Source organism: Cognatilysobacter bugurensis, assembly GCF_014652095.1.
Lineage (GTDB): Bacteria > Pseudomonadota > Gammaproteobacteria > Xanthomonadales > Xanthomonadaceae > Cognatilysobacter > Cognatilysobacter bugurensis.
The window spans coordinates 56309-171651 of record NZ_BMYD01000002.1 but is presented as its reverse complement, the minus strand read 5'-3'; the positions used below and the strand labels follow the sequence as shown (position 1 = coordinate 171651).

Genomic DNA, 115343 nt, shown 5'->3' with positions numbered 1-115343 from the left:
GAAAGAGCCGCGGCCACCATCCAGCCGGCCGTGCCGCCGCCGGCGATGACGACGCGCTGGACGGGTTGGGAGGCCACATCGGTCGTCGGGTCGGTCTGCATCGCAAGGCTCCTATCGATTGATCCGCTTGAGCAGGCGCGCACGCAGTTCGCGTGCGCGCGCCTCGTCCAGCGGGGCGAGCACGCGGCGCGCCGGTTCGGGAATGTGCGCAGCCGTGCGGTCATCGGCTTCGAAGACGTAATGCTCGAACGCGTGCTGCCACGCGCGCCGCTGCTCGTCCGGCAGGTCGCGCACGCTCATGATCGCGAGCATCAGCGCGTTCATGGGCGAATCCATGTAAGCGGGCGACTGCCGCCACCAGTAATTGACGAGCACGTTGAACGCGTCCAGCGCTTCGACGTGGTGCCACCACATGCTCGGGATGAAGATTGCATCGCCGGGTTCGAGATCGGCGACCTGCGCGTGCTCGAGTGCCTGCGCGAACCGCGGGAAACGCTCGAGGTCCGGCTGCTTGAAGTCCACGACGCTGATTGCCTGCCCGGCGGGCGTCAGGTCCAGCGGGCCGATGTAGAGGTTTGCAAGCTGCTCCGGTGGGAACAGCGTGAATCGCCGCCGGCCGGCGACCGCGCAGGCGAGGTTGTCGGGCAGATCCTGGTGCGCGGCGATGCGGGTGCGATTGCCGAGCCAGATGCTGACGAGCGGGTCACGCCCGCCCATGCCGACGTCGTTCGCCCCGCGAAAGCCCGGCAGGCAGGTGTCGACGGTGGTCGAGCCGACGTACAACGCCGGTGGCGCGGCGTCGTCGAGGTGCCGCGCGAGCGCGTCGAGCATCGCGCGCAGCGGCGGGCGCTCCATGTGGAAATTGAAGCCGCTCAGATCGTCGTTGTAGAAAAACCGCCCGCCAATGTCCGGCGCGCCGACCATCGCCGCGACCGTCGATCCGACGTCGAATTGCCGCAGGTAATCAATGCCGGACGCGGGCGTCGCCTGCGCCGCCCGCACCGCAGGCCAGTGGGCGACGAGCCCGCGCAGCACGAGCGGCCGCGTCGAGGTCAGCACCTCGTCGGGCAGCGCGTGTGCGTCGACGCCGTGCAGCTCGTGCACGCGGCGCTCAGCGATCGGCGACATCGAGCCGGTTCACGCGCTCGATCAGCGCGCGCAGGTTGGACAGCGATGCCATTGCCATGTAGATCGCTTCAAGGCAGCCGGCCCGGTGCAGGCGCTCGAGCCCGGCCACGTCGAGCTGCGCGAGCCGATCCTCGTTGATCGTGTAGAAACCCGCGAGCCGGTTGCGCGAGCCGTCGTTCAACTCGATGTCGAGCACGAAGGATTCGAGCAGATCGAGCTCGACGAGCAGCGCGACGAACGCCGGCACCGCCTGGAAACCCTCATGCAGCGCGAGCAGCACCGAGCTGACGCGCTCGAGCGTGTCGGTCGTGCCGCCGTGCTCGAGAAACAGCAGCTCGCCCGAGGCCACGCCGGCGCGCGGGTGGTCGAGGTCGATGTGGATCATCGGCTCGCCGTTTGCCTGGCCGATCAGGAACGGTTGGCGCTCGATCGCAAGCGGCACGTATGTCGCGTCCCAACCGTCGGGACCGAGAAACAAGTTCTGGCCCTCGCGCAGGCCGAACAACGCGACGGGCTGGAACGACGTACCGCTGGGCGTCTTCGCAAAGACGACCGGATAGTGCGCCTGCAGGTTGCGGAACTCGCCCGGGAACGTCGGCGTGAACATCACGTCGTCGCCGAGGCTGCGTACGCGGCGCAGGTCGACGCGAAGGTCCTTGTGGTCGATGTTGTTGAGCAGAACGGCATTGGCCATGGGTCAGATCTTCGGCAGCCCGTGCTGCGTGATGTGGGTGATGAGGTCGCGATGGCCGGGCAGCCCGGCCAGCATGCGGCGGGTGAGGTCCGCGGCCTCGCGGAAGCGGGCATCGGCGACGTCGAGTTCAGCCGGCCGTGCCGGTCGTGCGGCAGCATCGGGGCGGAAGCCCATGCCGTAGAGGATGTACTGGTAGCTCGCCGACGGAAACACCTCGTCGACGCGCACGAAGTCATAGCGCGACGGCGACCGGTACCGCCACAGCGCGAGCAGCTCGTGCAGCCGATCCGGGATGGAGCCGTCGGCGCGGTGATCGCGCCAGAACGCGGTGTCGTTGCGCCGGCTCAGCACGTAATGCAGCTTCAGGAAATCGATGACGCGCTCCCAGCGGTAGCGGAAGCTGTCGTTGAAGCGGTGCGCGACGCGGTCCATGTCCTCGCGCGTGGCCGGCATCTGCTCGCTGAGCATCGCGGCGGACAATTCAACGAGCGCGATCGCGGAGGCCTCGAGCGGCTCGATGAAACCGGCCGACAGGCCAATCGCCACGCAGTTTCGGTGCCAGAACCGCTCGCGGTAGCCGGGCCGGAACGTGAGCTTGCGCGGCGCAGGCATGTCATCGGGCCCGCCGGAGGCGGCGACGTATGCGCGCAGCTCGGCTTCGGCCGCCGCGTCGTCGGTGTGGGCGCTCGAGTACACGTGGCCGATGCCGCGCCGCGTCGGCAGCCCGATGTCCCAGACCCAGCCGTTGCGCTGTGCGGTCGAGACCGTGTGCGACGCAATCTCGGCGCGTGCATCCGCGTGCGGCACCTGCACCGCGAGCGCGCAATCGTTGAACAGCACGTGCTGCTGGTCGATGAAGCCGACGCCGCAATGCCGGCCCAGCAGGAGCGACTGCATGCCCGTGCAGTCGACGAACAGGTCTCCGCTCAGCGAGCCACGCTGCGCAAGCTCGATTGCCGCGATGTCGCCGTTCTCGGCCGAGGTCACCGACACGACGTGGTCGGACACGTGTGTGACACCGAGGCGCTCGACGCAGTGGCGTCGCAGGAACTCCCCGAACCGGCCGGCATCGAGGTGATAGGCGTAATTCGCGACGGCCGCGTACTCGGGCGTGGCCGGCTGCTTCGGCGCGCGGCTGCGCATGCACAGGTGCGGCTGCACGCTGACGAGCGGCGCGAACGCGTGCTGCGGGTGGCGCTGCAGCCAGCCGGACACGAGGTCGGCCTGCGTGTAGCCGTGCGGGAGCATGAACGGGTGGAAGTAGCGGTCGTCGGCGGCGCCGGTGACCCAACCGCGGAACTCGGAGCCCTGCTTGAACGAGGCATCGCACTCGCGCAGGAAATCCGCCTCCGACACGCCGATTCCCCGCAGCGTGTCCCGCATGGTCGGCCACGTGCCCTCGCCGACCCCGATCGCGCCCACGGTCGGCGACTCGACCACGGTCACGCGGAGCCCGCCGGGCGTGTCCGCGCGGTGAGCCGCCGCCACGACGGCCGCGGTGAGCCAGCCGGCCGAACCGCCGCCGACGATCACGATGTCGCGAATCACCTCATCCCCTGGCATCGCCCCATGCTAGCCGAGCGTCGACGGGCGCTGTACGCCGGCGGCGGACGCCACCGGCGATTGGCAGCGTCCGACCCGGCCCCTGTGTCGCGGGCCCGCCGTGCCTCGGCAGCCCTCAGAATTGGTATCGCAGACCCAGCATGTAGCGCGGACCGGTCTGGGTCGCGAACAGCAGCTGGTTTTCGTGGCGGCCGTGCACGCGTCGGGTTTCATCGGTGAGGTTGATGACCTCCGCCGACAACGTCAGCTGATCGTTGACCTCGTAACTGACATTGACGTCGAGCTGGCCGTAAGCCTCGACGTAGTTCGGGTTGGGGCCCGAGCCGTCGAAGCGGCCGGCGAGGAACTTGTCGCGCCAGTTGTAGGCCGTGCGGACCTGCCACGGACCCTTGTCGTAGAACGCGACCAGGTTCGCCGAGTCGCTGAGCCCTTCGAGCGCGAACTGCTCGCCGATCAGGTAGTTGTCGTAGGTCAAACCCGAGTCGACGATCGTGTAGTTCGCCGCGAGGCCGAACCCGCTCTGCCCGAACAGGTGCTGGACGTTGAACTCCCAGCCGTCGAGCGAGGCCGAGCGCTGGTTTGCAGGTGCATTGATGCGGAACTCCGCAATCGGGTCGCCAGGCTGGCCGATGATCGTGCCGGTGGCGTTACCGTTCGCGTCAACGCCGGTCCGGGTCACGCCCGGAGATCCATTGAGGTTGTTGAGGATGTAGTTGCGGATGCAAACGACGTCCGCCGTGGTGCATCCGCCAGTGGCCAGTGCCTGGTTCCAGTACGCGCCGCCCACTGGCGTGTTCAGATTGAACGGCGTGCCGATGATTTGCGTGGTGCCGATGTAGTTGTCGATGTTCTTGCGGAAGTAGCCGGCCGACAGGTAGCTGCCTTCGGCGTAGTACCACTCGAACGACAGGTCGAAGTTCTGCGAGTGCAGCGGCTCGAGGTCGGGATTACCCTGCGAACCGGTGCCGCCGCTGATGCGCACCAGCTCATCAAGCGTTTGTCCGCCCTGGATGGCGCCCCAGCCGGGACGGCCGATTGTTTCGCCGTAGCTGCCGCGCAGCTTCATCGTTTCGCTGAGATCCACCGCCAGGTCCAGGCTGGGCAACCAGTAGTCGTACTCGCCTTCCAGGCGAGTGAACTCCGCGCCTTCCTGGATGATGCTCAGCTCATTCGCGGAGCCCCACGAGATCGCAGTCGCAGCAGGTACCAGCGCCGACGACGACACCTGAGTTTCTTCATAGCGCACGCCGACGGCCATGCTCACCGGCATCGCCAAGTCCCAGGTGTTGCTCCACTGGAGGTATGCGCTCCTGGACTTCTCGGTGACGCGTCGGTCGGTCGTGAAGTCGTCCGAGGCGCGATAGTCCGCGGCGTCACCCCCGTTGCGGACCCACGCCTCCTCTGCCAGGCGCCGCACGGTTTCGAAGTTCCAGACAAAGAACGCATCGGTGAAGTTTGGATTGTCGTGCCCGGCGAACTGATCGAAATAGTTGCCGATGTAATCCAGGCGCCAGACATCGTCCGGATAGTCAGCGGGGCTGGTGGCGCCACCCCAGGTATCGAGCTGCACGTTGGCGAACGCAGAGCGGTTGTTGACCTCCGTCGCGGCAACGCCAAAGTCCAGGCGCGAGTAATCCTCGAACAGGAAATCACCGTCGAGCTGCACCTGCTCGACCTCGGACCGCATATAACTGTTCCGGAACGTCGAGCCGGTGACCTGCATCGCCGAGGGGTCGATCTGATTCAGGCCGGGCGGCAACTGGACGTTGAGGATCGGGAAATCGCCCGAGAAGTCCACCGAGGTGGTGCCGCGGAAGAAGCCGGCGGCGCCGAGCACGCCGCTTGATCCCCACGGGCTATCGGCGCCGGAGACCGCTGACGAGTTGTGATAGTCCAGCGCGAGGTTCAACTGGTCGGTGACTTCCCACGCGACGTTGAAGCCCAACGACTTGTTCTCGTTCTTGGTCGCGGCCATCGCGCCGCCCATCGACAGGTCGCTTGTGGCGGGGACGATGATTTCGCGGTAGAAGTTCGGCGCCGCCACCGGGCCATCCGTCCAGCTGCTCTCCGACGGACCGAAGTTGAACCACACCGACAGCTCGTTGCGCTGGGTCTGGATCTTGTTCTCGGAGTACGTGTAATCGAGCGTGGCCGTGACGCGGTCGGTCGGCGCGTACTGCAGCACCAGCTGGGCGTTCGTGCGCTGACGCTGCACGCCGTTGACGCTGTAGCCCAGGTTCTGCGGCACCGAGTAGATGTCGTCGGGGCCCGGGCGGTTGATGATGTTCTCCGAGCCGGGGCTGCCCGGCTGGGGAATCGTGCCCCAGTTGTTCTCGTCGCCCTCGAACGTGCGCCAGCCGTTGCCAACCGCAACCTGGCTGAAACCGTAGTCGCGTTCCTGGTAGCTGCCGGTCAGCGCGACGCCGAAGCGGCCGTCGGCGAATGTGGTGCTGTACAGGCCTGCGACCTCGGGCGTGACGCTGTCGCCCTGTAGCGACTCCGGAAGGTTCTCGACCGACGTGTCCCAGACGCCTTTGACGCCGACGATCGCGCGCGTGCCGGGGGTGTCGAGCGGACGCGCCGTCTTGATATTGATCGCCGCGCCGATGCCGCCGGTCGGCGTGCTTGCGCGGCTGGTCTTGTAGACCTCGATTGCGGAGATCGCTTCGGACGCGATGTTCGCGAAATCGAACGCGCGCGAGTTCGACGCGCCGGTGTCGGCAATCGTCGACGCGGGCATCTGGCGCCCGTTGAGCAGCACCAGGTTGAAGTCCGGGCCCACGCCGCGGACAGTGACCGTCGAGCCTTCACCGTTGCTGCGATCAATCGACACGCCGCTGATGCGCTGCAGCGACTCCGCGAGGTTGGTGTCGGGGAACTTGCCCATGTCCTCGGCGACGATGCCGTCGACGATGCCCTGCGCGTCGCGCTTGATGTTCGCCGACGCGGCCATGCTGTTGCGGATGCCGGTGACGACGACCGCGTCGAGCACGGTCGGCGTGTCGTCGCCTGCGTTCTCCGTCGACTGCGATGTTTCGCTGGCGGGACGCGCCGCCTCTTCAGTCGCCACCTGGGCGAACGCGGGGTGGGCCAGGGCCAGCAGTACTGCAGCGGTCAGTAGCTTCTGGCTGGGCGTCTTGTGCTGTTGCTTCATGGGCGTTCCCCGCGGTGGCGAGATATCAAAGGAAAGAAGGCGTCGGCCGGACAGCGGACTTTCAAGAAGCGGCGATTCCACGACTTGATGACAGCGTTGTCAATAACAGGCTGCGCCGATGACGAAGTGGTAGGAAAAACAGGCTTTTCAGCGTCGAAAATGATGCAGTGCAGCGCGCCTAGGGCGCGGGGCAGGCGACCGTCTGATCGGCCTCCGTGCCCAATGCCACGCGTGACACCGACAGATCGAGCACGCTCTTGGAGCTGAGACGGAACACCTCACTCACGCGGCTCAGGTCTGCCCCGGCGCGCGCGAAGCAGGCAAGCGGAATCGCGACGCGCTGCCATTGCGAGTGCGGCACCTTGGCAAGCGCCGGGGCGAGGTCGACCTGCGCCGAGCAGCCCGTGCCGCAGCCGATTCCGACCGGAACGGCGCCCCGCACGGGCGCATCGACCTTGACGGTTGCAACCAGCGTGGCCCCTGCATTGCTTTCGCGCGTGAGATCGACGGGCTCATCGGCCGCGAACGCGACGATGCCTGCGCCGCTGCCGGACCACTGGATGCGGCGTGCGTCCTCTTGCGCCTCATGATCGGTCGCGCGGATGGCCACGTTCCGCGCGAGGTCGCGGGTCGGCAGCGTGCGCACGGTTTGCGCCTTGCCACTGCCGTCGGCCACGGTCAGCGTCCAGCCTGGCGCGACGGCTCCGCGGGCGAAGTACAGGCCCGGCTCGGCGCCGCCGTGCCGCAGCCCCGACTCTTCGGACAGCGGCGCAAGTTCGCGCGGCTTGCCGTAGCTGAGCCCGTAACCCACCGGGAACAGCGGGTCGTAGCCAGGCTGGCCGACGTTGAGCGGCGTCTGCACGGCGGTTTTCGGCCACGAGAACGGCAGGGTCCCGGTGAAATCGTGTGCCACCGTGCCGTCGGCGCGCCGGAACAGCACGTCGGCCACGCCGCCGCCCTCGGAGCCGGGCAGCCACGCCGCGACAAACGCGTCGGCGGCGTTGATCTCGCGGTTGACCCACATCGGGCGGCCGGACAGGAACACGGCGACCACCGGAATGCCCTCGGCCTTCAGCCGCTGCAGCAGCGCGAGGTCGCGCCCCTTGCCGGGCTGGTAGGCGAGGTTCGGGACGTCACCAATGAACTCGGCGTACGGCTCTTCACCGAACACGACGATCGCCGCGTCCGGCTTCTGCTTGTACGTCCCATCGACGGACAGTTCGGCACGGCCGCCGCCCTCCTTGACGGCCTGCTCGATGCCTTCCCAGATCGACGTCGCGTTCGGGAAGTCCGCGCGCGTCGTGCCCGTGCCCTGCCAGCTCAGCGTCCAGCCGCCGGCCTGCTTGCCGACGTTGCCCGCGCCGTCGCCTGCCACGAGGATGCGGGCGTCCGGCTTGAGCGGCAGGACCGATCCGTTGTTCTTGAGCAGCACCAGCGACTTGCGCACCGCCTCGCGGGCCAGTGCGCGGTGCTCGGCGCTGCCGAGCCGCTCGAACTCACCGCCGAGCGCCCGCTCGGACGGCGCGCCGGCGTCGAACAGGCCGAGCCGCAGTTTGACGCGCAGGATGCGCGCAACGGCATCGTCGAGCCGCTGCATCGGGATCTTCCCGGACTTCACCTGGGCGAGCGTGTTCGTGTAGACGCCCTTCCAGCTGTCGGGCGCCATGAACATGTCGATGCCGGCGATCAGCGCCTCGGGGCAGCTCTCGTTCGTGCAGCCGGTCACTTCGCCGTGGCCGTTCCAGTCGCCGACCACGAACCCGTCGAAGCCGAGCCGGTCCTTGAGCACGTCGGTCAGCAGGCTGCGGTTGCCGTGCATCTTCTCGCCGTTCCAGCTCGAGAACGACGCCATGACGGTCTGCGTGCCAGCCTTGAGCGCCGCAATGTGGCCGGCGCCGTGCACGTCGCGCAGCTCGGCCTCGCTGACGCGCGTGTCGCCCTTGTCCTTGCCCTCGAACGTGCCGCCGTCGCCGATGAAGTGCTTCGACGAGGCCACGACCTGCGACGGTCCTAGGAATGTCTTCGAGCCGACCTCGCCCTGCAGGCCTTCAACCACCGCCGTCGCGTAGCGCGACACGAGCGCGGGATCCTCGGAATAGCCCTCGTACGTGCGTCCCCAGCGGTCGTCGCGCGGCACGGTGACGGTCGGCGCGAACGTCCACTCGAAGCCGGTCGTGCGCAGTTCGGCGGCCGTGGCCTGCGCGATGCGGCGCACGAGGTCCGCATCGTGCGCGGCGCCGAGCCCGATGTTGTGCGGGAACAGCGTCGCGCCGACGACGTTGTTGTGCCCGTGCACGGCGTCGATGCCGAGCAGCACGGGGATCGGCTTGCGCCCGCCCGAGGTGTCCATCGATGCGCGGTACAGCGCGTCGGCCAGTGCGAGCCATTCCGGGCCCGTCGAGTTGTAGCGGCCGCCCGGATCGGAGTTGCCGCCCGCCAGCACCGAGCCGAGCCGGTACGTGCGCACGTCCTCGGGGGTCAGGCTGCCCAGGTCGCCCTGCACGACCTGCCCCACCTTGTCCTCGACGCTCATTTCGGCGAGCAGCGCTTTGATGCGCGCTTCGAGGCGCGGGTCTGGCGCCAGCGGTGAGCTCATCTGCGGCCAGGCCGCAGGCGTGGCCACCGGGCTCAGCGCGGCATCAGCGGCCGGTGCGGACGTGGACTGCGCCGCGGCCTGGGACAGGCACAGGGCGACGCACAGGCTGAGCAGGACGGTCGGCGTGCGCAAGCTGCGATGCGATGCGCGTTGCGAGGCCGGGGCGCTGGAAAGCATGACGATTCCTCCTTGCTAGCCCGGGCAGCAGCGCCGCCGGGGCCGGGTCCGTTCGATGGCTGATCGCTAATGGACCCGCCAACTGACAGCGTTGTCAATTCTGGCGCGACCACAATAGCCAGCGCCTGCATTGGTGCCGTGAATTGTTGCGCTGCGACACGCACAGTGCGACAAAACCGGCGCGGCACTTACTTCGGGTCGGCCTGCTCCGCCACCTGGAACGGCGCATTCGCGTAGGCCGCATGGCCTGCGCCGTCCCGCACCTCGACGAACAGTCGGTACGCGCCCGGGTGAAGTGGCGCGTCGAAGCGCACCCCGCCGCCCTGGTTGACCTCGAAGCGCGTCGCCACCTCGGTCGGCACCTCCTCGGGGTCGCCGCCGACCGTGCGCGCCGTGCTCTCGGCGCGGATCGTCCAGCGATGATCGAGCGCGTCGCCGTCCGCGTCGTCCGTGTCCACGCGCGCCGCATACGACCGCCCGGGCACGAGGGTGATGCTCTCGACCGCGCGCCGTCCTTCGATCTCGATCGGCGTGATCGATGGGCTGACGTTCCCGGGCACCCGTCCGGTCCACACCCGCTGCATCGCATCGATGCTCGCTGTGGATTCGCCCGAAGGCAGGAACAGCCCGTACCACGTCGGCGTGCGTTCCTGCTTCTGGCCCCACAGGAACACGAACGAGCCCAGGCCCTGGCGTCGGTCGCTTTCGATCGCGGTGCGGTAGCGGCGTTCGAGCAGGCGCGCCTTCGTGCTGCTGTCGTCCTCGATCGGCGCGCCCCAGGCGGTCAGCGGGCTCTCCCAGTGCCCCGTCGGGCCCCATTCGGTGACGATGTACGGCCCGGTCCACCCGCTCTCGCGCAACTTCTGCGGCAGGCCGTCGATGTCGCCATAGAGCTGGATGCCGAGCAGGTCGAGTGAATCGGCACGCGCCTTGACCTGTTCGACCACTGCCCGATCGATTCCAGCCAGAGTCGTCATGACCGGGTGGTTCGGGTCGATCTCGTGGATCATCTCGGCGATCGAATCGACGGCGTCCCACACCGCGGGGTTCGTCGCTTCGAGATTCAGCTCGTTGCCGACCACCCACATCAGCAGCGCCGGATGATCCTTGTATTGCAGCACTTCGGCACGAATGCGGGCCTGCTGCGCCGCCACGGCTGCGGGGTCGTCGTAGTCGAAGCCATGACGCTCCTTCCCGACCTCGATGCCGAGCGCCACGAACAGGCCGTTGCGCTTCGCGCGATCGAGCATCTCGCGCCCCGACTCGCTCGGGCTGTCGGGACGCCAGGTGCGGAACGCGTTGCCGCCGCGTGCGGCGAGCGCTTCCTGATCGCCGCCCTGCAGGCCCGCGCCCTTCACGTGGAACGGCGCTCCATTCACGAGCAGCCGGTAACGTCCGTCGTCTTCGACGATGCGCACGCTCGACGGGCCTTCAGGCGAGGGCGCAGGCGCCGTCGGGCCGCTCGCGATCGCGGTCGCGGTCGTAGAAGCGACGGCGATCAACGCGGCGGCGAGCGCCCGCGCGCGGGACTGCATGCGGCGCTCAGTCATACAGGCGCGCGTACTTCGCGCCGAAGTAGAGGATGAAGGCGTAGCAGGCCATCGGCACGTAGAACGAAGGCTGCAGCCCCGCCTGGTCCGCGACGAACCCCTGCACGAAGGGCACGATCGCGCCGCCGACGATCGCCATGCACAAGATGCCCGAGCCGCGGCCCGTTAGGTCCCCGAGGCGGTGGAGCGCCATGCTGAAGATCGTTGGGAACATGATCGAGTTGAACAGGCCGACCCCGAGGATCGCCCACATCGCAAACCGACCTTCGCCCTGGATCGCGGCGAGCACGAGCGCCATCGACATCGCGGCGCAGACAGCGAGCGTGACGCCGGGGCGCACGTAGCGCATTACGCCAAAGCCGATGAAGCGACCGACCATCGCCAGGCCCCAGTAGTAGCTCACGTACGGGGCGGCCTCGGCGTGCGACAGACCTGCAATGTGGCGCTCGCCCATGAAGTTGATGAGGAAGCTGCCGATGCTGACCTCGGCACCCACATAGAGAAAGATCGCGATCGCGCCGAACAGCAGGTTGCGGTGCCTGAAAATCGACTCGCCGGGCGTCCGGGCCGCCATGCCGACGGCATCCTCGGCATGGCTGATCTGCGGCAGGCGAACCACGGCGAAGACAATCGCAAGCAGCAGCAGCGCACCTGCGAGCAGCGCGTAAGGGCCCTGCACGGTCGCGGCCTCGGCGGCGCGGTACGCCGCCTGCTCCGCGTCGGTCATCGCCCCCAGCGCCGCTGCGCTGATGGGCTCGACGCTGGACAGGATCAACAGCCCGCCGAACAACGGCCCGACCGTCGTGCCCAGCGAATTGAACGCCTGGGTGAGGGTGAGCCGGCTCGATGCGGTCTTGGGGCTGCCCAGTGCAGTCACGAACGGGTTCGCCGCGACTTGCAAGATCGTGATGCCCGCTGCGAGCACGAAGAATGCGAGCAGGAACAGCGCATAGCCGCTTTCGGCCGCAGGATAAAACATCGCGCAGCCCGCGGCGGCGATCGCCAGCCCGGTGACGGCGCCGCGCTGGTAGCCGATGCGGCGGATCAGCACGCCGGCCGGGAGCGAGACGATGAAGTACGCGCCGAAGAAGCAGAACTGCACCAGCATCGCCTGCACGTAGGTGAGCGTGTAGATCGACTTGAGATGCGGAATCAGCACGTCGTTGAGCGAGGTGAGCAATCCCCACATGAAAAACAGCAGGGTGATGACAATCAGCGGGCGGGTGTAATCGCCGGCCTCGGTTGCGTGGACGGGAGCACTGCTCGAGAACGTCGCCATAGGACCTGCCCTGCTGGGTGTCGGCCGAGTCTGCCGCAAAATTCGGCCAGATGATAGCGCTGTCATTTTGGCCTACCATGCCTCCGTCATACGTATCCACGCCGCCTGGCCGGGGATGTGCAGCGTCGACGACGCGTTCCGCGTCGGGGCTGTACCGTGTCGGGCTGTCCGTTGAACCGACCGCTGCAATTGCAGGCGCGCGCCACGCTCGCCCGGAGTGAACATGGCATCGAGAGTGCGTATCGAAGACGTGGCCGAGGCGGCCGGCGTATCGATGAAGACCGTATCGCGCGTGCTCAATCGCGAGCCGAACGTGCGCGAGGAAACGCGTGAGCGCGTGCTCGAAGTCGTCGAGAAGATGCGTTACGTCCCGCATATTTCAGCGCGGAGCCTGGCGGGCAACCGCTCGTTCCTGATCGCCCTGCTCTACAACAACCCGTCGGACAACTACCTGATGGGCATCATGTCCGGCGTGCTCGCGGCCTGCGAGCAGCAGCAGTACAACATGATGCTCGGCCCGCTCGACTGGGACAGCGCGCGCATGGTGGCGAAGTTCGACGAGCTGATCAGCCGCTCACGCCCCGACGGCGTCGTGCTCACGCCGCCGGTCACCGATGCGCCCGCGTTGCTGGCGCGCCTTCGCGAGCTGGAAATCCCGTTCGCCAGCATCTCGCCGAAAGTGCGGCAGAACGTCGTCGGCGTGGGCATGGACGAGAAGCAAGCCGCGTTCGACATGGTGTCGCACCTCGTATCGCTGGGGCACCGCCGGATCGCCCACATCTCAGGCCACCCCGACCACGGCGCGACCAAGTGGCGCCTCGCGGGATACCAGCAGGGGCTCAAGCAGGCCCGCCTGGAGTTCGATCCGGACCTCGTCGTGCCCGGGCTGTTCTCGTTCGACTCGGGCGTCGAGGCGGCCCGCACCCTGCTCGGCGGCAAGCGTCGGCCCACGGCGGTGTTCGCCGCGAACGACGACATGGCCGCGGGTGTCGTCGCGGTCGCGCTCGAGCGCGGGCTGCGCGTGCCCGAGGACCTGGCGGTGAGCGGCTTCGACAACACGCCGGTGTCGAACCAGACGTTCCCCCCACTGACGACCGTGCATCAGCCCGTGCGCGACATGGGGCGGCTCGCGACCCTGGAACTGCTCGCGGACATCCAACGCCCCGGCAGCGGGCGCATGCTGCATGTCCCGCACACACTGCAGTTGCGCCGCTCGACCGGTGCGGTCCCGGCTTAAACCCAGCCGACCCGCAGCCGTCCCGCACCCCTCGCCTACCATGGGCGATCGTTTCTTCGGCACTCCCGCGTGGCGCTCGGCTTCGTACTCGCACTGGATCTCATCGGCAGCTTCGCGTTCGCGATCAGCGGCGCGACTGTCGGCGTCCGGCACCGGCTCGACCTGTTCGGCGTGCTCGTGCTCGCGTTCGCCGCGGCCACGGCGGGCGGCATCGTGCGCGACGCCGTCCTCGGGGCGACGCCGCCGGTCGCGCTCGCGGATCCGCGATACCTCGGCGTTGCGATGCTTGCAGCCTTTGTCACCTTCTACCGGTACGGGCAGGTGGAGCGCCTCCGCAACCCGGTGCAGCTCTTCGACGCGATCGGGCTGGGCCTGTTTGCGGTGACCGGCGCGGCGAAGGCGATCGCGCACGGCGTGGGCCCGACCGGCGCGGTGCTGCTGGGCGTGCTGTCGGGCGTCGGCGGCGGCATCGCCCGCGACGTGCTCGTCGCGCAAATCCCCGCGGTGCTCCGACGCGAGCTCTACGCCGTGGCCGCCGCACTGGGCGCGGGCGTCGTCGTCATCGGCGATGCCCTGCAGCTGCCGCCGGCCCCGCTCGCTCTCGCCGGCGCGTCGGCCTGCTTCGTGCTGCGTTTTCTTGCGATCCGGCGCGGCTGGCGGCTGCCGGTAGCCCGCGTCGACCCAGCTGACTGAAGCCCGGCCCCTTTCTCCGGCCGCGCCGGGGCTTCGGGGGACAGCACCGTCGCCATCGTCAGAGAGAGGCCCCGCGACCGCCGGCGAGCTTACGGCACCGCCGCATTGACCGCTTACGGATGAGCTACACCGCTACGGCGGTCACGGCTGCGCGCAAGGTATTCAGGTTAAAGAGCAGATGCCGATAACCAAGGCACGGCTCGCCGATGACGTCGCGCGCGTGGGGAGAACACACATGGGATCAGTGGTGCGACTGCCGGTCACCGGCAACGCGTTGGCGCCGGAGCGGCGCGCGGGCCGTCTGCTCAAGCGGCTGCTTGGCGCGGCCGACATGCGCACATTCGCGGTGCAGGTGGCCGATTTCCTCGACGCCGAGGGCCTGACCGGGATCTTGGTCGGCTGGCGTGGGAACGCTACGCCGCTGCGCGCGCACGACGCGACCGCCGTGCGTGCCGGCGACGTCGCCCTCGCGGACCTGGCCCTTGCGACCGACGGATGGGCCCTGGACGAGTCCCGGCAGCGCGTCGCATGTGCGATCCACCAGGGCGCAGGCGACGAGGGCTTCGGCCTGATCTGCGACGGGAGCGCCGCCTCGCGCGAGCACGTCGAGGATCTGTGCGAGCTGCTCGGCCCACTGGCCGAGACGATGTTCGAAAAGTGCCGCATGGCCGACTCGATGCACCAGCTCGAGAAATCCGAGCAGCTCCAGTCGGCGCTGTTCACGATCGCGGACATGGCGAGTTCGGACATGGAACTCGGCGCAATGCTGCGCGCGCTGCATGCGATCGTCGGCCGCTTCATGTACGCCGACAACTTCTACATCGCGCTCTTCGACGAACAGCAGGACGCGCTGCGTTTCATCTACCTCAAGGACACCACCGACCCGCTCGTGCGCGACGCGAACGAGTTCATCCCGATGGCGGAGATGGCCGGCGGGCTCACCTGGCACCTGATCCGCGACGGCAAGCCCCTGATGGGCTCGCCCGAAGACATTCGCGGCCAGGTCTCCGGGCCCACGCGAGAAATCGGGATGGAGTGCTTCGACTGGCTCGGCGTGCCGGCGATCGTGGGCGACAAGGTGCGCGGCGTGCTCGTCGTGCAGAGCTACATCAAACGCCCGCGTTACACCGCGGCCGACCAGGCACTGCTGACGTACGTCGGCAGCCACATCCTGACGGCTGTCGACCGCAAGCTCGCGCAGGAAGAGCTCGAAACGCGCGTGCAGCAGCGCACGGAGGAACTCCAGCGCAGCGTGCTGATCCAGAAGGCCCTGTTCCGCATCGCCGAGCTGTCGCACACCACGGCGCACCTCGATGAGTTCTACGGCGCGGTGCACCGGGTGGTGGGCGAGTTCCTCGACGCGCGCAACTTCTACATCGCGATGCTCTCCGACGACGGAAGCACGGTGCACTTCCCGTATTTCGTCGACCAGTTCGGCTCCACGGCCCAGGCGCGGCCTGCAGGCATCGGCGTGACCGAATTCGGCATGCGCCACGGCAAGCCACTGCTGCTCGACATGCGCGATGCGAGCACGATCGAGTGGATCGCAGCACTGGAGAGATCCGGCGAGCTGCTGATCACCGGCCGTGACTGCGTCGCGTGGTTTGGCGTGCCGCTCGTCGTCGGCGAGCGTGCCGTCGGGCTGCTCGCGGTGCAGAGCTACACCGATGGCGTGGGCTTCACAGAGCGCGACTGCGAGTTGCTCACGTTCATCTCGTACCAGATCGCCAACGGCCTGGAGCGCCAACGCGCCGCCGCGGAATTGCTCCATGCGTATGCCGACCTCGAACGCCGCGTCGCGGCGCGCACGGTCGAGCTCTCCGAGCAGATCAGCGTGCGCGAGCGGATCGAGCAACGCCTCAAGCACCAGGTGCTGCACGACTCGTTGACGGGGCTGCCCAACCGCGCGTACCTGCGCGAGCAGTTGGTGTGGGCGATGTCCCAGCGTTCGCGCGACTCGGCGTTCTCGTTCGCGGTGCTGTTCGTCGACCTCGACCGCTTCAAGGTCATCAACGACAGCGTGGGCCACCTCGTCGGCGACGCGCTGCTGCAGGAAGTCGGCAGCCGGCTCTCGCGCTGCGTGCGCGGCGGCCGCGACATGGTCTCCCGCCTGGGCGGCGACGAGTTCGCGATCTACATGGAGGTCGACGCGACCGACGGCTGCGTCCGCATGGCCCAGCGCGTGCTCGACTCGCTGCGCGAGCCGGTGCGGGTGGAAGGCAAGGAGCTGTTCACCGGTGCGAGCGTCGGCATCGCGATGTGCGCGCCACACTACTCGTCGCCTGAAGACATCCTGCGCGATGCCGACATCGCGATGTATCGCGCGAAGTCCGGCGGCCGCCACCGCTATGAGCTGTTCGACACCCGCCTGCACGACCAGGCGCTGACCCTGCTCGAGACCGAAAGCGACCTGCGCCGCGGCGCGACACGCCAGGAGTTTCTCCCCTATTTCCAGCCGATCGTCCGACTGAAGGACGGCAGCATCGTGGGCTATGAAGCACTGATGCGCTGGAACCACCCCGAAAAAGGCATCCTCGCACCGGGGGCGTTCCTGCACGTGGCGGAAGCCAGCGGGATGATGGAAACGCTCGATTGGCACATCTTCGAGCACGCGATGCGCGTCATCCCGAAGTTGCTCGCGCCCGGGCAATACGTGAACCTCAATTTCTCAGCGCGGCATTTCCGATCGCCCGACATCGACGAGCGCTTCATCGCACTCATCAACGAATGCGGTGTGAAACCGGGCCAGGTGCGCATCGAGGTGACCGAGGGCGCGCTGCTCGAGAACCCCGAGCAGATCGGCGCGGTGTTCCGCCGGCTGCATGAGCGCGGCGTCGAGATTGCGCTCGACGACTTCGGCACCGGCTACTCCTCGCTGAGCTACCTGCACCGGTTCAACATGCACACGTTGAAGATCGACCGGTCCTTCATCGGTGACCTGCAGGCGAACGAGCAACGCAGCAGCACCGCGATCGTGCGCGCGATCATGGCGCTGTCGAGCTCGCAGGGTATGGAGGTCGTGGCCGAAGGCATCGAAACCGAAGAACAGCGAGCCGCACTGCTGTCGCTGGGCTGCACGCTGGGCCAGGGCTACTTCTTCGCGCGCCCGCAATCGCTGGAAAGCCTGCTCGCCGCGAGGTAAGACACCGCCGCCGCGGCGTTACGCCTGGCCGGCCGGACACGAACGATTCGACCGGCGCTTTGCGCGCGCGTCCGCGTGAATCAGGCGTTTTCCTGCAGAGCGACAGCCGCAGCACCCGGCTGCCGCCGTGAGCGCCCGCGGTAATCCCATGTCCCGCTGACGCGACCTTCACGCCGCGCTCACAAAAATGGGCGGTTGTACCTGGGGGATGCCCATGCGCTCGACCAAGGCCCGGACGGCCACCGTGCTGGCTTCGGTGGCGACCCTGCTTCTTGCTACCGTCACCATCGATGCCCTGACGCCGCTCGGCTACGCCGAGTGGTGCCTGTATTTCATTGCCGTCGGCGCGACGCTGTTCCAGCGTCAGCGCGGCGTGCCGTACATCGTGGCGGCGGTGGCGACCGTGCTGCTCGGCGTGGGCATGTTGCTCTCACCGGACGGCGCGGGCACGCAGTTCGTGCTCGTAAACCGCGGCATCGGCCTGGTCTCGTTCTGGACGATGGCCGTCGTGGTGGCCAGCGCCGTGCAGACCCGCGAGACCGCCAGCGCGATGCTGTGGCTGCAGGAGAGCCAGAACGCGCTGCGCACCGCGCTGCAGGGGGATCCTTCGGCCGAGCACGTCGCAATGCAGGCCCTGCGCACGCTCGGCGAGCGGCTCGGCGCACCGGTGGGCGCCGTGTACCGCCTGCAGGGCGACACGCTCGGCCTCATCGCGGGCATCGCGATCCCCGACAGCCAGCCCGTGACCGTGCCGCTGGGACAGGGCCTGCTCGGCGAGGCCGCGCGCCTGAAGACGCCGCACCGGATCGCATCGCTCGACGGCTCGCACCTGCGCCTGCAGTCCACGCTCGGCGAAAGCGCGCCGGCTGAGCTGCTGCTGATGCCGCTGACTGCCGACGGCGAACTCGTCGGGGCCCTCGAACTCGGCCGGATCGGGGCGCCGCCGGTGGCGGACGCGCAGACCGACGCACTGCTGCAATCGAGCGCGGAGACTGTGGGCATCGCACTGCGCACCGCGATCCTGCGCCAGCAGCTCAACGAGTTGCTCGAAGAAACCCAGCAGCAGAGCGAAGAACTCCAGGCCCAGCAGGAAGAGCTGCGCGTCGCGAACGAGGAGCTCGAGGAGCAGAGTCGCGCGCTGCAGCAATCGCAGGCCACGCTCGAAGTGCAGCAGGCCGAGCTCGAACAGAGCAATGTGCAGCTCGAGGAGCGCACGCACGAGCTCGAAAGCCAGCGCCAGGCGCTGCTCGAGACGCAGGCCGAGCTCATCCGCAACACGAACGAGCTGGTGACGGCGAGCCAGTACAAGTCCGAGTTCCTGGCGAACATGTCGCACGAGCTGCGTACGCCACTCAACAGCGCGCTGATCCTCGCCAAGCTGCTCGCCGACAACAAGACCGGCACGCTGACCGACGAGCAGGTGCGGTTCGCGAATGCGATCTACGCGTCGAACAACGACCTGCTGACGCTGATCAACGACATCCTCGACCTTGCGCGGATCGAATCGGGGCAAGTGGAACTTGCGGCCGAGCCGCTCGAGGTCCCCGCGCTTGTCGAGCGGCTGGACCAGACGTTCGCGCCGCTCGCGCGGCAGAAGAACCTCGAGCTCGACATCCGCATCGAAGACGGGCCGGACCAGCTCGTCGGCGACGGGCAGCGGTTGCAGCAGATCCTCACGAACCTGCTCGCGAACGCGATCAAGTTCACCGACGCCGGCCGCGTCAGCCTCAGCGTGCAGTCGCGCCCCGACCGCCGCGTCGCGTTCGTCGTGAGCGACACCGGCATCGGTATTGCGCCGGGGCAGCTGGGGCTCATTTTCGAGGCGTTCCGACAGGCCGACGGCAGCACGAGCCGCCGTTACGGCGGCACCGGCCTCGGCCTGGCCATCGCGCGCGACCTTGCGCAGCGCATGGGCGGCCGTATCACGGTGCAGAGCACGCCCGGCGAAGGCAGCTGCTTCACGCTCGAACTGCCGCAGGACATGACCCCGTTCGTGCACGACGTGCACCACGCACCTGTCGCATTGCCGGCCGCCGTCGCGCCCGCCGAGCCGCCCCGCACGCCGATGACCCCGCCCCTGCCGCGTCCGGTGCGCGCCGTTGCGCCTCCCGCGCCGGCCATCGCCGACGACCGCCACAGCCTGCAGCGTCCAGGCCGGCTGATCCTCGCCGTCGAGGACGAGCCGGCGTTCGCCGAAGCGCTCGTGGTGATTGCGCGCGAGATGGAGTTCGACTGCATTGTCGCCACGAACGCCGACGAGGCGATGGCGCTGATCGCCGAGCATTCGCCGTGCGGCATCCTGCTCGACATCGGTCTGCCGGACGCATCGGGCCTCACGGTGCTCGAACGGCTCAAGCGCAGCCCCGCCACGCGCCACATTCCGGTGCACATGGTCTCGGCGCTGGACCGCAACCAGCTCGCGCTCGAACTCGGCGCGGTCGGTTACGTCACCAAGCCCGTCACGCGCGACCTGCTCGCCTCCGCGATCCGCGAGCTCGAAGCGCGCTCGCAGCAGACGCTGCAACGGCTGCTGATCGTCGAGGACGACGACGCGCTGCGCGCGAACCTCGAAGCGCTGCTGCGCCGGGACGGGCTGGAGATCGTCACCGCCGGCACGATCGAAGCCGCGCGCCAGGCGCTGCGCGACACGCCGTTCGACTGCGTGGTGACCGACCTCTCCCTCGACGACGGCACCGGCGACGACCTGCTCGCGATGATCTCGTCCGGCAAGGGCGCGTCGTCGCCACCGGTGATCGTCTACACCGGACGCTCGTTGACCCGCGAAGAAGAACAGCGGCTGCGGCGCCACTCGCAGAGCATCATCATCAAAGGTGCGCGATCGCCCGAGCGCCTGCTCGACGAAGTCACGCTGTTCCTGCACAGCGTGGAGGCGTCGCTGCCGTCGAACCAGCAGCGCATGCTCGAAGAAGCCCGCCGCCGCGACGAGGTGCTCGACGGCCGCACCGTGCTGTTGGCCGAGGACGACGTGCGCAACATCTTCGCGCTCTCGAGCATCCTCGAGCCGCTCGGCGTCCGGCTCGAAATCGCACGCAACGGCCGCGAGGCGCTCGATGCGGTGCAGGCCAAGGCGCCGGACCTGGTGCTGATGGACATCATGATGCCGGAGATGGACGGGCTGGAAGCGATGCGCCGCATCCGCGCGGACGGCCGCTTCAAGGACCTGCCGATCATCGCGCTGACCGCGAAGGCGATGAGCGATGACCGCGCGCGCTGCCTGGAAGCCGGTGCCAGCGATTACATCGCCAAGCCCGTCGACGTGGACAAGCTCGTCTCGCTCTGCCGCGTCTGGTCGTCGCGCCGGTGATGCGGGACGAGGCCCTCTTCGATCTCGAGCTCAAGCTGCTGCTCGAGGCGATCTACCGGCGCTACCAGCAGGATTTCCGGGGCTACGCGATGTCGTCGGTGCGCCGGCGCGTGCAGCAGGCGATGGCGCATTTCGATTGCGAGCGCGTGAGCGACCTGCAGCATCGGCTTCTGCACGAACCGGACACGTTCGCGCAGGCGATGCGCTACCTGACGGTGCAGGTGTCGGAAATGTTCCGCGACCCGGGCTATTTCACGAGCCTGCAGGAGACGGTCTTTCCGTTCCTCGCGACGTTTCCGTCGATCAAGCTCTGGGTGGCCGGCTGCAGCGCCGGCGAGGAAGTGTGGTCGCTCGCGATCTTGCTGCGCGAGGCGGGCCTGCTCGAGCGCTCGCTGATCTACGCCACCGACATCAACCCCGAGGCGCTGCGCAAGGCCGAGGCCGGCACGTACGACGTCACCCGCGTGGCGGGCTTCAGCGCGAACTACCTCGCGGCCGGCGGGCGCGCGTCGCTGTCGGACTACTACACGAGTGCGTACTCCGGCGCGACATTCGACCGCAGCCTGCGGCGGCACATGGTGTTCGCCGACCACAGTCTCGCGACCGATGCGGTGTTCTCCGAGGTGCAGTTCGTGTCCTGCCGCAACGTGCTGATCTACTTCAGCCGCGAGCTGCAGGACCGCGCCGTGGGGCTGTTCAAGGATTCGCTCGTGCACCGCGGCTTTCTGGGCCTGGGCGGCCGCGAGTCCCTGCAGTTCGGCGCGCACGCGTCCGCGTTCGAGACCTGCGACCCCGCGCAGCGCATCTACCGGAAGCGGCCATGACGGCGTCGCGCCCGGTCCAGCCGCAGCTCGTCGTCATCGGCGCGTCGGCAGGCGGCGTGACCGCGCTGCGGCAGTTGATCAGCGCGCTGCCCGCGACGTTTCCGGCGCCCGTGCTCATCGTGCTGCACCTGCCGCGCGACCGACCCAGCCAGTTGGCGCAGGTGCTGGGCCGCGGCGGCGCCGTGCCGGTGTGCGAAGCTGCGGACAAGCAGCGGCTGGCACCGGGCCATGTGTACGTGGCGCCACCGGACTACCATCTGCTGGTCGAGGACCGCGACAGCGTGGCGCTGTCGGTGGACGAACCGGTCCTGTTTTCGCGCCCGTCGATCGATGTGCTGTTCGAATCGGCGGCGCACGTGTTCGGCGGCGGCGTTCTGGCGCTGCTGCTGACGGGCGCGAGCAGCGACGGAAGCCACGGGGTTGCGGCGGTGCGCCGCGTCGGCGGCGTCGCATGGGTTCAGGACCCGGAAGACGCTGACGTTGCGCTGATGCCGGCCTCGGCACTGGCCCACGCAGGGGCCGATGCGGTTTTGACCCTCGGGCAAATGGCCCGGCAACTGGCAGCGCTGACATGATGGAGCATCGGAGAGATCGCGCGGGCGTGGCGCCCGAAATCGTCGCGCCTGCGAACGTGCTGATCGTCGACGACGTCCCGCAGAACCTGCTCGCCCTCGAGGCCGTGCTGCGCGACGAGCAGGTCAACATCCTCACTGCCGCATCCGGCGCCGAGGCACTCGAGTTGCTGCTGCGGCACGAGGTGGCGGTGGCGATCCTCGACGTGCACATGCCGGAGATGAGCGGCTTCGCACTGGCCGAACTCATGCGCGCCTCGCCGCGCACAGCGGGCATCCCGATCATCTTCCTCACCGCGTCGCCGAGGAATGCAGTGCATGCGTTCCGCGGGTACGACGCGGGCGCGGTCGACTTCCTGCACAAGCCGATCGAGGCGCAGATCATCCAGGGCAAGGTGCAGGTCTTCGTGCAGCTGCACCGCCAGCGCCAGTTGCTGGCCCTGCGCGCGGAGCGGTTGGAGCAGGTGCTGTCGCTCAACGAGACGATGCTCGCGGTGATCACGCACGACCTGCGCACCCCGTTGTCCGCGGTGTCGCTGTGCGGAGACGCGCTGGTGCGCCTGCCCGGCGAGTCGCGGTCACACGTGATCGGCCAGCGCATCCAGCGCAGCACGCGGCGCATGAGCCGCATGATCGATCAGCTGCTGGACTTCACGCGGATCCGGTCGGGCGTCATGCGCATCGAGCCGCGACCGGCCGACCTCGGCGCAGTCGCGCGGCAGGTCATCGACGAGGTGCGCCAGGCACATCCGGAGCAGGCGATCCACGTGGCCGAAAATGGCGATCTAGGCGGTACATTCGATCCCGATCGGCTCGGACAGGTGCTCAGCAACCTCGTTGGCAATGCGGCCCAGCATGCCGGTGGCGACGAGGTGCAGGTGCTGCTCGACGGCTGCGCGGCGGACCGTCTGTCGGTCGAGGTCATCAACCGCGGGCGCATCGACGATGACCTGCTCTCGCGCCTGTTCGAGCCATTCAAAGGCGTGCTGCATGCAAGTAGCGGCCTTGGGCTCGGGCTGTACATCGTCGATCAGTTCGTGCGCGCGCACCGCGGCACGACGTCGGCCCGCAGCGAAGACGGGCGCGTGCGCCTGTCGCTCGACATTCCGCGACACGTGCAGGGCGAGCTGCCGACCGGATAACGCCTGCCCGCGCGGGCGCGCAAGCGCCGCGGGCTTCAATTGCGGGGCACTACGGGCGGCACGCAGCACGCCGACGCTCTGCGATCGCGGCGGCACGTCAACCGCGAGATCAACCCCCGTTCACGACGCCGGCATCGGCTCCACTTCCACGCGGTCACGGCCGTTCGCCTTGGCGCGGTACAGCGCGATGTCGGCCGCGGCGAGCAGGCCGTCGGCAGCGTCCGCTGCGCTCTGCCCGATCGCGATGCCGATGCTGACCGTCACCGACACCGACTCACCGCCCGGCACGTCGACCGGCTCGGCCGCCACGGCCGTGCGGATGCGCTCGGCGATGAGGGCCGATTGATCGGCGTCACCGTCGGTGATGAGCACGATGAACTCCTCGCCGCCGAACCGCCCGACGCGGTCGTACGGCCGCAGCGTGAGCTGCAGGCGCTGCGCGATCTCGCGAAGCACGATGTCGCCGACCAGGTGGCCGTACGTGTCGTTGACGTGTTTGAAGTGATCGACGTCGAGCAGCATCGTCGCGGTTGGGCCGCCCTCGCGCGCCGCGCGCAGCAGCTCGCGCTGCAGCGCATCGAGAATCGCGCCGCGGTTCAGGAGCCCGGTCAGACGGTCTCGCGTGGCCTCGACGCGCAGCGCCTCGTGCAGGCCGATGATGCGCTCGGCGACCGACAACCGGGCCGCGAGCACGTCGCGATCGAGCGGCTTGGTGACGAAGTCGTCGGCCCCGGCCTCGATGCCCGACAGGTAATTGCCCTTGCCTTCCAGCGAGGTGAGCAGCACGACGTAGGTGTAGTGAGGGCGGTGCTCGGCGCGGATGTGGCGGCACAGGCCAGGGCCGTCGAGCAGCGGCATGAGCCAGTCGGAGATCACCAGACCGTACTCATCGCGGCGCCAGGCCTCGAGTGCAGCCGCGCCGTCCTCAACGGCGGTGACGTCATGGCCGAGCGAACGCAAGGTCGCGCCGAGGACCAGCCGCGAGGTCGCGTCGTCTTCGGCCACCAGGATTTTCATCGATTACCTACTTCTCTGGAAAACACAGTCGATTACTCGCGATCGATCACCGCACGCACCTGCTCATAAGCGGCATGCAGTTCGTCGATCAGCGGGTCGCAGCCGGTCACGGTGCCGAGGCGTCCCAAGGACTCCAGGGTCTGCGCGAGCTCGGCCATGCGCGCGGCGCCGATGTTCGCGCAGGCGCCCTTGAGCGCGTGCGCGGTGCGGCGCAGCAGGCCCGCATCGGCCGCTGCGCTTGCTTCGCGCAGCGTTTGGATCCGGTGCGCAGTGTCGATCTGGAAGGCCTCGAAGATCTGTGACAGCAGCATCGGATCGCTTGCCTCTGCGAGTTCGCGCAGCTGCGCGACCACGTTCGGATCGAGTGCCGGCGGCGCCTCTTCGGCCGCGGGAACGAGCGAGGAACCTTCCACCTCTTCAGCCGGCGGTCGGCGCCTCACGGGCTCGGCGGGCAGCCAACGCTCCAGCGCACGCCGGAAGTCACGCACCTGCACGGGCTTGGTGATGTAGTCGTCCATGCCGGCCGCAAGGCAGCGCTCGCGATCGCCCTGCATGGCCTGGGCAGTGACGGCAACCACCGGAATCCGGGCGACGGTGTCGACGCGCGCGCGAATGCACGCGGTGGCCTCGAAGCCGTCCATCACCGGCATCTCGCAGTCCATGAAGACCAAGTCGTAATCGGACTGGTCCAGTCGCACGAGTGCTTCGCGGCCGTCACTGGCGACATCAACGTGGCAGCCCAGGTCCTTGAGCATCAACGAGGCGATGTAGCGATTGGTGACGTTGTCTTCGACCAGCAGCACGTGGCGACCATCGAAATCGCGCGGGCCACGCTCGGTGGGCGCACGCCGCGTAGGTTCCACTCGACCGCCTCCGGACGACGCCCCACGCGCGCGGCTGAGTGCATTGAGCAGGTCGGATTGGCGCACCGGCTTGGAGAGGTAGGCGGCAAAACCGAGTTCCTGCAGCGTGCTTGCGTGATCGCTCGTGCCCAGCGAGGTCAGCATGATCAGCGCGACATCGCGCAGCACCGGGTCGGCCTTGATCGCCCGCGCAAGCATCTCGCCGTCGATGTCGGGCATCTGGTAGTCGAGGATCGCGATCGGATACGGATCGCCATCGTCGACCGCCTTTCGCAACGCGACCAGCGCCTCGTGGGCCGATGCGCAGCTGCCGTTGCGCATGCCCCACTGCAAGATCTGCTCGTGCAGCACGCGGCGGTTCACCGCGTTGTCGTCGACGATCAGCACGCGCGTGCCGCGCAGGTCCACCGGCACCTGCTCCGTGGCCGCGCCCTGCTGCACCGGCAGCGACACGCGGATCCAGAACGTCGAGCCCTGCCCGCGGGCGCTGCGCACGCCGATCTCGCCCTCCATGAGCCGGACCAGCTCATGGCTGATTGCCAACCCCAAGCCGGTGCCGCCGTAGCGACGGGTGGTGGAGACGTCGGCCTGGTTGAACTTCTGGAACAGGCGCTGCTGCTCCTCGGGCGAGATGCCGATGCCCGTGTCCTCGATCTGGATCAGCAGCTGCGCGACCGAATCGGTGCACGCCTCCACCGACACGTCGACGAGCACGTGGCCGCGCTCGGTGAACTTGATCGCGTTGTTGACGAGGTTCACGAGCACCTGGCGCAGGCGCCCCGGGTCCCCGACGAACTGACGAGGCACCTCGACCGGGTAGCGGACGATGAGGTCCAGCCCCTTGTCGGCGGCCTGCAGTCCGGTCATGCCGCTGACTTCTTCGACGGTCTGCAGCAGGTCGAACGGCAGTTGCTCGAGCGAGAGCTTGCCCGCTTCGATCTTCGCGAAGTCGAGGATGTCGTTGATGATCGTCAGCAGCGTCTCGCCGCTGGCGCTCGCAAGCCGCGCGAGCTCGCGCTGGTGGCGATCGAGCGTCGTGCTCATCAGCAGGCCGACCGTGCCGAGCACGCCGTTGAGCGGCGTGCGGATCTCGTGGCTCATGTTGGCCAGGAACTCGCTCTTCGCGCGGCTGCCGGCCTCGGCGGCCTCCTTCGCGCGCTGCAGCTCGGCCTCGGTGTCCTTGATGCGCGTGATGTCCGATGCCGCGGCGTAGATCAGGCCATCCTCGAGCGACGGTGTGGCATGCCAGAGCAACCAGCGATAACTGCCGTCCTTCGCGCGGTAGCGGTTCTCGAACGAGACCGTGGCCTCACCGGCCGCCAGGCGCGCGGCTTCGACGAGCGTCGCCTGCATGTCGTCGGGGTGCACGAAGTCGATGAACGGCGCGCTCTTGAGCTCGTCGAGCGTGTAACCCAGCACCTGCTCCCAGACCGGGTTCGGCCGCTTGAAATAGCCGTCCATCGAGATAATGACGAGCATGTCGAGCGACAGCGAGAAGAAGCGATCGAGCTCGCGCTGGGCGCGCTTGCGCTCGGAGATATCGAGGAAGGTGACCACCGTGCCGATCCGAGCATCGCCGTGTCCCATCGGGTGCGCGGATAGCTGCGCAACCAGCGCGCTGTCGTCGGCGCGACGCAGGCGGACCTCGCTGAGGTGCATGGGACGGTCGACCCGATGGACATGGAGCGCCGGCGGCCGCTCCCCGCCCCCGTCCAACCCGTCCACGGGCTGCAGCAGCGATGCCATGTCGCGGCCGAGCAGTGCGCTGGCATCCGGATAGCCCAGCAGGCTGATGCACGCCCGGTTGACGAACGTGCAATGCCCGTCGCCGTCCACCCCGTAGATCGCCTCGGCCGTCGAGTCGAGCAGCAGGCGGATGCGCGCCTCGCTTTCGGCGAGCGCGGCCGTGCGCATCGCGACGACCTCTTCCAAGCGTTCGGCGTTGAGCCGCAGCTCGCGCTCGCGCTCGCCGATCGTCGTGGCCATGCCGTTGAATTCCGACGCGAGCTGCGCCAGCGCATCGCGACCTTCGACGGGCAGGCGCAGGTCGCGCTCGCCGGCGGAGAAGCGCTTCACGCCCTCGAGCATCACCCTGACCGGCCGCACGATCGTGCGCGCCAGCATCAGCGCGAGGCCCGAAGCGAGCAGCAGGACCAGGGCGCCGAAGACTGCGAGTTCGCGGCCGAACTCGCGCGCCGGCTCGAGGATCTCGTCGAGATCCTGTTTTGTAATCAGGCACAGCTGCTGATCGGCCATCCAGCGGTACACGATGACCGCGGAGCGCCGACGGTAATCGGGCGCGACCGTAATGCCTCGCCGGCCCTGCAGGCATTGCCGGACCGACGTCGTCCGCGCGGTGCCGCGCAGGACGACGTCGCGCTCGAGCAGCCGCGGTTGGGAGACGAACTGCCCGGCGCTGTTGACCAGGTACGCATCGTCCGTGCGATGCAGACCGCTCTGGCTGCGCACGATCGAGTTGACCTCGTCGAGTGCGTTCCAGACGGCCAGGATGGCGACCGGTTGGCCGTCCGCTCTCTTCACCGGCGTGCTTATCACCATGGCGGGCCGACGCAGCAGAGGCGACAGGAAGGCAGACTGCACGTACGTTGCCTTGCGCCCTTCGGTGACAAACGGGTAGTGCGCGCGGCTGACCCCTTCGGCCGCTTTCATCGTGGACACCAGGATGCGGCCGGTGCGCGCGTCGATCAGGCCGAGCATCTGGTGCTGGCCGGGGTGCACCGCGCGCCGGGCTTCGAGTTCGCCCGCCACCGTCGCGTACGCCTCACGGTGTGCGGCCGAGCCGGCAGGCGCAGTCGCCAGCGCGCGCACGGCCTGCGCAAGCAGCGGCGACGCCGCCATGGTTTCCACGGCCTGGGTCTGATCACTGACCCATTCGCGGATGCGCCCCTCACGCACGATCGCGGTGGAAAGCAATTCCGACATCGCGGCCGCTTTCAGCGACTCGCGCCCGCTGCGGTTGGCAAGCACGCCCAGACCGACCAGCAGCGCCGCGGCAAACACGACAAACACGATGAACACACGCGGCGTCAAGCCGATATGTCGCAGCATCAGGCGTTCCTCCGCGCAGCGCGCATCCCGAAGATCAACAGCACCACCCCGGCCCCGGCAAGCAGCAGCGGCACGAGCGTCTGCAGCAGCCATAGACGGCGGCTCACCTGCTCGGCGCGCTTGAGCTGGCTCCGGCGCGTTTCTTCGGTGAAGTGGGCGTTCCACACGAAGAACGGTGCGATCACCGTCCCGTCGGGCTTGGTGAACGAGCTGCGACCGCGCTCGATGTAATCGACGAGCACGCCGCTCGCGGGCTCGATGAGCAGCACGCCGTCACTGTCGGTCAATGCGCGGTAGCGCTCGGGAACGTCCGGCAGGTGGCCGTACCCGAGGGTCTCGTCCAGCCCCTGGACCTGAAACGTGAACCGGTGGACCGGCACGTCGTCGACCTCGTCGACCCCGGCAAATTTCATCGCGCGAGGCCCAGCAAGCTGTGAGTCCCACAGCACGTGGGGCCCGCGGTCCATGCCCGGCGGGAATAAAAATTGGCCGGTGCGCTCGACATCACCGAGTCCGGGCATGTTCTGCCGGGTCACGCGGTCGACCGCGTAGACGCCCGCATTCTCGAAGTACAACTCGCCCCCGGGCAACGCCCAGTACGCGTCGGACTGGATCACGCTGCGCTTTGCCGTGCTGAGCAGCGTCGTGTCCAGGCGCCGGCCGATGAGCACGATGCGCTTCCAGTCGTCGGTCGGCGCTTCACGCGCACGGGCGACCGAATCGAAGTACAGCGCCGTCTGGTAGTCGTCCGGCAGGCGCGACGCCAGCGGCGCGCCCAGCAGGAGCCAGAGCGCGGCGCAGAGCAGCAGCAAAATGCCCAGTGGCCTGCAGTCGGTTCGAGACACGTCGATACCCCGTTTGCGCGGAATGCAGGTTACCCCGCGGGTGTGAGGGTTAAAAACGCACGCGGCCCACTCGCGCTTCACGGCCTGTGATGCAACAGAAAGCCGCCCGCTGGCCCCGATAACGACCGCGCGCCGCGCGTCTTGAGTGGATGGGCGGTGCGGCGTCACACATGCCGGCGCAGCGCGGTCGCCGTGGGTGGCCACTCGCGCCCAGTGGTCACACGTCGGCCTCGACCGGCTCACTGTGACAAACCCGCCCGCGCCGCTAATCATGGTTTCGACACCCGCCCGGCGACCGGCATGCACCCTGATTTGACCTTCGCGCCCGCAAACGCGGCAACCGAGTTTGCGGCGCTGCTGCACGAGCATCGCAAGATCGTCTTCAAGGTTGCCGCGAGCTACGCGTGGACCGAAGCGGACCGCGCGGATCTCGCGCAGGAAATCGCGACGCAGTTGTGGAGCGCGTTTGCGCGCTACGACCGCAGCCGGCCGTTCACCACCTGGATGTACCGGGTGGCGCTCAACACCGGCATGGCGTTCGCGCGGGCCGAAACCACGAAAGGGCGCCACTTCCCGGACACGGGCGACGCCGACCTCGAGCGGGCCGTCGACACGACGGCGGGGCCCGAAGACACGCAGGCGCTGGTGCTGCTGTCGCAGGCGATGGCGCGGCTCGACCGGGCCGACCGTGCGTTGCTGCTGCTGCACCTCGAGGCACGCAGCAGCGGAGAGATCGCCGACATCCTCGGGCTCACGCCGACCAACGTGACCACCCGCCTCAGCCGCATCCGACAGCGCCTCGCGGCGCAGCTGTCCTGACCTGGAGCCTCAGCATGAACCCTTCGATCGATCTCGACCGCCTCCACGCCGCGTGGCAGGTGCTGGACCGCCGGGTGGACCGGCACGACGCCCAGCTGCTGCAGCAGGCGCGCAGGAGCTCGGTGCAGGCGCTGCGGCACCGGCTGCGTCCGCTGGCATGGGGACAGGTCACGCAGATGCTGCTGGGCCTGGGCCTCGTGCTGATGGCCGTGCCGGTGTGGACGACGTACCGCGAGCTGGCGCACGTGTTCGCTTGCGGCCTGATCGTGCATGCCTACGGCGTGGCGACGATCCTGCTCGGCGGGCTCACGCTCGGCCGGCTGTCGAGGCTCGAGTACGACGCGCCGGTCGTCGCGCTGCAGACCCGGCTGCTTCGGCTGCAGACGCTGTACGTCGCCGGCAGCACCGCCGTCGGGCTCGCCTGGTGGCTGATGTGGATTCCGTTCGCGGCCGTCGTCTTCGCCTGGCTCGGCGTCGACTTCATCGCCCGCGTCGCGCCGGCGCTGCCGTGGATGATCGGCGGCGGCGTCGCGGGGCTCGCGGCCACCTGGGCCTTCGACCGCTGGGCGCGTACGCGACCCGCGCTGCACGCTCGCCTCAGGACGCGCATGGCGGGCCCAGGGCTCACGGCCGCGGCGGTCGAGCTCGAGAGCCTACGAACGCTCGAGAGCGGTGACGCGGCGGATGGGGACCACGAGGCTCGGTCGCCGAACTGATCACTACCGTCCGGACGTACGAGCGAGCACGCGGTCGAGTCTGGACGACGACGATGGCCCTGTGCGCAGCGGCGGGAACGGCGTCGCCGTGTACACGTCGCTGGCACAGCGCACACGCCGTCACTGCGCCGCATCGGCCGCAATCACGCGGCCGAGCGGTCACCAGATCAGGTCGTCGGGCACCTTGAACTGCGCGTAGTGCGCGTCATCGTCGGAGACCGGCGCCGCGGGGGCCTGCGCATGATCGAGCACGATTAACGACGCATCGCGGTCGCGCACCTTGTCGACCGCCGCGCGCGGCAGCAGCGCATAGCCGTCGCCGTGCCGCGCGATCACGAGCGCACCGCTCGCGAGTTGCGTGCGCTGCGCAGCGTCGACCTGCATCGCGCGGATCGCCGCGCCGTCGACGAAGCGGTATTCGATCTCGCCCGCGGCGCGCACGCGCTGGGTCTCGATGATGTGCCGGGCCTGCGCGCGCTGCTCATGCGCGCGCGCCTGTGCATTGCGCTCGGCCGCCAGCGCCCGGTCGCGCTCCACGCGCTCGGCACGGACGCGCTCGGCTTCGCGCTGTTCATCGGTCGGGCCGGCCGGCGCCTTGCCCTGCCGCTGCTTGGCCTGCTCGCGCGCGGCCTGCGCGACCTGGGATTTCTTGACCAGCCCGGCCTTGAGGAGCTGATCCTGGAGTGGATTACGCATGCCGGCAGTCTAGTGCCGATCGAGGACGGCGGTCGATGCGCGTGCACCGGGACGACACGGATTTACGGGCAGCGGTCCTCGCACGGCTGTCCGTCGCCATCGCCATCGCCGTCGCCGTCGCCGTCGCCGTCGCCGTCGCCGTCGAGCTTCGTGTCCGGACAGTGCGCGATATGAAACTCGGCCTCGGCACACGAGCCCATCTGCGAGCAGTGCTGCTTGCCCGCGCATTCGAATGCCACCGAGCCCGCGGACGCCGCGCCCATCGACCCATCGGTTCCGAACGCCACGAGCGCAAGCGCCGGCATCGACGCCGCATGGCGTGCGACGTAGTGCCGCCACCCGGCGGTCGCGACCACCGCGACCACGACGACAGCCAGCACCGTGCGGGCCACGCGCTGCAGCGGCAGGCGAGACGGCGGCGCTGCGGCGCGCCGGATTGCCGGCGACACGGTGGGATACCGGATGCCGGTCGCCTTCGGGCCGCCGTCATCGGCCACGACGTCGTAGGTGACCACATCGCCGATGCACGGGCGCGCACCGCGCTCGAACGCACCGATGTGCGCGGACGCGCGCTCATCGCCGCCATGCCACTGCACGACGCCACAGTCTTGCGCGTCGTTCCACTCCACGATCCGTCCCTGTCGCCGCATATCACCTCCATGTGAGCCGGACATCCTCGCAAACCTCGACCGTGCAGTCACGGCCCGGAGTGGATGCGTCGATGCAATCGAATGCCCGGCGCCGCTGCATACCTCTTGTCGTCGCGAATGGGCAGGCCCTGTTCCGCTGAGTTCACGCGGCCGCGTTCTTCGAAGACGTGCGTGCTACGCACACCGTCGAAGCAGGGCGATCAAGAGCTCGGCGTTCCTCCGACGCCGGCGCTTCGATGCCGCGTTCGTTGATGCCTCCATCGCGCCCGGGCGCGCACCCTGCAGGCCCCTGAAAACGTGAGGCAGCCCATGCAGAACTCTACTGGCGACCAGACCAAGCAGGCCACGCTCTACCGCATGGTGCTGCCCGACCACGTTTGCCCGTTCGGGCTGCGCGCGCGCGAACTGCTCGAGCAAGAAGGCTATGACGTCGACGACCGCCTGTTGACCTCGCGCGAGGAGACCGACGCGTTCAAGGCCGAGCATGGCGTGCCGACCACGCCGCAGGTGTTCATTGACGATGAGCGCATCGGCGGAGCCGACGATCTCCAGCAGTGGCTGTCGCGTCACTGAGTCGCGGCGTGTGATCTTGCGAACGCGGCGCGTCGGCCGCCGCGTTCCGCTTGCCACGCCGCATCACGTCGACTCGGGCGCACCCGCCTCCGGATGCCGCGCCATCCATGCGGCGAGCAACGCCTCGTAATGCTCGAGTTCTTCCTGGTAGGCATCGTTGACGCACACGGTGCAGCCGCTGCCGCAGCAATCGGTCGGCAGCGGCTTTTCCGGTGCAATCGGGCGAGGGTCGGGCGAGAGGGTCACGCCCCTTAAGATCCGGTCGATGCGGTTGCGTTTCAAGCTCGGTTTTCGCTGAGGCACGCGCACGGCGCAACGGTGCCCCAAGCCGCCGGCGCCTTGGTGCCCGCGTGCGCCGCGCCGACGGCCCGTCACGGACGCCGGTCCTACAATCGATGCATGGATTACCAACTCGTCATCAAGTTCTGGCGCGCATCGCTCACGGACGAGGCTTTCCTCGCCACGATCGAGGACGAGCTGAAAGCCGCACTCGGCAAGAGCGCCGAGCTCGAGGGTTACGACGTGAGCGCGAAGGAGATCAACCTCTTCATGCTCACGGCCGACCCGCGCCCCGTATTCCGCAAGGCCCGCGACGTGATCGAGCGGCACGGGATCACGAACGGTCTTTCGGCCGCCTACCGCCTCAACGGCGGCGCGCAGTTCACGTCCGTCTGGCCGTTGCGCGCGATGCGGAAATTCAAGTTGCCCTGACCGGCACTGAGCGGATGGAGAGACCGACCGCGAACGTCGGTCCGCGCAGTGCTCGAGCCGACTCAGTCGATCCGCAAGTCGCTGACTGCGCCGTGGTGATCGCGCTTCGGATCGATGTGCAGCGGCGCCCACGCGCGCGACGAAACCTGATCCGCTGAGCCGGATCCCGGCGTCGTCGGGATCAAGTCCGATGCATGCGCCCGGACACACGGGAGCCCTATTCAGCGTTCGCGACCCGGTCACCGCGCCGCGCGCGCATGACGCGCTGCAGCCGATCCACGGCGCAGCCCTGATTTGCTTCTCGGCCGGATCTGACCTAGGTTCACTTCTGTGCGCCATGCCTCGGTTTCCGCCGCGCACACTCCGCTCCAGAACTGCCGGCGCACGTCCCACCGCAAGGGCCCCGCGCCGTGGCCTTCGTCCCTATTGGAAGGAATCTCCGTGAAAGTTCTCCGCAAGAGCAGTCTCCTGCTTGCGGGCGCCGTTTTGTGCGCCGCAAGTGTCACCGTCATGGCCGCCCCCCCGGCCGGTAAAGGCAAGCGGGAGCTCGCCGACTTCGTGCGCGGCAACGCGAACACCAAGGCGCCCCGCGTCGAACTGCCCAAGACCGAGGCCGAGGCGATCGCCGAGCGCCGGATGACGAGCGCCGGCATCATCGAACTTCAGCTGCCCGAAGACCGCATGGTCAACCTGGTCCAGGTCAAGCGCGCGGACGGAACCGTCGTGTTTGCCCACCAGTCCGACGACGCCACGCACGACCATGTCGAATCGACGGGAGACGTTGAATGAAGAGCTCGCTGATGGCGCTGTGCGTCGCCACCGCCCTGTTCGCCGGCGCCGCATCGGCCGCCACCGTCCTGCCCGTGAACGCGGATCCGGCGGGGCAAGGCCTCAATGATCCGACGCCGGTCGCGCCGGTCGGCGGCAACCCGGGCACCACGATCGGCGAACAGCGCCGCATCGCGTACCAGTTCGCGGCCGACCTCTGGGGCGCCGTGCTCGAAAGCGATGCCGAGATCCGCGTGCAGGCGAGCTTTGCGCCGCTGCAGTGCGACACGCGCGTCGTGCTCGGCTCCGCCGGCGCCGGTGCGATCTACATCCTCAACGAGCCGGGCAAGCCGCCGACGCTGTTCCACGGCGCGCTCGCGGATTCGCTGGTCGGCTTCGATATCCAGAACGGCGCAGGCGTCGACGTCGTCAGCCGCTTCAACGCGTCCTACGGCCGCACGAACCCCGACGGCACGCCCTGCTCGCCCGGTTCGGGCTGGTACTACGGCCTCGACGGCCAGACCCCGGCCGGCCTGACGAACTTCCTCAACGTGGTCATGCACGAAATCGCCCACGGCCTGGGGTTCTCGGGCTTCGGCAACGTGCGCACGGGCGCGCCGCTTGCCGGCTACCCGGATGTCTACTCGCGCCTCGCGTTCGACAACAACTCGGGCAAGGGCTGGTATGAGATGACTGACGCGGGCCGCTTGCAGGCCCTGGCCGGCAACAACGTCGTGTTCCGCGGCACGCAGGTCAAGGCCGAGCTGCCGCTGATCCTCGACGAGAAGACCGTCGTGCGCGCAAGCGGCGCCACCGGCGGCGACTTCGAATACGGCACGGCCGCGTTCGGCGCCGCGCCGACGGCCGCGAACTTCGCCGGCTCCGTCGTGCTCGTCAACGACGGCAGCAGCCTGCCCACGCAGGGCTGCGCCCCGTCTCCGGCGGGCGCGTACGCGGGCAAGATCGCGCTCGTCGATCGCGGCTCGTGCGGCTTCGAGGTCAAGGCGGCGTACGCCGAACAGGCCGGCGCGATCGCGGTGGTGGTGGCGAACAACGTCGCCGGCATCATGGCGATGGCCGAGACGCCGGACGTCGAGGCCACCGTGCCGACCGTCAGCGTTTCGCTCGACGATGGCAATGCGATCAAGGCCGGGCTGCCGGGCGTCAGCCTCGCACTCGCGACCCTGGCCGGCCAGTACGCGGGCGCGGACAAGAACGGCTTCGCGCGGCTGTACACGCCGAGCACGATCCAGCCGGGCTCGACGTTCTCGCACTACGACGTGTCGACGACGCCGAACGCGCTGATGGAGCCGTCGATCACCGCATCGCTGAAGGCGAACGTGATGCTCGACCTGACCCCGGCGCTGTTCAAGGACGAGGGCTGGAAGCTCAACACGGGCACGGCGAAGATCGGCGACTGCGACACCGGCATCCCGGTCGTCGAGGAAGGCGGCCTGATCCCGGGTGCCACGGTGGCCGCACTCAGCAACATCTGCGAGATCGGCGCGCGCAACAAGGGCGCGTACCAGAGCTGCATGGACGCGAACAAGGAGCGTCTCGTGGCCCAGGGCGTGCTGCAGGGCAGCCAGGCCGGCAAGATGATGTCCTGCGCCGCCAAGCGCCGGTAAGTCATCGCGTCATGCCATGCAAAACCGGCGCTTCGGCGCCGGTTTTGTTTTGGGATATCCGCAGCGCTCGACTAGCGGCTTGCACTGCGCACGTCGCGCAATGCGACAGCACGCAGATTTCGGCCCGGCCGAGTCGTGTGCGACGTCAGCCGGCACACCCTCGGTGCCACGGTGCGTCGCGCGGTTGCGAACGCCCTAGCGCTTCCACATCCGCGCCGTGCGCGCGGGAATGTCGAACGTATAGCTGCCGCCAGTGATGCGCACCGTGCTGCCCGACCCGAGCGCATCGACATAATCGGTGTTCCAGCGCAGCACGCTGCCGCTCGTGTTGATCGAGGCGATCACCGCATTGCCGCACTTGTTGATGCCGACGATGCCTGCATCGCCGCGGCGGAAGATGAGGTGGCAGTTGCCGTGGCTGAGCACCTGCATGTCCCGACCCGTCATCGCGTTATGGAAGCCGACCATGCGCTTGAGGTCGTCGCGGTTCCACGCGTTGACCCAGCGGTTGTCGCCGCTTTCGTTGTTGTCCGAATACAGCAGCGGCGTGCCGCCGTCGCGGCCCATCACATACGCGTACGCGAGCTTCTCGTCGGTCGCATTGAGGATCTGATAGCGAAAGCCGGCGTTGTTCGGAATGTCGTGCGTCACCGTGAACGTGATCGCGCGGGCGTTCGGCAGCGCAAGGCCCACCGCGCCGGGATTGACGAGCGTGCTCATCGTGCCGTTGAACGAAAACGCGCTGCGGATCGCCGAGAACATCGGGAAGTCGTAGGCACCGTGGTCGGTGTCGCGCAGATACGGCGCAAGGAAGCGGTCGTACTCGGTGTTGCCGGCGCCGCCGGAGGTGATGATCTCGCCGAACACGTGCACGCCCGATTTGAGATCGGACGTCAGCACCCGGTTCATGTGCGTGGCCGGCATGTGCTTGGCCGCGTCGATGCGAAAGCCTTGTACACCCCAGTTCTTGAGCGTCTGCAGGTAGCTGCGCTGCTGCTGCACGACCCAGTCGTTTGCGACGAGGTCCGGCAGGCCGGCATCGCCGCTGCCGCCGCACAGGCGGTAGGTCTGCACCTCGTAGACGCTGTTGTAATCGGTGATGCAGCGCGCCGGGCCGAAGTCCGACGCGGACAGGAAGTTGTACTGGAGCGATCCGAACAGTCGCAGGCTGTTGAAGTAGCTGCTGTTGCCCGCGTAGATGCCGAGCACGCGCGCGCCGGGGTAGTTGAGGTCGGAGCGCTGCGCGGATTCGTTCGCCATGTGGTTGAGGATCACGTCGGCGTAGACGCGGATGCCGCGCGCCTTGAGCGCACTGACCATGTTGCGGAACGCCGTGCTGTCGCCGAGCGGATGGTGGATGACGCGGTAGTCCTGCGGCTGGTAGCGCGCCCACCACGCGCTGCCCTCGCTGCGGTACGCGGGCGCGACGAGCACCGCCTTGTAGCCCGCTGCCTGGATCTGCGCCGCGCGCGCCTGCACGGTGTCGTAGCGCCAGTTGAATGCGTGCACCACGACATCGGCCTGCACGGCGGGTGCGGCGCAGGCGAGCAGTGCGGTGGCGAGCGCACCGCGGATCAGCGAACGACGAACGGGCATGGGCAAGTCTCCGATGGGGGGGGCGGATGCAGCGGCCACGGCTGCGGCCGTCCCGGGCACCTGCCGTCCACTGCGAAGGCGCCTTTAGGCGCGTCATCGATGCTGGACGCGGATCGCGGTGCAGCATGTCGGCTGCAAACGTATTCAGCGGGCGGCGCCGCGCTGCGGTGGCGCGTCGTTCGCATCACAACCGCGACCGACGGCGCGGCCGCCCGGATACGCGCCCCCCCCGTGGCCCGGGCGCAGCCGGCCGTCGTCCCTCCCGCCGGCGGCTTGATTTCCCGCATCCGTCGCGTACGGTCATCCACACGCCACAACGCCTGACGCCATGACCCACGACGCACCGCTCACGCTCGCCCTCGCTCAGATCGCCCCGGTGTGGCTCGATCGCGAAGCCACCGTGGCGAAGGCCGCCGACTGGGTGCGCCGCGCCAGCGCCGAGGGCGCGCGCCTGGTCGCGTTCGGCGAGGCCCTCGCCCCCGGCTATCCGTTCTGGATCGAACACACCGAAGGCGCACGCTTCGAGTCGCCGCTGCAAAAGCAGCTGTTCGCCCACTACGCGGCGCAAGCGGTCGACCTGCCGCGCGACGACCTCGCGCCGGTGCGCGCGGCCGCGCGTGAAGGTCGCATCTGGGTGGCGCTCGGCATCATCGAGCGCGCCCGCGATCGCGGGCACAGCCTCTACTGCTCGCTGGTCCTGATCGACGATGCAGGCGAGGTGCGCAACGTGCACCGCAAGCTCATGCCGACCCACGAGGAGCGGCTCGCCTGGTCGCCGGGCGACGGGCATGGCCTGCGCTGCTTCCCGGTCGACGGCTTCACCCTGGGCGCGCTCAATTGCTGGGAAAACTGGATGCCGCTCGCGCGCGCGGCGCTCTACGCGCAGGGGGAAGACCTGCACATCGCCACGTGGCCCGGCAGCGTGCGCAACACGCGCGACATCACCCGGCACATGGCGCGCGAGGGGCGCAGCTACGTCGCCTCCGTGAGCAGCCTGATGCGCCGCGCGGACATCCCGGAGCACCTGCCGCATGCCGAACTCCTGCGCGCGGCGTTGCCGGAGATCTGCGCGAATGGCGGCTCCTGCGTCGCCGGGCCGGACGGCGAATGGATCATCGAGCCGTGCACCGACGAAGAGCGGCTGTTGATCTGCGAGCTCGACCCCGCGCATGTGCGCGCCGAGCGCCACAACTTTGACCCGTTCGGGCACTACTCGCGCCCCGACGTGCTCGAGCTGCATGTGAATCGTGCCCGTCAGTGCGGCGCGCGGTTTGTCGATGGCGACGACTGAAGACGGTCCGCGACTGCCGGACAATGGCAGACCGCCGCGCTCCCGCAACGACCGACGCCGTTTGATTCACGAGCATCTGATCCTGAATGCGCAACGTCATCAGCGCGGCTGATGACGCCCTCAACGATTGCTGCAGTGCCCGATCCCGCGATGTCGAACTGACCGCTGGCCGGCCCGATTCAACGAGCGCGCCGGCCGGATCGCGGCGGGCGCAATCGTCACGCCCGCGGTCAGCGCGGGCGCATCTTCGTCAGCAACCGCGCTTCAGCGCGCGCCGAGGCGCGCTGCGTCTTTCTTCGCGTCGTCGAGCCCGGGATTGAGCGCGACGGCGCGCCGGTAATCGGCCAGCGCCTCGGCCTTCTGACCGCGCTTTTCGCGCAGTTGCCCTCGGCGCCAATGCGCGCCCGCGAGCGGCACGTCGTCGGGCAAGGCCGACCCGCGCGTGATCACGCGGTCCAGGGCTGCGAGACCCTCGTCTGCGCGCTGCCCGTGCATCGCCGCGTGCCGGCCGAGCATGTACAGCAGGCGCGGCTCGTCCGGTGCGCGCGCGAGTCCGGCGTCGAGCACCGACAACGCATCGGACAAGCGCTTGTTGCGCTCGAGTGTGGCGACCAGCGTGCGCCGGTAGCGCGCTTCGTCAGGCGCCAGCTTCACGGCCGCGCGCAATTCGCGCTCGGCCGCGTCGCCCTCGAGCGTGGCGCCGCGCAGGTAATGACCGGCGGCCGGGTTGCGCTGCGCCAACGAGGCGATTTCGGCCGCCGCCTTGTCCTTGCCGCCGCCCATGAAGCCCGGCGCCATCGAATAGAACTGCACGAGGCCTTCGCGGGCACCGAGATGGTCGGGATTGAGCTGCGCGGCCTTCTGGAACGCATCGCGCGTCTTGCTCGCCCAGCCGGGCTTGCTGAGCATGCCGACCTGCATCGCCATCTTTCCGTACGCCTGTCCCGCGTAGTACCAGGCGTCCGCGCTCTTCGGATGCGCGGCCACCGCGCGCTCGGCCGCGGCCACCGCCGCTTCGGCCTTGGGCTGTTGCAGCGCCAGACGCACCGCATCGACAGCCGGCTCGCGTGCGGCGGCCGGCACCGCGGTCGCTATCGCAAGGGTCAGGGCCAGCGCCGTGCAGCGGGCGGCATGAGTGAAGCGCGTGCGGTCGTGCATTCGGGGTTGTCCTGTGGGCAGCGTGCGGAGCGGCGGCACGGCGACCACGCCGCCGTGCGCCCGCACTATCCCGTGCGCCGTGCGGGGCGAACAGGTGCCGGAAGTCCCGTATGGCCGCGCTTGGGTGTCGCCGCGTGGCCGCACGCGGCGTGCGCTGCGTGCGCTGCGTGCGCTGCGTGGCTGCGTGGCTGCGTGGCTGCGTCGTTGCGTCGTTGCGTCGTTGCGTCGTTGCGTCGTTGCGTCGTTGCGTCGGTGCGTCGGTGCGTCGGTGCGTCGTTGCGAGCGCAGCGTCGGCACCACGGACCGATCGCAGCTGCCCGGCGCAGGCCTAGGCGTTATTCCGCGGCCTCAGCCCCGCGCTTGTCGGCCGCCAGTTCACGCAGCACGCGCTCGAACACTTCAACCGGCTGCCCGCCCGACACGAGGTGCTGGCGCTCGAAGATGACGGCCGGCACGGCGCTGATGCCGGCGCGCAGGAACATCTGCTCTTCGGCTCGCACCGCGTCCTCGTATTCGTTCGACGCGAGGATCGCAGCGGCGCGCGCTGCGGACAGGCCCGCCTCCGCGGCAACGCGCGCAAGCGTCGCGTGGTCGCTCACGTCCTCGCCATCGGTGAAATACGCGCGCAGCAGCGCGTGCTTGAGCTCGAGCTGACGGCCTTCAATGCCCGCCCAGTGCAGCAGCAGGTGCGCATCGAAGGTGTTGTAGATCCGCGTTCGCGCGCCCTGTCCGAACGTGAAGCCCAACTCGGCGCCGCGTTCGCGGATGCGTTCGCGGTTCTGTGCGAGCTGCTCGTCGCTCAATCCGTATTTGCGTCGCAGGTGGTCGTTGATCTCCTCGCCTTCGGTCGCGATCTGCGGGTTGAGCTCGAACGGCTGCACGTGCATCTCGACCGTCACCTCGTCGCGCACGCGCTCGATGGCCTGCTCGAGCGCCGCAAGCCCGATCGCGCACCACGGACAGACCACGTCGGAAACGAAGTCGATGCGCAGCGGCACGGAGGTCGTCGGCGCGTTCATGCGCGTGCCTCCCCTACGTGAGCCTTCAACGGGTTTGCGCGCATTGGGTTCGGGTGTCCGCTCGGCATGGTGCACTCCTCGTTCGGCCTGTCGCCCGAGTATGCCGAGGCCCGCGTGGTCACGAGGCGTGCAGCCGTGGCCTCAAGGCGCAGCCCGGTGAGTGCGTCACCGGTTCGTGTACACCGCGTTGCCCAGACCGGTGCCGATCGTCAGCACAGCCCAGCGCGCGACGTCGTGCATGAGGTGCAGTTCGCCGAGGCCCTGGATCACCGCGTCGTTGTGCATCAGCACCTGCGGTGGCTGGCCGTCGATGGCGTCGAGCCGGGCTTCCAGTTCGCGCGGGAGCAGGAACGGCGGGGCCCAGTCACCGGGCAGGTTCTGCGTGCCCTGCGGCACGCTGCCGTCGGGCTCGACACGTCCGGGACAGGCGATGCCCACGCACGGGGCCAGCCGCACCCCGATCGTGCGCGCCTCGGCGGCCAGGCCGTTGAGCATGCCGGCGATGCGCAGCACCAGCTCGTCGCGCGACGGGTTGTCGCTGCCGTGGCGCCACTGCATGCGGTCGATCACGCGCGCTTTTGCCCCATCGGCCGCACGTCGCAGCCCATGCTCGACGATGCCGCAACGCACGTGCGTCCCGCCGATGTCCACTGCAAGAAACGCATCGAACCCGCGCGTCACGGGCGTGGGCACCGCGTGCACCCAGCCGACTAGCCCGCCTTCATCCGCGTCCTGCGTCAACAGGTGGAATTCCACCTGCACACGCCGCCGCTTGAGGATGCGCTCGGTCCGCCGGATCGCGAGCGCACCGAATTCCTCGTCCGGGAACCCCCCGCCGATCACGATGCGCTCCACGCCCTGCCAGGCCGGCTGCGCGAGATAGAACGCAATCACGTCGGCAAAGCCCTGCGCGTACTCCTCCACTGCGAGATGCACGAGATGCGCTGCATCCGGGTCGCCACCGGCCAGCGCATGGTCCACCAGCGTCTTGTCCGTATCGGGTCCGCGGCGCGGCCCGAAGGCATCGCGCCCGGTGCGCTCGGTGCGCCGCAGGCGGTCGAAGATCGCGAAGAACCCGGTCTCGCTCGCGCGGTCGCCGATGAATTCTGCATCGCCCGGATCGCGCACCAACGAGTTGTAGGTGTCGATCGAAACGCGGCGCAACGTGGCGCTGCCGTGTTCGGTTTGCGTGCTCGAGACTGCGGGTTTCTTTGCGCTGCGCTTGGCCATCGAATGTCTCCTCGTGGGGAGGCATCGTCGTCGGAGGGATGTGAGCGCGGTTGGAAGGCACGGCGATCGGTGCGCATGAGCCTCTACCAAAGCGCCGCCTCATTCACGTGAGTCGACAGGGGCTTACTCAACGGCCGCCGGCCCAAATCAAGCTCAACCGGTCTCGTCGGTGACGGCCTGCTCACCGACCGAGCAAACGTGAAGCCGCTGCGCGTGCGTGGCGACAGACCGGTCAGACGCTCGAGCGCATCACGCGTCCGGCTTGTCGCGGGGCCGCCCTCGCCGGTTCAGGCTGCCGAGATTGGCCCGCGAGCGGGGCGCCTTGCGTCGACACCGACGATCGAAACGCAGGCGCCACGCCCGACTTCCGGCCCATGCACGCAGCCTGCGGCTGGCTCCACAGTGGGCGTCCACACGTGCGGGACCTCCGATGAACCGACCGCGATCCGCTGCGAATCGCCGCCTGCCCGACATCACGCTGATGCTGCTGCGTGTGGTGACCGGGGCATTTCTCATCCACGGCACGCAGGACAACATCGTCAGCGCCGCGCGCATGCAGGAATTCGTGGAGTTTCTGACGCAGCACGGATTTGCATGGCCGCAGCTCATGGCCCCGTTGTCGGTCTACGCGCAGTTCCTCTGCGGCGCGCTGCTGGTGCTGGGCCTGTTCACACGCGCCGCGGGGCTGGTCGTGGCGATCAACTTCGTGGTCGCCGTCGTGATGGTGCACTGGACGCAGGACTTCCGCGGCTGGTGGCCCGCGCTGGTGCTCGTGCTGCTGGGCCTGCACTTTGCCGCGCAGGGCGGGGGGCGTTATGCAGTGGATGCCGTGTGGCGTTCGAGACGCCAGCGGCGCCGCTTCTCGCGCTAAGCAGGTCGCCCGATCGACCGTCGAATTACGTCGCGCGTCGCCGTTTGCAACGCAAATACGCAATCGAGCGTTGATACCCAACTCGCCCGCCGCGTGAGGATAGCGACCGCAAAACAAAAGGCCCCGACATCGGGGCCTTTCGCGTGCGGCAGCAGCACCGCTGCCGATCAGTGTTTAGTGGCGCCCACAGGCGCACCGTCCTCGGCGGCAGGCTTGAGCGTCACCGACAGCTCCTCGAGCTCGGAGATCTCCGCCTCGATGGCATCGTGCAATTCACCGGCGCGGACCATCAAGTCCTCGATGCGCTCGGCCTGCTTGAGCTTCCTGAGCTCACCGTCGAACAACAGCCACTGGGTCGACAGGCGCTCGACGTTGCCTTTCGAGTAGTGACGCATCTCTTTGAGCTGCGTCAGCGTGTCGTTGACATGATCGAACGGCGTCTTGGTGTCAGTGGACATTACGACCTCCTGCTTCGGTTGTGAGGCAAGCAAGATTAACGACGCTGCCTGTCTGCTCGCAAAACAGGCCGATGGCCGCTCAGCAACGTGAAGTCCGCGTCGGGTCGAAATGCATGAAATGGCCGAGCCACGGGGTCGACGGCATTGCTGCGTCGCCCGGTCAGTCGCCAGGCCTCAGTCGATGTGGCGCGCGCGTACCGACGAACAGATGACGACGCGAAAACCTGTTGCGTCACGAACGCGACGGTACGCCAGCTATCCGCGACACCGGTAGCGATTCAGACCCGCCGTCTTGTCAACAGAGTGCAGCGTGCAGCGTCGCCCACGCGTCGCATCCTGCAGCCGCGGCACGTGGAACGGCCTGCCAAAAAGTGGGCAGAATGGAGCGGGCGCCGGGGGGCGCTCGCCCGCGAGGCACACTGCATCTGGCAGTCGTCGCGTGGATCGGATCAGATCGAGGTCGACGCGCGGGCTGGACGACAGCCGTGGCCGACCCGCAAAGGGGAAATAATGACAACGCGTGCAATGCGCCCCGGTTCGGGGCTTCAGTGGTTCAAGAACGGTCTCAATCTCGGCCATCGCAACGCAAAGAAGGTCTTTGCCGGCGCGGCGGTGCTGCTGGTCGCGGGGCTGGTGCCGTCGCTCGTGGCGTTACCGATCCAGATGGCCGCTCCGCAATCGGGAGTGGTGATCGCGCTCACGTATGTGCTCATCATGCTTTTGGCGTTTGCGCTGGCGCCGATGTACGGCGGCTATCTGGTGCTCATCAACGCCGCGGAGTCCGGGCAGTCGCCGCGGGTAGGCGACGTGTTTGCTGCGTACCGGTCGAGGACCGGCGCCCGTATCGTCGGCTTCGCGCTGGCGGTGACGGCGCTGTACATCGTGAGTTTTGTTGCACTCGCCTACCTCGTCGCTCCCGACCTGCCGGCGCTGTATGTGAAGCTGCTCTCGTCCGATCCACAGCAGCTGCAGACCACAATGCAGTCGCTGCCTGAGGGCCTCGGCCGCTTTATCGGGCTGGGCATGTGCCTGGGGCTGTTCCTGGGCGGCGTGTACGCCCTCGGCCTGGGCCAGGTGTCGCTTGGAGAGCATGGCGTGGGTCGGGCGCTGCGCGACGGTGTGACCGGCACTGCGAAGAACCTCCTGCCCCTGCTCGTGCTGCTGGTGGTTGCGATTGCCGCCCTGATTGCCTGCACGCTCGTGTTCATGGTGGTGGCGTTTGTGGCCGGGCTGCTCGCTTCGATGATCGGCGCGTGGGCGATGGCGCTGGTGCTGCTGCCCATGTACCTGGCCGCGATGCTCGCGATGTACGTGGTCGGCTTCGGTACGGTCTATCACATGTGGAAATCGGTCTGCGGCGAAGCTTCGGGCGAGAGCCTGGCGGTCTGACCGCATCCACACGCACGGACGTCGCGGTGCCGTTACCGCGACGGTCGTGCTCACGCGCATTCATGCATGCGCACAAAAGGCTCCGGCGACCGGGCTTTTGCATAACGACCCGATGCCGCGCCGCCCGGCGCACCGAGCTCGGCTATTTGTTCTTCCACCAGCAGGACACCGAACAGCTCCGTTGAAAGGGGGCCGCGGTGTGGGCCCGACCCCGCACGCCGCAGCGCGCGCGTGCGATGACGGCGTCTACAAGGCCCCCCGACGACCGGCACGCGCGTCCCCATCCTCGACGCGCGATAACAGCCGCAGGCCGAACGAACCCTCGGGCGGCGCCCGATGGATGACCAGCGCATGCATGGACCTGCCGCCCCTGATCAACCCCGCACGCGCGCACCTGCCGCACTGCGGATCGGCTTCACGACGCTCATCGCACTGGCAGAAGCAGCGCACCTGGCCTGGGAGCACCTGCACGGCGGGATCGTCAGCCACCACCTGCTCAACGACCCTTCCCTGCCCGCGCTGTGGAACGGCTGGGGCCTCCTGGTACTGCCCTCGCTGGCGTGGTTCGCCTCGAGCCGCGCGTTCGACCGCACGGGCGGCAGATGGCGTCTGCACGGGCCGTTCGCGCTGCGCCTGCTGTCCGGCGTGCTAGCGGGGTTGGCCCTGTCGATGGCGTTCTCGTTCGGCCGCGAGGACATCGCCGGTGCGGTGCTGGTCGGTCTGTTGGCATCGGCATTGGTCGTGCGCCTCTACCGCATCGAATGCCTGCTCGGCTTCGTGCTCGGCATGGCGTTTACGTTCGGCGCGCTGTTGCCGACGTTGATTGGCGGCTTCATCGCGCTGCTGTCCGCGGCGGCATGCTTCGGGGCGTGGCCGCTGGTGGGATGGGCGTGGGCGAAGACGCGAGCCTGAGAACGACACGGGCCGGCGCCGGATTCTCTACGCGCGCCACTCATGCGGCTCGAGCGGGACGCCGAAAACCCGGGCCGCGCCGCTGACGCTGCTCGAACGTGGGGCAGCCCGATGCAAGCGCGAAAGCTCGCCGGAAGGTCGAGGGGCTACGCGGCGACTGAGCCCGACCCCATCGCCGCACCGGACGACCCTGCTGACACCACGTTGTCAGCAACTCCCTCGCAGACTGGCCTCCACCCGGCAGCCGCCGCCGCGACAGGAGTCCCCATGAATCGGCACGTCACGTTCTTCTACGCCCCGCAGACCCGCGCCTCGGGCACGCTCGCATTGCTCGAAGCGCTGCAGGCGGACTACACGATCCACACGCTCGACCTGAAGGCGGGCACGCAGCGTGAGCCGGCGTACCTCGCCATCAACCCCATGGGCAAGGTGCCGGCGATTCGCCACGGCAATGCGGTCGTCACCGAGCAGGTGGCGGTGATGCTCTACCTCGCGGACCTGTACGCGGACCGCGGCCTCGCGCCGGCGCTCGACGATGCGCTGCGTGGGCCCTACCTGCGGTGGATGGCGTTCTATGGCAGCTGCTTCGAGCCGGCGGTGATGGACCGGTCGATGAAGCGCGACGCCGGCGATCCCACCAGCTCCGGCTACGGCGGCTACGACAACGTCATGGACACGCTCGCCGCGCAACTCGCCACCGGCCCATGGCTGCTCGGTGAGCGCTTCACGGCGGCCGACGTGCTGTGGGGCACGGCATTGAAGTGGACGATGCAGTTCGGTCTGGTGCCCGACCGCCCGGTCTTTCGCGACTACGTCGATCGCGTGGCCGCCGTGCCTGTGATCCAGCGCGCGGCCGAGCTCGACACGAGCTACGCATCGCCCCAGGCCGCCTGAGCTCGGCCGCCCGATAGACTGCGGCGATGCGTCGAGCCGACCGGCTGTTCCTTCTCGTCAATGCCCTGCGGGGGCGGCGTCGCGCCGTCCCCGCGCGTGTGCTCGCCGACGACCTCGGTGTCTCGCTGCGCACTGTCTATCGCGACGTCGCCGACCTGCAACGCTCGGGCATTCCCATCGAAGGCGAGCCCGGCGTCGGCTACATGCTGCGCAAGGGCGCCGACCTGCCGCCGCTCGCGTTCGACGCGGAAGAACTGGAGGCGCTGATCGTCGGCATCCGCTTCGCGCGTGCATTCGCGGGTGGCCGACTGGGCGATGCGTCGATGCGCGCGCTCCTCAAGATCGAAGCCGTGGTGCCGCCGGAGGTCTACGCGCGCGCCCGCCGCATCGCGATCCTCGCGCCGGGCGGTCGCGGAGAACGCAGCGCCGCATTCTCCGCCAGCCTCGACCGGTTCAACCTCGCCATTGCCGAACGTTCGCTGCTGCGCGTGCGCTACGTGCGCGCCGGCGACGAAGAAACCACGCGCGTCATCGAGCCGCTGTGCGTGCTGTTCTGGGGCGGGTCGTGGACGCTGGCCGGCTGGTGCCGGCTGCGCGGCGACTTCCGCCAGTTCCGCCTCGACCGCATCCGCGAATGCGCTCCGACGGGCGAGACCTATGCGCCCGACCCCACGCGCGGCTTCGACGCGCTCATGCGCCGGTTTGACGTGCAGGCCTGTGAGCAAGCGCAGCAGGCCTTGGGAGCGGCCATGGGCGGCGAGTGGGCGACGTAGTCGATCGACGGCGAAGGACCCATCTCCGGACGCAAGCTCAGCTGGCTGCCGTGCTTCCTTGGGCCGACCGGACCCCGGCCTCTGCGATGACGACGCAGTCAGCCAAGCAGCCAGCGCCGGGATGCGTGATGTGCTGCAGGACTCGCTCCATAGCCCGACGTCGTCGCGTACCGGCCCCGCCCCGCCGAACGCGGTGCTGCGAAAGCGATGACGCAGGCCGTTAGCTCGACTGAAGCAGTTCTGGCCTTTTGTGCCGCATCACGCCTTCATCTTCTGCCTGCACTGCACGCACTGCATCTCTTCGGTGGCGACGTACGCGCCGTCGCGCAGGACATAGACCGGCTTGAAGCGCGGGTGGGGGCACTCGGCCTGCGGCCCGCGCCTGGGCTCGTCCAGCGTCGGCTCGAGCCGGACCTGCGGGACGCGCTTGCGCCGCTGCCACCACTCGATCAGCGCCCACACCGCCAGCGCGACCGGCAGCGTGATTGAGAGGTAGTGCCATAACTCAGCCATTGCCAACTCCGTCGCTAGCGGCGGTGGGTGTGGGGGTGGGGCGGCCTTATTGCCAGCTCGTCGGTGCGCGCATCAAGCGCGTCCTCGTCTTCGCTAAGGATCGCCTCTGCCCTATGAACCGTTGAAACACCGTCGCTGGACAGCGGAGCGCAGCGTCTGGTATCGCCCCGCGTCCGGGTGGCGACGGCGGCGTTAACAGCAACTTCCACCTACGGATCGCGAGAGCCGCGCACGCACCGGCCTGTGGGTTGCTTCGCTAGACTCGCAGCCCATCCTCCAGCGAACAGGCCGATGAACCGACATGCATGCCGAGCAATGACCATCGTCCTTGCCGCCACACTGCCTGCGTTGGCCTCCGCGAAAGAACCGCTGTACGTCGCGCCTGAACTCGAGGTCGCGCCCGACGTAAAGATCAGCGAGGGCTTCTCAGACTGCCCGTTCCGCAAAACCTTCGGCGAAATGCTGAAGCTCGCGCTTCACAAGGAAAACGGCGCGATCGCCCCAGGCAAGGTACCGACGCCTGCAGGCCGCTCCCTGCACGTGCGGCTGGTCGGCATGTCGCTTTCCGGAAACGGGTTCCTCGGACACGACGCGCAGCTTCGATTCGAAGGCGCGCTGTACCAGGACGGAAACAAAGTGGCGGCGTTCACCGACAACGTGCGATTCCAGACGGACGCCATGGTCACCGCATGCGCGCAACTGCGCTCGAACCTGGACGCCGAGGCGATCCAGATCGCCAAATGGGCCCGGAAGCCGGTGGACGGACAAGAGCTCAAGCGTTGGGGCGAATAGCTCGCACTTTAGAGACCAACAGGGTCAGGCTCATCCTCGACGCAGTGGGCGGCGTTGGCTGATGGCGAAGCGGAAGTGGCCCTGGGCATCGAAGCGGTTCTGGCGGCAGAACACAACACTGACCGGCCGGGCTGTCGAAGTCAGACCGAGAAGGCGACCTGCCACGCGGCGAGGTTGCGCTCATCCGAGCAAATGAACCTGACCCCTTTTTTTCATTCGGGGCAAATCTGACCGCGTTGTTTGGCTGGCAATCGGACTCGGCACGAGCGCTTAAGTGAACCCAGCTCCGTTATCGTGCTCTGTAGCCACAGTCGCTCTCGCCTCTGTTCGAATCCCGAGCCCGCCTCCAGACTCGCTCGCCCCCAACGCACGACTAGCGGGCAACAGCGGACCACCGTCTTCAGCATGTCGTGGCGCCAGCATTGCGAGCAGGTCATCCATCGGCATCGGTCTGGCGATGTAAAAGCCCTGCGCTCGGTCGCAGCCGAGCTTGCGCAGCAAATCCAGCGCGGTGCCATCGGGAACGCCCTCGGCCACGACACGCAGCCCGAGGTCCCGGGCCAGCGCGACGATTGCCGCCACAAGCGAATGGTCGTGCCGGTCATGCGCCATGTCGGCAACGAATGAGCGATCGATCTTGAGTTCGGTGGCAGGCAGGTGTTTGAGATAGTTGAACGACGCGTGGCCCTTGCCGAAATCATCGATCGCGAGGCCAAAGCCGGCTGCGCGCAGCGCCGCAAGTTGCTCGAGCGCGTTGGTGGCCTCGACGATGCACTCGTGCTCGGTCACCTCGAGCACCACCTGCGACGCATCCAGCCGGAACTCCCGCAGCATGTCGGCGAAATAGCCGGGCAGCGTGGGGTCGCGCAGGTTGCTGGCGCTGAGGTTGATGCTGAGCGTCGTGCCCCGCAGTTCCGACGCGCCGGCAAAGTCTGTAAAAGACTGGCGCACGACGAGGCGGGTCAGCGCATCCATCAGGCCGAGACGTTCGGCGATCGGGATGAACTCGTCGGGCGCGCTCGGTTCGCGTTGGTCCGGGTGCCAGCGCACCAGTGCTTCGATCCCCACCAGCCTGCCGCTGCCGATCTCCACCTGTGGCTGGTAGTGCACCCGAAGCCGCCCGCGCTCGATGTCGCGTCGAAGTTCATTGACCAGCTCGAGGCGTTCACGGCTGTGCGGATCGATGTCCGGTGAGAACACCGCGTACGGCCGGCGCGCGACTTTGGCCGCATACATCGCAACATCGGCCTCTCGCAGCAACTCGTCGAATTGCCGCGCGTGCTCCGGGAAGATCGCAATGCCGATGCTCTGGCCAACATGCAGTTGCTGTCCCTGCACCTCGAACGGCGATTTCATCTCCCCCACGAGCCGCTCCACGATCGCAACGGCGGTGTTCGCATCGGCGTCCTGCAGCACGAAGGCAAACTCGTCGCCTCCCAGCCGGGCCATCGTGTCCCCTGCGCGCAGCAGCGGCTGGATGCGGCCTGGTATCTGTCGCAGCACCTGATCGCCGACCCCATGCCCCAAGGTGTCGTTGATTTCCTTGAAGTGGTCGAGGTCCATGAACAGCAATGCGAACGACTGATCGTCCCGCTGGGCATGCGCCATAGCCTGCAGCACGCGATCGGTCAGCAGTGCTCGATTCGGCAGTCCGGTCAGGCCGTCGTGCATCGCCATGTGCTGCATCTCGTCGGTGTTTCTGAGCAGCTCCGCACGCATGTGGTTGATGTCGCTCGCCAGCGACAGAATTTCCGGCAGGTGCGTGCGCACCTCGATCGCTTCGCGAAACTCACCCGAAGCCACGCGCCGGGATGCGAGGCCGAGTGCCCGCATGGGCCGGTTGAGGCGACCGATCCAGTAGGCCGCGAGCAGCAGCGTCAGCACCAGATAGCCGAGCGTCAGCAGTGCGGCACGGCGGTTGACGATCGCGATCTGCTCGAGTGTCGGTGTCTCGTCGAATGCGAGCCTCAACTGCGCGGCCGGCTCGCCGTCGGCATCGAGCAGTGGCGTCGCGATGAAGTACACGTCGTCGCCGTGCCCGCCGAACAGGAAATCCTCCTGGAATGCGGGCGGCGCGTTGCTCACCATCGGAGATTCGAAGGTCCAACGGACATCGCCGTCTTTGGACAGGATCTCGACCGACAGCAGCGTGCTGCCTGCCGCGCTGGCGTAGAAGATCTCGCGCGCCGCATCCTGATCGAAATCGCTCGGGATCAACGACGCGAACAACCGCGTCTCGGAGCGGATCTGATTGACGAACTGCGCGGTGAACGCCTGGTTGACGAAGAACACCAGCCCGCCGAAAAACAGCGGAATGATCAGCGCATGGACGCCGAACACGGCCAGCAGGGTCTGCCCGCGCAGCGTGCGCGGGTGCAGCGTCAGCGAACCGGTCCCTGCCACAGCACCCGTACCACTTTGAGACCTTCATACCGCTGGGCGTCTTTTGCCCACATGAAACTGATTCGCTGCGGATCCTCACGCAACAACTCGACCACGCGCCGCTCGTCGTCGACCACGGCCGGCCGCGTGCCGCCGCGCTGGAACACGTGCGACACCATCTGCCGCTGGTAGTGCTGCGACGAAAGGAACACGACCTTCTGCAGGAACACTTCGTAGAGAAGAGGGTTGCTCTGATTGATCACCGGTCGCGGGCGTGCGCCGCCCTCGCCGACCGGCAGCGCGAGGAACGCAAGCCGCAGGTCGGCCGGCTTGAGCCCGGCAAGCGGCGAGCGGTCGCTGGCCACCGCCACGAGCGTCTGGACGTCGTCGGCGGCGCTGGCCGCCGGCGAAGCCACCGTCAGGGCCCACACCAGCAGGGTGACCGCGCGCTTCATGGGAAGTACGCGCTCCATTGCAGCGCAAGGCGATCACCGCGGCCGCCGAGCGTGTCGAAATGCGAGAGTTCGGCGGTCAGGGCCTGACGGGGTGTCAGATCGACGCGCAGGCCGATCAGGTTGCGCTCGGTGACGAAGCCGCGGAACCGCCCAAGGAACGGTGCGTCGGGATCGACGCCGTGGCTGTCCTCGACGCGCGCATAAGGCGTCAGCCGCTGCGATGCGGACCATTCCACCTGCACGTAGGCCGTGCTGAAGGATTCGCTCGGTCCGCCGTGCTCGAACGAGCCACGCACATGGGCCAGCGTGGACGTGATGCGCAACGGACCGCGGGTCCAGTTCGTGTAGGCGCCGGCGATGTGCTGCTCGAACGTATGCTCGCCCGCGGGGGCGTGGTCATGCGCATGGCCGTCGGCGTGCCCGCGCAGCCGGGTGCTGCCGAGAAACATTCCCACCTGGTCGGAAACGAACAGGGCCGGTCGCCAGTTCACGTTCACGATCGCGCCGCTGCCATGGCCGGAGTCGGGATGCGCTACGTCGTGCGCATCGAGGCGATCTGCCAGCCGCGGCCCCAGGCCTGCTGCAAGCGAGTAGTGCATGGCGCCCGTGGCGAGCTCGGCGCTGCCTTCCCACAGCAGGCCGGTGAAGTGCGTCGGCAACGGACCGTGACCGCCCTCGAACTCTTCAATCCCGGGCCGCGAGATGCTGGTCTGCAGATAAGTGCCGTGGTGGTAGGCGGTGTTCCAGTAGCCGATCGGCGTGTGGAACCGGCCCGCCCACAGGGTATCGCCGCCCGAAAAGCGCCAGCCCAGCTGCAGGCGCTGGATCTCTTTCGAGTTCTCCGTCAGGAACCACTCGCCCAGGAACCGGACGCGTTCGGACTCGACGGTCGCAAACAGGTCGAGCGTCGCGGCAAAGCCACTGGCCGAGCCCGGGGAGCCGCTCCCGACGTCGGTTTCGTGCCAGCTCACCGCCGGGAACAACAGAAAATCGAACTGCGGCTCGGCGGCCCAGGCCGGCGACGCGGCAAGCAGCGCTGCCAACGTTGCGCCTGAAGGCAAGGCGCGGCTCATCGCGTGCGCGGCCTTTGCCCAGTACCCGGCCTTGCCCAGCGAGCGATCTCGTACGACTGCAGACATAAAACCTCTTCTCGGCCGAAAATGGCCAAGACCCCGTGTGCATCTTGCTCGCGCAAGCGGTGCGCGGCAACGAGCCCGGTCGCAATTTTGATGCCTGGCAGCGTAAGGGCAGGTTGGATTCCCGAAGAACTAAACCTGAGATGGCTAGTTGGCCGGTGCTGCTATTCATGCGCGGCAGGTCGCAGTGGGGCCGTCTGAAATGCCTGCCGTTCGTCACCCCGACCACAGGCCCAAGCGCATTGCGGGGCCGCGCATCATGCTGGCGGCATGGACACTCCGTCGTCGCCGCGGCCCCATCCTGATACGCCTGCGCAGCTGCACCGCTCGCCGACCCGCGCGATGGTGCTGCTGGGGCTGTGGTGCTGTACAGCTGCGCTGTGGGTCGCATCGCCGCTGTTCCCACTGCACGCGCTGCGCGAGCTGCAGGGTGCGACAGGCGGTTGGCTGTCGGTCACGCTGACCACCGCCGTTGGCCTTGGGGTCGTGCAGCTGGCGATCGTGTTCGGCCCGGGCCGACAAACGCCGCTCGACGTCGGCTGGCGGCCGCGGGCCATCGTGCCCGCGCTGATCAGCACCGTTGCGCTTTGGGCGCTGATGCACGCGGGCACGCTTGCGTGGTCGCTCGCGAACGGGACCGCGCTGACTCCCGCTCCGGCCTGGGCGGCCGGAGCCGGTGTGGCGCTCGGTCCGGTGCTCGCGCAGCTGCTGGGTGTCGCGCTCGTCGAAGAAACGGTGTTCCGCGGTTACCTGTGGCCGCAGGTCGTGCTGCGGCTGCGCAGCGTCGCCTCTGCGCGGATCGCGTGGGTGTTGGGGCTGCTGCTGTCGCAGGCTTGGTTCGCGGCGCTGCACGTGCCGGTGTTGCTGTCGCGGGGCCTCGATGGCAGCGCCTTGGCAAGCACGCTGCTGATGCTGCTCTTCGTCGGCCTCGTGTTCGCGTGTGTCTATGCCGCTACGGGCAACCTGTGGCTGGCCGTCGGGGGCCACGCGCTCGGCAACACGCCAACGCTGCTCGTCACGCCGCAGGGGCCGCATCCAACGATGTGGCTGTTGGCGGGCCTGCTGGCGATCGTTGCCGTCGCGTGGACACGCCGCGTGCGCGCAGCGATGCGCTCCGGACAGTCCGCGTGGATGCCTGACGCGGCACGCGGCGCAGCGTGAAAGCGCCTAGCGCTTCGTGCTTGGGGTGGTCGGTAACGACGCCGGGTCGGGCTCGCTTAAAGCGAGCCTGACGACGCTATCGGTCGATAACCGCACTTCGCGAACATCGGCGAAAGCGAATCTGACCCGGCATGACTTAAGTGGCGATTGGGGTCGGCGAGAGCAGTTAAGTAAATGCGACCGCGGGGTCTGCGAGCGTGGCCAGCGGCGCATCCGGTGCGATCGACATCGAAAAGCCAGGCTTGCGCGGCGAGTCTTGCCGCGCGGCCTACACCAAAACGCAGCGCCCGGCACACGCCGAACGCTGCGCTGCTCGTCAAAGCTGATTGAGCGGAATCGCGATATCGACCGGCGTGTTTTCACCCGCGAAGGTGCCGCGCGCATACGTCTTACCGGTCAGCAAATCCACCTTGTAGAAACGCGTGGTGCCGCTGCTGGACCGCAGCGCAGCATAGCCCTCGTTCTTCACCGTCATGCCATTGCGGACGGTGCTGTAGGCGTCGAAGCCCGTGCAGCTCGCGATATCAAAGCTGAGCTTGCCGGTCCCGGCCAGCGTGCCGGCGTTCGCCGGCGACTGCAGCACGACCTGGTCCAGCTTGAAGTCGATGTCGAACAGGGTCGTGGCCGTCGAGGCGTTGAGGTCGTTGTTCGTGTATGCAGCCCCGGTGATGCCGAGCGCGTCGACGCCCGGCATATAGCTCAGGCGGCCATCGACGATCGTAGCGCCGCCCGGGTTGACGTCGTGGCGCAGGTTCTGCCCGGTGTCGCTCACGACCCGCAGGCGATCAGCGGCAGGATTGAAGTCCGCCGCGAAGGCGCGGCCTTGCAGCGCGACCGTCAGCTGGCTCACCTTGGTGGCGGCGGCCGTCGTCGGGCTGATCAGGTAGATGCCGCCGGCGTTGCCCACGCCGTACAGCTTGCCGTTCTGCACGCGGTAGTCGATGCCGATGATCTTGCGATCGCCGCTCAGGCCACGGACGTAGCCGATGTTCGTTGCGGAACCCGGCTGCCGCTCGTAGAAGCTAATCAACCGCTGATCGGCCGTCAGTCCGATGACCTTCAGACCGTTATGACTCTGCGGTGACACAGAACCACCGGCAGCGATCGCCGTGCCGGGAACAAATGCGGTAGCAACGCCGAGCGCGATCGCCGCAGACAACGAAAGCACGCCATAACGGGAAGTCATTGGAACGTCTCCTTGCAAGGTGATTGACGCCGGGGAGACCCGGCTGCGTGATTGGGCTGGTTGAGCGCGGCACCGCATTCGCGGGCCACGTGAATCCTTGCTGGACCGCACGACGCCGGATTCCTTGCGCTCGTGCGGAGCGGAACGTTGCAGTCCAAATGTGAGCCCGATGAAAAAATTCGAGCGCCCGTTGATGACATCGGGACCGAATTCGCTCTGCCGCAGAACACAGCCCAAGGGCGTCTTTATTGTTGGCCCCGCACGCCAGTGCAACCGCAGACACGCGTGCATACACGCTGTGTAATAAAGCGTTTCAAACGCGATACGCAGGAGATTGCTCGACCATTGAGCGGTTTTCTCGGCGGTTTTCGCGCTGGTGCGCAACCTGAAAGGGTCGGAGGCGGCCAAGCGGCGGACTCCCCCTATTCGCCAGCGCTACGTCGCCGGCTTCCACGCGCGAGATCGACGCACCGGCACGCTATGGGCAGGCGGCTTCAGGTCCGCGCTGGTCAAGAGCGGCGAGTACGCATTCGCTTGTTACGTTCAGCGGCGCGGTGCCCGGCGATCGCTAGACTTTCGCCCCCGCCCTTTCCGCCTGCCTGCCAATGGGTTTGACCCGCCTGCTCTGCCGCACCGCGACGCTCGCGGTGCTCGTCGTGATGCTGACCGCCTGCTTGAGCCGCAAGGAGCGCCCGCCTTCCGGCGAGACGTTCAGCGCCGGCGACACGTACTCGCGCACGTACCCGGTTGCGCCCGCCGCGGCCTGCGAGGCGGCGCGACGCGCGCTGCTCGGTCAGGGGTATCTGATCGGCAAAAAAACCGCTGACACGTTCGAGGCAACGAAGAGCTTCCAGCCCAAGTCGGACGTGCACACCCAGCTCAACGTGCGCACGACCTGCCTGTCGCAGCCGCGCGGTGGCGCGATCGTCTTCGTCAATGCGCTGCAGGACCGCTACGAGCTCAACACCACGGTCAAGTCCGCCAGTATCGGCGTGAGCATGATCGGCTCGGTGTCGCTGCCGATCGGCAGCAGCAGCGCCAACCTCGTGAGGGTCGCGAGCAACACCGTGCAGAACCGGGAGTTCTATCGTCGTCTGTTCGAGCAGGTGGGCCACTACGTGTCGAGCGCTGAAGACCTGCCCGCATCGCGGGCTCCCGAGCTTCCGGTCGATCCGGTGCTCTAGCCCCAGCGTCTCTCTAAAGCGACTTCCCACGCCGCGGCCGAGATGACGCTCGATCGGCCGGTTTGCGTGACGACCCGAAGACCAGCCGGTGCCTCGGACCAGTAAGAGGGTTTGGAGCTGCCCGGGCCCCGTTGCCTCAGCAACTCGAGGCGAATCGCCGCACGGGCGGCTGGAGGCAGGCAACGGCCCACGGTGTTCCTCGCTGCCAGCCCACGCCACGCCCAGCGCACGCGACGTCCGGCCCGTGCGACGCGCATATGCGTGGACCAGCATGCGAAGGCATGGTGCACAGACCGCGTGCCGACGCAAAGGCGCCCTCAGGCTGGCTAGATGGTTTTGCCCTGCGCAGCGGGCGCGCTTGCTTCATTGGCCTTGCGCACATGTTTTTGATCGTAGTCGTGCTTGTTCAACATCGCTTCGATGTCAGCCGTGTCCTGCTGGAACGATCCGACAAAATTTGTCGACAGGCCACTGCGACGGCGCTCGTGAATGATGTTGGCGGGCGTGCGCCCCTCGCTGTCTTTTTTCTGCGTATCCGCTCCGTTTTTCAGAAGCCACGCAACCAATGGTTTATCGCAGCTCCTGACGGCCTGGTGCAGCGCCGTTGAGAAGCGCTTGGGCTCACCGATGGTGGCGTTGATATCTTCACCCGCGGCAAGGATCAAGCCGCCCAGTTCCTGCCAGCCCGGTATGTCGCTACGCAATGCACGAATCAGCGACCAGCCTTGCCACTGTTCAGTGCTCTCGTCCGTCCTCACCTTCAACCCTGCTTCAAGCAAGGCCCGCACGGTGCCGACCCGGTCTTTAGCGCGCCCGCCCTTCGCGGTCATGACGTTGAAGCACGTCTCACCACTGCGGTTAAGCGCGTTGATATCGGCGCCGTGCTGTACCAGCAAGCGCACCATGTCTCCCGAATGCGCGCTCGGCATGATGGCAGGCAGGTAGGCGAAGCCGCCTTGCTTTGACGCCCAAAGGTCGCTCGTCAGAATCCGCGTGACAAGCTCGACGTCGTCGCGCTCGACCGCCTTCAGCAGGATCGTCGTGTGCGCCCTGCCCCACACGTTCGGGTCGCCCTTCTCGAGAACCGGCGGCCATGGCGCGGGCGTGGACTTGTCGGGCTTGGGAACATCGTTTTCTGTGGTGCTCATTGTTTTCGTGCCTCGGTGAACCCGTTCGTACTTCTTCTTTAAATCCGCGCAGGCGACTTGCCAGTCCCCGGTCTACCCATGCCGCGGTTTCTGGCTCCGCCGAAACCTGTGGACCTCCGTTTTACGTGGAGCTCCACCCGTCGTGGCGGTGCGCGAAGACCCGGCCCGGCACTGTCAGTCTCCCACACGCGTTTCCAGTGCTTGGTGGTTGCTCGCAACGCCCTGCCTCCCACCAAGCGGTGCCTGACTCCCGGTCCGTGGAATGCAGGCGGTCCAACCTCACCCTGGTACGGACCCGGTAGAAACCCTTTTTTCACGCCAGATGTACTTAAGTAGCGCTTTGCATCGGGGTCCTGGACCATGGTTCTCCTTCGAAAGAAACTCCTTGTCGGCAGTGCGCTGCTGCTTGCATGCACTGCATGCGCGGCCACTGGATCGACGCAGAGCCAGCAGGCCACCCCCTTGGAGCCTGCTGCGGCTTCCGGGCAGTCGGATGATCAAAGCGGGGCGGTTCAAGCTCAGCCCGCTCCGTCCAGCACGCCTCCAGTCGGCCCGCCTGCACAGAGCGTTCCGCCGCCTGCGGGGCAGCCCGTGCCCGCCGCGGCAGTGCCCGCGCAGACCGGCAACCCGCAGTCGGATGATGTGAACCGGGCGACGCAAGCCCAGCCCGCTCCCTCCAGCACGGCTCCAGTCGGCCCGCCTGCGCAGAGCGTTCCGCCGCCGGCGGGGCAGCCCATGCCCGCTACGACAGTACCGGCGCCGACCGGCGCCGAATCGTCGCGCTTCAACATGCAGGAGAACGGCGTCAACCGCACTGCCGATGAGTTCGATGCCTGGCTGCAATCGCGGGGCGTGCGCGTGGCGACCGGGGTGCCCGCCGTCCCGCTGGTGCAGAACTGCCCGACGCCAGAAGGCGACAAGGGTGACGACGACGGCGACCGGATCATCAACTGCCTCGACCAATGCCCGGGTTCCGCAGCCGGTCAGGCGATTGGCCCGGACGGCTGCCCGGCGGCGATCTCGATCGACCTTCAGGGCGTGACCTTCGCGTACGACGCGGCGAAGCTCGATGCCTCCGCGAGGACCGTGCTGGACCAAGCCGTGGAAATCCTGAAGCGCCACGAGTCACTCAAGATCGAAGTGGCCGGGCACACCGACTCGCGCGGCGATGCCGAGTACAACCAGAAGCTATCGCAACGCCGAGCCAAGGCGGTCTACGACTATCTGGTCGAGAAAGGCGTGGACGCGGCGCGACTCATCGGCCCGATCGGCTATGGCGAAACCCGCCCGCTCGTTCCCAACCAGAACCCGGACGGTTCCGACAATCCGGAAGCGCGTAGCAGGAACCGCCGCACGGAGCTGAACATCCAGAGCTGATGGAGGCTTGTGTTCGGAACGGGGACGGAGGCAGTTAGCTCGACTCAACTGCCTCCGTCGCCTTTGGTTCTGTCGTCTTTGGCTCTGTCCCCTTGGTGCTGCCTCCCACGGGAATCGACTGATCGCGCAGCAGCGAAGACAGTCAGGCCGCTTAATCCGCTCCGCCCGATTGGGTCCGCTTCGGGAGCGCCACCGTCGGCGCATCCGCGAACGGGGTCACGCCAAAATGCGGGTAGATCTCCGACGGGAAGTACGTGACGCCGTCGCTCACCACCATGCTGATCTTCTTGATCGCCTTGAGATCCTGCGTGGGGTCGCCCGGCACGAGGAAGAAGTCGGCGAGCTTGCCCGCCTCGATCGAGCCGAGCGAGTCGCCGCGGCCCAGGTAACGGGCCATGTCGAGCGTCGCCAGCTTGAGCGCTTCGGGCGCGCTGAAGCCGATCTGCTGGAACAGCTCCAACTCGCGATGGAATGTCAGCGCGCCGCCGGTATCGGTGCCGGGAATCAGCTGGATGCCGCGCTCGCGCATCATTCGCAGCGTGTCCAGCAATTTGGCGTACGCACCCCGGTAGGCCTCGGCGTCGCCGGGCGCCGACATGTCCGACCACGCCCGCTTCGCGTCGCGCTGCGCGCCCACCGGCAGGTGGTCGATGTAATCGGCCATGCCTGCGGGCGTCTGGCCATCGCGGTTGAGCAGCAGGAACTCGTGGATGCCGATCGTCGGCTCGACCGCCACGTTGTTCTTGGCGATCAGGCCGATCGTGCGCTGCACGCGTTCGGACTGCAGGTCGAGCGGCGGCAGGCGGCGCAGCGCGGTCAGTCGCAACAGCGTGCGGGTGTCTTCGTTCGGCTCGAGCACCCAGCCGAGCAGGATCTGGTTGATGTGGGTGAGCTCGTCGAACCCGGCCTCGACCATCGCATCGGCGTTCGCGAATGCCGGCACATGTCCGGCCACGCGCAGCCCCAGGCGATGCGCCTCGGCCACGACGGGCTTCGCGTACTCGGGCTTCATGCTGTTGTAGAGCTTGACCTGCCAGTAGTCGCGGTCGGCATACCAGCGCACGGCATCGAGTGCCTGCTTAAGGTTCTCGACGAGGATGCCGTTGCTGGTGTTGAACGGGCTCTTGCCCTCGATCATGCCGCTGCGCACGATGCGCGGCCCGGCGATGGTGCCGGCTTCGATGCGCTCGATGAGCTTGTCGAGCACCGCGTTGTCGTTGCCCATGTCGCGCATGGTCGTGACGCCCGCGGCGATGTTCAGCAGCGCGGCGTCCTGCGAGACGTGCCCGTGCATGTCCATCAGGCCGGGCACGAGCGTGCCGCCGGCACCCTCGATCACCACCTCGCCCGGCACGGATGCGACATCGAGCGGATCGACGCCGGTGATGCGCTCGCCCTCGACGCGCACGGACACCGGTGCGGTGAGCGCGAGCGTCTTCGGATCGAACACGCGCACGTTGCGGATGCGCAGCGGCGCCTCGAAGCGGTGTGCGGTCTGCTTCTGGATCGACTCGAAGCGCTTGGTGGCCAGCTGCGCCGCGACATCGCGCAGGCGCTGTTCCTCGGACTCAAAGCCTTCGCGGATGACGATGAACGCCGGCGCGATGTAGGCGAACAGCTCGTTGTCCTGATCGAGCAGGACATAGGATGGATTGAGATCGATGCCGCTGATCGCGTGGGCGCGCACCTGGATCGTGCCGCCCTTGCCGCTGACGCTCATCGTTTCGCCGGGCTCGACACGGATGCTGCCGCCCGGCAGCGTCGGCATCGTCTTGTCGGCATCGGCGAGCAGCGCGCGTGCGTACATGCCCAGCGCCCACGGACTGGCGCCCTGGCCCACATACAGGCTCGGCTCGGTGACCGTGGCGCTGCCGCTGCCGACCGAATCAGTCCATGTGGCCTTGCTGCCCGCCTGCTCGAAACGCTCGCTGACCTTGCTGCCGAACGTGGTCGCGCCCGAGATCGTCCACGAGCGCGGCAGCCCATCGGGCCCGAGCCGGAGTTCCTCGACCATCGTCGGGCCTCGACCGTTGCTCTTGTAGTCGTAATCGATACGGACCGTGTCGGCGTCCTCGTCGACCTTCAGGTGCCCGACGTTCGAACCGCCGCGGATGACGGTGAAGGTCTCATCGGCATGCGCCGCGGTGATCTGCGAGCCGATCAGTGCGGCGGCGAACAGGACAACGGTCGTCTTCATGCGAGGGCTCCAGCAGCGGCGTTCCGGTGATCCCGAGTATGGCCGTGCGCGGCGCGGGCATGCGGCCCCTCGGGGAAACCGGTGGATCGGGTAAACCGGGTGCGTCGAGTCGGCACACCCAAAGGGGTCAGGTTCATTTCCCACGCACTGCGCGGCGTTGCCTGACAGCGAGTTGGTTCGACGCAAGGCCATGGTGGGCATCCCAATCGGATGCGCACCATGGTGCGACTCCCACGACCCCGCGCTGGTCGACAGCGACGAGGTTGTGCTCGCCTGCTACCGCTACATCGAACTCGACCCGGTGCGGGCGGCGATGGTGCTGCAGCCGGACGAGTACCGCTGGAGCAGCTACGCCTGCAACGCGCTCGGCAGGCACGATGTGCGGATCACGCCGCATGAGGTCTATCGACGCCTAAGCGCCGTCGATCGCGAGCGGCACGTCGCCTACGCTGCTCTCGTCGCGAAAGGCATCGATATCGAGTTTCTAGGGGCGTGGCGAGCGCAAGGTCAGCTTCACGATCTCGCCTGCTTTCCACAGCCGCATGCGCGGCCCCCAACTGCCGGCGCCGCGGCTGACGATCAGCGTCATTGCCCCGACTCGGTATTCACCGACCACGAGCGGAAAGCGGGTCTTCACCGCATGGTTGAATGGCCAGATCTGGCCGTCGTGCGTGTGGCCGGACAGCATGAGGTCCACGCCCTGCCGCGATGCCTGCTCGACCACCGGCAGCGCCGGGATGTGCGCGAGCAGGATCGAAGCCCCGTCGGGACGCGTCGCGAGCACGGGCTCGACCGCACGCGCCGGGTCGTCACCTCGGCGCATCGCACGGCCGACGTCGTCGATGCCCGTGAGCACGAGGCCCGGCGCAATCGTCGCGTGCCCATCGCGCAGCCAGCCCACGCCGCCGGCTTCGAACTCCGCGAGCGTTTCGGCCACGTCGCCGTAGAACTCATGGTTGCCGGTCACGGCCCAGACTCCCAGCGGCGCCTGCAGCCGCTGCAGCACGGCCGGCAGCAACTCGCTGCGCACCGGCTCGCCCTCGACCTGGTCGCCGACCATCACCACAGCATCGGGTGACAGCGCGTTGATCTGCTCGACGCGCGCGGCCAGCCATTCCGGCCCGCGCTGCGCGCCCAGGTGCAGGTCGGCGACCATCGCCAGCACGGTTCCGTCGAGCGCGCGGGGAAGCTCGTCGAGCATCACCTCATACTCGATCACGCGCGGCGCGCGCACCGCCTGCCAAATGCCGAACGCGCCGATGGCCAGGCCGGCCATCGCGGCAATGCCGATCAATGCCGGACGGTGGCGTCGCAGCCACAGGCCGAAGCCGGTGAGCACGTCCGCCACGAGCAGGCACATGGTCATCACGAACAGCAGCCCGAGCCACGTCATCGCGAACTGGCCCGGCCACCAGCGCCAATCGAGCGCCTCGTCGCCAATCCGCACGCCCGCGATGTAGACGAGCCAGACCAGCACGGCGCCCAACCACCACGGCCCCGGCCGAACCCGTTCGCGCAGGAACGCGGCGCGGCGGACCCGGTCCGCGACGTAGAAGTGCATCAGCGAGCCGACGACGTAGAGGATGATCGAGAACATGCGCCAAGGATAACGGGGCGCGCTCGGCTGCCATTGCGAGCAGCAGGCGGTCGGACGCGGTCAGCCGATCCCACTGCCTCCGTTCGCAATTTCGCCAGCCATTACAGCGGCCGAGATCAGACCCTCGGCCCCGGCCACTCCGGTCGTGCCAGCGGATCTTCGATCGACATGCCGAGGCCTTCTGTTGCGCGCAGGGGGACGGACTGCGGGTCGAACCCTGCCAGGCAGAACACGTTGACGCCGAAGTGATCGGGCGCGGCGCGCTTTCGGTGGAATACGTAGATCCCGCAGCGGTCGCAGAAGTAGTGCATCGCGCGCCGTGTATTCCACTGGTAGAGCGTGAGGTGGTCTGCACCCTGCACGACGGTCAACGCCGCCTCGGGCACCTTTGCCATCACCGCATTGCGCTGCGTGCACAGCGAGCAGTCGCAGGTGGTGACCTCGGTGATCACCGCGTCCACCTTGAACTGCACGGCGCCGCAATGGCACGAGCCTGCATATCGCGTCATAGCTCGACGGTGCCTTCCATGTAGAACACACACGCGCCTTCTAGCTCGACGCGGTCCCCCACGAGGCGGCAGACGACCTCGCCGCCACGACGCGACGCCTGCCAGGCACGGAACTCCATCTTGCCCAGCCGTGGCGCCCAGAACGGTGCGAGCCCGCAGTGCGCGCCGCCGGTGACGGGGTCTTCGGGAACGCCCTTCGCCGGCGCGAAGTAGCGGCTGGTGAAGTCGTAGGGGGCGTCGCCCCGCGCAGTGACGACCACGCCCGTGCGATCCAGCCCGACGAGCGCCGGGATGTCCGGCGTCAGCGCCTGCACACAACGCGCGCTCTGCAGCACGACCAGGTAATTGGATGCGTCGGCATGGACCTCGACAGGATCGACACCCAGCGCACGTACCAAGCCCGCAGGGGGCGCGACCTCGACCGATACGCGCGACGGAAAGTCCATGCGATAGCCAGACGCAGTGCGCTCGACGCGCAACGGGCCGCTCGCCGATGCGAACGTGACACTGCGGCGTGCGGGCTCCAGCCGCTCCATCACCACCGCCGCACTCGCGAGCGTGGCGTGACCGCACAGCGGCACTTCGATGGCAGGCGTGAACCACCGCACCCGGTAGTCGCCCGCCTCCCGCACGATGAAGGCCGTCTCGGACAAATTGTTCTCCGCCGCCACTGCCTGCATCAGCGCGTCATCGAGAAAGTGATCGAGCAGCATGATCGCCGCCGGATTGCCCGTAAGGCGCCGCGTCGCGAACGCATCGAGCTGGAAGATCGGAATGCGCATGCGGCGGGTCCACTGCGGGGGCGCGACGGTGCGCAGGCTAGCGGATCGATGCGTGTGCCGATAGCTGTGGCCTACGCAGGGCGCAGCCGATGCTCGACGGGGCGTGGCGCCCGAGCCTCAACCCTGTAATGCAAAAGGCCCCGCGATGGAGGGCCTTTTATTTGATGGCTCTCGGGCGAGAAACGGCGGTAAGCGAAACCTGACCCGCTATCGGCACTCCGTCCCCTGCTTGCTGACCCTGCTCGCTCAGGCGATCGCGTCAGCGTCCCGCGCTGGGGCAGACAAAACCCATGCATGCGCCCGAAGCGACATCGAGCACGACGGAATGGCCCGGGTTTCCTAACGGATACGGCACACCGTCCGGCACGATGAACGTAACCGAATGCGCGCCGTGCAGACCGCCGGGAATCGTGAAGTCGCCGAGCACCACATAGGCAGCGCGCAGCGATGACTGCAGCGCGTCACTGTCCACCGTGCCTCCCTGCGCCGTGTGCCGCGCAACCCACTGCCCGAAATCCGACGGGTTGGCCGGACGAAGCGTCCCCGCGCGCACCGCCGCGACCAGGCCGGCCTCCCCTTCCGGACCCGCCGGCAGCGAGGCAAGCGCAACCACATCGTCGGGCGGCGGGGCAGCACGGACTGCGGCCGCTGTGTTGATGGGAGGGGCGAGGTTCCCAGCGCCGTCGTCGCGCCGCGACGTGCTTTCAATCGAAGGGGCACTGACACCGGACGGCACCGGCACGAACACCACCTCGGGTGCACGGTCGTCGGTCATCGCGAAGATCCTGTCGACCACCCGATCACTGCAGGACGCGACAACCGCGGCCAGCAGAGTCAGCCCCGCCCAAGCTGCCCAGCTGTGCGCACCACGCGGCTGGTCTACGTGCCCGTGGTACGGCTCGGGGTTAGGCGGCAGTCGTGGCGGCGGGTTCGAGGGGGGACGCATCCGGACATCCTGTCAGTGGTCGGCCCGGACCGCGAACGTCGTTCAGGCGCAGCCGGGAGCGGGTGATTGTAGGCTGCCAGAACGTGGATCAGCGTCGGCTTTCTCGCGCTTTGGACGCAACCACTCTGCCCCCGGTTTCTAGTGCGACTACAGAGCTCCCGCAGCGGTATCGACGCCATGCACAGCCGCAACGCCGGGCTCGCCGCTGGGTGCAGCGCGGCCAGGCAGGATGCGCAGCCAGCCGCCAGGCGTGACGAGGAACACGTGCCCCGCATCCTCGCGAAGCAGCACGCCCGACGCGCTCACCCGCTCGCCTTCGAGCTCTAGATCGACCTTCGTATCCTCCCCGACCTCGGGCAGGCCGGCCGGATCCATTGCCAGCAATTCGCCGACCATCAGATTGGCGGCCGTATCGACGGTCTCCAGCACGCGACGCGCGCCCTGATCGGACCAGTAGGCAAGCGCATCGGCATCGGCCGGGGACGCGGCCGAGACCAGCGTCGCGCGAAGCTGGCGCTGCCGGACGTAACGTCCTTTTTCGCGAGCGTATTGCGTGAGTTCCGCCTGCACCGCAATGCGACGGTTGTCGCTGAGCAACGTGACCAGCGGCCCGCCCTTCGCGTCGAAACCGAACACCTCCGCAGGACTCTCGCTGCCGACCGCACGCTTGATCACGCGAAGATCGACGCTCGGAACGATTACGCGCTTGTCGACCGTGCGACCCTCGTCGGCGAAGCGCTTGCTGAGCGCAGCCAGCATCGCGCGCTGCAACACGCCTTTTGTCAGTGCGGCGCGCACCGGTGCGATCGCCCGGTTGCGCTCGGCCTGGATCGCGCCTTCGATGATGACCCCGGCAATCAGTCCGCCGGCCATGCCGGCGCCGTAGGCCTGCCCGTACGACATGCCAGGCACGGTGCGCATCGCGCTGTCGACGGCGTGATAGCTGGTGGCGTGATGAAGCGCCTGCGACGCGGCCGGGGGTCCACCGACCTGGCCCTGCAGTTCGTTAATCGTGCTGTCCACGAGCAGGTAGGTCCTGATCGGGCCCTCCTCCTGCAGCGGCGCCTGCATTGTTTCCGCGAAGGATGGCCCGAACGCGCACATGAGCGCAGCAAACAGCGCCGCACGCTGAATAGTGTTTTTCATCGTTTCTCCCCTGATGGATTCAGCCGCCGGTCCCCACCGGCCATCGGCGCGCGCACCGTGCGCCGCCGATGGCAGCAGTCTACGCGACGCGGGTCCACCGCATGCATCCTGCGCAATCGGCACCCTGCGCTTCACAACGTCTCGGAGACGAAGGAGAACCGGGGTCAGAGCCGACTCCCTCGCGGCACGAAGGGGAAGGCCACTCTTCCCCCTTTTTTAGCGAGGGCGACCGGTCAAGCGGCCGGCGCCAGCGTATCCAAGTAAACGAACCTGCCCCCTTTTTAGAGCGGTTCCGCTGCAGATCGAAGTACCGACAGGCCGGGCGCTTGAAGTCAGGCCGAGAGGGCAGCGCGCAAGGCAGCCAGAATCGGCGCGTCAAACCAAACGAACCTGACCCCTTTCCGAATCGGCAAGAGCGTTTGACTGCCTCCGCCCCACTTGGCCAGAGGCTCAAATCAAAGAAGGCCGAAGCAGAGCCCTCGTTGGAGGTGCCTGCTTCGGCCTCGTGTCCACCGGTTCCTCTGCGTCTGCGGGAACCAAGTCAGACAGTCATCGTCTTAGCTGCGATTGCGGTCGCGATCGTCGGTCTTTTCACCGAGCTTGCGCTGCATCTCACCCGCATTTTCCTGCAGCTTGCCCTTCATTTCCTGCGAGCGGTCTCCGGTCAACTTGCCGGCAACCTCATTGGCAGAACCCTTGATTTCTCGGTTCGTGCCCTCGACCTTGTGCTTATCGCTATTCATAATGTCAGCTCCTTGTTATTTGCCACCGCGTCATTGCGGAATACGGTAACTATACAAAATCCGACATTCACCCAACGTGATAATTACATTATATAGCTACTGATATGGCCTGATAACGAAACAGAGGCCGTCAGCTCGATTTAACTGCCTCCGTCTCCTTTGCCTCGGCGACGCGGGAACGCAAAGGGCCCCGCAATGCGGGGCCTCTTATCTGGCTGGCGCTAAAGGCTGCGACACATGTCAAAAGCGCACTCTGACCCGTGCGAAGTCGCCGCACTTAGTGCATCAGTTCAAACGAACCTGACCCTTTCTCGCGGGCTCCGGCTTCAGCGCTTGGCGCTCACGCCCTCGGCCTGGTCGAGTGCGATGAACTGCTGCACCAGTGCCTGCTGGTGCTCCAGCAGCCACCCGGCCATCGCTTCCTCCTCGGGCAGGATCTCGCGGCAGAGCTGCGCCGTGGCGGTGTCGCCGAGCGCCTCGGCGGCGAACATCAGGTTGCGGTACGCGGCGATCTCCAGATGCTCGAAGGCATAGCTGGCGCCGAAGCTCTTGAGCACCTCGTCGGACCATAAGGCGTGGCTGCCGGCCGCCACCGCGCCCATTACGCTTGAGCTGGCATCCTTCACCGTCGTGGTATCGCTGCCCAGCGCGTGCAGGCGCGCCTCGATGCGGCTGGCCTGGCTGCGGGTTTCCTCGACGTGCTGTTCGACCCGTTGCTTGAGCTGCGGGTAGTGCTCGATGCGCGATGCCAGCGTGGTGAGCATGCTCTCGGCTTCCTTTTCCATCGCATGCGTATCGCGGAGCCATTTGATCAGGCGTTCGTCGGGCTGTGCCATGGTGATTCCTCGCTGTGGGAAGGGATTGGACCGTGCCCGGACCCTAGCCGCACGCGTGTTATCGGTTGATGACCCGGCCGTGCGCCGCGCTCGGGTCAGCGCCTGAACGCGGCAGCCGAACACCAGGGGTCAGAGTGGCGTTTTCCACACATCGAGGAAAGACCACTCTGACCTCGGTTTTTGCGCAGATTACGACAAGAATAAGTCTTGCCCCTGCTGGCTTACGTGCTAGTCGGTGATACGGCAATCTCATGAACCTAGCGCATCCGGTCTTGCAGCACGCTAGCTCAGCGGCTGTTTCCTGTTCGTTCCCATGGAAAGGAGAAGGCGAATATGAAGTGCGTAATGTGGATCAGCATCGGTGGCTGCTTATTGTTGTCGGGCTGCGCGACAACGCAGGAACCCAACTGGCCGTGGCCCAGCGCGAAAGCAGACGTCATTTGCGCGGACGGAGACGCAGGATGCACAAGCGCTCAAGCCCGCCTGGCCTTCTCACAGGCCAGCGAATATTGTCGCCAGGTAATGAACCGCCAAGACAATAAAGCTACGCGCATGGGAGCCACCAAGCTCTCAGTCGGAACGATTGGCGCTGTCGCGGGAGGAGTGATAGCGCAATTTACCCAAGGGAATGCCGCTCAGGCGTGGGCAGGTGTCTCTGGTGTAGCAAATGGCATTCAGACGCAGATGGACAACATGTTCAAGCATGCTATCGACGTCAAGCGTAAGGAGCTGGTCGCTACGGCCGCGCTCAGCGGGGCGGCACGTATCCGCGCGGAGTCGTCGGACGAGCGAAAGGTCGACCGTGCAATGGAAATGGCATTGGGTTGTTCGATGAACTCCATTGCAGCAGATGCACAAATCCTTGAACTGCTATCCGGCAAGGCGGTTGTCAGCTCATCAGGACCGAATATCAGCGAATCCTTTGACGGCGGCTCCCTGCAAATGATTTTTCCCTATTCGCGCGCCCAACCGATCAGTCAGGTTACAGAACAGGCGCAAGTTCGGGCGAAGGAAGTGTGCGAAACCAATGGGCTGCGGCTGCAAGGTCTAAAGCCTGAGGGAAGCCCAAAATACGACTGCACTGGAGACCAGTGCAAAATGACCGCGACCTTCGTCTGCAAATAAGCAGACAAGCATCTAGCGCCGCCCAAGAAGACGGGGCAGCTTGAAGCCAAACATCACAAACATCAGGGGTCAGAGTGGCGTGTCTCCGCACATCGAGAGGAAGACTACTCTGACCCCGGTTTTGGACACGTACTCCGCATCGGCCCCGAACGGCTGCAGCGTCTGCACCAGATCAAGCATCAGCTTGGTCTGCTGCTGTCCGAGAAAGACCTTGATGCGCGCCTCGCCCGGCTTGAGCCGATCAAGGGCCTTGGGCTGCACGTTCTCGAAGTCGATCAGGTAGTACGGCTTGGACACGAGCGCTCTTCCGATTTCGTCGCACGAGTGCGGCCGCGAAGCGGAGCGGTAGGCCGCACTGCGCCGCCACGACAGCCGAGAGATGTTCTCGACCGCCTATCGGACGACACGGAACACCGCGGTCACGCCGGCACAATGCGGCCTGCCACGCTGCGTGCCATGACGGCTGCGAAATGGCATCACGGGGGACCGATGGATACGACCGTTCGCACGCTGGGCATTGCGGCATTTCTGCTGATCGCACCGGCTCAGGCACAGGTGATCTACAAGTGCGTCGAAAAGGGAAAGCCCGTCAGTTTCCAGACGACGCCCTGCCCGGTCACGGCGAAGGTCGCCGACGCGAAGGCCTTCGTGCCCGACCGTGAACTCACGTGGCAGGAGAAGCGGCAGCGCGAGGCGCAATGGGCGACGCGCAACGCGCCGCAGGCATCGACCGCCGCGAACATTCCCACTCCCACGGTGACGCCGTCCTCAAGGAGCCAGTGCGAGCTGACGCGGGCCGAGCGCGAACGGTGGGAAAGAGCTTCAGGCCTGAGCCGCTCGTACGACACGGTGCGCGCGTGGAACGAGCGCGTGGCGCGGGCGTGCAACTGAAGCGCCGACTCGTAGGCCGGTGCCAAGCGAAAGACCACTCTGACCCCTGTTTTCGGAAATGGCGCGCGACCTCGCCACGCACGACGCGCATGCGCAACGCCAGGCGCGCCTAGCGCAGCTGATGGAGAAGGTCAGCGATACCGACATAGCACTCGGCAGCGACGCGATGGCGATCGCGCTGCAGGGCTATCGGCAGTTCAAGACCACCGGCCAGACCGAAGGCGTGGACGGCCTGCGCCGCGACCTGAGCCGACGCTTCGAAGGGACGGGCCGGCGCAAGGCGCACGCGGTGCCTGACGAGGCGTAGTGCCCGAGGCTTGACCCTGTAATGCAGAAGGCCCCGCGAGTGCGGGGCCTTTTGTTTGGGGTGCTGCTGAGGGCCGGGGAAACCCGAAGATGCTCTCTGACACCTGATTTTCAGCGGCGCTTGGCGAGAAGCGGCGGCAAGTGAAACTGACCCCGTTATCTGCCGTTATCTTGGTCAGCGACGGCGCTCTAGTGAACTTGGCCCCGTTACCCAGCTAGCTGCTGCTACGAGCAACTGCAGCGCAAGCCATACAGCACGGCCCGCGCCTGCATTTCGAGCGCGACCGCCTCCCAGTCGGTCATGCGACCGGCAATGGCTTCCTGCTCGGTGCGGTAGATGAAGGTCCGCAGCGGCGGGCAGGCTTTCTGGTCATTGCTCGTGTAGCTGTCGGACAGATAGTAGCGAGCGGTCTTGAGCGGCGGCCTGAGCCGGTCGATCGTGGCGGTCGGCAGGCCCAGGCTGGTCAGCGAGGAGAGCAGGTTATCGACGCCGGCTTTAGCTTTGCCCGTATAGATGAAGCCGGCCGCGTCGATGATGATCGTGCCGGTGGACAGCCGGAAGCCGACGATGCCGGTGTTCAATCCCAGCGGCTCGGTGGTGCGTGCTTCGAACTGCAAATAAAGCGTGCACGTCCCGTTGACCTGCATGACGTAGGGCTCGGCGCCATCGCAGTTGTAGTCGACGTCGTAGGGCCCGTCCCAGCTTACGCCGTACAAATCGATGGGCGCGTTTGTGTTGTTTTTGAATGTCACGGCCTTCCACTTGGACTCGGTGCCGATGCGCGCAGGCTGGAACTCCACGAACGTCGTAGACGGAGTCACCGGATGCGCTGCATGGGCGCTCAAGGATGCAAGGGCCAGAACGGCCGCGAAAATCATTCTTTTCATTCCATTGGCTTCCAGGTCATGGCGGCCTCCAGGCAGCGTGCGCTGGAAGCGCATCGGCAGGCGGGTCACCGCGGAATGGCTACCGGCAAGCCGACGCCACGCATGAAATGCACTGCCGAGTGCGCATCAAAATGTATAGCTTCGAAAAAACTTCCAAAGTGAATTTCAAGCGTAAATGCGCGTTTCACGTTTGCAACATGCGATGCTCGCGCTTGCGTCGGCTGGTCCAAAGGGGTCGTCCAAAGGCGTCAGGCGTCCAAAGGGGTCAGGTTCATTTCTGAGACTCTGCGCGGGGTTGCCTGACGGCGAAGTACCGCAACGCAGGGCCATCGTGGGCACCCCCATCCGGATACGCACCATGGCGAGGCTCCCACGACTCGACCTTCCCGGCGTGCCTCAGCACGTCGTGCAACGCGGCGTCGATCGCCAAGCGTGCTTCGCTCGCGATGACGACTATTTTCGATACCGACAGGAACTCGGCGAGGCTGCGCTCAAGCACGCCTGCTCGGTCCATGCCTACGTGCTGATGACGAATCACGTGCACCTTCTGGTCACGCCCGCCGAACCCGGCGGCGTGTCGCGAATGATGCAGGCGATCGGGCGGCGCTACGTGGCCGGCTTCAACACGCGCTACCGCCGCACTGGAACGCTGTGGGAGGGCCGATTCAGGTCCGCACTGGTCGACAGCGAGGAGTATGTGCTCGCCTGCTATCGCTACATCGAACTCAATCCGGTGCGAGCGGCGATGACGCTGGAGCCAGGCGATTACCGCTGGAGCAGCTACGCCTGCAATGCGGCCGGTGTGCACGATGCGCGCGTGACGCCGCATGAGGCCTATCGACGCTTGGGAGCCGTCGATCGCGAGCGGCTCGCTACCTATGCCGCGCTCGTGGCAGGCGGCATCGCCATGGAGCAGGCGCACGATCTCGCCGTGCACACGCAGCAGCAGAAACCATGGGGGTCGGAGCGGTTTCGGCGCCAGATCGAAGCACTCACCGGCCGTGAGGTCGAGGTCAGGCCAAGAGGCCGACCGGCCAAGCCGCCACACTCAGCCCATCCAAAAAAATGAACCTGACCCCTTTTTCAGGGCTCTTGGGCTCGCCTTACGGCGGCTCGCCGCCTAGTTTTATTACAGCCTCTGATTGCCGCCGCATCTAAGGGGTCAGGTTCGTTTCCGACGCACCGCGCGGCATTGCCTGACGGTGAGTTAGCTCGACGCAAGTCCTATGGCGGGCATCCCTATCCGGATACGCACCATGGCGCGGCTCTCGCGACTCGTCCTTCCCGGCGTCCCGCAGCACGTCGTGTAACGCGGCGTCGATCGCCAGCCGTGCTTCGCTCGCAACGACGACTGCCTTCGATACCGGTAGCAACTCGGCGAGGCGGCGCTCAAGCACGCGTGCTCAGTCCATGCCTACGTGCTGATGACCAACCACGTGCACCTGCTGGTCACGCCGGCCGAGCCCGATGGCGTGTCGCGGATGATGCAGGCGACCGGGCGGCGCTACGTGGCCGGCTTCAACGCGCGCTACTGGCGCACCCGCACACTGTGGGAAGGCCGCTTCAAGTCCGCACTGGTAGGCAGCGACGAGTACGTGCTCGCCTGCTACCGCTATATCGAACTCAACCCGGTGCGGGCGGCGATGGTGGTGCGGCCGGACGAGCATTGCTGGAGCAGCTATCCCAGCAACGCAGCCGGCGTGCACGACGTTCGGATAACACCGCACGAGGCCTATCGACGCCTGGCGACCACGGAGCGCGAGCGACAAGCCGCGTATGCCGCGCTCGTGGCGGGCGGCATCGACATCGAGCACGCGCATGATCTGGCCGTGCACACGCAGCAGCAGAAACCGTGGGGAACCGACCGGTTCAGGCGTCAGATCAAGGCACTGACCGGCCGGGCCGTCAACGTCAGGCCCAAAGGTCGACCGGCCCAGCGACCGCCTTCACCGCAGCCGATCAAATCAACCTGACCCCTTTTTCGGAGCGGACTTCGGGTAAGTGAACCTGACCCCGATACTGGGCCAGGCCTAAGCAGCGGAGTGAATGTGCTGAACAAGATTAACGCCCTTAATCAAATCCAGCGAATGAATAGTCGACCCACTGACCGCGACGCGCGTCAGCTTCGGCAACCCCACAAGTGGCGAAACATCAACAACTGAAGTTCTCTTAATTGACAACCGCTCGAGTTTCGACATTTTCGACAGCGGTTCCAGATCGGTCACTTGCAGACCGTCAAGCTCGAGACTCTTCAGCTCCCCGAGTTCTCGCAACGGCTCGAGCGAGGTGACATTCGTATCCCTCAGTGACAACACCTCCAGAAGCCGGCACGACGAAATAGGTGAGATGTCCTGCACTGCGGAATCATCTAGCCACAGATGTGTCAATGCCCTCAGCTTTCGAAGAGGCGTCAAACTTAGAGGCGGGATTGAAGAGGCCCAGAGATAGCGCAAATGCTGGCACTCTCCAACCGCCGCCAAGCTCTTCAAGCGCAGCTTCGAGATATCCAGCCACACAAGCGACTCAATACCTGCAAGCGGCTTGAGGCTAGTTACTCGCGTATGACCTATCGTAAGAAACGCAACCTTTTTCAAGCCCTGCAGCGGCCCTAGATCATTTACTTCAGTGCCCGCAACTGAAAGTAGCTCAAGCCGCCTGAGCTTATCAACTCCATGCAAGCTTCTAATTTCAGTCCCATCCAGTTCGAGAGCGGCGAGCTTTCGAAGCGATGCAAGAGGTCCGATATCACTAATCGGGTTTGAGTTTAGCGTGAGATGATGCATCTCCGTAAGCCGGCTCAAAAAACCTGCGTCGCGAATATTCGCATCATCTAAGTAGACATTCTTTAAAGCGGTGAGTTCGCCGATAATATCGTGATCGACAAACTTGGCCCCATTCAGTGAGAGAGTCGAAATCTTAGTTAGAGGGCGCAGAAAGCTCAGCGAGCCGAGGTTGAGCCCGTTTAGCGAAAGACATTCTAGCTGTGGCAATTCTCGCAAGAATTCAAGCATTCTCACTTGGCTCTCAGCACTCAAGCCTTCAAGAGCTAACGATCTAACCTCATCAGCATTATCTTGCAGCCACTGGAAACCGTAGGGCTGTAACACTGATGAAGCGAGCACTCTTGACAAGAGTGTACGCGCCCCCCGCCACCTCAACCGGTCGATATTTCGAGCAAGCCAAGCTTGCTCTGCAAGAACTATAGAGGCGCAAGCACCTATTACGCTGTCGCGCGCTTTTTCCTGAAAGCCGCCGTGCGGGTTTGCCAAAACGTCTAGAAACAGTCGCGCACGGGTAACAACTCGCGTGACCTCGCTGTCTGACAACTCTTCACTAAGAGTCGCCCACCCCGAAGGAAAGCAAAGCTTTACTAGCGCTTTGGGCCATGACTTTTCGCCAGCCATCAGCTCAAACAGGAAGACTAGACACTGATGCCACGCGGGGGAGCCGGGCCATTCAGACAAGCCACCCACGGAAACACGATTATCAAACTCTGTCTCTTCAGCTTCACCGCTGGTCCATCCAGGCACCATCAACTGCTGCCTAATGTACAGAGCAGCAAAATACTCCTGAAATGAGAGGTGCAGGAAGGCAAACAGCCCCTCTCCCCTCGGGAGCAGGAGGCCACTTCGCTTCGTAATCCAGTCAAGATACTTCTGCGCGTATCCATCGCTTACTTCTTCACCTGACTCCGATATGGCAGCATTGATCCACGAAATCACCTCATCTCGTCCAACCAGCAGATCGGTGGAGGCTCGGTCAGCCGAGCCCGAGCTCTCGACCCGCCGAATTTGCATTTCAAATGCGACGCGTGCGAGCCATTGCTTTTTACTCTGCCACGAGAACTCATCCTTCAGCCGGCGTGCCGTGTCGATTGACTCCAGATACGCCTGTGAAATGTCTTCGTAAAGCAACGCTCGTCCGCTAGGAAGTCTGGCCCGGACCCGATAGATCAGTGCCATCATCGTTAGAAGATTCGGCGTTCTCGCAAGCCTCAGAGTGCTCGGGTCCGATCGGATGGCCGAGATGAACTCGTCTCGCACTGAGCGCGCCTCTCTGTCGTTTCCCCCCTGATCTCTATACCAGTTGAGCGCGAACCGCGAGATTTGGGAGTCATCAAATGGCGCTACATAATAAACTGGCAGTGCCGCCCCGTCCCCTGCGTCTATCACCTGACGCTTGGCTTCCGTAGCAACTGCAGTCTTGCTCGATACAGCCTGCTCGAACTGGGCCCGCCTCGTGCGTGGCGAAGATAAAGCCGCTCTTATTTCCTCATATCCTACGATTCTGGACGTACAAAGAGCGAAGCAGTCGTAGTTCTGAAGCCCTTCTGATATTGCTGCCAGTACAGAGCTCCCAACGGCAGGCGCTACCTCATCAAGTCCGTCAACGAGCAACAGGACCTGTCCGGCTTTTAGATATGAGAAAAGTACTTCGCGCTTGTCTGCCAGTGCCCGCGCGACCGGTCGAGAGAGAAACGCATCGATAAGCGCCTCAAACCCTTCGATTCTCGCCAAGCTTAAGTCTCTGACAATCAAGGGCAAAGGAAGCAAATCAGAGATTGGCTCTGGCAAGCGCTTTGAGAATCCTGATGCCAGATACCACGCAAACCAATTGACAAGCGTGCTTTTACCGCTGCCGGGGTCACCGAGGATCAGTAGACGCTTTTCTTCCGCTAGCTTTAGCGTTGGATCTATAGTCTTCCAAGTCGCGGGAGCCGATTCCGGGGGGAAGTTTTCTGAAGCGATTGCGTGAGGGACATAAAGCTCTTCTATAGGAACGTCGGGACTATTCTGATAAGTAGGCAGCCCGAGGAAGCGCACGTACCCATGCCAGGCCGCTACGTCAGCCAGGTAGTCTTTCAGGACAGGATTCTGACTCGGGATTTTATTCATCATGTTCCGCCGCACCAATAACCGCATCCATTATCAACTCCATCTCCTGCTCATTCATCGAAGCTCGGCTGATGAGAGGAGCGACCCAAAACGTTGTGGACGAGTAGGGGTCTGGATAGTTACTGACCGTCCTAAATCTTGGCACGGGCGCAGACTCATCAGCATCCCGCTCGATCACCTCGGGCAGATTCAGGCTTGTAAAATATTCAGGCCAACCATGGGCGTTTAGATCCCGATCGCTCCACGACCGGGCGGCCCAGCTCGACATATATGTGAAGAACTCTGGATTGTACTGCCACCTTTGAAAAAGCTCAGAGTGAAACTGGTAGACGTACGCAATTATTAACAACCCCCGGAGCCGATCTTCGGATGAAAGGCTTGAGATGCGCTCAACCTTCGGCAGCCAGCGTGAAACTAGGTTAGCGAGGGCTTTGATGCGCCTGGGATTCGGCGGAAGACAGCGAACGGCCGTGCCGTCGTTGTTCTGAAGCGCTGACAAATACGCGACGACATATTGGCTAGGCAGCCACTGAACGAACAAGTGTCGCGGATCAGGCGGAGGCGTCAGTCGCTCGACGTCTAAGCACAGCTTCTCAAGGTACGCCTCTGCGCGCAGCCGTGCTATAGCTTCTCGAGCTCCGGAATCCCCTACGAACTCCTGCGGCATATGGTGCGCGATAGCATCAACGACGAGTCGCTGATTCATCCCCAAGACAAACACGCAGTTTTTTAAACTTAGGTAGACCTTTAGGCCTTCGAGTAGCCGAAAGGCAGCCAAAGAATCGCATCTGTCTAGATCATCAATAAATACTACGACGCGCCCATCTTTCTTCGTCAACTGCTTAACGATTATTCCAACAGCGTCCTCTAGAAACTGCTGAATAGTGTCAGTGCCGAGCCGAGTTTCTAGTCGATCTCGCTCCCACTGCTCACCAACCTCCTAAATTCCTTTTGCACTTAACGGGAGCGCCTCGAACTTTAAAAGCTTTGCCGTATCTTCGATCGAATTCAGGACCGACCTGACACTTACCTCCGCCAGCTTCTTAGCCTTCTCTTTAGCAGTTGCCCATGTGGAAAATTGTCGCCGCATCTCTTGCAGAAGTGCGATGGCGGGAGCTGGCTCATGCTGATATCGCCAAGCTTCAAACCAGATCGTGACAACCTGATTCTTGTAAGCGTTGCCTTGCAAGCCCGATCCAGCGGCATCGCGACAACCCTCGGTAGAGCCGTCGAGGTGATACCGCAGCTGTCGTAGAAAGCTGGTTTTTCCGGCGCCCCAGTCTCCGTGAACACCGAACACCTGTGGAGGCTCACAAGCCATTATCCGCTCCGCCTTCTCCTTGACGAGACGCGTCCGGGCGAGGCTGTCCGATAGAGTTGGATGGTCGTAATGCACGGCTGCGTTACTCGTCTTGTAGCGGCGATATAAAAAAGGCGGCCGTGGCCGCCTTGTATAGTTCAGACTGTGAGCGGATTCGGTTTGTGCTGGTCAAGCCTGTACTGCTTGATCGCCCGAGCCACATCCTTCCCCGTCATCTTCCCCTCCGCCGCGAGCGCCGCAATCGCCGCATGCGCGATGTGGAAGCGATCCACCTCGAAGTGCCGGCGTAGGTTCGCACGCGTATCCGATCGCCCGAAGCCATCCGTGCCCAGCACGCTGTAGCGCATCGGCACGTACTCGCGGATCTGGTTGGCGTACATGCGGATGTAGTCGGTCGCGGCGATGGCCGGGCCCTGGCGGCCTTCGAGCAGGCCGGTGACGTAGGCCTTGCGCGGCTCGCCCTCGGGGTGCAGGCGGTTGTGGCGCTCGACGTCGGCGCCGTCGCGGGCGAGCTCGGTGAAGCTGGGGCAGGACCAGATGTCGGCGGTGACGCCGAAGTCCTTGTCGAGCAGTTCCGCCGCGGCGATCGCCTCGCGCAGGATGGTGCCGCTGCCGAGCAGCTGCACGCGCAGCTCGCCCTTCTTGGGCTTGCCGGCGTCCTTGAGCAGGTACATGCCCCTGATGATGCCCTCGGCCGCGCCCTCGGGCATGTCCGGGTGGGCGTAGTTCTCGTTCATCAGGGTGAGGTAGAAGTACTCGTCGCGCTGCTCGGCCATCATGCGCTGCATGCCGTACTGCAAGACCACGGCGACTTCGTACGCGAACGTCGGGTCGTAGCTGCGGCAGTTCGGGATCACGCTCGAGAACACGAGGCTGTGGCCGTCCTCGTGCTGCAGGCCTTCGCCGTTGAGCGTGGTGCGGCCGGCGGTGGCGCCGAGCAGGAAGCCGCGCGCGCGCATGTCAGCGGCCTGCCACGCGCTATCGCCGATGCGCTGGAAGCCGAACATCGAGTAGTAGATGTAGAACGGCAGCATCGGCAGGTCGCTGACGCTGTAGCTCGTGGCGGCAGCGAGCCACGAGGAGAACGCACCGGCCTCGGTGATGCCCTCTTCGAGCACCTGGCCGGCCGCGTCCTCGCGGTAGTACATGAGCTGGTCGCGGTCGACCGGCTTGTACTGCTGGCCGCGCGGGGCGTAGATGCCGAGCTGGCGGAACATGCCCTCCATGCCGAACGTGCGCGCTTCATCCGCGACGATCGGCACGCAGCGCGGGCCGACCTGCTTGTCGCGCAGGATGATGTTGAGCGCCTGCACGAACGCCATCGTCGTGGAGATCTCGCGCTCGCCCGTGGTCTTGAGCAAGCGGTCGAACACTTCGAGCTTCGGCGCTTCGAACGTCTGCGTGGACTTGGGCCGGCGCTGCGGCAGGAAGCCGCCAAGCGCGCGGCGGCGCTCGAGCATGTATTCGACTTCCGGCGAGTCCTTGCCCGGGTGGTAGAACGGCACCGCGCCGTTTTCGAGTTCCTTGTCGCTGACCGGGATGTTGAAGCGGTCGCGGAACAGGCGCACGGCGTCGTCGTCGAGCTTCTTGGTGTTGTGCGTGGGGTTGAGCGCCTCGCCCGCCGCGCCCATGCCGTAGCCCTTCACCGTCTTGGCGAGGATGACGCTCGGCTTGCCCTTGGTCTTGGACGCGAGGTCGTAAGCCGCGTAGACCTTGTGCGGGTCGTGGCCGCCGCGGTTGAGGCGCCAGACGTCCTCGTCGGACATGTTGGCGACGAGCGCGGCGGTCTCGGGGTACTTGCCGAAGAAGTTCTCGCGCGTGTACTTGCCGCCGAACGCCTTGCAGTTCTGGTACTCGCCGTCGAGCGTTTCCATCATCAGCTGGCGCAGCTTGCCGGTGGTGTCGCGCGCGAGCAGCGGATCCCAGTAGCTGCCCCAGACGAGCTTGACGACGTTCCAGCCCGCGCCGCGGAACTGGCCTTCGAGCTCCTGGATGATCTTGCCGTTGCCGCGCACCGGGCCGTCGAGGCGCTGCAGGTTGCAGTTGACGACAAAGACGAGGTTGTCGAGGCCTTCGCGGCCGGCGACGGAGATCGCGCCCAGGGACTCCGGCTCGTCCGTCTCGCCGTCGCCGAGGAAGCACCAGACCTTGCGGTCGGTCTTCGGCATCAGGCCGCGGCCTTCGAGGTACTTCCAGAAGCGTGCCTGGTAGATCGCGCTGATCGGGCCGAGGCCCATCGACACCGTCGCGGTCTGCCAGTACTCGGGCATGAGCCAGGGGTGCGGATACGAGCTGATGCCGCGGCCGTCGACTTCCATGCGGAAGTGGTCGAGCTGGTCTTCGGTGATGCGGCCTTCGAGGAAGCTGCGCGCGTAGATGCCGGGCGAGCTGTGGCCCTGGATGTAGAGCAGGTCGCCGGGGTGCTCCTCAGACGGTGCGCGCCAGAAGTGGTTGAAGCCGACGTCGTAGAGCGTGGCGCTTGATGCAAAGCTCGCGATGTGGCCGCCGAGCTCGCCGGGCTTACGGTTTGCGCGCACGACCATCGCGAGCGCGTTCCAGCGCAGGATCGAGCGGATGCGCCATTCCATCGCGGCGTCGCCCGGGCTCTTGGCCTCGAGGTGCGCGGGAATGGTGTTGATGTATTCGGTGGTCGGGTTGAACGGCAGGTGCGCGCCGGCGCGGCGCGTGACCTCGACCATGCCTTCGAGCAACTGATGCGCGCGCTGCGGGCCGTCGCGCTGGATCACGGCCTGCACCGACTCGACCCATTCGCGGGTCTCGGTGGGGTCGGGATCGTTATTCAGCAGGTCGGCGAACGGGCCGTTGTGCAGCGGGTCCTGGCTCATGCATTTCGCGACCCCGTGGCCGCGCCTCGTGAATGACGGGAATGAGCTTGATTCTAGCAGCGGGGTTCAGGCATTCCGGCCGCGCTTGAGCGGCTGCAAACGAATGCGGTGGCATGCGGTTTAGGCCGTACGCGTGCGGATGTGCGCGGTGTGGCGAGTGGGCGTTCGTAGAAGGCGCCGCGGTGATGCAAGGCGCGGGTCGCGCTGGTCCTGATGCTCGGGATCACTTGTTGCTGGAGCGTGGGTGACATCGAGTTCGCGTTACGTTCGGCCGGCCGATGCGGACGCCTGGGGCGTGCTCGCAGGTGGTTGTGCATGCGCCTTGTTCCGCCGGTAGCGGCGGCGTGCCGGAGCTGCAATCCGGCCATGACCAACGGCACGCTTGACCATCTACTATAACGTTAGTACTAATGGACGCGTAGACCACGAAAGGCGCTTGCATGACGGCTCCCCACCCCACTGAAGGCGAACTCGCGATCCTGCGCGTGCTGTGGTCGCGCAAGGCGCCGATGACCGTGCGCGAAGTGCACGAGGTGCTCTCGCGCGACAAGGACACCGCGTACACGACGGTGCTCAAGATGCTGACGATCATGGCCGAGAAGGGCCTGCTCGTTCGCGATGAATCCGAGCGCAGCCACACCTATTTGCCGGTGCATGCCGAGCCGGTGGTGCAGGCGTCGCTGCTCAAGGACCTGATGCGGCGCGCGTTCTCGGGCTCGGCGCTGACGCTGGTGCAGCGTGCGATCGATGACGACATCGCAAGCGCCGAAGAGCTGGATGCGATGTCGAAGCTCATCGCCCAGGCGAAGGCGAAGCGCAAGCGCTGATGGACGCACTGGCCGCCCTGCAGTTCGGCTTCGCACCGGCCGTCGCGTCGGCGCTGCTGCACGCGCTGTGGCAGGACGCGCTGCTCGGCGTGCTCGCATGGCTGACGCTTGCGTCGATGTCGCGCTCGAGCGCGGCCGCGCGGCATGCGATGGGCATGGGCTTCCTGCTTGCGATGGTCGTCGTACCGGCGTTGACGTTTGTGCGCTTTTGGCAGATCGCACCGCTGGAGGTGAATGCCGGCCTGCTGCAGGCGATCACCGCGCCGCGCGTCGAGGCGGCGGCCGGGGTGTTCGTGCAGCAGTCGAGCCCGGTCGCGATCGCGCTGGCATTGATGTGGCTCACCGGTGTGGGCGTGATGCTGCTGCGGCACTTCGGCGGCTGGCGGCTCGTGAGCGCGCTGGACCGGCATCCTTATGAGGCGCTGCCCGCGGAGTGGAACCGGCGCGTGGAGATGCTGCGCGCGGCGATGGGCATCACGCGCGAGGTCGCCGTGCGGCTGTCGAGTGATGTGCTCGGCCCGTTCACCGCGCGCCTGCTGCGTCCGGTGATCTGGCTGCCGCTGTCGCTGGTCACGCAACTGCCGCGCGAACAGATGGAAGCGCTGCTCGCGCATGAGTTGGCGCACGTCGCGCGCATGGATTGGCTGTGGAACGGGCTGCAGTGCGTGGTCGAGTCGCTGCTGTTCTTCCATCCCGCGGCGTGGTGGCTCGGTCGGCGCATCCGGCAGGAACGCGAGCACGCCTGTGACGATCTCGCGGTGGCGGCGTGCGGGGACGCCATCGCGCTGGCCGAGGCGCTCGTGCAACTCGAGCGCCAGCGGCAGTCCTCCCCGCCACCGGCGGTTCCTCGCCTTGTTCTTGCAGCCCACGGAGGCTCACTCATGCAACGCATTTCCCGTCTGATATCCGGACCGCCCGCGCGCGGCCGTTGGGGCGCACGCGCCGGGCTTGTAGTCCTGCTCGGATCGGCCGCACTGCTGGTGTCGCAAGTCGGCATCAGCGGCAACCCGCGCCCGAACATCCACATCTCGACCACCACGGACGGCGTGATGCGCCCCGGCGATGTCCGCGAGATCACCGCGAACGGCTTGGACAAGCAGCGCTACTACCGCGGCGCAGTCGATGCGCAGGGGCGCTTGGTCGAGGTCTATCAGGAAGACGGCCAGTCGCGGCCGATCGACTCCGATGTGCGCAGCTGGCTCTCGGAAATCGCACGCCTGAGCGTGCCGCCGGCGCCGCCGATCCCGCCGGCACCGCCGGCACCGCCGGCGCCGCCCGCGCCCCCGGCTCCGCCTGCAGCGTTCGCAGCGAGTGGATCGCCGGTGCCAGCCGCAGTGCCTGCCCCGCCTGCACCCGATGCACCGCCTGCGCCGCCGGCCCCGCCCGCGCCGCCGGAAGTCACCGACACCGCGCTGTTCCAGTCGCTGCTGCGCGTGGTCGCAAACGATCCGGGCGTGATCGCGAAGCTCGGCATCCCGATCGCACTGGCATCGAACGACGTGCACGGCCGCATCGAAGTCAGCGGCGGCAACGCGCCGGGCGCGGAGGTGGACGCGACGTTCGCGCTCACCGGGCCGAAGGGTCGCAGGGACGTCCATGTCGTTGCGGAGCTCGATCGGCAGAAATGGTCGGTGGACACCATCGAGTTCCGTGGCCGCTGAGTTTTTTTGCCCGCAAGTACTAACCGATTAGTAGTAAGCCTCGCGGCCGTGCCGCCTCTATGAAAGGGAGCTTCAATGAACCACCGCATCCTCGCCCTCGCCGTCCTGCTCTCACTCGCGCCGCTTGCGGGCGCCCAGCAGGGCCCTGCGCCGAAGCCGGTCACCGCGGCGGAGCGCCAGGCGGTCGTCGCCCGGCTGGCCGAGCAGCTGCAGGCGAAGTACGTGTTCCCCGATGCGGCGAAGACGCTCGCAACCGCGCTGCGCGCCCGGGAAGCGGCGGGCGCGTATGCCGCCGCGACCGACGTCGGAGCGCTCTCCAACGCGCTCGCAAAGGACCTGCGCACGCTCGGCAAGGACGGGCATTTCAACGTCGTGTACGCACCCGGCTTCGAGCCGCAACCGGCGGGGCAGATACCGACGGCCGAGCAGGTCGAGGACATGCGGGCGGAGATCGCGAGCCACGGCTACGGCATCGACAGCATCGCGCGGCTGCCGGGCAACGTGGGCTACATGGAGCTGCGCGGCTTCGGCCCGGCCGAGCTGGTCGGCGACGCGTTCTCGGCGGCGATCACGCTGCTGTCCGGCACCGACGCGCTGATCCTGGATCTGCGGCGCAACGGCGGCGGCCAGCCGAACTCGGTCGCCTACCTCATGAGCCACTTCTTCGCGAAGGGCGACGAGCGCCACCTCAACGACCTCTACAGCCGGGCCAGCAACAGCACGCGGCAGTACTGGACCAACCCCGCGGTCGGCCCGCGCTACACGAAGCCGGTCTACGTGCTGACCTCGGCGCGCACGTTCTCCGGCGGCGAGGAGTGTGCGTACGACTTCCAGACGCAGAAGCGCGGCGTGATCGTCGGCGAGAGCACGGGCGGCGGATCGAACCCGGGCGACATGTACGCGCTGGGCTCGGACTTCGCGGCATTCATCCCGGATGGCCGCGCGATCAACCCGGTGACGAAGACGAACTGGGAGCACGTCGGCGTCAAGCCCGACATCGCGGTGCCGGCCGCCGATGCACGCAGGACCGCGCACCTCGCAATCCTGCGCGATCTCATCAAGGCCTCGTCGAGCGACGAGGCGAAGGCCGAGCTGCAGCAGGTGTTGGCCAAGGTGGAGGCCGGGAAGGAGGACGCGCCGGTCTATTCGGGAAGGCAGTGAACGCAGGCCGACTAAACCGCGTCCGTCGGTGCATGCCAGTGCGCGTGCGTCGCCGGGCGCCGGCATGGCCGGGCCGGCCGCGGTGAGGGGCGTGGGCGGGCTAGTCCAGCGGTGGGGTGACTTCCGGCCCATAGCGAAGTCGCTTTGGTGTTGTACTTTACCAACACACCAGACCACATCGGCCCGAACACCCGCCATGAACGCACTGACCTCGCTCTTCACGAACACCCTGCCGCGCCCGCAGAACCGCACCAACGCGATGTCGGAGCTTTCCCGCCCGTCCCGCCGCGAACGCGACTACGGCATCGGTTACGGGTCCAGCCGTGGCTACGCCAAGACCCCGCGCCACTCGAACAGCTGGACCGCGCCCCGCTTCCGCTTTGTCTGATCCATGGCGGGTCCATTGCGAGACCACCTCGGCCGCGCACGGCTACCCGGCGCGGCCGTTGATGTTGCGAGCGCCGCTGTCCGCTCAGCGCAAGCCGAACGCGCGGCGCGGCAGCAGCAGCTTGATCGCGCGCTCCAGACTCTTTCGACGCATGCCCGGGTGGCGCAGGCCGCGCCGGATCGGGCCGATCCACTCAAGCCGCGGGCGGTCGAGAATCGCCTCGCGCGCATCGGCCTCGATGCGGTACATCTCGGCGATCAGCCGTGCTTCGTGGACCCGGTCGGGCGCGAGGTCGGGCAGGCATGCAAGTGCAAGGTCGAGATCGTCGGCGATCGCGCGGTACATCAGGATCGTGCGCTCGTAGCGACGACGCATCGCATCCGGGCCTTTCTCGCCCCGGGCGAACAGCCAGTTGCCGAGGCTGTCGGGCAGCTGGCGGTAATGGACCAGCGCCTGCGGCAGGCGGCGCCCGTGGCCCAGCAGCACACCGCGCAGGGTCAGCACGTTGTCCTCGGCGCGGCCGCGCAGCGGGCCGAACACGGTGAACACCTCGCGCCGGAACGCCATGGCGGCGCCGAGCAGCGTGGCCAGCCGGCCGACGCGCACGAAGTAATGCAGGTCGAACACCTCGGGCATGCCCTGCACGCCGGCGCGCAGCGGCTCGCCCTGCGGGCCCATCTCATCGACCGCGCTGCCCATGACAAAGCAGCCCGGGTCAGCATCGAACGCGTCGAGCAGCGTCGCCACCCGCGTCGGCTTGCTGATGTCGTCGCCTGCCATAAGCACGACGATCTCACCGCTGGCCATCGCGAGCAGCGTGTTGACGTGGCCGGTGACGCCTTGATTGACCTCGTTGCGGCGCACGGTAACCGAATGCGGACCCGCGTAGCCCGCCACATGCGCCTGCGCGATCGCGTAGGTGTCGTCGGGCGAGGCGTCGTCAGAAATCAGGATTTCGCAGGGCACGGTCTGCGCGAGGGCGCCGTCGAGTGCCTCGCGGATCGTCTCGGCCGCCTTGTACGCGATCAGCGCGATCGTGACGCGCGGCGAGGCAGCGACGGCGCTCATGCCAGGTGCTCAGGCCCGGCCGATGAGGCCGGCGTCGCGCGCGGCGAACACCGCATCGACGACTGCCTGCGCCTGGGCGTCCGTGAGGTGCGGACCCATCGGCAGGCTCAGCACCTGCGCGTGCAGGCGGTTGCTGATCGGGAACGCTTGCTCGTCGTATCCGTCGGCCTCGTACGCGCCCTGCCCATACGGCGGTATCGGGTAATGAACGAGCGTGTCCACGCCTCGCTCGCGCAGGAACGCCTGCAGCGCGTCGCGGTGATCGACCTGCACGACGTACAGGTGCCACACCGGCTCCGCGCCGTCCGCCACGCTCGGCAGCGTCAAGCCGCTCTCGGCGAACGCCTGCGTGTAGAACGCGGCATGCGCGCGGCGGCGTGCGTTCCAGTCATCGAGCCGGGCCAGCTTCACGCGCAGCAGCGCCGACTGCATCTCGTCGAGCCGCGAGTTCACGCCTGCAAGCTCGTGCACATATTTGCGCGAGGAGCCGTAGTTGCGCAGCTTGCGGATCGCTTCGGCAAGCGCGTCGTCGTTCGTCGTGACGGCACCCGCATCGCCAAACGCGCCGAGGTTCTTGCCGGGGTAGAAGCTGAAGCCCGCAGCGATGCCGAGGCCGCCCGCGCGCGCCCCGGCCCACGTCGCGCCCTGCGCCTGCGCCGCGTCTTCGACCAGAGGCAGGCCATGGCGTGCGGCGATCTCGCCCAGCGCCGACATGTCTGCGCACTGGCCGTACAGATGCACCGGCATGATCGCGCGCGTGTTCGCGCTGATGGCCGCTTCCACCCGCGCCGGGTCGAGGTTCGCAGTGTCGGCGCGGGGCTCCACCGGCACCGGGCGCGCACCGACCAGACTGACCGCGAGCCAGGTCGCAATGAACGTGTTCGCGGGCACGATGACCTCGTGGCCCGCGCCGATGCCCAGTGCACGGAGAATCAGCATCAGTGCGTCCAGGCCGTTGCCGACGCCGATCGCATGCTTTACGCGGCAATAAGCCGCGAACTCGGCCTCGAACGCGTTGGTTTCCGGCCCGAGAATGTAATGCCCCGAAGCGAGCACGCGCAGCGCGGCGGCGTCGAGATCTCTGGCGAGCTCGGTGCGCGCGGCTGCGAGGTCGAGGAACGGTACGGGTGTGGTCATTCGGAAGGCCGCCCAAGCGCCGCGACGAATTCTTCGTAATCGCGGTAGTAGTCCGACTCTTCGTACACGGTCGAGGCAAGCACCATGCAGACGGAGCCGGAAGAGAAGTTGTCGAGCTCGCGCCACACCATCGTGTCGACCAGCAGCCCGTAGTACGAGCGGTTCAGATGCACGCGCTCCTTGCGGGTGCCGTCATCGAGCGCGACGTCGAAGCTGCCGGCCATCGCGATAATGAGTTGACGCAGCGCCTTGTGCGCGTGGCCGCCGCGTTCTGCACCGCCAGGGACATCGTAGAGGTAGTACACGCGCGCGATATCGAACGGGACATGGCGCCCGCCTTCGACGAACGTGAGATTGCCGCGCGGGTCGGAGATCTTCGGCAGGTCCACGAGTCGCCAGCGCGAGGACGTGCTCATTCGACGGGCCTTGCGGGCAACCCGCGCACGGCCGCCCCATCGGGCACGTCCTTTGTCACGACCGCGCCGGCCGCGACGGTCGCGCCTTCGCCGATGCGCACGCGCGGCAGCAGCAGCGCACCGAGGCCGATGCGTGCGTGTGCGCCGATCTCGGGGCCGCGAATGTCTTCGTCGATGTAGCCGTCGCGGCCCATCGCGTTGTCGTTCGCAGTGCCAACCAGGCCGGAGACGAACGCCCCCTCGCCGACCTTCTGGTTGCCGCACAGCCACGCGTGGTCCATGAGCTTGACCCCATCGCCGAGCTCGACGTTGTAGTTGAGCGTGACGTGGCGTCCGACGACGACCTTGCGACCAATGCGGCAGCCTTCGCGAATCGACGCCGCATCGCCGACCAGGCAGTCGGCGCCGAGCGCGACGTCGTGATAGATCACCGCGTGCGGGCCGATCACGCAGCCGTTGCCGATGCGCGTTTCGCCGCCGCCGCCGACCTCACGCGCGAGTGCCGCGCTGCCGCGGGCGGGCTTGCCGACGTAGGCGCCGGGAAACACTTCCACGCCGTCACCGAGCACCGCGCCGGCCTCGATCACCGCGTGCGGGTGGACGATCACGCCGCGCCCCAGCCGCGCGCCCGCGCGGACGACCGCGAACGCATCGATGCGACTGCCCTCGCCGACCGCATCGGCTTCGCACAGCGCAAGCGCATGGACCGTCGTCATGGCTGGCCTCTCACTCGACGCCGCGCCGCATCAGCGTTTCGCGCCCGGCGCGGATCTGCGCGTCGACCGCGGCGATCGCGGTCATGTTGACGACGCGGCGCGGCGTCGAGGCCGGGGTGAGGATGTGCGCGGGCTTGTCGAGGCCCATGAGGATCGGGCCGAGCGCGACGCCGTCGGTCATCACCTTGATCATGTTGTAGGTGATGTTGGCTGCGTCGAGGTTCGGCATTACATACAGGTTCGCGCGGCCGGTCAGCGTGGTGTTCGGAAAAATGCGCTGGCGCAGCTCGGGCTGCCAAGCGGCGTCGCCCTGCATCTCGCCGTCCACGTTCAAACGCGGCGCGCGCTGGCGGATGATCTCGTAGGCGCGGCGCATCTTCGCGGCCGAGGCGTTCTCGTGGCTGCCGAAATTGCTGTGGCTGAGCAGCGCGACGCGCGGCTCGATGCCGAACAGCCGCAGCCGCCAGCTCGCCTGCAGCGTGGCCTCGGCGATCTGCTCGGCGGTCGGGTCGACCTGCACGTGCGTGTCGAGGAAGAACCACGCGCCCTGGTCGTTGATCACGCCGCTCATTGCCGCGGTGCCGGTCACGCCGCGGTCGAAGTCGAACACGCTGCGCAGGTAGCCGAGCTTCTTGTGGAAGCGCCCGACGATGCCGCAGATCATCGCGTCCGCCTCGCCTCGCTCGAGCATCAGCGCGGCGATCAGCGTGGGCCGCGAGCGCAGCAGGTTCTTCGCGGCCGACTGCGACACGCCGCGGCGCTCGGTCAGCGCGTGGTACTGCTGCCAGTAGCTGTCGAAGCGCGGGTCGGAATAAATGTTCGTGAGCTCGAAATCCACACCGGCGCGCATGCGCAGACCGAGGCGCTCGATGCGCTTTTCGATCACGTCGGGCCGGCCGATCAGGATTGGGTGGGCGAGCTGCTCGTCGATCACCGTCTGCACCGCGCGCAGCACCGTCTCTTCCTCACCTTCCGCATAGACGACGCGCTTGCGATCGGCGCGCGCGCGGTCGTACACGGGCTTCATCAGCAGGCCGGTGCGGTAGATGAACTGCGCGAGCTTTTCCTCGTACGCGGCCATGTCGACGATCGGCCGCGTGGCCATGCCCGACTCCATCGCGGCGCGGGCCACGGCTGGGGCAAGCTCGACGAGCAGGCGTGGGTCGAACGGGCGCGGGATCAGGTAATCGGGGCCGAACTTCGGCACTTCACCGCCGTACGCACCGCCGAGATCGGAGGCTTCGATGCGCGCGAGCTTTGCGATCGCGCGCACGCAGGCGAGCTTCATCGGCTCGTTGATTTCCTGCGCGCCGACATCGAGCGCGCCGCGGAAGATGTAGGGGAAGCACAACGCGTTGTTGACCTGGTTCGGGTAGTCCGACCGGCCCGTCGCGATGATGCAGTCCGGCCGCACCGCGCGCGCGTGCTCGGGCAGGATCTCGGGGTACGGATTGGCAAGCGCGAGGATGATCGGCCGCTCGGCCATCTTCGCGACCATCTCCGGCTTGAGCACGCCGCCGGCGGAGAGGCCGAGGAAGATGTCGGCGCCTTCGATGATGTCGTCGAGCGTGCGGTGCGCGGTGTCGCGTGCGTAGCGCTGCTTGTCCGGGTCCATGTTGCCGCGGCCGGTGTACAGCACGCCGTCGCGGTCGACCGCGAGGATGTGCTCGGGCTTCATGCCGAGCGCGACGAGCATGTCGAGGCAGGCGATGCCGGCCGCGCCCGCGCCGGCGGTCGCGAGCTTTACCTCTTCGATCTTCTTGCCGGTCACTTCGAGCGCATTGAGCACCGCGGCGCCGACGATGATCGCGGTGCCGTGCTGGTCGTCGTGGAATACCGGGATGTTCATGCGCTCGCGCAGCTTGCGCTCGACGATGAAGCATTCGGGGGCCTTGATGTCCTCGAGGTTGATGCCGCCGAACGTGGGCTCGAGGCTGGCGATGATGTCGACGAGCTTGTCCGGGTCGCGCTCGTCGATCTCGATGTCGAACACGTCAATGCCGGCGAACTTCTGGAAGAGCACGCCCTTGCCTTCCATGACGGGCTTGCCGGCGAGCGGGCCGATGTCGCCGAGGCCAAGCACGGCGGTGCCGTTGGAGATCACCGCGACGAGGTTGCCGCGCGCGGTGAGCTCGCTGGCCTGGTTGGGGTCGGCGACGATCGCCTCGCAGGCGTAGGCGACGCCGGGGGAGTACGCGAGCGCGAGGTCGCGCTGGGTGACCATGGGCTTGGTCGCGGTGACGCGGATCTTCCCCGGCGGCGACAGGCGGTGGTAGTCGAGCGCGGCTTGCTTGAAATCGTCGGAGTTGGACATCGGACCGGGCGGCTGGGACTGGGGGTCGATTCTAGCCGGGGCGGTGTAAGGGGCTGCGGACGGGGGCGTAGGGTAATGTCGGATCAGGGGTCCGGCGGAGCCCGCGTGCGCCTTGCGCATGGGCTTCTGCTGTGTGCTTGGTAAAGCCAGAGCTTCCGCCTGACGGCGGGTCACTTTTCTTTGCTGGCCCAAAGAAAAGTAACCAAAAGAAACGGCCTTCCCCGACGAGGCTCAATGACAGGCGGACACGACGACGCGATTTTCCGATTCGCCATTCCATGGCTCAGTCGGAAAACGGCGGCCATCCATGGCCGCCGCCCTCCGGGTTTACGGTTCGCCTGATGGGCGGGGCCATGCAAAGAACGAAAGCGCCGTCGCACAGGCCCGCAGTTCGGTAGACGTGGCGCCCCGGCCAGCCGGGCGCGCGGACCGGCGCCCGTCACCCGGCACATTCGCCGGAGCGCGCACGGAACGTACTCAGACCGATTCCAGACAGTCAGCAATCGAGACTGGACGCTCGAGCCAGATCATCGATGCGCGGGTTAGCTCGCTAACCGCCGTGGGCGTCGATCGATGACGCCGCGGCGTGAACGGTTAGGCGCACCGTGCAGCCGGGTCTCGCCCGAGGGGGCGACTGGCGGGCCCGGAAGTCCGGTGTCGGTGACCAGCTCGCGCAGCCGCGCATGTCCGCCGGGCCTCCCAATCCGGTTTAAGGGGCATCACCGCATGGCGCGAGCCGCAGCGTGTGCTTTGCAGACCAATCCGATCGGTTGGCGCCTGCCCGCGCTCCCCAGCGTCTCAAACCTGAATTTTCCTTGCTTACCCCGAGCATCGACCTGGCGGGACCGCATGCGACCGCTGATCTACCGCCCCGCTTCCTAGGGCCAACGCCATCGCCGAGTGGGCTTCGACGAGTCCATCCAGCACCGGGAGCGCCAAGTGCGCTTACCGGGCCAAGGCGCTTGCTGTGGTTTCGACTGTGCTGTTGCCGCAGATCCGGAGACCCGGAGGGCGGCGGCCATGGATGGCCGCCGTTTTCCGACTGAGCCATGGAGTGGCGAATCGGAAAATCTGCTGCACACCCCACGTGGCAACGGGAGCTGTGTCGGGGAAGGCCGTTTCTTTTGGTTACTTTTCTTTGGGCCAGCAAAGAAAAGTAACCCGCCCCAAGGCGGAAGCCTTTGGCCCAAACGGAGCGCAGCACCAACGCCGAGCGCCTTCGCCATAGCGGGGGCCACGCGCTCCCAGCGCGCTACAAATGCACAAAATCATCGCTATGCGCGATCGCATCCAACCGGATCCGGTTCGCAAACAGCGAGAACGCCAGCATCCCCGCCAACCCGTTCGCCCGCTTGATCCACGGCGGCATCCACCGCGGCGGCAGCAGCACGCCCGACTCGAACAGCGGCTCGAAGCGCACGATGTCGGCGAGCGTCATCTTCCCCGCGAACAGTGCCCGGCACAGGTGCAGCTTCTGCGCCTGCAGCGCCCAGCGGAAGAACGTGTGCACGCCGACGAGGCCGCGCAGGTAGACGGTGTCCTTCGTGAACGCGTGCCCGCCCGTCGTCGGCACGCCGCGGAACACGCGCTGCGCGGAGCCGAAGCTGTCGGCGGGGGTCTGCCCGGCGTCGAGGAAATAGCGGAACACCTCGATAAAGTCCGCGCCGTCGAGCGCGAGCGCGACCGCTTCGATGCGCAGGCTGATGCGCTTCATGCGGCCAATGTCGATGCTGCCGGTGATCTGTTCGGCAAACGTGGCCAGGCCTTCCTGTGTGGCCGTGGTGCGCGGCGACGACAGCGACAGGCTCTGCAGCACCGGCTGCTCGCGGCCGTTGAGCGCGGTGATCGAATGCACAAACGCCTCGTGCTGCAGCAGCTGGTCGCGGTCGTAATCGCTGAAGGCGGCGCCCGCGCGCAGGCGGATGCGCGTCGCGCCGGCGGCGGCCTTCGAGATCAGCTCGGGGTCGAGCACGACTTCGATGACGCGGCCTTCGAAGTAATCATCGAGCGCGCGCTGCAGCTGCAGCCACAACGATGTCGCGCTGATCGGCACCTGTTCGCTGGGCGCGAGCAGCGCCTGGTCGAGCTCGTCGGCGATCGAGATGAAGTGCTGCGCGGCTTCGCGCGTGCTCGGGCCGTCGCCGGGCAACGGCTCGTCGGGCTTGCCGTACAGGCGGATCGAGTGGCGGGTGACCTCGCCGGTGCCGAGCGCCTCGGCAAGCTCGGCGGCGATGCCCCAGCTGCGCGCGGAGTCGATGAGGTACTGGCCCAGCGGGTGGTCCGCGTCGGCCTCGCGCATGATCGCGTCGAACTCGCGTCGCGCGTCGGCGAAGTCCTGCTTCGGGTAGTCGATCTGCGGCAGCGCAGGCGCGCCGCGCGTCCAGCCGCCCAGGAACTGCCCTTCGGTGCCGGCCGGCCAGCTCGCGAGCGTGAGCAGCTTGATGCCGCGCGCGGCCTGCACCATGCGCGCGTCGAGCGCGGCGTGGTGGGCGATGTCTGCCGCGGCAAGCCGCTCGGGCGGGACATCGCGGGACGGCGCAGGCGGCGGCGCGGGGGTGCGCCGGTCGACGTCGACCGCGCCCGGCGCGGGGCGCCGCCGGTCGAGCACGCCGCTGCGGCGATCGTCGTGCTCAGCGTCGGCCATTCTTGTCGTCCAGGCGCTTGTTCACGGCCTTGCCGAGCACGCGGGCCTGCGCGTTCTCCGCGCGGCGGCCGGCGAGTTTGTCGGCCGCGCCGGCGACCTCGTCGCTGAGCTTGCGGTAGCTCGCCGCACGCTGCGGGTCGAGCGTGCCTGCTTCGATCGCCGCGCGCACCCCGCAGCCGGGCTCGCGCGCATGAGCGCAGTCGCGGAAGCGGCACTGCGCCGCAATCGCTTCGACATCGGCGAAGTTCTCGGCCACGTCCTCTTCGCCGGTCGGCTTGAGTTCGCGCATGCCGGGGGTGTCGATGAGGCACGCTCCCGACGGCAGCGGGATCAGCGCGCGGTGGGTCGTGGTGTGCCGGCCGCGGGCGTCGCTCTCACGCACGGCGCCGGTCTTCATCTTTTCGAAGCCGAGCAGCGTGTTGGTCAGCGTGGACTTGCCCGCGCCGGAACTGCCGACGAGCACCACGGTGCGCCCGGCCTTGAGCCACGGATTCAGCGCGGCGACGCTGTCGGGATCCTTCGCGTTGACGCTGCGCACCGCGACGCCCTGCTCGGCAAGCGCAGCGAGGGTTTCGACGGCTTCGGGCACGGCGTCGGCGCCTTCGGCCATGGCCTGGTCGGCCTTGGTCAGCACGACGACCGGCTCGGCGCCGCCGCCCACGAGCAGCAGGTAGCGCTCGATGCGGCGCGGGTTGAAGTCGGCATCCAGGCCGCAGACGACGAACACGGTGTCGACGTTCGCGGCGATGAGCTGCTGCCGGTAATGATCGCCGGCGGCGCCGCGCTTGATCGCGGTGCGGCGCGGCAGCAGCGCGACGACGCGCGGCGGCGGGGTGTCGAGGTCCTCGATCAGCAGCCAGTCGCCGACGCCGGGGCGCTGCTCGGCCGGGAACCGGGGCCGCTGCCATTCGGGCAGCGATTCGACCGGGAACGCCGTGTCGGGTGCATCGGCGACGATGTAGCCGCTGCGATGCTGTTCGGATACGCGGACGGGCCGGGCCTGCGGATGCGCGGCGAGCGCCTCGCGCCACGCCGAGTCGAGCGGCGTGCCGTCCTCGTCGACGGCCCAGCCGATCGCCTGCAGCGCGGCGAGGTCGAAGTTCATGCAGGTCGGGTATGAGCGGTCATCGCCCTGATTCTAGTCCTGCCGCGCCGGGCCGCGTGTCGATGCAAGCGCGCCGCAGGTCCCGCTTTTTGCGGCCGGTCCGCCGATGATCCGCAGGGTGGGCGCCCTCTGCCCCCGCTGATTCGCGATTCCGAACCGCGCGTCACGGATCACGGGTGACCGGCCGAATCCCGAGTGGCGGGCCCTTTGCTAGTCTGCGCGTCCTTCTTTTGCCAATGCTGCACGCATGTCCGCCCCCGCCCTGAAGACCCGCGAACGCCTGACCGAAGTCCGCTATGAAATCCGCGGCGAACTTGCGCGGCGCGCGCGCGAGCTCGAGGCTCAAGGGCGCACGCTCGTGAAGCTCAACATCGGCAACCCCGGTGCGTTCGGCTTCCGCGCGCCCGAGCACCTGCAGCGCGCGATCGCCGAGCACATCCACGACACGGACCCGTACACGCACCAGCAGGGCCTGCCCACAGCGCGCGAGGCACTCGCGGCGCATTACCGCCGCCGCGGCGCGCCGAATGCGACACCCGAGCGCGTGTTCGTCGGCAATGGCGTCAGCGAACTCATCGACCTCAGCTTGCGCGCGCTGCTCAATCCCGGCGACGAAGTGCTCGTGCCCTCGCCCGACTACCCGTTATGGACCGCGGCGACGATCCTCAACGACGGCTGCGCGGTGCACTACCCGTGCCGCCCCGAGGACGGCTACCTGCCCGATCCGGATGCGATCGAACGGCTGATCACGCCGCGCACGCGCGCGCTCGTCGTCATCAACCCGAACAACCCGACCGGCGCGGTGTACCCGCGCGCGCTGCTCGAGCGGCTCGTCGCGATCGCAGCGAAGCACAAGCTGCTGCTGATGTCGGACGAGATCTACGACGAGGTCGTCTACGACGGCGCGCAATTCCAGCCGCTCGCGCCGCTTGCCGGCGACGTGCCGTGTCTGAGCTTTGGCGGCCTCAGCAAGGTGTATCGCGCCTGCGGTTGGCGCATCGGCTGGGCATTGCTGAGCGGCGATCCGGTCGCAGTCGGCGAGTTGCACCATGCGATGGACCTGCTCGGCGCGCTGCGGCTGTGCGCAAACGTGCCGGGCCAGTTCGCGATCGAGGCCGCAATCGGCGGCGAAGCGACGATCAATGGGCTGTGCGCACCCGGCGGGCGGCTGTACGAGGCGCGGCGCGCGGTGGTCGAGAGCGTGGCCGCGAGCCGGCACCTGTCGATGGTGACGCCGGGCGGCGCGCTGTATGGCTATCCCACCGTCACCGGCGCGGCCGCGGTCGGCTTCGACGATCACGGCTTTGCGCTCGAACTGCTCGAAACGCAGGACGTGCTCGTCGTGCCCGGCACGAGCTTCAATGCGCTGCGTCGCGACCAGTTCCGCGTGACGCTGCTGCCCGAGGCCGATGTGCTGCGCGATGTGTTTGCGCGCATCGAGCGCGTGCTCGACCGACGCGCCGATGCGCAGGCCGCCGGCCGTGCCGCGGTGGCCTAAGACGCTCATCGCGCTGGGGCTCGCGGTGGCGGGCCTGGCCGGCTGCGCGACACCCTCGAACCGGAACGACCGCATGACGCTCGACTACCTCGCCCTCGGCGACAGCTACACGATCGGCGAGGGCGTGCCGGCCAACGACCGTTGGCCCGTGCAGCTGGCCCACGCATTGCGCGCCGAGGGCATGCCGCTCGAGGACCCGCGCATCATTGCGACGACGGGTTGGACGACCGACGAGTTGCTCGCCGCAATGGATGCGGCCGAACCGCTGGGCGACTGGGACTTCGTGACGCTGCTGATCGGCGTCAACAACCAGTACCGCGGGCGCGATGTCGACGATTACCGACGCGAATTCACGACCGCACTCGAACGCGCCCAGCGCCTCGCCGGCGGCCGCGTCGATCGCGTGCTCGTGGTGTCCATCCCGGACTGGGGCGTGACGCCGTTCGCCACGGCCAACGGAAAGGACCCGGCCCGCATCGCACGCGAGCTCGACGCGTATAACGCCGCCGCGCGCGAGATCAGCGCGGCGCGCAGCATCGCCTTCGTCGACATCACCCCGGTGAGCCGCGATCGCGGGGGCGAGCCGGCGATGCTCGTCGATGACGGCCTACACCCGTCGGGCGCGATGTATTCGCGTTGGGTCGAACGTGTGCTGCCGGTGGCCCGACGCCTGCTCGAGGGCACGCGTTGAACACGGCCGCCGCCACGCGTCCGCTCGAAGCGGCTGCCGCGAACGCGATCGCACGCCGCTTCCTGCCCTCGAGTCGCTTCGGCAACCGGTGGGACTACCACTACACTCGCATCAAGCTCGGCACCGATCCGCTGTATCCCGGCGTGCACGACGCCTTGCGCGGCTGCGACGCGCCGCTGCTCGACATGGGTTGCGGACTCGGCCTGCTCGCACACACCTTGCGCGCCGCGGGTTTGGCGACGCCGTACCGCGGCGTGGACAGCGATGCATCGAAGATCGCGCGCGGCACGCGCGTCGCCTCCCAGGCGGGTCTGGCCGATGTGGGGTTCGAGACCGTCGATCTCGCGCGCACGATCCCCGAGCACCGCGGCAGCGTTGCGATCCTCGACGTGCTGCAGTTCATTCCCGACGAAGCGCAGGTGCGCCTGATTGATGCGGCGATCGCGATGCTCACGCCGGACGCGCGACTCGTGATCCGCACCGGGCTTGCCGATGGCAGCACGCGTGCCCGCGTGACGCGTGCGGTCGATGTGTTCTCGCGTGTGGTCGGCTGGATGCATCGCGCACCGCAACGTTTTCCCGATGCCGCGCAGCTGCGCGCGCGTTTCGACGCCGCAGGCCTTTCATCCGAGTTCGTGCCGCTGCACGGCAATACGCCGTTCAACAACTGGCGCGTGGTGGCGTGGCGGTAAGCGCGAACACTTGAACTGCGATCCGCGCAGGCCGACTGGCCTTGCAACCCAGCCCGCACTCGCATGGAGGTAGCGAGGCCGCACGTGCCGTCTTCCGTGCACGGCCGCGCGCTGCTCGATCACGCCTACCCCTGAGCGCTTGCCGCGTCCGTCGACGCCACACCGCGGTGTTCACCGCATGCGCCGCTGCCGCACGCGCGAATACGTTTGCGTGCGCACCCCGAGCGACTCCAACGCGAATCCTGTCCTGTTGCCGGCTTGCTTGGCATCGGTTTTAAGGCAACGCCTATGACAGCGCAGCCCAAGTCGCCGATAGCCGCCGCGATGCGGTGACGTACATCACGCTCGCAACGTGCGCGGCATCACGCGCATTCGTCATTGCGAGTTGCGCAGCGAGCTGCCGTGCCACGTCACTCAGCGACGCGAAAAGGCGCTTTCTGATGTTGTTAAGCCGCATTGAACGTCTGCGCACGGTTCTGAAGAGCACTGCGTCACGACTTCGATGCGATGCAATCGAATTTCACCTCGTCGTGATGCGGCCGTTTTTTTGAACCGGTTCGCCCTTTGCGTCGATAAATCCCACCAATGCACCGCGCTTGTGCGCGGGCCCACAAAAACGCTTGGCATCGGCTTCCTAAAGTTCGCTCCGTCGAGAGGGCACCGCCCCCTTCGCCCTCTACGAAACGAATTCTTTTTGGAGTCCCCCGATGTCCACCTTCTCGCGCAACGCGCTTCTCGCCGCCCTCCTCCTCCCGCTCGGCTTTGCCGCCTCGGCCACGGCCGAAGCCGCGACGTTCCATGTGCGCACGGACGGCGGTGATGCGAAGCAGTGCAACGGCCGCTCCGACGCGGCGTACCCGGGCAGCGGCACCGCGCTCAACTGCGCATGGAAGCACCCCTTCTTCGCGCTGCCGCCGGGCGGCACCCCGCGCATCGCCGGCGGCGACACGCTGATGATCGGCGGTGGCAGCTACATGATGGGCCAGGGCGCGCCGGGTTCCGGCAGCTGCGGCGGCGGAAGCTGCTACATGTCGGCCCCGCCCTCCGGCCCGTCGGCCACGAGCAAGACGCGCATCCTCGGCAAGGCCGGCACCACGCCGGTGCTGTGGGGCACGGTGAACACCAGCCGCGTCATCAATCTCGACAGCCGCTCGAACATCGAAATCGGCAACCTCGAGATCACCGACCGCAACGACTGCGTGTTCCAGCACACCCAGAGCGTCGCGCTCTGCAAGAACGGCGGCACCTGGGCGCGCGTCGGCCTGTATGCACGCAACTCGAAGAACGTGTGGCTGCACGATCTGAACATCCATGGCCTCGCGCACATGGGCATGAATACCGGCGGGCTGTCCAACTGGCTCATCGAGCGCGTGCGCATCAACAAGAACGGCAAGGCCGGTTGGGACAACAGCGTCGGCGAGGCAGCCAGCACGAACTCCGGCTCGATCGTGCTCCGCAACGTCGAAGTGTCCTGGAATGGCTGCGGCGAGCGCTGGCAGACGGGCGCCACCTGGGCGTGCTGGGCGCAGCAGACCGGCGGTTACGGTGACGGCATCGGCACCTACTACACCGGCGGTCAGTGGCTGATCGAAGACAGCTTCATCCATCACAACACGTCCGACGGCCTCGACCTTCGCTACATGGACGGCGCCGAAGGCACCACGGTCACCGTGCGTCGCCTGCACGCGGTCGGCAACGCCGGCAACCAGGCCAAGATCCGCGGCAACGCGGTGATCGAGAACTCGGTGCTCGTGAGCAACTGCGCATACTGGGTCGGCAAGGACTACATGGTCAGCGGCGACGAGTGCCGCGCCACCGGCAACTCGCTGCAGTTCGTTCCGACCTCGAGCGACGTGATCGTGGCGCGCCACAACACGATCACCGGCGAAGGCGGCGTGCTGATCGGTGCGAACGAAGGCGACAGCACCTCGACGATCCGCATCGAGAACAACGTGCTGATCGGCCAGCCGCGCTGGGACGACCGGACCATGCAGAGCTCGATCTACTACGCGAACAACGCCCCGGCAAAGGTCACGTGGGTCGGCAACCTGGTGTGGAAGGTCAAGAACAACACCTGCCCGACCGGCTCGATCTGCGGCCAGGACCCGAAGCTCAAGAGCCTCAACGTCGACAGCTTCGACGCCACGCCGCTCGCCGGCAGCCCGGTGATCGACAAGGTTGCGCTGCTCGCCGCGGTGACCACCGACTTCCTCGCTCAGCCGCGCCCGTCGGGCCTCAAGAGCGACATCGGCGCGTATGAAGTGCAGCCGACGGGCTCCGTGATCCCGACGCCCGCCCCGGCGCCTGCTCCGTCGCCGACCTGCACCCGCGCTGCGCCGACCGTCACGCTGACGGGCCCGACCACGCAGGTCACCGCCGGCACGACGAACACGTACTCGATGACGCTCAAGAACAACGACAGCGCCGCGTGTGCGAACACGAACTTCGCCCTGGCCCGCACCGTGCCGACCGGCTGGACCGGCACGCTGAGCGCGACGAGCGTGACGCTGGCTCCGGGCGCGAGCTCGACCGCCACGCTGTCGGTGAAGTCCACGACGACCGCCACTGCGGGCAACTACGGCATCGGTGTCGGCACGAGCAGCACCGTCGGCACGACGCACACCGCGAAGGCCTCCGCCACGTATTCGGTCAAGGCGGCAACGACGGGCTTCACGACGACGGTGTCGACCGACAAGGCCAGCTACAAGGCGGGCTCGACGGTCACCATGACCTCGCGTGTGCTCAGGGACGGCAAGCCGGTCAGCGGCGCCCGCGTGCAGTTCACCGCACTCAAGCCGAACGGCATCAACTCCACGATCACCACGGCCTACACCGACAGCTACGGCTACGCGAAGAAGTCGATCGCCACGGGCACCGGCCCGAGCTCGATCGGCACGTACAAGCTCAGCGTCGTCGCGACGAGCAGCACGCTGACCGCGAAGGCTGCGATGACGTTCTCCGTCTACCAGTAAACCGGCGCGCTTCGCACCGGCCACGACACGGCCCCGGGCTTCGGCCCGGGGTTTTTTATGCGCGCTCGCCAGGCAGCGGCGTGTCGATGCGGAGCGGCTCGCCGGTCGCTGCCTGGCCAGCCGTTTGGCCGGACGATCGATGCAACGCGTCCTCCGGCGCGTACTCGACCCCCGGCACGATCGACCGGTAGCCCAGCACATCGAGCCGCGCCAGCAGCCGCGCAATCGTCTCGACGTTGCGGCCGTGCCTTGCGCCTTCGTGCAGCAGCACGATCGCGCCGGGCGCGAGGTCGCGCTCGATGCGCGCGACGATCGCCGCGGGGTCCTTCGCGACGGCATCGAAGCCACGCGCGCCCCAGCCCACGCGCGTGAGGTCGTGCGCCTTCAGCGGCGCAGCGGTGAATGGATTGGCCATGCCGACGACCGCACGGAAGCGGCGCGGCACCTTGCCTGCGAGCGCAGTGAGCGTGCGCTGTGCGGTGTCGATTTCGCGGCGCATGCGCCGCGGGCCGAGCGCCCAGAACCACGCCTGCGGATGCGTGTGGCTGTGGTTGGCCACCTCATGCCCGCGTTGCACGATCTCGCGCACGAGCTCGGGCCGACGCTCAGCGCGTTCGCCGACGAGAAAGAACGTCGCCCGCGCACCGTGCGCGTCGAGCAGGTCGAGGATCGCCAGCGTGTCGTCGGACGGGCCGTCGTCGATCGTGAGCCACACCACGCGCGCGTCGGTCGGCATGCGCGTGATCACCGGGCTGAACAGGTGCGAGCCCGGCCGCAGCGTGCCCCACAGGAACGGCGCGTGCGACGCGAACATCGACGCGACGCCCCAGCCTGCGCCGTAGCGCATCCACAGCGCGGCGACCGCGAACTGCGAGGCGACGAGCGACACCCACCACGCGTGCGGGTGCCGCGGCGGGCGGTGAAGGGACGGGGTCGACATGCGCGGCATGATGCCACGCGGCTTGCGGCGGCCCGCCGCGGGTTCAGCGCGTGGCACGGGCCGGCGGCGTGGGCGGCGATACACTGCGCGCCCTCGCGTGTCCCCGGACTTTCGCCATGTCGCTCGACCCCGCCCTGCGCTCGCGCATCGACTCCCTGCTCGCCGCAAACCGCGTCGTGCTGTTCATGAAGGGCGAGCCCGGCGCGCCGCAATGCGGCTTCTCGTCGCGTGCGGTGCGTGCGCTCGCCGACACCGGCGTCGACTACGCGCACATCGACGTGCTCAGCGATCCGGAGATCCGCGAAGGCATCAAGGCCTACGGCGAGTGGCCGACGATCCCTCAGCTCTACATCCAGGGCGAACTCGTCGGCGGCAGCGACATCATCGACCAGATGGCGCGCTCGGGTGAGCTGCACACCGCGCTCGGCGTGCAGGCACCGGACCGCACGCCGCCGTCGATCACGATCACGCCGGCCGCCGCGTCGATGCTGCGCGACGCGCTCGCGGACGCCGGCGACGGTTACGCGGTGCTCGTCGAGGTCGATCTGCGCTTCAACGCAAAGCTGCAACTCGGCCCGGTCGATGCCGATGCGATCGCCGTCGTGACCGAGGGCGTGCGCGTGCAGTTCGACCTGGCGAGCGCGCAGCGTGCGAAGGGGCTGTCGATCGATTTCGTCGACGACGCGCGGGGTCGCGGCCTCGTGGTCGAGAACCCGAACGCGCCGCCGAAGGTCAAACCGCTCACGCCGACCGAGGCCGCTTCGCGCGTCGCCGCCGGCACGCTCACGCTCATCGACGTGCGGCCCGAGGACGAGCGCTCGCTCGCGTCCGTGGCCTGCACGTTCGAATCGTTCGACGACGACGGTCTCGCGCGATTGGAGTCGTTGCCGAAGGACGCGCCGCTCGCGTTCCTGTGCCACCACGGCCGTCGCAGCGCACAGGCCGCCGAGCACTTCCGCCAGCGCGGCTTCACGTCGCTGTTCAACGTCGAAGGCGGCATCGACGCGTGGTCGACGCAGGTCGATGCGAACGTGCCGAGGTACTGAATCGGCGACTACTGAGCCAGCCGCGGGTCGAGCTTCACCCGCAGCGCATCGACGAGCGCGTTGATCACCACGATCAGCGCGCCGACGACGAGCACCACGCCGAGCACGAGCGTGTAGTCGCGATTGAGCGCGCCCTGCACGAAGTAGCGCCCCATGCCGGGGATGCCGAACACCTGCTCGACGACCGCCGAGCCGGTGACGATGTTGATGAGCGCCGGCGAGAGCCACGCAATGACCGGCAGCAACGCGGGTTTGAGCGCGTGCGAAACCAGCAGACGCGTTTCGGAAAACCCGCGTGCCCGCGCCGCGCGCAGGTAGTCGGCCGACAGGGTTTCGAGCAATGACGCGCGCATCAGCCGCGCGCAGTACGCGATGTTCGGCAGCGCGAGCGCGATGACCGGCAGCACGAGGTTCGCGGGCTCACCCCAGCCGCCGGCCGGCAGCCACTGCAGCGCCACCGCAAACAGCAGGATCAGCAGCGGCGCGGCCACGAATTTCGGCACCGCGAGCCCGAGCCCGGCGCCGAACATCAGCAGGCGGTCGGTGGCCTGTCCGCCGCGCAGCCCCGCGAGCAGTCCGACAGGAATGCCGACCGCGAGTGCGAGCGCCAGTGCAAGCCCGCCGACGAGCGCGGACACCGGCAGCGCCTGCGCGATGAGGCGGTTGACCGTGGTGTCGGGGTATTGGAACGACGGGCCGAGATCGCCGCGCGCGACGTCGCCGAGCCACGCGCCGTACTGCGCCGGCAGCGCGCGATCGAGCCGGTACTGGGCCGCCAGCGCGGCCTGCGCCTCGGGCGGCGCGGCCTTTTCGGTGTCGAAGGGACCGCCCGGGGCGGCGCGCAGCAGCGCGAAGCACAGCGTCGCGAGCAGCCACAGCGTGAGCAGCGCTTCGAGGGCGCGCGCGAGGACGCGCGTCATCGCACGGGTCCGGCAAACGACATCCAGCGGCTCGCATGGCGGTCGAGCGCATTGGCCTCGAAGCCGCGCACCGACGGGTGCACGAGATGCTTGGACGCGTAGAAGTACAGCGGGATCACCGCATCATGCGCGAGCAGCCGCGTCTCGGCCGCACGCAGCCATGCATTGCGCGCGGCCTCGCTGGCAGCGGCATCGGCGCGCGCGAGTCGCGTGCGAACGCCCGCATCGTCGTAACCGGTCCAGTTCAGCGCGCCGTCGGAGCCGAACGCGGCAAGGAAGTTGCGTGCATCGGGCACGTCCGCGATCCAGCCGCCGCGGAACACCTGCGTGATCACGCGCTGCTTGCGGTTGCCGACAAACACCTTCCATTCCTCGTTGCGCAGGCGCACGCGCACGCCAGGCAACGCCTGCCGCCACATCGCCGCGACCGCGAGCGCGAGGCGGCGGTGCGGGGTGGACGTGTTGTAGCGCAGCTCGATTTCGAGCGGGTGGTGCGGCGACACACCGGCCGCGTGCAGCAGCTCTCGTGCATGCGCCTCGCGTTGTTGCTGCGGCCACGCTGCCCACGGCGTCGATGCGGGGACGTAGCCGGCGATGCCCGGCGGCACAATGCCGTACGCGGGCGCTTCGCCGAAGCCGGTGACGGCCTTCACCAGCAGCTCGCGGTCGATTGCGAGCGAGAGCGCACGCCGCAGCGCATGGGCGCGATCGAAGCAGGTCGGTGCGTCGATCGACAGGAGGTCGACGCCCGCGCGCTGCGCATCGGGCGCATCGGCCTCGCCCGATCCCCGCGGGCGCTTCCTATCGACCGCAGCAGGCCCGCTCGTCGTGTCATCGACGCCGTGTGCATTCGAATCGCGCCCGCCTGCGCAGCCCGACGACTCGAACGGCGCGCGCGTGAGGTTGAAGCCGAGCCAGAACGCGCCGAGGTACGGGCTGATGCGCAACTGCGATCCGAACCGCGCACGCAGCGAGGCCAACGGCTGCGGCGGCACGGTTTCGGTCAGATGCAGATCGCCGGCCGCAAAGCGGTGCAGCTCGGCCGCCGCGTCCTCGGTGACGTGAAAGCGCACGCGGTCGATCGCGACGTTTGCCGCGTCATGGAAATGCGGGTTGCGGGCCACCACGAGATTCGCCTGCGGCGTCCACGCCTCGAGCCGGTACGCGCCATTCGACACGAGACGTCCGGGCTGGGTGTGCTGCGCGCCGTGCTCGCGCACCGCGGGCAGGTAGACCGGAAACGCGATCGGCAGCGTGAGCAGCGCCGGCAGCGGCGCGGCGCGCGTGAGTTCGAACACTACGGTGCGCGCATCCGGCGCATGCACGCCGAGCGCGTCCGGCGGCACCCGGCCGGCCTGCACGGCCTGCGCATTGCGCAACGCATCAAACAGTTCGGCGAACGGCGCGGCTGTCATCGGCGTGAACGCGCGGCGGAAACTTGCGACCACGTCATGCGCGTTGAGCGGCGCGCCGTTGCTCCAGCGCAGCCCGCCGCGCAGCTCGAACGTCCAGGTGCGGCCGTCGTCGGAGACCGACCAGCGCCGCGCGATCCCCGGGATCAGGCGGCCGTGCGCGTCCTCGGTCACCAGACCCTCGTACAGATCGCGCAGCACGTTGCCGCAGGCGACTTCCTGGCAGCGGTGCGCGTCGAGCGTGGAAGGCTCGGGGCCGTTGCCGCGCTCGAGCCGCTCGCCCGAGCCTTGGGCCCACGCGGGCGTCGCGCCGAGCATTAGGGCGAGCGCCGCGGCGCACGCGGACGCGCGCAGGCGCCGCAGGGGGCGCGCAAACGGGACGAATCGAGGCATGAGGCGATTGTAGGCGACGGGCCGGAGCGGCCGGCCCAAGTCCGGCGCTCGCGACGCTGCGCGCTTGGGGCCGGACGGCCCGATCCTTAGACGCATCCGTGCAACGCAGACGTGAAATCCGCGCAACGCTTCCAAGCTCGACCGCCGGATAGACTGCAGACCCCGTCGGGCCGGCCGCCGCATCGCGCGCACTCCGTTGCTCCGGCATACGCCATCAGCCTAAGGAAGTGCAGTGTCCGGTCCGAGTCAGGTCAATGATGTTCCGATCGAGTCACGCGCGCAGCTCGTCGAGTACCTCGCGTCGGGCGTGCGGCCGCGCGACGACTGGCGCATCGGCACCGAGCACGAGAAGTTCGGCTTCCGCACCGACGATCTGCAGGCGCCGACGTTCGACGGCGATCGCGGCATCGAAGCGTTGCTGCGCGGGCTCATGCGCTTCGGCTGGGAGCCCGTCGACGAGCACGGCCGCACGATCGCGCTCGTGCGCGACGGCGCCTCGGTCTCGCTCGAACCCGCAGGCCAGCTGGAGCTGTCAGGCGCGCCGCTGCGCACGCTGCACGAGACCTGCATGGAGGCATCGAGCCACCTGCGCGAAGTGCGCGAGGTCGCGGAGCCGATGGGCCTGGGCTTTCTCGGCATGGGCTTCCAGCCCAAGTGGCGCCGCGACGAGATGCCGTGGATGCCGAAGGGCCGCTACAAGATCATGCGCGAGTACATGCCCAAGGTCGGCTCGCTCGGCCTGGACATGATGACGCGCACCTGCACGGTGCAGGTCAACCTCGACGTCGCGTCCGAAGCGGACATGGTCAAGAAGTTCCGCGTCGCGCTTGCACTGCAGCCGATCGCGACCGCGCTGTTCGCCGACTCGCCGTTCACCGAGGGCCAGCCGAACGGCCAGCTGTCGTACCGCTCGCACATCTGGTCCGACACCGATGCCGGTCGCACTGGCATGCTCGATTTCGTGTTCGAGGACGGCTTCGGCTACGAGCGCTACACCGATTACCTGCTCGACGTGCCGATGTACTTCGTCTACCGCGACGGCACCTACATCGACGCGAGCGGCCAGAGCTTCCGGGACTACCTTGACGGCCGCCTGCCCGCGTATCCGGGCGAGCGCCCCACGCTCAAGGACTGGGCCGACCACAGCACGACGGCCTTCCCCGAAGTGCGGCTCAAGAAGTACCTCGAGATGCGCGGTGCGGATTCGGGCCCCTGGAACCGCATCTGCGCGCTGCCCGCGTTCTGGGTCGGCCTGCTGTATGACGACGCAGCGCTCGACGCCGCGTGGGACCTCGTCAAGGACTTCACGCGCGACGAGCGCCACGCACTGCGCGACGGCGTGCCGAAGCACGCAATGGGCCTGCCGTTCCGCGGTGGCACCGTGCGCGACCTCGCGCGCGAAGCGCTGAAGATCTCGACACACGGCCTGCAGCGCCGCGCATACCTCAACTCGCGCGGCGCGGACGAGCGCGTGCACATCGAGCCGCTGCTCGAGATCGTCGAGACCGGCAAGACCCCGGCGGAAGTGAAGCTCGAGTTGTTCCATGGCCCATGGGGCGGCCGCATCGATCCGGTCTTCCGCGAGTTCGCGTACTGAGCCGTGCACCAATCGTCATGAGCGCGGCCACACGGACGCGTTAGCCTTCGTCGGTCCCCACTGACCGACGAGCCCATGACCGACGCTTCCGACGAGCCCCTGCGCACGGTGCGCTTTGCTGCCACCGACACCCGCCTGCGCGAGGACGTGAAGATGCTCGGTGCGCTCGTCGGCGAGATCCTCGCCGAGCAGCGCGGGCCTGCGTTCCTCGAGACCGTCGAGCAATTGAGACGCGCCGCGATCCAGCGGCGCGAGGCCGATGCGCCGGTCGAATCGCTCGATGCGCTGCTGGCCGGCGTGGCGCCGGACGACGTCAGCGATCTCGTGCGCGCGTTTGCCACCTATTTCCAGGCCGTCAACGTCGCCGAGCGCGTGCACCGCATCCGCCGGCGCCGTGAGCACGAGCGCGAAGGCGACGGCGCGCAACCCGGCGGCCTGCGCGCCGTGCTTGCCGCGCTGCGTGCCGAGGGCACCGACGTGTCCGAAGTGGGCGCCCTGCTGCCGCGGCTGCGCATCGAGCCCGTGTTCACCGCGCACCCGACCGAGGCCGTGCGCCGCGCGCTGCTGGAAAAAGAACGCCAGCTCGTCGCGAGCCTCGTCGAGGACATCGACCGCATGCGCACGCCGGCCGAACGCGCCGCCGACCGCGCGCGCATGCGCGTCGCGCTGACGGCCGGTTGGCAGACCGCAGACACGCCGCCCGCAAAGCCCAGCGTGCGCGATGAGCTCGAACACGTCGGCTACTACCTCACCGACGTGCTGTACCGCGTGCTGCCAGTGTTCTGCGAAGCGCTCGAAGCCGCGCTGCGCGAACACGCACCCGGCGCCATCGATGGGCAGACCGACGATGCTGTGGCGGGCGTGCTGCGCTTCGGCACCTGGGTCGGCGGCGACATGGACGGTAATCCGAACGTGGGCGCGGCGACGATCGCCGACACGCTCGGCGTGCAGCGCTCACGCGTGCTGCGGCTGTACCGGCGCGAGCTCGAGTCGCTGTCGATGCTGCTCACGCAATCGCCCGAACGCGTGGGCATCGACGACGACGTGCTGGCCCGCATCCTCCACCACCGCGGCGAGCTGCCTGAAGCGCCGCTGCGCGCGCGCGACGCGGACATGCCGTACCGGGCGCTGCTCACGCTCATGCAGCGCCGGCTCGACGGCACGCTCGACGACGCGCCGCACGGTTATCGCTCACCCGATGCGTTCGTCGAGGACGTCGCCGCGATCGAGCGCAGCCTGCGCACGCATGCGGGCACGCATGCCGGCGCGTTCGCCGTGCGCCGGCTGCTGCGGCGCGCGCGCTGCTTCGGCTTCCATCTCGCCACGCTCGACCTGCGCCAGGACTCTGCCGCGCACGATGCTGCGCTGGCCGTGCTGCTCGACGATGCTGCTTGGCCGCACCGTGCGGTGGATGCGCGCGTCACGCGATTGCATGCGCTGATCGAAGGACGCGAGCCGCCCTCCGCCCGGGCATCTCTCGAGCCCGCTGCGTCGACACTCGCGGTGTTCGGCACGGTCCGCGAGGCGCGCACGCGCTACGGCGCGCATGCATTCGGCCCCTACATCGTGAGCATGAGCCGCAGCGCCGCCGACGCGCTCGCCGTGCTCGCGCTCGCGCGGCTGGCCGGCTGCACCGACGCAGACGCAGTGCCGCTCGACGTGGCGCCACTGTTCGAAACGATCGACGACCTGGCCGCAGCGCCTGCCACGCTCGCCGCGCTGCTGGCCGACCCGGTCTACCGCACGCACCTCGCCTCGCGAGGCGACCGCCAGCTCGTGATGCTCGGCTACTCCGACAGCGCGAAGGACGGCGGCCTGCTCGCCTCGCGCTGGGCGCTGCAGCGCGCGCAGGTCGAACTCACGCAGCTCGCGCAGGCGCACGGCGTGCAGGTCACGTTCTTCCACGGCCGCGGCGGCTCGATCAGCCGCGGCGGCGGCAAGACCGAGCGCGCCGTGCTGGCCGCGCCGCGCGGCTCGGTCGACGGACACCTGCGGCTCACCGAACAGGGCGAGGTGATCCACCGCAAGTACGGCATCCGCACGCTCGCGCTGCGCACGCTCGAGCAGACGACGGCCGCCGTGCTGCGCGCGAGCCTGCGGCCGCGACCGGCCGAACCGCGCGAAGCCGCATGGCGCGACATTGCCGGCGAACTCGCAGCCGATTCGCGCGCGCACTACCGCGCGCTCGTGCACGAAGACACGTTGTTTCCCGCGTATTTCCGCCTCGCCACGCCGATCGACGTGATCGAGCGGCTGCGGATCAGCTCGCGGCCCAGCAAGCGCGCGAGCGGCGCGGCCGCGCCGGGCGTGCAGTCGCTGCGCGCGATCCCGTGGGTGTTCGCATGGAGCCAGAACCGCTCCGGGCTGACCGCGTGGTACGGCGTCGGCACCGCGCTGCAGGCCGCGCTCGCGCGGCACGGCGATGACGCGCTCGCGGCGATGGCACGCGATTGGCCGTTCTTCGCCACGCTCGTCGACGACGTCGAGATGGTGCTCGCAAAGTCCGACCCGCGCATTTTCGAGCGCTATTCGCAGCTCGCGAGCACAGGTGCGGACGGCGACCTGCATGCGCGCTTCCACCCGCGCGTGGCCGACGAGTTCGACCACACGCTCGAAGCGGTGCTGCGCATCAAGCGCAGCAGTGAGTTGCTCGACGGCGATCGCCGGCTGCGGCAGTCGATCCGCCTGCGCAACCCGTACGTCGATCCGATCAGCCTGCTGCAGGTGGATCTGCTGGCGCGCTGGCGCGCCGATGGCTCGCCCGACGGCGCGCTGCTCGACGCGCTCGTGGCGACCGTCAACGGCATCGCGGCGGGCATCCAGAACACCGGCTGAGCCGGGCCGTGTCGGGGCGCGACCGCGGCCGCTTTGACATGCGGCCGGCCGCGCCCGCCTATGATCGCCCGCTTGCCGTTTCGAGGACCCGCCGATGAAGTCACGTGCCGCCGTTGCGTTCGAACCCGGACAACCGCTGCAGATCGTCGAGATCGACGTTGCACCGCCCCAGCCTGGCGAAGTGCTCGTGCGGATCATCGCGACCGGCGTGTGCCACACCGACGCGTTCACGCTCAGCGGTGAAGACCCCGAGGGCCTGTTCCCGGTCGTGCTCGGCCACGAGGGCGCGGGCGTCGTCGTCGAAGTCGGTGAAGGCGTTACGACGCTGCAGCCGGGCGATCACGTGATCCCGCTGTACACGGCCGAATGCGGGCGCTGCAAGTTCTGCACGTCGGGCAAGACGAATCTGTGCCAGGCCGTGCGCGCAACGCAGGGCCGCGGCGTGATGCCCGACGGCACCTCGCGCTTTTCGTACAACGGCCAGATGCTGCACCACTACATGGGCACGAGCACGTTCAGTGAGTACACCGTGCTGCCGGAGATCTCGCTGGCGAAGATCAATCCGGAGGCGCCGCCGGAAAAGGTGTGCCTGCTCGGCTGTGGCGTGACCACGGGCATCGGCGCGGTGCACAACACCGCGAAGGTGCAGCGAGGCGACACGGTCGCGGTGTTCGGCCTCGGCGGCATCGGCCTCGCGGTGATCCAGGGCGCGGTGCAGGCCGGGGCGTCGCGGATCATCGGCGTCGACATCAACCCGGGCAAGTTCGAGCTCGCCAAATCAATGGGCGCGACCGACTGCACCAACCCGAAGGACTTCGACAGGCCGATCCAGGAGGTCATCGTCGAGATGACCGACGGCGGCGTCGATTACAGCTTCGAGTGCATCGGCAACGTCGAGGTCATGCGCAGTGCGCTCGAGTGCTGCCACAAGGGCTGGGGCGAGAGCGTCATCATCGGTGTCGCCGGTGCGGGGCAGGAAATCCACACGCGGCCGTTCCAGCTCGTGACCGGACGTGTGTGGCGCGGCAGCGCGTTCGGCGGCGTCAAGGGCCGCTCGCAACTGCCGGGCATGGTCGAACAGGCGATGCGCGGCGAGATCGATCTCGATCCCTACATCACGCACGAGATGCCGCTCGAGCAGATCAACGAGGCGTTCGATCTGATGCATCGCGGCGAGTCGATCCGCACCGTCATCCGGTACTGAGGCCGCCATGCAACGCATCGAATCGCACGCCTGCTTCGGCGGCACGCAGGAGGTCTGGCAGCACGAGTCCGGCACGCTCGGCTGCACGATGAAGTTCGGCGTCTACGTGCCGCCGCATGCGCGCGAGCGCGATTGCCCGGTGCTGTACTGGCTGTCCGGTCTGACGTGCACCGAGCAGAATTTCATCACCAAGGCCGGCGCGCAGCGCCACGCGGCCGAGCACGGGTTGATCCTGGTGGTGCCGGACACGAGCCCGCGCGGCGTCGGCGTGCCGGACGCGGAAGGCTATGACCTCGGCATCGGCGCCAGCTTCTATCTCAACGCGACGCAAGCGCCTTGGGATTCGCATTTCCGCATGCACGATTACATCGTGCACGAGCTGCCCGGGCTCATCGAAACGCATTTCCCGACGAACGACGGCTGCGCCATCAGCGGCCATTCGATGGGCGGACACGGTGCGCTCGTGCTCGCGCTCCGCAACCCCGGGCACTACCGCAGCGTGTCGGCGTTCTCGCCGATCGTCGCGCCGTCGCAGGTGCCGTGGGGCCAGAAAGCGTTCGCCACGTACTTGGGCGACGATCGCGAGGCATGGCGCGAGTGGGATGCGTGCGCGCTGATCGCGAACGCACGCGAGCGCTTGCCGCTGCTCGTGGACCAGGGCGATGCGGATGAGTTCCTGACCGTGCAGCTGCAGCCCGAGCGCCTGCAGGCCGCGTGTGCGGCCGCAGGTCATCCGCTGACGCTGCGCCTGCAGCCGGGCTACGACCACAGCTACTACTTCATCGCGAGTTTCATCGGCGAGCACATCGCGCACCACGCGCGGGCGCTGAGCGCCTGAGCCCGCCGCGCCGGCGACCCATCAGGCCGGCTCGGGCGGCCGGCCGCTTTCCAGCGTCTTGAACGCGCTCGTGCGCGGCAGCGCGCCCGCCGGGTCGTGGCCCCGGACATCGCGCATCAACAGCTGCGTCGCGAATTCACGCTCCAGGCAATCGGCAAGATCGCGCAGTGCCATGAGCTGCTCGCGGTCAGCCGCGCGCGGCTGCGCGTCGATCGCGCACAGCGTGCCGACCGCGAAGCCGCCGGGAACGCGCAAGGGGCAACCCGCATAGAAGCGGATATGCGGCGGGCCGACCACGAACGGGTTCTGTGCGAACCGCGGGTCGGCGTGCGTGTCGGGGATGCACAACATGCCGCGCTCGAGGATCGCGTGGCCGCAGAACGAAACGTCGCGCGACGACTCGCGCAGCGGCATGCCCTCGCGCCCTTTGAACCACTGCCGGTTCGAGTCGATGAGCGTGATCGCCGCGGTCGGCACGGCGAGCAGTTGGCGCACAAGCCGCACGTAGCGGTCGTAACGGGGCTCACGGGACGTGTCGAGCAGCCCAAGCGCGCGCAGTGCGCTCAACCGGTCGAGTTCGTTGTCGGGCAGACGCGGCGGCAGCATTCGGACACGCGGAGCGGCAAGGGCAGCGCGAGCATAGGCACGTCGGCAGCCGGTGGATACGCATGGCGAAGGGCGCGCGTCACGTAATCGGGAACGCACCAGGCGGCTTCATTGACATCGCCTCACCGCGAAGCCCAAGCGCCAAACGGCCGGCGCACACAGCCGTTCAACCCGCGCGTCGGCGCGCAAGAAACGCAGCGGCGGCGACGACTTTGCGTCGCGCGTCGGGCCGGCCGCGCTTGCGCACACGGCCTGCACGCCGTTGAACACGCCGATAACTCGACCTCGGCAGTTGATCTGGGCTGCACGACACTCGCCGTAGCCTCCGGCGCCACAACGCCGGCAACTCACCGCTGCGGTGGAAGGGCCTGCATCGGCCGCGCCCCGCTCGATCCGCCGGCGAATGCGCATTGCACGGAGGCAATGGCATCCCGCATGGACGCGACCGTGCGCGGCGCCCGTCGGCACCGCGTCGTTACTTCATCCGACAGGAGCGAACGATGAGCCCTCGCATTCCCGCTGTTTTCGCCGCACTCGCGCTGTGCTGCGCCGGCGCCGTGCAGGCGCAGTCCCAGAGCCAGGGGCAGCCGCACCAGCAGCATCAACCGCAGAACCAGAACCAGAACCAGGGTAAGAGCCAGAGCCACCAGGGCCACGACGCGATGCAGTCGGGCGCGAAGTCCGGCTCGTCGGACACCGCCACGCGCCAGATCACGCCGGTCGTGCCGGTCGGCCCGGCCGTCGCGCCGGCCGGTCCCGGTGGCCCGGTCATCGTGCCGGTGATTCCGGTCGAGCGCCTTGAAGGCGTCGAGACCGTCACGCTCGACACGCCGCGCGGCCCGGTCGTCGTGGTGTCGTGGCCGACCGCGGGCCCGGCGCTCAGCGAAGAGACCAACCTGCCGTTCAACCGCTTCGACACCGACCGCGACGGCATGCTGTCGCGCGCGGAAGTCGACACCGCCGCGAAGAAGGGCGGCGCGGCAAGGCGCCTGTCGACGCGCTTCGATTCGATCGACACCTCGCGCGACGGCAAGCTGAGCTTCGACGAAGCGGTCGGCTGGGTGATCCGCTGAATCAACGGGACGGGCACAGGGACGTGCCCGGCGCGGTGTGAATGCACCTCGCGCGCGGCAGCGACGCGCGTGACACGTCAGTGACCCGCGAGTTCGAGTTCCGTGTAGACAAAGCGCGCTTCACGCAGCACACCCTCGCCGCGTGTGATGGGCACAGGGCCGTCGAACATCGGCCCTGCGTGCACGAGCGTGTGGAACTCCCCTTTCTCAGCGCACGGGTCACACGTCGCCGGCAGCACATCCACCAATGCGGCGTCGAACGAGGCGCCGCTGAACTGTGCATCGAACTGCTGAGTGTCAACGCAGCACAGCATTGCGCGCAGGCCGTCGACCATCTCGCGCGCAAGCGCCTCGGTGTCGCGTCCGAACAGTGGCCGCTGGACCATCCGAGCTTCACGCAGGGCGCCGCGCGCCACGCGCGCACATCGGCGAGCAGCAGCTCACCGAACGCGACCACCTCCAAGTCCGGATGCACGCCGCGCGAGCGCATTGGCGAACGCGGCCTCGTAGGTCGCGTTGTCACAGGGGGGCGGGAATCGCCGCTTCGACCAGACGCGGGCCGGTGGACCGGGCCTGCGCGTGCAACAGATCGCAGCGAATGCCGTGCGTCGCGATTCGATCGTACTCAGCGGTGACGGTGGTCAGCAGCGCCACCACTCCGACGTCGTCACCCTGCTGCAGCGTGTGCAGCGTCCACGCGGCGTCTTTGCCGCCGCTCATGACAACAGGACGGGGCTTCGCATCGGCAGCCTCGGAACACGGCGCGACAGCGTCTGCGAACACGCCGGCCTTGGCGAACGCGGAGCACGCCGCAATATCCGGCGCGCACCGCGTGGCGACCGGACCACTGCCGCGCACGCACCGCGTTCAACCGTCGATGTGCGTCACATCCGTCGCCACGCGGCGCGATCGATGCGCCGCGCAAATGAGCTGGGGCTCAGGCGCTCGTGACGTCGCGCAGCGTCCAGCTGCTGCCGGCCAGCAGCCGCATGCGGTGCTTGAGCACGGTGCCGGAGATCGACGTGGTGACCAGCAAATCGATGTGCAGGTCGTCCTGCTTGCCCGTGACGGTTGCGGCCGGGTCGGTGGCGCCCAGTGACGCATCGACTTCGTCGGGCTCGTCCTGCAAGGCGCGCCAGCGTTCGAACAGTGCGTCCTCGCGCAGCGCGGCCTGCAGTTGCTCGGCAAACGCCTCGGCGCCCTGTGCGGTGAACGAAAGGTTGGGGTCGCTGCCGCGTGCTCGGGCGCCGTCGGCAAGGCTGATGTAGTAACGGGTGGCCATGGGTTCGTCTCGATCCAATGTCCCGTTCAGTTTGGGGATGCGCGCATGCGGCCGTCGTGAACGCCGGATGGCGGATCGGGATGTCGCGCCGGGCCGGGCGCACTGAGCGCCCGCCCCGGCTGCCGCCTTAGTCGTCGTGCGTGTGACCGGCGTGGCCGCCATGACCCTTCGGGCAGTGGCACACGGCGGTCGGGCCGTACTCGAGACCGAACGTCTGGCCGTCGCGGTGGCGCTGCCAGTAGAAGTTCGGCGCCTTCTCGCCGCGGTGGCCGATCTCGGCCATGTCCGCCTCGACGTCGAACAAGCGCCCGTCGACCATCACGTAGCGCGTGTCGACCGTGGCCTGGATGTTCTCGAGCGGATTGGCGTTGAGCACGACGAGGTCGGCCTGCTTGCCCGGCTCGATCGAACCGATCTGCTTGGACAGGCCCAGGTAATCCGCACCGTCGAACGTCGCCGCGCGCAGCGCTTCGAAGTTGCTGAAGCCGCCCTGCGTGAGCATCCACGTTTCCCAGTGCGGTGCGAGGCCCTGCAGCTGGCCGTGGCCGCCGACCTGGATCTTGACGCCCGCATCGCGCAGCGTCTTGGCCGCCTTCGCGACTTCGATGTGGTGGTAGTCCCACTCCGGTGCGGTCTCGCGGCGGACCGCGCGCGCATCGAGTGTCTCGCGCGGGAAGAAGCGGTTGAGCTTCTTGTCTTCCCACACGTTGTCGCGCGCGTACCAGAAGTACTCGCCCGACAGGCCGCCGTAGCTCACCACGAGCGTCGGCGTGTTGCGCACGTCGGTCTGCGACCAGAGGTTGATGACGTCCTTGTACAGCGGCGCGACCGGGATGTTGTGCTCGATGCCCGTTGCACCGTCGAGGATCATCGTCATGTTGTGCTGGAAGGTGCTGCCGCCCTCCTCCACCACGAGCATGCCGAGCTCGCGCGCGGCCGTGTTGATCTGCTGGCGCTGGTCGCGGCGTGGCTGGTTGTAGCTCTTCACCGAGAATGCGCCGTGCGCCTTCATGCGGCGCAGGTGGCTGCGTGCGTCGTCGAGCGAGTTCACGACCGCCTTGAAGTCGCCATCGGCGCCGTAGAGGATCGTGCCGGTCGAGAACACGCGCGGACCGACGAGCTTTCCGGCCTTCTGCAGCTCGCTTTGCGAGAACACGAACTCGCTCGTCGCCGACGGGTCGTGCATCGTCGTGATGCCGAACGCGAGGTTCGCGTAGTACGCCCAGTTCTGTTGCGGCACTACGCCCTGGCCGAAGTGCGCCGCATGCGCGTGCGCGTCGACGTAGCCCGGCACGATCGTCTTGCCTTGTGCATCGATCACGCGCGCACCCGCAGGCACGGCGACGTTTGCGCCGACCGCTTCGATGCGGTCGCCGCGGATCACGATCGTGCCGTTGTCGATCACCTCCTGCGCGTTTTCCGCATCGCGCATCGTCACGATGCGCGCGTTCGTGAACGCGACGATGTCCTTCGGCGTGTCGACATTGACGGTCAGACCAACCGGCACACCGCCCTCGTGCGTGGGCTTCGGCAATTCGGCCGGCGCACCGTCGAGGAACGCGAACACCTGGTTGAGCGGACGCGAGTGGTAGCGGTCGCCGACCATCCAGTGCAGCGACTTCGAGTCGGCCGCCCAGTGCATGTAGCTGCCAACGTCGCCGCTGACCTGCGTGATCGGCAGCGCCTTGCTGTCCTTGCTGAGTTCGACGGCCTTGCCCGTCGTGACCAGCGGCGCCACGTAGGCGTTGAACAGCTCGGTGAACGCGACCCACTTGCCGTCGGGTGAGAGGCTCACGCCGTCGACATACTTGAGGTCGAACACCTCGCGCGGCTGCTCGCCGTGCAGGCCGACCGACATGAGCTTCTTCTTGAGCCCGCCGCCGGTGAGGTAGTACACGCGCGTGCCGTCGGCGCTGAACTGCGGCGACTCGCCCTCATCGGCGATGCGCACCGGGTTGCGGCCGTCGGCGTTCATCACGTAGATGCCGCGATCGTTCGACCACAGCGAGCCGGTGAGGCCGCCGCCGCCGGACTTCGTGTAGACGATGCGCTTGCCATCGGGCGAGAACTTCGGCGCGTAGTAGAAGCCCTTTTCCTGCGTGAGCCGCGTGCCGGTGCCGGCGCCGCTCGCATCGCGCACGTAGATCGCGCCCATGCCGGCGTCGGTCCATGCGGTGTAGAGCAGCTTGCGGCCGTCGGGGCTGAAGCTCGGCTGGTATTCGTTGACGCTCTCGTTCGAGGTGAGCGGCTGCGGCGTGCCATTCGGCAACGCCTTGCGCCACAACCGGCCGACCGCGTGGAAGATCAGCGTCTTGCCGTCCGCGCTCGTGGCGACGTCGCGGATCATCTTCGGCGCGAACGAGCCTTCATCGATCGTCTGTTCGAAACGAAGCGGGGCGCTGACCGTCTGCTCGACCTGCGCAGTGAACGGAATTTCCTTGGGTGTGCCGCTCGCCATGTCGACGCGCCAGAGCTTGCCCTGTGCCCAGACGACGACCGACTTCGAATCCGGCGTCCAGTCGA

94 protein-coding genes and 2 pseudogenes (2 of these 96 running past the window's edge) are annotated in these 115343 nt (G+C 67.4%); 42 read left to right on the top strand and 54 right to left on the bottom strand.

What is annotated here, in order from left to right; genetic code table 11:
- The 8 genes from IE075_RS07890 to fucP form a co-directional block, all read right to left on the bottom strand.
- Positions 1 to 101 carry the 5' end (the start) of a tryptophan halogenase family protein gene (locus IE075_RS07890; RefSeq protein ID WP_189455153.1) on the bottom strand. 1426 nt of this gene lie to the left of the window's left edge, so 101 of the gene's 1527 nt are visible here — the first part of the coding sequence; the start codon lies at positions 99 to 101; its stop codon lies off the left edge, out of view.
- Between the two features lie 10 nt (positions 102 to 111).
- On the bottom strand, positions 112 to 1128 hold the full coding sequence (locus IE075_RS07885) for a cupin-like domain-containing protein (RefSeq protein ID WP_189455151.1): 1017 nt from the start codon (positions 1126 to 1128) through the stop codon (positions 112 to 114).
- Positions 1112 to 1822 (bottom strand): SapC family protein, encoded by a 711-nt coding sequence (locus IE075_RS07880; RefSeq protein ID WP_189455149.1) that lies wholly within the window; start codon positions 1820 to 1822, stop codon positions 1112 to 1114. Before IE075_RS07880 ends, IE075_RS07885 begins: the two co-directional genes overlap by 17 nt.
- A 3-nt stretch (positions 1823 to 1825) precedes the next feature.
- A complete protein-coding gene (locus IE075_RS07875; RefSeq protein ID WP_229792404.1) occupies positions 1826 to 3370 on the bottom strand; it encodes a tryptophan halogenase family protein in 1545 nt (514 codons plus the stop codon).
- A gap of 130 nt (positions 3371 to 3500) precedes the next feature.
- Positions 3501 to 6539: a TonB-dependent receptor gene (locus IE075_RS07870; RefSeq protein ID WP_189455145.1), complete on the bottom strand. Its 3039-nt coding sequence runs from the start codon at positions 6537 to 6539 to the stop codon at positions 3501 to 3503.
- A gap of 178 nt (positions 6540 to 6717) precedes the next feature.
- Positions 6718 to 9312: a glycoside hydrolase family 3 protein gene (locus IE075_RS07865; RefSeq protein WP_189455143.1), complete on the bottom strand. Its 2595-nt coding sequence runs from the start codon at positions 9310 to 9312 to the stop codon at positions 6718 to 6720.
- A 188-nt stretch (positions 9313 to 9500) separates the two neighbouring features.
- On the bottom strand, positions 9501 to 10847 hold the full coding sequence (locus tag IE075_RS07860) for a glycoside hydrolase family 2 TIM barrel-domain containing protein (protein ID WP_189455141.1): 1347 nt from the start codon (positions 10845 to 10847) through the stop codon (positions 9501 to 9503).
- Between the two features lie 7 nt (positions 10848 to 10854).
- Positions 10855 to 12141 (bottom strand): L-fucose:H+ symporter permease, encoded by a 1287-nt coding sequence (gene fucP / locus IE075_RS07855; protein ID WP_189455139.1) that lies wholly within the window; start codon positions 12139 to 12141, stop codon positions 10855 to 10857.
- A gap of 223 nt (positions 12142 to 12364) precedes the next feature.
- Here fucP and IE075_RS07850 point away from each other — a divergent pair, with 223 nt between their 5' ends.
- The 7 genes from IE075_RS07850 (at position 12365) to IE075_RS07820 (ending at position 23076) form a co-directional block, all read left to right on the top strand.
- On the top strand, positions 12365 to 13378 hold the full coding sequence (locus tag IE075_RS07850) for a LacI family DNA-binding transcriptional regulator (RefSeq protein WP_189455137.1): 1014 nt from the start codon (positions 12365 to 12367) through the stop codon (positions 13376 to 13378).
- Positions 13379 to 13447: 69 nt separating this feature from the next.
- A complete protein-coding gene (locus IE075_RS07845; protein WP_189455135.1) occupies positions 13448 to 14071 on the top strand; it encodes a trimeric intracellular cation channel family protein in 624 nt (207 codons plus the stop codon).
- A 235-nt stretch (positions 14072 to 14306) separates the two neighbouring features.
- Positions 14307 to 17213, top strand: coding sequence for an EAL domain-containing protein (locus IE075_RS07840; protein ID WP_189455133.1), 2907 nt, complete (start codon positions 14307 to 14309; stop codon positions 17211 to 17213).
- 208 nt (positions 17214 to 17421) lie between these two features.
- Positions 17422 to 20538 (top strand): response regulator, encoded by a 3117-nt coding sequence (locus IE075_RS07835; protein ID WP_425489362.1) that lies wholly within the window; start codon positions 17422 to 17424, stop codon positions 20536 to 20538.
- Positions 20538 to 21362, top strand: coding sequence for a CheR family methyltransferase (locus IE075_RS07830; protein WP_425489361.1), 825 nt, complete (start codon positions 20538 to 20540; stop codon positions 21360 to 21362). The genes IE075_RS07835 and IE075_RS07830 overlap by 1 nt, the downstream gene beginning before the upstream one ends.
- Positions 21359 to 21937, top strand: a complete 579-nt coding sequence (locus IE075_RS07825) for a chemotaxis protein CheB (RefSeq protein WP_189455129.1) — start codon at positions 21359 to 21361, stop codon at positions 21935 to 21937. Before IE075_RS07830 ends, IE075_RS07825 begins: the two co-directional genes overlap by 4 nt.
- Complete coding sequence (locus tag IE075_RS07820; RefSeq protein WP_189455127.1) at positions 21937 to 23076, top strand: hybrid sensor histidine kinase/response regulator; 1140 nt, start codon at positions 21937 to 21939, stop codon at positions 23074 to 23076. The genes IE075_RS07825 and IE075_RS07820 overlap by 1 nt, the downstream gene beginning before the upstream one ends.
- Before the next feature lie 120 nt (positions 23077 to 23196).
- Here IE075_RS07820 and IE075_RS07815 read toward each other — a convergent pair whose 3' ends face one another.
- From IE075_RS07815 to IE075_RS07805, 3 genes are read right to left on the bottom strand one after another with little or no spacing between them, the layout of a single operon-like run.
- A complete protein-coding gene (locus IE075_RS07815; protein WP_189455125.1) occupies positions 23197 to 24093 on the bottom strand; it encodes a GGDEF domain-containing protein in 897 nt (298 codons plus the stop codon).
- Positions 24094 to 24125: 32 nt separating this feature from the next.
- Entirely contained in the window at positions 24126 to 28025 is a 3900-nt protein-coding gene (locus IE075_RS07810; protein ID WP_189455124.1) for a response regulator, read from the bottom strand.
- Entirely contained in the window at positions 28025 to 28870 is an 846-nt protein-coding gene (locus tag IE075_RS07805; RefSeq protein ID WP_189455121.1) for a porin PorA family protein, read from the bottom strand. Before IE075_RS07805 ends, IE075_RS07810 begins: the two co-directional genes overlap by 1 nt.
- 300 nt (positions 28871 to 29170) lie before the next feature.
- Between IE075_RS07805 and IE075_RS07800 the strand changes: the two genes are divergently transcribed.
- A complete protein-coding gene (locus tag IE075_RS07800) occupies positions 29171 to 29689 on the top strand; it encodes an RNA polymerase sigma factor (RefSeq protein WP_189455119.1) in 519 nt (172 codons plus the stop codon).
- Positions 29690 to 29703: 14 nt separating this feature from the next.
- Positions 29704 to 30405: a hypothetical protein gene (locus tag IE075_RS07795; protein WP_189455117.1), complete on the top strand. Its 702-nt coding sequence runs from the start codon at positions 29704 to 29706 to the stop codon at positions 30403 to 30405.
- Between the two features lie 159 nt (positions 30406 to 30564).
- On the opposite strand, the gene IE075_RS07790 is transcribed toward IE075_RS07795, so the two are convergent.
- On the bottom strand, positions 30565 to 31101 hold the full coding sequence (locus IE075_RS07790) for a DUF2058 domain-containing protein (RefSeq protein ID WP_189455115.1): 537 nt from the start codon (positions 31099 to 31101) through the stop codon (positions 30565 to 30567).
- Positions 31102 to 31163: 62 nt separating this feature from the next.
- Entirely contained in the window at positions 31164 to 31730 is a 567-nt protein-coding gene (locus IE075_RS07785) for an excalibur calcium-binding domain-containing protein (RefSeq protein WP_189455114.1), read from the bottom strand.
- Positions 31731 to 32060: 330 nt separating this feature from the next.
- Between IE075_RS07785 and IE075_RS07780 the strand changes: the two genes are divergently transcribed.
- Entirely contained in the window at positions 32061 to 32324 is a 264-nt protein-coding gene (locus IE075_RS07780; protein WP_189455112.1) for a glutaredoxin domain-containing protein, read from the top strand.
- A gap of 63 nt (positions 32325 to 32387) precedes the next feature.
- Here the strand turns inward: IE075_RS07780 and IE075_RS15640 are convergent, their stop codons facing one another.
- Positions 32388 to 32570: an oxidoreductase-like domain-containing protein gene (locus IE075_RS15640; protein ID WP_229792402.1), complete on the bottom strand. Its 183-nt coding sequence runs from the start codon at positions 32568 to 32570 to the stop codon at positions 32388 to 32390.
- Positions 32571 to 32723: 153 nt separating this feature from the next.
- Between IE075_RS15640 and IE075_RS15635 the strand changes: the two genes are divergently transcribed.
- The 3 genes from IE075_RS15635 (at position 32724) to IE075_RS07765 (ending at position 35431) form a co-directional block, all read left to right on the top strand.
- Complete coding sequence (locus IE075_RS15635) at positions 32724 to 33035, top strand: hypothetical protein (RefSeq protein ID WP_229792401.1); 312 nt, start codon at positions 32724 to 32726, stop codon at positions 33033 to 33035.
- Positions 33036 to 33545: 510 nt separating this feature from the next.
- On the top strand, positions 33546 to 33824 hold the full coding sequence (locus IE075_RS07770; RefSeq protein ID WP_189455108.1) for a hypothetical protein: 279 nt from the start codon (positions 33546 to 33548) through the stop codon (positions 33822 to 33824).
- Positions 33821 to 35431 (top strand): PA domain-containing protein, encoded by a 1611-nt coding sequence (locus IE075_RS07765; RefSeq protein WP_189455106.1) that lies wholly within the window; start codon positions 33821 to 33823, stop codon positions 35429 to 35431. The genes IE075_RS07770 and IE075_RS07765 overlap by 4 nt, the downstream gene beginning before the upstream one ends.
- A 195-nt stretch (positions 35432 to 35626) precedes the next feature.
- On the opposite strand, the gene IE075_RS07760 is transcribed toward IE075_RS07765, so the two are convergent.
- Complete coding sequence (locus IE075_RS07760) at positions 35627 to 37027, bottom strand: alpha-amylase family protein (protein ID WP_189455104.1); 1401 nt, start codon at positions 37025 to 37027, stop codon at positions 35627 to 35629.
- A 328-nt stretch (positions 37028 to 37355) separates the two neighbouring features.
- On the opposite strand from IE075_RS07760, the gene IE075_RS07755 reads away from it, so the two are divergent.
- A complete protein-coding gene (locus tag IE075_RS07755) occupies positions 37356 to 38318 on the top strand; it encodes a carbon-nitrogen hydrolase family protein (protein WP_189455102.1) in 963 nt (320 codons plus the stop codon).
- 264 nt (positions 38319 to 38582) lie between these two features.
- Here IE075_RS07755 and IE075_RS07750 read toward each other — a convergent pair whose 3' ends face one another.
- The 3 genes from IE075_RS07750 to IE075_RS07740 all read right to left on the bottom strand — a co-directional run bounded on the left by IE075_RS07750 (position 38583) and on the right by IE075_RS07740 (position 41725).
- Entirely contained in the window at positions 38583 to 39476 is an 894-nt protein-coding gene (locus IE075_RS07750; RefSeq protein ID WP_189455100.1) for a tetratricopeptide repeat protein, read from the bottom strand.
- Positions 39477 to 39811: 335 nt separating this feature from the next.
- A complete protein-coding gene (locus IE075_RS07745) occupies positions 39812 to 40495 on the bottom strand; it encodes a DsbA family oxidoreductase (protein WP_189455098.1) in 684 nt (227 codons plus the stop codon).
- A gap of 165 nt (positions 40496 to 40660) precedes the next feature.
- Positions 40661 to 41725, bottom strand: coding sequence for an ROK family protein (locus tag IE075_RS07740; RefSeq protein ID WP_189455096.1), 1065 nt, complete (start codon positions 41723 to 41725; stop codon positions 40661 to 40663).
- A gap of 430 nt (positions 41726 to 42155) precedes the next feature.
- Between IE075_RS07740 and IE075_RS07735 the strand changes: the two genes are divergently transcribed.
- The gene (locus tag IE075_RS07735) at positions 42156 to 42596 is read left to right on the top strand and encodes a DoxX family protein (protein WP_189455093.1); all 441 of its coding nucleotides are present in this window, start codon (positions 42156 to 42158) and stop codon (positions 42594 to 42596) included.
- Positions 42597 to 42763: 167 nt separating this feature from the next.
- Here IE075_RS07735 and IE075_RS07730 read toward each other — a convergent pair whose 3' ends face one another.
- Positions 42764 to 43054, bottom strand: a complete 291-nt coding sequence (locus IE075_RS07730) for a hypothetical protein (protein WP_189455091.1) — start codon at positions 43052 to 43054, stop codon at positions 42764 to 42766.
- A gap of 525 nt (positions 43055 to 43579) precedes the next feature.
- Here IE075_RS07730 and IE075_RS07725 point away from each other — a divergent pair.
- The 4 genes from IE075_RS07725 to IE075_RS07710 all read left to right on the top strand — a co-directional run bounded on the left by IE075_RS07725 (position 43580) and on the right by IE075_RS07710 (position 47022).
- On the top strand, positions 43580 to 44443 hold the full coding sequence (locus IE075_RS07725) for a hypothetical protein (RefSeq protein ID WP_189455089.1): 864 nt from the start codon (positions 43580 to 43582) through the stop codon (positions 44441 to 44443).
- A gap of 351 nt (positions 44444 to 44794) precedes the next feature.
- Entirely contained in the window at positions 44795 to 45355 is a 561-nt protein-coding gene (locus IE075_RS07720; RefSeq protein ID WP_189455087.1) for a hypothetical protein, read from the top strand.
- A 267-nt stretch (positions 45356 to 45622) separates the two neighbouring features.
- Positions 45623 to 46249: a glutathione S-transferase family protein gene (locus IE075_RS07715; RefSeq protein WP_189455085.1), complete on the top strand. Its 627-nt coding sequence runs from the start codon at positions 45623 to 45625 to the stop codon at positions 46247 to 46249.
- Between the two features lie 26 nt (positions 46250 to 46275).
- Positions 46276 to 47022, top strand: coding sequence for a helix-turn-helix transcriptional regulator (locus IE075_RS07710; protein WP_189455083.1), 747 nt, complete (start codon positions 46276 to 46278; stop codon positions 47020 to 47022).
- Positions 47023 to 47280: 258 nt separating this feature from the next.
- On the opposite strand, the gene IE075_RS07705 is transcribed toward IE075_RS07710, so the two are convergent.
- Positions 47281 to 47535 carry a hypothetical protein gene (locus tag IE075_RS07705; RefSeq protein WP_189455081.1) on the bottom strand — a complete coding sequence of 85 codons (255 nt, stop codon included), beginning with the start codon at positions 47533 to 47535 and terminating at the stop codon, positions 47281 to 47283.
- Between the two features lie 315 nt (positions 47536 to 47850).
- Between IE075_RS07705 and IE075_RS07700 the strand changes: the two genes are divergently transcribed.
- The gene (locus IE075_RS07700; RefSeq protein WP_189455079.1) at positions 47851 to 48327 is read left to right on the top strand and encodes a hypothetical protein; all 477 of its coding nucleotides are present in this window, start codon (positions 47851 to 47853) and stop codon (positions 48325 to 48327) included.
- Between the two features lie 270 nt (positions 48328 to 48597).
- Here the strand turns inward: IE075_RS07700 and IE075_RS07695 are convergent, their stop codons facing one another.
- The 3 genes from IE075_RS07695 to IE075_RS07685 are packed head-to-tail and all read right to left on the bottom strand — an operon-like array spanning position 48598 to position 52303.
- On the bottom strand, positions 48598 to 50730 hold the full coding sequence (locus IE075_RS07695) for a putative bifunctional diguanylate cyclase/phosphodiesterase (RefSeq protein ID WP_189455077.1): 2133 nt from the start codon (positions 50728 to 50730) through the stop codon (positions 48598 to 48600).
- Positions 50709 to 51164, bottom strand: coding sequence for a hypothetical protein (locus tag IE075_RS07690; RefSeq protein ID WP_189455075.1), 456 nt, complete (start codon positions 51162 to 51164; stop codon positions 50709 to 50711). Before IE075_RS07690 ends, IE075_RS07695 begins: the two co-directional genes overlap by 22 nt.
- Positions 51161 to 52303, bottom strand: a complete 1143-nt coding sequence (locus IE075_RS07685) for a hypothetical protein (protein WP_189455073.1) — start codon at positions 52301 to 52303, stop codon at positions 51161 to 51163. The genes IE075_RS07690 and IE075_RS07685 overlap by 4 nt, the downstream gene beginning before the upstream one ends.
- Positions 52304 to 52570: 267 nt before the next feature.
- On the opposite strand from IE075_RS07685, the gene IE075_RS07680 reads away from it, so the two are divergent.
- Positions 52571 to 53461 (top strand): CPBP family intramembrane glutamic endopeptidase, encoded by an 891-nt coding sequence (locus IE075_RS07680; RefSeq protein ID WP_189455071.1) that lies wholly within the window; start codon positions 52571 to 52573, stop codon positions 53459 to 53461.
- A gap of 316 nt (positions 53462 to 53777) precedes the next feature.
- Here the strand turns inward: IE075_RS07680 and IE075_RS07675 are convergent, their stop codons facing one another.
- Positions 53778 to 55055 (bottom strand): DUF4394 domain-containing protein, encoded by a 1278-nt coding sequence (locus IE075_RS07675; protein ID WP_229792400.1) that lies wholly within the window; start codon positions 55053 to 55055, stop codon positions 53778 to 53780.
- A gap of 197 nt (positions 55056 to 55252) precedes the next feature.
- Here IE075_RS07675 and IE075_RS07670 point away from each other — a divergent pair, with 197 nt between their 5' ends.
- On the top strand, positions 55253 to 55831 hold the full coding sequence (locus IE075_RS07670) for a DUF2242 domain-containing protein (protein ID WP_189455069.1): 579 nt from the start codon (positions 55253 to 55255) through the stop codon (positions 55829 to 55831).
- Between the two features lie 326 nt (positions 55832 to 56157).
- Here IE075_RS07670 and IE075_RS07665 read toward each other — a convergent pair whose 3' ends face one another.
- Positions 56158 to 56979 (bottom strand): ankyrin repeat domain-containing protein, encoded by an 822-nt coding sequence (locus IE075_RS07665; protein WP_189455067.1) that lies wholly within the window; start codon positions 56977 to 56979, stop codon positions 56158 to 56160.
- Between the two features lie 606 nt (positions 56980 to 57585).
- Here IE075_RS07665 and IE075_RS15975 point away from each other — a divergent pair.
- Positions 57586 to 58356, top strand: coding sequence for an OmpA family protein (locus IE075_RS15975; protein WP_425489360.1), 771 nt, complete (start codon positions 57586 to 57588; stop codon positions 58354 to 58356).
- A 151-nt stretch (positions 58357 to 58507) separates the two neighbouring features.
- Here the strand turns inward: IE075_RS15975 and IE075_RS07655 are convergent, their stop codons facing one another.
- From IE075_RS07655 to IE075_RS07620, 8 genes are all read right to left on the bottom strand, one after another.
- Positions 58508 to 60553, bottom strand: a complete 2046-nt coding sequence (locus tag IE075_RS07655; RefSeq protein WP_189455063.1) for an amidohydrolase family protein — start codon at positions 60551 to 60553, stop codon at positions 58508 to 58510.
- Between the two features lie 484 nt (positions 60554 to 61037).
- A complete protein-coding gene (locus tag IE075_RS07650; RefSeq protein WP_189455061.1) occupies positions 61038 to 62150 on the bottom strand; it encodes a metallophosphoesterase in 1113 nt (370 codons plus the stop codon).
- Between the two features lie 116 nt (positions 62151 to 62266).
- Complete coding sequence (locus tag IE075_RS07645) at positions 62267 to 62659, bottom strand: GFA family protein (RefSeq protein WP_189455059.1); 393 nt, start codon at positions 62657 to 62659, stop codon at positions 62267 to 62269.
- Positions 62656 to 63441, bottom strand: a complete 786-nt coding sequence (locus tag IE075_RS07640; RefSeq protein ID WP_189455057.1) for a PhzF family phenazine biosynthesis protein — start codon at positions 63439 to 63441, stop codon at positions 62656 to 62658. Before IE075_RS07640 ends, IE075_RS07645 begins: the two co-directional genes overlap by 4 nt.
- A gap of 259 nt (positions 63442 to 63700) precedes the next feature.
- The gene (locus tag IE075_RS07635; protein WP_189455055.1) at positions 63701 to 64216 is read right to left on the bottom strand and encodes a hypothetical protein; all 516 of its coding nucleotides are present in this window, start codon (positions 64214 to 64216) and stop codon (positions 63701 to 63703) included.
- Between the two features lie 318 nt (positions 64217 to 64534).
- Positions 64535 to 65656 (bottom strand): hypothetical protein, encoded by a 1122-nt coding sequence (locus IE075_RS07630; RefSeq protein ID WP_229792398.1) that lies wholly within the window; start codon positions 65654 to 65656, stop codon positions 64535 to 64537.
- 434 nt (positions 65657 to 66090) lie between these two features.
- Complete coding sequence (locus tag IE075_RS07625) at positions 66091 to 66276, bottom strand: CsbD family protein (RefSeq protein ID WP_189455051.1); 186 nt, start codon at positions 66274 to 66276, stop codon at positions 66091 to 66093.
- Positions 66277 to 66602: 326 nt separating this feature from the next.
- Positions 66603 to 67112 carry a ferritin-like domain-containing protein gene (locus tag IE075_RS07620; RefSeq protein ID WP_189455049.1) on the bottom strand — a complete coding sequence of 170 codons (510 nt, stop codon included), beginning with the start codon at positions 67110 to 67112 and terminating at the stop codon, positions 66603 to 66605.
- Positions 67113 to 67457: 345 nt separating this feature from the next.
- On the opposite strand from IE075_RS07620, the gene IE075_RS07615 reads away from it, so the two are divergent.
- A complete protein-coding gene (locus tag IE075_RS07615) occupies positions 67458 to 68237 on the top strand; it encodes a hypothetical protein (protein ID WP_189455047.1) in 780 nt (259 codons plus the stop codon).
- A gap of 69 nt (positions 68238 to 68306) precedes the next feature.
- Here IE075_RS07615 and IE075_RS07610 read toward each other — a convergent pair whose 3' ends face one another.
- Positions 68307 to 68534 carry a PIN domain-containing protein gene (locus tag IE075_RS07610; protein WP_189455046.1) on the bottom strand — a complete coding sequence of 76 codons (228 nt, stop codon included), beginning with the start codon at positions 68532 to 68534 and terminating at the stop codon, positions 68307 to 68309.
- A gap of 192 nt (positions 68535 to 68726) precedes the next feature.
- On the opposite strand from IE075_RS07610, the gene IE075_RS07605 reads away from it, so the two are divergent.
- Both IE075_RS07605 and IE075_RS07600 read left to right on the top strand, forming a co-directional pair.
- Positions 68727 to 69128: a hypothetical protein gene (locus IE075_RS07605; RefSeq protein ID WP_189455044.1), complete on the top strand. Its 402-nt coding sequence runs from the start codon at positions 68727 to 68729 to the stop codon at positions 69126 to 69128.
- 58 nt (positions 69129 to 69186) lie between these two features.
- A complete protein-coding gene (locus IE075_RS07600; RefSeq protein WP_189455041.1) occupies positions 69187 to 69435 on the top strand; it encodes a hypothetical protein in 249 nt (82 codons plus the stop codon).
- A gap of 224 nt (positions 69436 to 69659) precedes the next feature.
- Here the strand turns inward: IE075_RS07600 and IE075_RS07595 are convergent, their stop codons facing one another.
- Positions 69660 to 70391 (bottom strand): hypothetical protein, encoded by a 732-nt coding sequence (locus IE075_RS07595; RefSeq protein WP_189455040.1) that lies wholly within the window; start codon positions 70389 to 70391, stop codon positions 69660 to 69662.
- A gap of 226 nt (positions 70392 to 70617) precedes the next feature.
- Here IE075_RS07595 and IE075_RS07590 point away from each other — a divergent pair, with 226 nt between their 5' ends.
- Together IE075_RS07590 and IE075_RS07585 are read left to right on the top strand one after the other, a co-directional pair.
- The gene (locus IE075_RS07590; RefSeq protein ID WP_229792397.1) at positions 70618 to 71391 is read left to right on the top strand and encodes a transposase; all 774 of its coding nucleotides are present in this window, start codon (positions 70618 to 70620) and stop codon (positions 71389 to 71391) included.
- A 322-nt stretch (positions 71392 to 71713) separates the two neighbouring features.
- A pseudogene (locus tag IE075_RS07585) lies at positions 71714 to 72295 on the top strand (transposase); the annotation flags it as partial.
- A 57-nt stretch (positions 72296 to 72352) separates the two neighbouring features.
- On the opposite strand, the gene IE075_RS07580 reads toward IE075_RS07585, so the two are convergent.
- The 4 genes from IE075_RS07580 to aceE form a co-directional block, all read right to left on the bottom strand.
- Positions 72353 to 75217, bottom strand: a complete 2865-nt coding sequence (locus IE075_RS07580) for an NACHT domain-containing protein (protein ID WP_229792395.1) — start codon at positions 75215 to 75217, stop codon at positions 72353 to 72355.
- Positions 75210 to 76055, bottom strand: coding sequence for a P-loop NTPase fold protein (locus IE075_RS07575; RefSeq protein WP_189455036.1), 846 nt, complete (start codon positions 76053 to 76055; stop codon positions 75210 to 75212). Before IE075_RS07575 ends, IE075_RS07580 begins: the two co-directional genes overlap by 8 nt.
- A gap of 102 nt (positions 76056 to 76157) precedes the next feature.
- Positions 76158 to 76613, bottom strand: a complete 456-nt coding sequence (locus IE075_RS07570) for a P-loop NTPase fold protein (RefSeq protein ID WP_189455034.1) — start codon at positions 76611 to 76613, stop codon at positions 76158 to 76160.
- Positions 76614 to 76675: 62 nt separating this feature from the next.
- A complete protein-coding gene (aceE, locus tag IE075_RS07565) occupies positions 76676 to 79384 on the bottom strand; it encodes a pyruvate dehydrogenase (acetyl-transferring), homodimeric type (RefSeq protein ID WP_189455032.1) in 2709 nt (902 codons plus the stop codon).
- A 440-nt stretch (positions 79385 to 79824) separates the two neighbouring features.
- Here aceE and IE075_RS07560 point away from each other — a divergent pair, with 440 nt between their 5' ends.
- From IE075_RS07560 to IE075_RS07545, 4 genes are all read left to right on the top strand, one after another.
- The gene (locus IE075_RS07560) at positions 79825 to 80211 is read left to right on the top strand and encodes a BlaI/MecI/CopY family transcriptional regulator (protein ID WP_189455030.1); all 387 of its coding nucleotides are present in this window, start codon (positions 79825 to 79827) and stop codon (positions 80209 to 80211) included.
- Positions 80211 to 81872 (top strand): M56 family metallopeptidase, encoded by a 1662-nt coding sequence (locus IE075_RS07555; protein ID WP_189455028.1) that lies wholly within the window; start codon positions 80211 to 80213, stop codon positions 81870 to 81872. Before IE075_RS07560 ends, IE075_RS07555 begins: the two co-directional genes overlap by 1 nt.
- A gap of 75 nt (positions 81873 to 81947) precedes the next feature.
- A complete protein-coding gene (locus tag IE075_RS07550; protein ID WP_189455025.1) occupies positions 81948 to 83033 on the top strand; it encodes a S41 family peptidase in 1086 nt (361 codons plus the stop codon).
- A 196-nt stretch (positions 83034 to 83229) separates the two neighbouring features.
- Positions 83230 to 83421 carry a hypothetical protein gene (locus IE075_RS07545; protein WP_189455023.1) on the top strand — a complete coding sequence of 64 codons (192 nt, stop codon included), beginning with the start codon at positions 83230 to 83232 and terminating at the stop codon, positions 83419 to 83421.
- Between the two features lie 84 nt (positions 83422 to 83505).
- On the opposite strand, the gene IE075_RS07540 is transcribed toward IE075_RS07545, so the two are convergent.
- From IE075_RS07540 to rsgA, 7 genes are all read right to left on the bottom strand, one after another.
- Positions 83506 to 84489, bottom strand: a complete 984-nt coding sequence (locus tag IE075_RS07540) for a glycosyltransferase family 2 protein (protein ID WP_189455022.1) — start codon at positions 84487 to 84489, stop codon at positions 83506 to 83508.
- Between the two features lie 9 nt (positions 84490 to 84498).
- On the bottom strand, positions 84499 to 85626 hold the full coding sequence (locus IE075_RS07535) for a DegT/DnrJ/EryC1/StrS family aminotransferase (protein WP_189455020.1): 1128 nt from the start codon (positions 85624 to 85626) through the stop codon (positions 84499 to 84501).
- Positions 85623 to 86042 (bottom strand): sugar 3,4-ketoisomerase, encoded by a 420-nt coding sequence (locus IE075_RS07530; RefSeq protein ID WP_189455019.1) that lies wholly within the window; start codon positions 86040 to 86042, stop codon positions 85623 to 85625. The genes IE075_RS07535 and IE075_RS07530 overlap by 4 nt, the downstream gene beginning before the upstream one ends.
- A complete protein-coding gene (locus IE075_RS15835) occupies positions 86039 to 86758 on the bottom strand; it encodes an N-acetyltransferase (RefSeq protein ID WP_189455017.1) in 720 nt (239 codons plus the stop codon). The genes IE075_RS07530 and IE075_RS15835 overlap by 4 nt, the downstream gene beginning before the upstream one ends.
- Before the next feature lie 10 nt (positions 86759 to 86768).
- Positions 86769 to 89072 (bottom strand): NADP-dependent malic enzyme, encoded by a 2304-nt coding sequence (locus IE075_RS07520; protein WP_189455015.1) that lies wholly within the window; start codon positions 89070 to 89072, stop codon positions 86769 to 86771.
- A gap of 1252 nt (positions 89073 to 90324) precedes the next feature.
- Positions 90325 to 91536: a flavohemoglobin expression-modulating QEGLA motif protein gene (locus tag IE075_RS07515; protein WP_229792437.1), complete on the bottom strand. Its 1212-nt coding sequence runs from the start codon at positions 91534 to 91536 to the stop codon at positions 90325 to 90327.
- A 166-nt stretch (positions 91537 to 91702) separates the two neighbouring features.
- A complete protein-coding gene (gene rsgA / locus IE075_RS07510; protein ID WP_189455011.1) occupies positions 91703 to 92821 on the bottom strand; it encodes a ribosome small subunit-dependent GTPase A in 1119 nt (372 codons plus the stop codon).
- A gap of 247 nt (positions 92822 to 93068) precedes the next feature.
- Here rsgA and IE075_RS07505 point away from each other — a divergent pair, with 247 nt between their 5' ends.
- From IE075_RS07505 to IE075_RS07490, 4 genes are all read left to right on the top strand, one after another.
- A complete protein-coding gene (locus IE075_RS07505; protein ID WP_189455009.1) occupies positions 93069 to 94319 on the top strand; it encodes an aminotransferase class I/II-fold pyridoxal phosphate-dependent enzyme in 1251 nt (416 codons plus the stop codon).
- 73 nt (positions 94320 to 94392) lie between these two features.
- Entirely contained in the window at positions 94393 to 95010 is a 618-nt protein-coding gene (locus IE075_RS07500; RefSeq protein ID WP_189455828.1) for an SGNH/GDSL hydrolase family protein, read from the top strand.
- Entirely contained in the window at positions 95007 to 95702 is a 696-nt protein-coding gene (locus IE075_RS07495; RefSeq protein WP_189455007.1) for a class I SAM-dependent methyltransferase, read from the top strand. Before IE075_RS07500 ends, IE075_RS07495 begins: the two co-directional genes overlap by 4 nt.
- Before the next feature lie 707 nt (positions 95703 to 96409).
- Positions 96410 to 98674, top strand: a complete 2265-nt coding sequence (locus IE075_RS07490; RefSeq protein ID WP_189455005.1) for a choice-of-anchor Q domain-containing protein — start codon at positions 96410 to 96412, stop codon at positions 98672 to 98674.
- 190 nt (positions 98675 to 98864) lie between these two features.
- On the opposite strand, the pseudogene IE075_RS07485 reads toward IE075_RS07490, so the two are convergent.
- Positions 98865 to 99614 (bottom strand): annotated as a pseudogene (locus IE075_RS07485) (polysaccharide deacetylase family protein); the annotation flags it as partial.
- A gap of 116 nt (positions 99615 to 99730) precedes the next feature.
- Here IE075_RS07485 and grxD point away from each other — a divergent pair.
- Positions 99731 to 100660, top strand: a complete 930-nt coding sequence (gene grxD / locus IE075_RS07480; protein ID WP_189455001.1) for a Grx4 family monothiol glutaredoxin — start codon at positions 99731 to 99733, stop codon at positions 100658 to 100660.
- 8 nt (positions 100661 to 100668) lie between these two features.
- On the opposite strand, the gene IE075_RS07475 is transcribed toward grxD, so the two are convergent.
- Together IE075_RS07475 and IE075_RS07470 are read right to left on the bottom strand one after the other, a co-directional pair.
- Positions 100669 to 101580, bottom strand: coding sequence for an ABC transporter permease subunit (locus IE075_RS07475; protein WP_189454998.1), 912 nt, complete (start codon positions 101578 to 101580; stop codon positions 100669 to 100671).
- Positions 101577 to 103385, bottom strand: a complete 1809-nt coding sequence (locus tag IE075_RS07470) for a peptide ABC transporter substrate-binding protein (protein ID WP_189454996.1) — start codon at positions 103383 to 103385, stop codon at positions 101577 to 101579. Before IE075_RS07470 ends, IE075_RS07475 begins: the two co-directional genes overlap by 4 nt.
- Positions 103386 to 103617: 232 nt before the next feature.
- On the opposite strand from IE075_RS07470, the gene IE075_RS07465 reads away from it, so the two are divergent.
- The 4 genes from IE075_RS07465 (at position 103618) to fghA (ending at position 109859) form a co-directional block, all read left to right on the top strand.
- Positions 103618 to 104982, top strand: coding sequence for a glutamate--cysteine ligase (locus IE075_RS07465; RefSeq protein ID WP_189454995.1), 1365 nt, complete (start codon positions 103618 to 103620; stop codon positions 104980 to 104982).
- 75 nt (positions 104983 to 105057) lie between these two features.
- Entirely contained in the window at positions 105058 to 107817 is a 2760-nt protein-coding gene (gene ppc / locus IE075_RS07460; protein ID WP_189454993.1) for a phosphoenolpyruvate carboxylase, read from the top strand.
- Positions 107818 to 107911: 94 nt separating this feature from the next.
- A complete protein-coding gene (locus IE075_RS07455) occupies positions 107912 to 109021 on the top strand; it encodes an S-(hydroxymethyl)glutathione dehydrogenase/class III alcohol dehydrogenase (RefSeq protein ID WP_189454991.1) in 1110 nt (369 codons plus the stop codon).
- A gap of 7 nt (positions 109022 to 109028) precedes the next feature.
- Entirely contained in the window at positions 109029 to 109859 is an 831-nt protein-coding gene (fghA, locus tag IE075_RS07450; protein WP_189454989.1) for an S-formylglutathione hydrolase, read from the top strand.
- Positions 109860 to 109880: 21 nt separating this feature from the next.
- On the opposite strand, the gene IE075_RS07445 is transcribed toward fghA, so the two are convergent.
- The gene (locus IE075_RS07445; protein ID WP_189454987.1) at positions 109881 to 110465 is read right to left on the bottom strand and encodes a GAF domain-containing protein; all 585 of its coding nucleotides are present in this window, start codon (positions 110463 to 110465) and stop codon (positions 109881 to 109883) included.
- A gap of 500 nt (positions 110466 to 110965) precedes the next feature.
- On the opposite strand from IE075_RS07445, the gene IE075_RS07440 reads away from it, so the two are divergent.
- Positions 110966 to 111538, top strand: a complete 573-nt coding sequence (locus IE075_RS07440; protein ID WP_189454985.1) for an EF-hand domain-containing protein — start codon at positions 110966 to 110968, stop codon at positions 111536 to 111538.
- A 77-nt stretch (positions 111539 to 111615) separates the two neighbouring features.
- Here the strand turns inward: IE075_RS07440 and IE075_RS07435 are convergent, their stop codons facing one another.
- The 4 genes from IE075_RS07435 to IE075_RS07420 form a co-directional block, all read right to left on the bottom strand.
- Complete coding sequence (locus IE075_RS07435; RefSeq protein WP_189454983.1) at positions 111616 to 111924, bottom strand: Dph6-related ATP pyrophosphatase; 309 nt, start codon at positions 111922 to 111924, stop codon at positions 111616 to 111618.
- 133 nt (positions 111925 to 112057) lie between these two features.
- Entirely contained in the window at positions 112058 to 112258 is a 201-nt protein-coding gene (locus IE075_RS07430; protein ID WP_189454981.1) for an adenine nucleotide alpha hydrolase family protein, read from the bottom strand.
- Between the two features lie 217 nt (positions 112259 to 112475).
- Positions 112476 to 112820, bottom strand: coding sequence for a hypothetical protein (locus IE075_RS07425; protein ID WP_189454979.1), 345 nt, complete (start codon positions 112818 to 112820; stop codon positions 112476 to 112478).
- Between the two features lie 127 nt (positions 112821 to 112947).
- Positions 112948 to 115343: the 3' portion of an amidohydrolase family protein gene (locus tag IE075_RS07420; protein ID WP_229792394.1), read on the bottom strand. 1087 nt of this gene lie beyond the right edge of the window; 2396 of the gene's 3483 nt are visible here — the last part of the coding sequence; the start codon falls outside the window, past its right edge; it ends in the stop codon at positions 112948 to 112950.

Excerpts from the sequence above, each read along its gene's own strand:
- IE075_RS07885 (WP_189455151.1), bottom strand. The coding sequence starts at position 1,128 with ATGTCGCCGATCGCTGAGCGCCGCGTGCACGAGCTGCACGGCGTCGAC.
- IE075_RS07880 (WP_189455149.1), bottom strand. The coding sequence starts at position 1,822 with ATGGCCAATGCCGTTCTGCTCAACAACATCGACCACAAGGACCTTCGC.
- IE075_RS07870 (WP_189455145.1), bottom strand. The coding sequence starts at position 6,539 with ATGAAGCAACAGCACAAGACGCCCAGCCAGAAGCTACTGACCGCTGCA.
- IE075_RS07865 (WP_189455143.1), bottom strand. The coding sequence starts at position 9,312 with ATGCTTTCCAGCGCCCCGGCCTCGCAACGCGCATCGCATCGCAGCTTG.
- IE075_RS07860 (WP_189455141.1), bottom strand. The coding sequence starts at position 10,847 with ATGCAGTCCCGCGCGCGGGCGCTCGCCGCCGCGTTGATCGCCGTCGCT.
- fucP (WP_189455139.1), bottom strand. The coding sequence starts at position 12,141 with ATGGCGACGTTCTCGAGCAGTGCTCCCGTCCACGCAACCGAGGCCGGC.
- IE075_RS07850 (WP_189455137.1), top strand. The coding sequence starts at position 12,365 with ATGGCATCGAGAGTGCGTATCGAAGACGTGGCCGAGGCGGCCGGCGTA.
- IE075_RS07840 (WP_189455133.1), top strand. The coding sequence starts at position 14,307 with ATGGGATCAGTGGTGCGACTGCCGGTCACCGGCAACGCGTTGGCGCCG.
- IE075_RS07835 (WP_425489362.1), top strand. The coding sequence starts at position 17,422 with ATGCCCATGCGCTCGACCAAGGCCCGGACGGCCACCGTGCTGGCTTCG.
- IE075_RS07830 (WP_425489361.1), top strand. The coding sequence starts at position 20,538 with ATGCGGGACGAGGCCCTCTTCGATCTCGAGCTCAAGCTGCTGCTCGAG.
- IE075_RS07825 (WP_189455129.1), top strand. The coding sequence starts at position 21,359 with ATGACGGCGTCGCGCCCGGTCCAGCCGCAGCTCGTCGTCATCGGCGCG.
- IE075_RS07820 (WP_189455127.1), top strand. The coding sequence starts at position 21,937 with ATGGAGCATCGGAGAGATCGCGCGGGCGTGGCGCCCGAAATCGTCGCG.
- IE075_RS07815 (WP_189455125.1), bottom strand. The coding sequence starts at position 24,093 with ATGAAAATCCTGGTGGCCGAAGACGACGCGACCTCGCGGCTGGTCCTC.
- IE075_RS07810 (WP_189455124.1), bottom strand. The coding sequence starts at position 28,025 with ATGCTGCGACATATCGGCTTGACGCCGCGTGTGTTCATCGTGTTTGTC.
- IE075_RS07800 (WP_189455119.1), top strand. The coding sequence starts at position 29,171 with ATGCACCCTGATTTGACCTTCGCGCCCGCAAACGCGGCAACCGAGTTT.
- IE075_RS07795 (WP_189455117.1), top strand. The coding sequence starts at position 29,704 with ATGAACCCTTCGATCGATCTCGACCGCCTCCACGCCGCGTGGCAGGTG.
- IE075_RS07790 (WP_189455115.1), bottom strand. The coding sequence starts at position 31,101 with ATGCGTAATCCACTCCAGGATCAGCTCCTCAAGGCCGGGCTGGTCAAG.
- IE075_RS07780 (WP_189455112.1), top strand. The coding sequence starts at position 32,061 with ATGCAGAACTCTACTGGCGACCAGACCAAGCAGGCCACGCTCTACCGC.
- IE075_RS15635 (WP_229792401.1), top strand. The coding sequence starts at position 32,724 with ATGGATTACCAACTCGTCATCAAGTTCTGGCGCGCATCGCTCACGGAC.
- IE075_RS07770 (WP_189455108.1), top strand. The coding sequence starts at position 33,546 with ATGGCCGCCCCCCCGGCCGGTAAAGGCAAGCGGGAGCTCGCCGACTTC.
- IE075_RS07765 (WP_189455106.1), top strand. The coding sequence starts at position 33,821 with ATGAAGAGCTCGCTGATGGCGCTGTGCGTCGCCACCGCCCTGTTCGCC.
- IE075_RS07760 (WP_189455104.1), bottom strand. The coding sequence starts at position 37,027 with ATGCCCGTTCGTCGTTCGCTGATCCGCGGTGCGCTCGCCACCGCACTG.
- IE075_RS07755 (WP_189455102.1), top strand. The coding sequence starts at position 37,356 with ATGACCCACGACGCACCGCTCACGCTCGCCCTCGCTCAGATCGCCCCG.
- IE075_RS07750 (WP_189455100.1), bottom strand. The coding sequence starts at position 39,476 with ATGCACGACCGCACGCGCTTCACTCATGCCGCCCGCTGCACGGCGCTG.
- IE075_RS07745 (WP_189455098.1), bottom strand. The coding sequence starts at position 40,495 with ATGAACGCGCCGACGACCTCCGTGCCGCTGCGCATCGACTTCGTTTCC.
- IE075_RS07740 (WP_189455096.1), bottom strand. The coding sequence starts at position 41,725 with ATGGCCAAGCGCAGCGCAAAGAAACCCGCAGTCTCGAGCACGCAAACC.
- IE075_RS07735 (WP_189455093.1), top strand. The coding sequence starts at position 42,156 with ATGAACCGACCGCGATCCGCTGCGAATCGCCGCCTGCCCGACATCACG.
- IE075_RS07730 (WP_189455091.1), bottom strand. The coding sequence starts at position 43,054 with ATGTCCACTGACACCAAGACGCCGTTCGATCATGTCAACGACACGCTG.
- IE075_RS07725 (WP_189455089.1), top strand. The coding sequence starts at position 43,580 with ATGCGCCCCGGTTCGGGGCTTCAGTGGTTCAAGAACGGTCTCAATCTC.
- IE075_RS07720 (WP_189455087.1), top strand. The coding sequence starts at position 44,795 with ATGCATGGACCTGCCGCCCCTGATCAACCCCGCACGCGCGCACCTGCC.
- IE075_RS07715 (WP_189455085.1), top strand. The coding sequence starts at position 45,623 with ATGAATCGGCACGTCACGTTCTTCTACGCCCCGCAGACCCGCGCCTCG.
- IE075_RS07710 (WP_189455083.1), top strand. The coding sequence starts at position 46,276 with ATGCGTCGAGCCGACCGGCTGTTCCTTCTCGTCAATGCCCTGCGGGGG.
- IE075_RS07705 (WP_189455081.1), bottom strand. The coding sequence starts at position 47,535 with ATGGCTGAGTTATGGCACTACCTCTCAATCACGCTGCCGGTCGCGCTG.
- IE075_RS07700 (WP_189455079.1), top strand. The coding sequence starts at position 47,851 with ATGACCATCGTCCTTGCCGCCACACTGCCTGCGTTGGCCTCCGCGAAA.
- IE075_RS07690 (WP_189455075.1), bottom strand. The coding sequence starts at position 51,164 with ATGAAGCGCGCGGTCACCCTGCTGGTGTGGGCCCTGACGGTGGCTTCG.
- IE075_RS07685 (WP_189455073.1), bottom strand. The coding sequence starts at position 52,303 with ATGTCTGCAGTCGTACGAGATCGCTCGCTGGGCAAGGCCGGGTACTGG.
- IE075_RS07680 (WP_189455071.1), top strand. The coding sequence starts at position 52,571 with ATGGACACTCCGTCGTCGCCGCGGCCCCATCCTGATACGCCTGCGCAG.
- IE075_RS07670 (WP_189455069.1), top strand. The coding sequence starts at position 55,253 with ATGGGTTTGACCCGCCTGCTCTGCCGCACCGCGACGCTCGCGGTGCTC.
- IE075_RS07665 (WP_189455067.1), bottom strand. The coding sequence starts at position 56,979 with ATGAGCACCACAGAAAACGATGTTCCCAAGCCCGACAAGTCCACGCCC.
- IE075_RS07655 (WP_189455063.1), bottom strand. The coding sequence starts at position 60,553 with ATGAAGACGACCGTTGTCCTGTTCGCCGCCGCACTGATCGGCTCGCAG.
- IE075_RS07650 (WP_189455061.1), bottom strand. The coding sequence starts at position 62,150 with ATGTTCTCGATCATCCTCTACGTCGTCGGCTCGCTGATGCACTTCTAC.
- IE075_RS07645 (WP_189455059.1), bottom strand. The coding sequence starts at position 62,659 with ATGACGCGATATGCAGGCTCGTGCCATTGCGGCGCCGTGCAGTTCAAG.
- IE075_RS07640 (WP_189455057.1), bottom strand. The coding sequence starts at position 63,441 with ATGCGCATTCCGATCTTCCAGCTCGATGCGTTCGCGACGCGGCGCCTT.
- IE075_RS07635 (WP_189455055.1), bottom strand. The coding sequence starts at position 64,216 with ATGACCGACGACCGTGCACCCGAGGTGGTGTTCGTGCCGGTGCCGTCC.
- IE075_RS07625 (WP_189455051.1), bottom strand. The coding sequence starts at position 66,276 with ATGAATAGCGATAAGCACAAGGTCGAGGGCACGAACCGAGAAATCAAG.
- IE075_RS07620 (WP_189455049.1), bottom strand. The coding sequence starts at position 67,112 with ATGGCACAGCCCGACGAACGCCTGATCAAATGGCTCCGCGATACGCAT.
- IE075_RS07615 (WP_189455047.1), top strand. The coding sequence starts at position 67,458 with ATGTGGATCAGCATCGGTGGCTGCTTATTGTTGTCGGGCTGCGCGACA.
- IE075_RS07605 (WP_189455044.1), top strand. The coding sequence starts at position 68,727 with ATGGATACGACCGTTCGCACGCTGGGCATTGCGGCATTTCTGCTGATC.
- IE075_RS07600 (WP_189455041.1), top strand. The coding sequence starts at position 69,187 with ATGGCGCGCGACCTCGCCACGCACGACGCGCATGCGCAACGCCAGGCG.
- IE075_RS07580 (WP_229792395.1), bottom strand. The coding sequence starts at position 75,217 with ATGAATAAAATCCCGAGTCAGAATCCTGTCCTGAAAGACTACCTGGCT.
- aceE (WP_189455032.1), bottom strand. The coding sequence starts at position 79,384 with ATGAGCCAGGACCCGCTGCACAACGGCCCGTTCGCCGACCTGCTGAAT.
- IE075_RS07560 (WP_189455030.1), top strand. The coding sequence starts at position 79,825 with ATGACGGCTCCCCACCCCACTGAAGGCGAACTCGCGATCCTGCGCGTG.
- IE075_RS07555 (WP_189455028.1), top strand. The coding sequence starts at position 80,211 with ATGGACGCACTGGCCGCCCTGCAGTTCGGCTTCGCACCGGCCGTCGCG.
- IE075_RS07550 (WP_189455025.1), top strand. The coding sequence starts at position 81,948 with ATGAACCACCGCATCCTCGCCCTCGCCGTCCTGCTCTCACTCGCGCCG.
- IE075_RS07545 (WP_189455023.1), top strand. The coding sequence starts at position 83,230 with ATGAACGCACTGACCTCGCTCTTCACGAACACCCTGCCGCGCCCGCAG.
- IE075_RS07540 (WP_189455022.1), bottom strand. The coding sequence starts at position 84,489 with ATGAGCGCCGTCGCTGCCTCGCCGCGCGTCACGATCGCGCTGATCGCG.
- IE075_RS07535 (WP_189455020.1), bottom strand. The coding sequence starts at position 85,626 with ATGACCACACCCGTACCGTTCCTCGACCTCGCAGCCGCGCGCACCGAG.
- IE075_RS07530 (WP_189455019.1), bottom strand. The coding sequence starts at position 86,042 with ATGAGCACGTCCTCGCGCTGGCGACTCGTGGACCTGCCGAAGATCTCC.
- IE075_RS15835 (WP_189455017.1), bottom strand. The coding sequence starts at position 86,758 with ATGACGACGGTCCATGCGCTTGCGCTGTGCGAAGCCGATGCGGTCGGC.
- IE075_RS07520 (WP_189455015.1), bottom strand. The coding sequence starts at position 89,072 with ATGTCCAACTCCGACGATTTCAAGCAAGCCGCGCTCGACTACCACCGC.
- IE075_RS07515 (WP_229792437.1), bottom strand. The coding sequence starts at position 91,536 with ATGGTGCAGGCCGCGCGCGGCATCAAGCTGCTCACGCTCGCGAGCTGG.
- rsgA (WP_189455011.1), bottom strand. The coding sequence starts at position 92,821 with ATGAACTTCGACCTCGCCGCGCTGCAGGCGATCGGCTGGGCCGTCGAC.
- IE075_RS07505 (WP_189455009.1), top strand. The coding sequence starts at position 93,069 with ATGTCCGCCCCCGCCCTGAAGACCCGCGAACGCCTGACCGAAGTCCGC.
- IE075_RS07500 (WP_189455828.1), top strand. The coding sequence starts at position 94,393 with ATGACGCTCGACTACCTCGCCCTCGGCGACAGCTACACGATCGGCGAG.
- IE075_RS07490 (WP_189455005.1), top strand. The coding sequence starts at position 96,410 with ATGTCCACCTTCTCGCGCAACGCGCTTCTCGCCGCCCTCCTCCTCCCG.
- grxD (WP_189455001.1), top strand. The coding sequence starts at position 99,731 with ATGTCGCTCGACCCCGCCCTGCGCTCGCGCATCGACTCCCTGCTCGCC.
- IE075_RS07475 (WP_189454998.1), bottom strand. The coding sequence starts at position 101,580 with ATGACGCGCGTCCTCGCGCGCGCCCTCGAAGCGCTGCTCACGCTGTGG.
- IE075_RS07470 (WP_189454996.1), bottom strand. The coding sequence starts at position 103,385 with ATGCCTCGATTCGTCCCGTTTGCGCGCCCCCTGCGGCGCCTGCGCGCG.
- ppc (WP_189454993.1), top strand. The coding sequence starts at position 105,058 with ATGACCGACGCTTCCGACGAGCCCCTGCGCACGGTGCGCTTTGCTGCC.
- IE075_RS07455 (WP_189454991.1), top strand. The coding sequence starts at position 107,912 with ATGAAGTCACGTGCCGCCGTTGCGTTCGAACCCGGACAACCGCTGCAG.
- fghA (WP_189454989.1), top strand. The coding sequence starts at position 109,029 with ATGCAACGCATCGAATCGCACGCCTGCTTCGGCGGCACGCAGGAGGTC.
- IE075_RS07445 (WP_189454987.1), bottom strand. The coding sequence starts at position 110,465 with ATGCTGCCGCCGCGTCTGCCCGACAACGAACTCGACCGGTTGAGCGCA.
- IE075_RS07440 (WP_189454985.1), top strand. The coding sequence starts at position 110,966 with ATGAGCCCTCGCATTCCCGCTGTTTTCGCCGCACTCGCGCTGTGCTGC.
- IE075_RS07435 (WP_189454983.1), bottom strand. The coding sequence starts at position 111,924 with ATGGTCCAGCGGCCACTGTTCGGACGCGACACCGAGGCGCTTGCGCGC.
- IE075_RS07430 (WP_189454981.1), bottom strand. The coding sequence starts at position 112,258 with ATGAGCGGCGGCAAAGACGCCGCGTGGACGCTGCACACGCTGCAGCAG.
- IE075_RS07425 (WP_189454979.1), bottom strand. The coding sequence starts at position 112,820 with ATGGCCACCCGTTACTACATCAGCCTTGCCGACGGCGCCCGAGCACGC.